Source organism: Geobacter sp. OR-1 (genome assembly GCF_000813145.1).
Lineage (GTDB): Bacteria > Desulfobacterota > Desulfuromonadia > Geobacterales > DSM-12255 > Geoanaerobacter.
In genome coordinates this window covers 1-110810 of sequence record NZ_BAZF01000007.1, presented here as the reverse complement: position 1 = coordinate 110810, position 110810 = coordinate 1, and the positions used below count along the sequence as shown (strand labels likewise).

The following is a 110810-nucleotide window of genomic DNA, read 5'->3' as shown; positions in this document are numbered from 1 at the left end:
GTCCGTCCGGCACATCTCCGGCCCAGGCGCCTAATTTGCCGGTGGGGAGCGGAGCCAGGGGGTTCCAGTAGACCACCGCCTTCTTAACGTTGTACGGCTTGCCGTTCATGTCGCAGGAGGCGCGGTTGTAGATGATCCGGCGGTTGACCGGCCAGCACCAGCTCCACTCCGGGAACATCCCGAGGCCGGTCGGGTCTTTTTTCACCCGCCGCGCCATCATGTTCCCCTTTTCGTTGTAGCTCTGGCAGTAGATCCAGTTGCCGCAGGAGGTGGTGCCGTCGGCCTGTAGCTGCGCAAAGCCGCCGGCCAGTTCCCCCTTCTTGCCGAGCAGCTTCTTCGGCGTCCATGGCGGCGCCGCTGGTGGCGGTTTCTCCCCGGGTTTCAGCTTTGGCTTGTCCTCCACATCGTCCAGGAAGTAGCCGTTGATCTCCTTGGCAATGGCGTGGGTGTCGATGCTCTTGATGGTGCCGTCGGCCCGCTTGAAGCCGTAGTTCCAGGTGAGGTTGGTCAACTGCTCCGGCAGCGCGCCACCCTCCTTGGCATACATCCCCTTCAGTTTCTGGTAGAGCTCGTGGATGATTTCGGCATCCGGCTTGGCCTGGCCGAGCGGGTTCACCGCCTTGAAGCGCCACTGGGCCCAGCGGCCCGAGTTGCTGACACTCCCCTCTTTTTCGTAGGAAGCGGCGGCGGGGAGGAGGAACACCTCGGTCTTGACATTGGCCGGGTTCATCCCCGGACCCTTCCAGAACGAGGCGGTCTCGTTGTCGAACAGGTTGACCGCCACCATCCAGTCCAGCTTGGTGAGGGCGTTGCGCACCTTGGTGGAGTTGGTTCCGGAGCAGGCCGGGTTCTGCCCCCAGGCAAAGAACCCCTTGAACTTCCCTTTCAGCATGTTGTCGAAGATCATCAGCCAGGAGCCGTTCATCCCCGGGTCCAGCTTTGGAAGCAGGTTGTAGCTGAAGTCGTTCTCCTTGGTGGCCGAGTTGCCGTAGATCGCCTTCAGATAACTGATGAGGTACTTGTTCCGGTTCCCCCACCAGTTTGCACTCTGTGGGTCCTTGCTCTTCGGGGTGTGTTTCTCGATGTAGGCGGCCGTATCTTTGAGATCCGCCGACGGCACCGGCAGATAGCCGGGGAGGATGTGGAACAGGAGCCCGTGGTCCGTGGAGCCCTGTACGTTCCCCTCGCCGCGCAGGGCGTTGATGCCGCCGCCGGCGATGCCGATATTCCCCAGCAGAAGCTGGACGATGGACATGGCGCGGATGTTCTGGGTCCCGACCGTGTGCTGGGTCCACCCCATGGCATACAGCTCGGTGCCTGCCTTGTCCGGCTTGCCGGTGGAGGCGTACAGCTTGTAGACTTCGATGAGCTTGTCCTGAGGGGTGCCGCAGATCCTGGAGACCAGCTCCGGGGTGTAACGGGAGTAGTGCTTCTTCATCAGCTGGAAGACACAATTCGGGTCTTGAAGCGTCGGGTCCTTCAGGACCTTGTCGTCGGCGTCCTTCTGGAACGACCATGCCTTGGGATCATAGCTCCGCTTCTTGGGATCATAACCGGAGAAGAGGCCGTTCAGATCGCCCGGCATCCGGAAGTCGCCGCTCACCAGGTAGGCGGCGTTGGTGTAGTTTCGCACATACTCTTCGAAATGGAGCTTGTTCTGCAGGATGTAGTTGACCATCCCCCCCAGGAAGGCGATATCGGTCCCGGAGCGCAGCGGGGCGTACAGGTCGGCCTTGGAGGCGCTGCGGGTAAAGCGTGGATCCACGCAGATCACCTTGGCGCCGCTATCCTTGGCCTTCATGATCCAACGGAAGGCGATGGGATGGTTCTCGGCGGGGTTTGACCCCATGATGAGGATTACGTCGGCATTCTTGAAATCTATCCAGTGGTTCGTCATTGCACCGCGTCCAAACGACTCTGCCAGAGCCGCTACAGTTGCGCTGTGTCAAATGCGGGCCTGATGTTCGATATACACCAGGCCTAACCCCCTCAGGAATTTTTGGTACAGGTAACACTCTTCGTTGTCCATGGCGGCGCTTCCCACGGAAGCCATCCCCATGGTGCGGTTCACCACCGCTTCGATCTCTTTCTCCACCTCGGCAGTGCCGACCTTCTCCTTCACCTTGATCTTGGAGGTCGCCACGAAGCTCGTATCGCGGGTCTTCTTCACCTTCTTGGCAATCTCGTCGATCGCCCAGTCCCAAGGCACCTCCTGCCACTCCTTGGCGCCGGCGGCACGGTAGAGCGGCTTGGTCAGCCGCGCCTTGTTGTCGCGCAGCTGGTAGACCGACGAACCTTTGGGGCAGAGGGCCCCCTCGTTGATCGGATGATCCGGGTCCCCCTCGATGTTGACGACGTTCCCCCCCATGGTGTGGACAATCATGCCGCAACCGACAGCGCAGTACGGGCAGATACTGGTGGTCTCCTTGGCATGGCGGATGCTGAGCTCCTCAGCCTTCGCCGCTACCGGAGAGATGCTCAGGCCGAAGGTGGTTGCTGCCATCCCCGCTCCCGAGAGCTTCAGAAAATCCCTTCTTGATACTCCCATAGACTACCTCCATGATCTCTTGATGTTTACAATGAACAGTGCAGAATGAGAAACAGGCCGTTTGTATAGTGATGCTTTACAAATAAACCGATGTATCATAATAATTAAGCAAGGCTGTTTGAAATGCAATGCCGGTCTTGCAAGCTAACTTTATGAAATCATGAATTGTTATCGGCTAATGCCGTGGGTTGCCGTTCATGGCGTAGCTGTATACAAGAGCAACTGCCATGCCACCCGTTGCTGTTTTATAACAAAAGTTTGCTGAGTATAACCAGCCGGATTTCCTCATTAAACGATCTGCCGCAGATCCCGAAAAAATCTCCGGTGGCCAGATTGTGTATAATAATTTCCGGTGATGTATACTTTTGATACATTGATCAGGGGGTAGCTGTGCAGGAAAGAAAAGTAGTGCTCTGCGATGATGAAAAGGAGATTCTCCGCTACCTGAAGAAGATCCTGCTGGCCCACGGCTACGCGGTCGATACCTATGCAGAGGGGCAGACACTGCTCGACCGGCTTGAAGCGGATAGCGCCTATGTTCCGGCACTGCTGGTCCAGGACATATGCATGCCGGGTGTCGACGGTATCGATATCCTGAAGCAGGTGCGCAAACTCCGGCCGGAGATGCCGGTGGTGATCATGACCGCCTTCGGCTCCATTGATTCGGCTGTGGAGGCGATCAAATTGGGGGCGTACGATTACATCACCAAGCCGTTTCCCAATGAGAAGCTGATCGATGCGCTGGCAAAGGCGCTGGAACGGGAGTCGCTGCTGAAGGAGAACCGCCGCCTGAAGGAGGAGCTGATCCGCAATACGGCGCCGGGCGAAATCGTCTTTGCCAGCAGCAAGTTCCGGGCTGTTTACGACATGACCCTGCAGGTCGCGCAGAGCGAAGCCAATATCCTGATCCAGGGAGAGTCCGGCACCGGCAAGGAGCTCATTGCCCGGGCGATTCATTTCAACAGCGCCAGAAGGGAAGGGAGCTACCTGACCATAAACTGCGCCGCGCTTACGGATACGCTGCTGGAAAGCCAGCTTTTCGGCCATATGCGCGGCGCGTTCACCGGCGCTACCTCTACCCAGAAAGGGCTGTTGGAGGCTGCCGACGGCGGCACCCTCTTCCTCGACGAGATCGGCGACATGACCCTTGCCCTACAGGCCAAGCTGCTCCGGGTGATCCAGGAGCGGGAGTTCACACCGGTGGGGTCAACGGTATCCAGGAACACCGACATCCGGATCGTGGCCGCCACCAACAAGGACCTGGAGCGGGAGGTGCGGGAAGGGCGGTTCCGGGAAGACCTGTACTACCGCCTGAACGTCATCACCCTGAACCCGCCCCCCTTGCGGGAGCGCAAGGAGGATCTGGAGCCTTTGGCCCGGCATTTCCTGGTCAAATTTTCCCGCAAGATGAAAAAACAGGTCGATGGCATCACCGGAGACGCCATGCGCCTCCTCTCGGATTACCACTGGCCGGGCAACATCAGGGAGCTGGAGAACATTATCGAGAGGGCGGTCATCCTGGCCAGGGGAAGCAAGGTCACCGCCGACCTCCTGCCGATCAGACCGAGCGCCGGAGCGCCCCCGGCAATCGTAGGCGATGAGAAGGATTCCCTGGAGAGCGTGGAGCGGAATCATATCATCTGGATTCTGAAAAAAAACGCGTATCGCAAGAGACGATCGGCGGAGATACTGGGAATAACCCGCAAGACCCTGGACCGGAAAATAGCCGAATATGCCATTGCCATTCCCCGGGGCAGTACAGAGGGGGGGTAGATCATGCCGAAGCCGCGCTTCTCCATCAGGCTGAAACTGACGATCGGTTCGCTCCTCCCCCTGTTTGTCGCCATCCTTTTCTGCTCCATGACCGGCATCTATATCATCAACTCCCGCATCAATGGCATGGCACAGGATAAGGTCCGCACCGACCTCAACTCCGCCCGCGAGGTCTACACCAATGAAATCGGCCACATCCGCGATGTGGTCCGGTTCTCCGTCAGCATGCCACATGCCGCGGATGCCGTCACCACCGGCAACCGCGAGGTAATCGCCCCTTTGTTGTTCGGCATGAAGAGAAATGAACAGCTGGATTTTCTGACAATGGTCGATGTCGCCGGACGGGTCCTGTTCCGGGCCGGGAATCCTCAAGCCTTCGGCGACCGGCTCGACCGGGACCCGCTGGTCATGAAGGCGCTGCAGGGCGAGGTCACTGCCGGCAGCCAGATATTCTCGCCCGAACGCCTGCAGCAGGAGGGGAAAGAGCTGGCCAGCCGGGCAATCATCGACGTGATCCCGACCGAACGGGCCAAGCCCGGGGTAAAAAAGTTCGAGCTGTCCGGAATGGTCATGGTCGCTGCCGCTCCGATCAGAGACAGGCAGGGGACCATTGTTGGCGCCCTGTACGGCGGCATGCTGCTGAATAAAAACAATACGGTCGTGGACCGGATCAAGCAGATCGTGTTCGAGGGGGTCCAGTACCGGGGGAAGGATGTGGGGACCGCAACGATCTTTCTGGACGATACCCGCATCAGCACCAACGTGCAGACCGTTGAGGGGCACAGGGCGATCGGCACCAGGCTCTCCGCCGAGGTGTATAACCGGGTGATCCTGAACCGGGAAAAGTGGGTGGACCGGGCATTTGTGGTCAATGACTGGTATTTCACCGCCTACGAGCCGATCTTCGACCTTGGCGGGGCGGTTATCGGCTCGCTGTACGTCGGCATGCTGGAACAGCCGCACACGGCCCTGAAGAAAAAGGTGGGGCTGCTCTTTGCCGGAGTGCTGCTGGCCGGGTCGCTGTTCGGTCTTGCCGTCTCCGGCTACATCGGCCGCCTTCTCTCCCGTCCGATCCTGGAGTTGAAAGGGCTGGTACAGAGATTTTCCACCGGCGAGCGGGACCTGCGGATTGAAAAGTCATCGGCGGACGAAATCGGCGAACTGGCAGATGAGTTCAATACCATGATCGCTGCGCTCAGGCAGCGAGAATACGCCATCATCCAGCTGAACCGGAGCCTTGAGGCCAAAGTGCAGGAGCGGACTGCCGAGCTGCAGGCCAAGAACCTGCTCCTGGTCAAGACCCAGGAAGAACTGGTCCGGGCGGAGAAGCTGGCTGCCGTCGGCGAGCTGGCTGCCGGCGTTGCCCACGAAATCAACAACCCGATGGCAATCATCCGCGGCAATGCCGAGGTGCTGTTGATGGAGCTGCCGCCGGGCCATCCCAGCCGCGAGGAGGCGGAAATCATCTCCCGGCAGGTGGCCAGGGTCAAAGGGATCGTCGGCCAGCTGCTCTCCTTTGCCCGCCGGCAGCCGATGGAGGTGGGGAGCGTGGCCGTCAACCCTATCATGGCGGAGATCCTGGACCAGGTCAAATATCACGTTTCAATGGAGGGGATAAAGGTGCACTGGGAGCCTTCTGCGGAGGCAATCTCCCTTGACGCGGACGGGAACCAGTTGCGCCAGGTCTTCACCAACCTGATCGTCAATGCCGTGCAGTCTATGGAAGATGGGGGGATACTTACCGTCAGGACCGCCCTCGCTGGCGGCAGAGACAGCTGCCTGATCGAGATCGGGGATACCGGGGTCGGCATCCCGCAGGAGCGGCTCAAGGATATCTTCTCGCCGTTCTTTACCACCAAGCAGAGCGGCACCGGCCTGGGGCTCTCGGTTTCCTACGGAATCATCAAGGACCACGGCGGGACGATCACGGTCCGGAGTGAACCGGGCGCCGGCACCGTTTTTCTTGTTACGCTGCCGTTGGCCCGGCCTTCAGGCTGATCTGTACGACGCTACGGGAATGCCGGCGGATACGACGTCAACCGCCACCCCTCCGGCTCGGTCTTTTCGAAATACTGCCAGGTCTGCGTATCGACGATCGTGTTTATGGTCAGGCCGCTCTTCAGGTGGTAGTCGTATTCCACGATCACGGTCGCCTTTTTCAGCTCCTTGGAAAAGTCCACCGCCTTGATGCGGTAATCGACGATCTTTACCCGGTTGAACCCGGTCGCCTGTTCGAGGTATGCCGGTTTCATCTGGTCCGAGACAAAGACGGCGGCGCTCGGCACCTCCTGCCAGCGGATCAGCTGCTGGTAGTCGCGGACCGTGTCATCGAGGGACGCCCTGGTGATCTTCATGGCAGCGCAGCCGGTGATCGTGACCATCAATACAATGGCCACGATGGTGCAGAGTTTCGACATAATCATTCCCCTTCCCGTATGAAGCGAATCAGTTCGACGGCAATTGCACAGCGTCCGAAGGGGGGGATCAGGTAAAAGCCGCCGACCCTGTCCCGGGCAGAGGCAATGAATTCCCGGGCGATCGCAAGCCCTTCCCTGACACCTTCTTCTTTGTCCTTGCCTTTCATTCTCCTGCGGATATTCTCGGGGATTATGATTCCCGGCACTTCGTTATGGAGGTATTCGCAGTTCCGCTCGCTGACCAGCGGCAGTATCCCCGGAAGAATGGGGATGCCCAGGTGAGCGGTGTCCCTGAGCATGGCATCCAGAACCTCAGGTTCATAGATCGGCTGGGTCTGCACGAACTGCGCGCCGCTGGCGATCTTTTTCTCCAGCCGGCCTACCTGGACCTGCATTTTCGGTGAATTCGGGTTGAAGGCGCAGCCGATGGTAAAGCCGGTGCCGGCCCCGATCCGGTTCCCCACGGCATTGAATCCCCTGTTCAGGTCGGCGATCAGCTTGATCAGTTGAAAGGAGTTCAGGTCATAGACCGACGAAGCGCCGGACTGGTCGCCGAGCCGGGCCGGATCGCCGGTCACGGCGAGGATGTTGCGGATGCCGAGCAGGCCGGCGCCCATCAGGTCGGACTGGAGGCCAAGGAGGTTGCGGTCGCGGCAGGTGATATGGGGGATCACCTCGATCCCGATCTCGTTCTGGATGATGCTGCCGAGGGCAATGTTGCCGACCCTGACCCTGGCCAGGGGATTCTCGGCCAGGTTGATCGCATCGGCGCCGGCCCTTTTGAGTTCGCGGCTTCCGGCCAGGACCCTGGCCGTATCCATCCCGGCTGGGGGGTCCAGTTCGACGGTAATGATCGGCCGTTTCCCCCAGTCGGACAGGAAGCCGGGCCTGAGAACGGTTTCCACGGCAGAGAGGCCGTCAGTGCTGCCCGGCAGGATCATGGCCCTCGGCGCCGCTTTCATCCCGGCTAGACGGAGCGCCACGGCGCGGATATGGTCGGGAGTGGTCCCGCAGCACCCTCCGATCAGCGTTGCCCCGGCAGCGGCCATCTCGGCCGCCATGCCGGCAAAGTATTCCGGGGTGCAGCGATAGATGCGGCGGCCGTCGACAAATTCCGGGAAGCCGCTGTTGGCATAGGCGGCCAGCGGCAGTCGGGTGGCAGAAGCAAGCCTCCGGACGATCCGGAGCAGTTCCAGGGGGCCGGCGCCGCAGTTGGTTCCCAGGATATCGGCGCCTGCCGCTGTCAGCCCCTGGGCAACCTCTTCCACGGTAAAGCCGGATGCGGTTCTCCCCCCCTCGACAAAGGCCATGCTGGCAATGACCGGAAGACCGGTGCTTTTGGCAGCAACCACCGCATTAATCGCCTGGTCCAGGTCGGAAAAGGTCTCCAGCAGCAGCAGGTCCACCCCGCCAGCGGCCAAGGCCTCTGCCTGCTCCAGGAATATCCCTTGCTGCTCTTTGGCCGGGAGAAGCTTCTCCTCCCCCTTGAGTCGTGCCAGCGGACCGATGGAACCGGCCACCAGGCGAGTTTCACCGGCGGCCTGCCGGGCAATGGCCGCGCCGCGCCGGTTGATTTCGGCCACTTTGGCTTCAAGCCCGATAGTCTGGAGCCGGGAGCGGTTAGCGCCGAAGGTGTTGGTCTCAATAACCTGGGCACCGGCCGCGAGGTATTCCCGATGCAGCTCCAGCACCAGCTCGGGCCGCACCAGGTTCAGATGCTCGAAGTTCACCTCAAGACCCACACCTTTGGCATAGAGCATGGTGCCGATGGCGCCGTCGCCGACAAGGATCTCGTTTTTCAGGCGGTCAATACTGTTCATGGTCTCTTCAGCGGTTTTACTGGAATTTTTCCCGCTATCTGGTAAAATGCCCCGCCACATAATGGAAGCAGAGGAGAAAACTGATGCTGCATGAAGCAATGAACTGGCTGGTTACCACGATCGGCGCCATGGGATATCCGGGTGTCTTTCTCCTGATGGCAATGGAGAGTTCCATCATCCCGGTCCCGAGCGAGCTGGTGATGCCGCCGGCCGGATACCTCGCCCAGAGAGGTGAGATGAACATGGTGCTCGCCATCCTCTGCGGAACCGCCGGCAGCCTGGTCGGCGCCTATGCCAACTACTTCGCGTCCCATTACCTCGGCCGGCCGCTGGTGCTGAAATATGGCAAATACGTACTGATCTCGCCGGAAAAGTTTGCCCGAGTCGAGACATTCTTTCACAAGCATGGCGAGATTTCAACCTTCATCGGCAGGCTGCTGCCGGTGGTGCGTCACCTGATCTCCATCCCGGCCGGACTGGCCGGCATGAACCATCTCCGCTTTTCCCTCTATACCCTGGCCGGCGCCGGCATCTGGTGCACGATCCTGACCCTGATCGGCTATGTGATCGGCAAGGAACAGGCCCTGATCTTGAAATACTCGCACCAGGCGGTCATCGGGGTGATAATCTTCAGCGTTCTGCTGGTCGCCGTCTATGTCTGGCTGCATCGCCGGCGGGCTGCCAAAGCCGAATAGATGAAACCGGGAGTCGGCGGTAAAATAACCCTGGTGCTCGCCTTTGCCGGGTTGCTGGCATTCTTTTATTTCTCCGGGCTCGGGCAATTTCTCACCCTGGCCACCCTCAAGGCGAACCGGGAGGCGCTGGCGTCATACTACGCCGGGCATCGCCTGCTCATGGTCGGCTCCTTCATCGGCGTCTACATCGTTCAGACCGCGCTGTCCCTCCCCGGCGCCGCAATCATGTCGCTGGCTGCCGGGGCGATCTTCGGGGCTCTGGCCGGCACCCTGTATTCGGCAATCGGGGCGATCATCGGCGCAACCGCCGCCTTTCTTGCCACCCGGTACCTGTTGCACGACCTTATCCAGAAACGGTTCGGTGCTCGGCTTGAAGGGATCAACCGCGAGCTGGAGCAACGCGGCCTGAATTACCTGCTGTTTCTCCGGCTGGTGCCGGTGTTCCCGTTTTTTCTGATCAACCTTGCCGCCGGCCTCACCCGGCTGCCGTTCAGGACGTTTTTCATCGGCACCGCGATCGGGATCATCCCAGGCGGATTTGTCTTCTGCAACGCCGGCGCCAGCCTCGCTTCGGTCAACAGCCTGGGTGAAGTCGCATCGCCCCGGGTGCTCGGCTCATTCGCGCTTCTGGGGCTGTTCGCGCTGCTGCCGGCGGTTTACGCCAAATTCAGGGGGAAATGAGATGGAGACCTACTACGACCCCGCAGACCTCGGCAAGTTTGCCGAGATCGCCAAGGATGCGCCGGAACTGGCGACGAAGTTCTTCGATTACTACCAGGCGGTCTTCAGCGAGGGTGAGCTGACCGAGCGGGAAAAGGCGCTGATTGCCCTGGCCGTTGCCCACAGCGTGCAATGCCCGTACTGCATCGATGCCTATACGAAATCGTGCCTGGAAAAAGGTTCCAATCTCGGTGAGATGACCGAGGCGGTCCATGTCGCCAATGCCATCAGGGGCGGCGCAGCGCTGGTGCATGGGGTGCAGATGCGGAAGATCGCGGAGAAGCTCTCCCTGTGACCGCAACTGCAACCGCTACCGAGATTCGTCCCGGGGTCAGGACGTTCTCCAGCTGTCTTGCCAGCCACGGTCTCGCCCTGACCCGCGACCGGGCCACAACCCTGCAGATAAATGTCGGCCTGAACTGCAACCTGGCCTGCCGCCATTGCCACCATTCGGCCGGCCCCGGCCGGCACGAGGTCATGGGTACGGAGACCATGAAAGCCGTCACTGCCTATGCCGCCAGGGTGGCCTTCGATACCGTCGATGTCACCGGTGGCGCGCCGGAGCTGGTGCCCGGCATCGCGGAGTTCATTGCCGAACTCGCCCGGTCCACGAAAAGAGTGCTGTTCCGCACGAACCTGGTGGCCCTGCACGATCATTGTGATGCAGCGCTGGTGGAAAGATTTGCCGCCCTCGGGGTCACCCTGTTCGCCTCTTTACCCTCGATCAATGCCGGTCAGGCCGATAGCCAGCGCGGATCCGGGGTTTTCGAGACCAGCGTGGCGATGCTCCGCCGATTGAACGGGGCCGGATACGGTGTCGCCGGGAGCGGCCTGGAGCTCAACCTGGTTGCCAACCCGTCCGGCGCGTTCCTTCCTGCGGCGCAGCAGGCGGCGGAGCGGCGTTTCCGGCAGGAGCTGGCAAGGCGCTACGGTGTGGCGTTCAGCAGCCTGTTCACCTTTGCCAATGTGCCGCTGGGGCGGTTCCGGGAGTGGCTGGCAGCTTCGGGAAATCTGGGCGATTACCTCGAAAAGCTAGCTGCAGGCTTCAACCCGTGTACTGTCCCCGGGCTGATGTGCCGCCGCCAGGCAGTAATCGACTGGCGCGGCTATCTCTTTGACTGCGATTTCAACCTGGCTGCCGGGCTGCCGCTCGGCGGCAGTCCGATTCATGTCAGCGAACTCAACGGCCCCCCTCCGGCCGGGATTGCCGTCCCCACCGGCGACTACTGTTACGCCTGTACGGCCGGAGCGGGATTCACCTGCGCCGGCGCCATCTCCTGAAAAACTACTGCGGGGCACGATCTGCGGTGTTGCCGTTCACTCAAAAACTCAACGTACCCAAAAAGTACGCCTCGCTTTTTCGCTCACTTGCGCCGTGCATCCCGGCCTCCTCATAACGTTTTTCACCAACTTGTTATCCCATCTTTTAATGAACCCTCCGGTTGCGGGTAGTGTTATAATTACCTTACAAGAGGAGGTGATTATAAATGAACGCCATCGAATACATGATCGAGTTCGAAGAGGATGGCCTTCACCTTTACGATGCCCTGGCTTGCGACAGCACCGATGCGGAGATGAGGACTACATTCAACCTGCTGGCAGACTCCCAGCGGCGACATCTTACCGAACTCCTGGAATTGAGGGACAGACTGGGACCCGGCCTGGAAAATTCGACCCTGGTCGAGCGGGCCACGCATGTTACCAACGGCTTCCGGCTGCTGCTGGAGAGTCGCGATATCAATAGGGAACTGAAGGACGATCCTGATGCCGTGTCGCACATAATGACCAGCGAGGAGAACTATATAAAAATGCTGGAAGGGATGGCAAAAAGCGAACCGATAGAAGAGGTTCGGACCCTGTTGGGCCGAATGGGTGAAGAAGAGCGGGAGCACCTGGAAACGATCGTAAATATCTACGATTTTGTCAAGGCTCCGCATAATTTCCTCGAATGGGGCGAGTTCAGCAACCTGCACCCGTTATGACCAGGCGCCAACTGAGCGCAAGGGGTTTTTCGAGTGTTTGAGTGGGAGGTGGTGACGATGAAACGGAGCGAATACGAACGGGTCTGCTATACGACCGAACAGCGGGGCGAAAAGGTGCCGCTCAAGAATCTCAGGAACGGCATGGTGGGTTATTCGTTCGGCTGCACCTATGAAGGTGAAACAGTCCAGGTCCGGCTTGAGGATGGCGGACTCGATTCCTGGGCCAAGGACGATTGCGTTGAAGAAAAGTAACGGCAATTAATTGCCTGATCGATATCTGTTTCCAGCCTGCCGCGCGCAGGCTTTTTTGTCAGAGTAGAAGTTTGACCGGGTTCTCCAGGTTGTGCTTGAGCTCCTTCATGAATCTGGCGGCATAGGCGCCGTCGAGCAGCCGGTGATCGGCCGAGAGGTTTAGGGTCATGATCCGGCCGACAACCGGCTGGCCGTTTTTCGCAATGACTGCTTCGCGCACCCCGCCCACAGCCAGGATGGCCCCCTGGGACGGATGGATGACCGCCATGAATGCCGTGACGCCGTACATGCCGAGGTTGGAGATCGAAAAGGTCCCGCCGGACAGTTCCGATTCGCTCAGCTGGCCGCTGCGTGCCCGCTTGATCAGCCGGTCCGAATTGACGGCGATCTCTGCCAGCGACATGCTTTCGCACCCCCTGAGAACCGGCACCAGCAACCCCTCCTCAAGGCTTACGGCAATGCCGATGTTGATTGCGCTGTTCGTGATGATCCGGTCTCCGCCAAAAGCGGCATTCACCAGGGGGAACGCCTTCAGCGCCAGCGTTGTCCCCCTGATCACCATGTCGTTGATCGATACGGCAGTGCCGCTCGCCTTCAGCTCCCGCCGGACCTCCCGCGCCGCATCCATCTCCACTTCCATCATGACGGTGAAGTGGGGGATCTCTTGCCAGGCCTTGTCAACGGAACGGGCAATTGCGCTGCGCATCCTGGAAAGCGGCAGTTCGCCGGTCAGCGGCGGTTACCCCCCGGTGAAAGCTGCCGGTTGCAGGTTCCGGGGACGGGGGGGGCGCCGGCTCGGTGATTGCCTCTCCGGCAGTTGCCAGCGCCACGCCGGTAAACCGCTCCAGGTCCTCAAGCAGCACGCGTCCGCCGGGACCGCTCCCCTGGAGCTGCGTCAGATCGATCCCCAGTTCCCGTGCCCGTCGGCGCACCACCGGCGCGGCCTGTTCCTCGCCGTGGCCGGCAGTTGGGGCTTCGGCCTTGGCCGGGGTTGGCGGCGCCACCGGCAGTTCTTCAACGGCCATGATCCGTTCCGGGACGATGCCGGCCTGGGCTGCGGGCGGTTCCGGGTCTTTCCTCTGCACCGCTTCATCGCTGGAGCCGATCAGACCGATCACGGTACCCACCGCAACCAGTTCACCGCTATGCACCCGCTGTTCCAGCAGGATGCCGGAGCTGAACGCCTCCAGGTCCATGACCGCCTTGTCGGTCTCTACCTCGGCGATCACGTCGCCCCGCTGCACCGGGTCGCCGACGCTTTTCTTCCAGGAACCGAACACCCCCTCGGTCATGGTGTCCGAGAGTTTGGGCATGACGATCTCAACGGCCATCGAGAGCCTCCTTTACTGCCGCCACTATGGTTTCCGGCCGCGGGATGCAGAGCTTTTCGATCTCCCGCGAGTATGGCATCGGCACGTCCAGCCCGGCCACCCGCTTCACCGGCGCCAGCAGGGTGTCGAAGCAGGCCTCGTGGATCCGGTGGGCAATGTCGCCCCCAAGCCCGGCGCTCCGCCAGCACTCCTCCACCACGACTGCCCGGCCGGTCTTGCGGGCCGAGGCGATCAGTGTGGCACTGTCCAGCGGGGTCAGGGTGCGCAGGTCTATCACTTCGCAGCTCACACCGTCCTTTGCCAGCTCCTCGGCCGCCTGCAGTGCCAGGACGGTCATCCGGGCATAGGCGACGATGGTCACATCCGTCCCTTCCCGCATGACGTTGGCCTGGCCGAACGGCACCAGGAACTCCGGGTCTTCCGGCACCTCACCCTTGCTGTTGTAGAGCAGTTCGTGCTCCAGGAAGATCACCGGGTTGTTGTCGCGGATGGCGGTTTTCAGAAGCCCCTTGGCATCGGCCGGGAAGGCCGGGTAGGCGACCTTGAGGCCGGGGCAGTGCATGAAATAGCTCTCCAGCGATTGCGAGTGCTGGGCCGCCAGCTGGCTGCCGCCGCCGCCCGGCATCCGCACCGTCATGGGGAGAAAGGTCTGGCCGCCGAACATGTAGCGGATCTTGGCCATATGGTTGACGATCTGATCCATGGCCAGCAGGGCGAAGTTGACGGTCATCAGCTCCGCCACCGGCCGCAACCCCCCCATGGCCGCGCCGACCGCCACGCCGACGATGGTGTTCTCCGAGATCGGGGTATCCTTGACCCGCTCTTCGCCGAACTCGGACAACAGCCCCCTGGTTACCTTGAACGAGCCCTCGTACAGCGCCACATCCTCCCCCCAGACCACCACCGAAGGGTCGCGGCGCATCTCCTCCTTCAGCGCCAGGTTCAAGGCATCACGATAGGTCATCTCAGACATAAATGTCCTCCCAGATTGCATTTGCATCCGGCCACGGGGAAGTCTCGGCAAACTGCACGGCCTCCTGCACCGTTGCCCGCGCTGCTTCCAGTATGGCGTCGAGCTGGGGCTGGGTGGCGATCCCTTCTGCGAGCAGTTCTTTGGCAAAGGCCGGTATCGGGTCGCGGGACTTCCAGACCTCGTGCTCGGCGGCAGAGCGGTACTTGGCCGGATCGGCCATGGAGTGCCCCCGGAACCGGTAGGTGGTCGCCTCGATAAAATACGGCCGGCCGGTATCCCGCACCTTTTCCGCGCCGTATTTTACCGCCTTGTAGACCGCGATGACATCCATGCCGTCCACTTTCTCCGACTGGATGTCGTACCCGCAGGTGCGGCGGTGGATCGAGGCCATGGCCGAGGAGCGGTGCACCTCGGTGCCGATGCCGTAGAAGTTGTTCTCGCAGACGAACAGCACCGGCAGTTCCCAGAGCCGCGCCCAGTTGAGCGATTCGTGGAACGTCCCCTGGTTGACCGCGCCGTCGCCGAAGAAACAGGCCGCGATCCGGTCCTCCCCGCGGTATTTGGCACTGAACGCCAGTCCGCAGGCCACCGGGAACTGGCCGCCGACAATGGCATATCCCCCCATGAAGTTCAGGCCTGGGTCGAAGAGGTGCATCGACCCCCCTTTCCCCTTGCAGATGCCGGTGGCCTTGCCGAACAGCTCGGCCATCACCCGTTTCGGCTCGGCCCCGCGGACGATGGCCTGGGCATGCTCGCGATAGGCGGAGAGGATGTAGTCGTCCTTGTGCAACCCGGCCGTGGCTCCCACCGCCACCGCCTCCTGGCCGCTGTAGAGGTGGAGGAAGCCGGTGATGTGCCCCTTGGTGTACTGCTCGGCGCACGACTCCTCGAATTCCCGCGACAGCACCATCTGTTCGTAAAGCCTGACCAGCTCCCGGTCGGGCATGACTGCGCGCAGCCTGGTTTCCATATTGTTCTCCATCCGGACAGTTTTGACGTCCCTATTGATAAAATTTTACCACTCATTGCCGGGGCTGCTCGGAAAATAGTTGTCAACAAAACCGGGTAAACCCTTGCGCCGCAAAATGCCGTTTTCGGGGGGATAAAATCGGCGATGGATCAAAATGTACCATTTTTTACATGCATGCAACTAGTTGAAATATAAGTACAACCATAAAAGATGGATCAAAATGCACCATTTTTAAGGGGTATGTAACTACCTGAAATACCGCAATTCTTGAAAAATTGGAGCAAAATGGTCCATTTTTGCCCCTCTGAAATTCCCAGTTTTAACGGCATTAGCACTAAAAACTCCGAAGAGCCGCTCCATTCGAGGCGTTACAGCGTTGGCACATATATTGGTATATATGCTGGTTACCGGGAATGCGTTTGCGCAGTCAGAGCCAAAAATATCTGCCGCTGACCGTTGATGTCTCCCTCCTGGAGAAAGAGATGCCCGAATCCGGAAAATTTCTCATCGGCCGCCAGCCGATCATGAACCGCAACAGCCAGATCGTTGCGTATGAGCTGCTGTTCCGCTCCGCAGAGGCGCAGCCATCGGCCAGGCAGAAGACCTCATCGCACGCAACGGCAAGCGTTATCGTCAACGCCCTGAGCGGCTTCGGTATGCAGCAGATTCTGGGTGATCGCCAGGGATTCGTCAACGTGGACTGCAATCTGTTCATGAGCGACGCCATCGAGATTCTGCCGCCGGAGCAGATCGGCCTGGATCTGGCTGACAGCTGCGTGGACACCCCGGAGGTCGTCACGCGTTGTCGCTATCTGAAAGAGCGTGGCTTTTCCCTGGCCCTGGACAATCATGAGTACTTACCGGAGCTGGCGGAACTTTACGACATGGCGGATATCGTCAAGATCGACATGTTCCGCACCCCTGCCGGCAGCCTGACGCCCTGGGTAAAGCAGCTGCGCCGCCACCCGGCCAAGCTGCTGGCGGAAAAAGTCGATTCGAGCGAGACCTTCAGCAAGTGCCAGAGCCTTGGCTTCGACTATTACCAGGGGTATTTCTTCGCCCGGCCGGCGGTAATGGAGAAAAGGCAGATGGACGGCTCCCATGCGGCGCTGTTGCAACTGCTGCGGCTCTTGCTTGCCGACGCCACGGTCGGCGAACTCGACCGGGTGTTCCGCGGCAGTCCGGCTCTCACCTACCGGCTGCTAAAGCTGGTCAATTCCGTGGCCCTCGGCATGCGGGAGAAGATCCGCGACGTACGCCACGCCCTGTCGATCCTCGGCCGCCAGCAGCTCAAGCGCTGGGTGCAGCTGTCGCTATTCTCCGCCGACAGCACCGACGCGCAAGACAACCCGCTCCTGGAGCTGGCCTCGTCCCGGGCCGCTTTCATGGAACATCTGGTATTTCAGCATCCCACGCTGTGCAAGCAGTACGGAGCAAGCGACCAGGCCTTCATGGTCGGCATCCTGTCGCTCCTGGACAGTATCTACCAGGTGAGCATCGAAGAGATCGTCACCGAACTCAACCTGTCCGACGAGGTACGGCTGGCGCTGGTTCACAGGCAGGGGGTCTATGGCCGGCTCCTGGAACTGACCCTGATGATGGAGCGCCTCGAAGTGGGTGGCGGGGCCGCCGGACTGCAGGAGATGGGGATCTCCCTGGACCGGATCATCGAGACCCAGATCAAGTCGCTCAGCCGGCGGGAAGTCATAGAGTAGATAAACAGCCCGGGGGGGAGCAGGTCTCTCACCAGGATTTGCAATTCACTTTCAAGGAGGCAACAATGAAACGAATCTCTGTCGTGCTCACCATTGTCATCGCCTTTGCTACCCCTCTCTTTGCCGGACAGCAAACCCAACTTCCGCTATTGGTTATCGGCGCCTCGTATGAAAACGGCAAGACCCCGATCAACGATAGCCTGGCGGCGCCGTTCGGCGGCGTTGCCGTCAACCTCGGGAGTTATCTCAGCCTTGGGGACGCGCTGGTCAGAACTGAGTCACTGAACGGCATGGTGATCAACGAGGCCCACGGGGGGGGCAACCTCCTTTGACCGGCCCTCATGTCTGAGTGATTCCTGCCTTCCGGTCTACTGGCAGGGGTATGAAAAGCAGCTGCAAAAGGCTTTGATGCGGGTAGCGGTCCCCAACCCGGCCAATCCCCAACAGCCGCTCTCCTATAACGCCAAATATCTGCTGGTCGGGACTGCCAACGATTGCATGCACGCCGATTCCTTCGGAATCCCGCAAAGCCAGACCAGTCCCTGCGGAACAAAGGAGTTCAACAGCTATCTGGATCGCCTTGTGGCTGTTGGGAAGCAGTCCCTGGCACTCGGGATCACCCCGGTATATTACCTCTACCCGAAATACACTGACCTCGATCTCCCCCTGGCGAAGCAGATGTACGGCATTTACTGGATCATGGACGAGCAGTCCTTCAACGAGATGCGCGACCTCCACCGGGCCCGGCTTGGCGCCGAACTCCCCGGCGCGATTGTCGTCGATGCCTGGGAGCATTTCCAGCATCTGGGCGACGGCCTGCATCCCACTCCCAAATCAACAAGCGCCGCCGCCAGGAAGATCGCGGGCGCCATCAACAGGCATATGAAGCATGGGAAATAGACCTGCGGGTTTTGAACCGGCGCGGGGAAAAGAGAACCTGAACCGGCTCCGGAATCCTTATTTTTGAAAGGAGAAGCCATGAAGCGCAATGTATCCAAAAACAGCGCGATCCTCTGCCTCCTCGTTCTTCTGACACTGTTCATGTCGGGGTGCTCGCTGCAACTGGTCGCACCTTTCGACGCCAGGACCGAAGAACAGATCTTCAACGATGCGCGGCTAGTGGACCAGTTTTACGGGGAGCTGCAGGAGACCCCGGAACAGGGGCGGAGCTATCAGCTGTTCGGCCCGAAGTACCGCGAAATAGAGGTGGAACTCCGGTCTCTGGTTCTGCGGAACAAGGTCAGAAAGCTCAATGAAGACTCTACGGAAATCAGCCAGAAGATCCTGGATCAGTGGGGCAAGTGCAAGGAGCGGCACAAAAAGTTGGACGCATACAAGGATGCGGTTGCCGAGCTTGACCGGGACCGGTTCCGCAGGATGTTCGAGTACGCGGCCCGGGCCGAAGGGGCGAAGATACCTGCTGACTGAGAGGAGGGATGGTTATCATGGATGCCTATCAACTGTATCGTAACAGGGACGGCAGTTCAGACACCGATTTTGCAAAACAATTCCGCGCTTCCTACGCCCATGATGGGATAAAGATCAAGTTTCTCGGGGTTTGGGATACAGTAGGCGCTCTGGGAATTCCGTTCAAAGTATTCGAGAGTTTCAATGCCGAGCATTACCAGTTCCACGACCAGGAACTGAGCGGCATCGTTGAGAATGCCTACCATGCCGTGGCCATTGACGAGCATCGGGAGAATTACGACGTAACCCTCTGGAATCCCCGTCAAAAGGTTAACCAACAGTTGGAACAGGTCTGGTTCGTCGGTGCCCATGCAGACGTAGGCGGAGGATATGAGGTGAAAGACCACCCAATTGCTGATGCGGCTCTCGCCTGGATGCAGGAAAAGGCCAAGCTGGGTGACAAGGGGCTTGTAATCAACAAAATCCAACCGGTTAATGGTGCAAAGCTAAAGAAATCACCACCGACAGACTCGTACCGTGAGTTTTTGGGCGGTCTCTAGACATCTTGCATGAAGATATTATTGATACAAACAACGAAACGCTAAGTGATGCTAATGGATTAATTTTCTCATTTGAAAAAGATTTTCTATCTGTACGGCATGGTCGACTATCTGCAAGCACTCAAGTATTTCTTAAAAACTCTTTCTATCTGGGGCTTCTGAAATTTTCAATAGAAGATGATCAATGTCGCCTTCCCAGATTCTTTATATTGGACAACATTGAAGACAAAGGAATGGTACCTGAACGGTTCCGTAAATTTCATAATCTTCTCATCCAATATTCTGAGCAAGTAAGCATTCCACATCAAGTGATATTAACTACGTCCTACATTGATCCCGCCTTAAACGATTCGGAATTCTGTGTTGGACCATCTTACGATCAGCCTCCATATACTTTAGATCTCAAAGGTGAATGGGGGATGGACTCAAAATTACAAGTGTAATTAGCTCTTCAGCAAAATTTGGGGGAATTCCGGGGACAGGATACAAAATATGCCATTACAAGGAGATCTGATGAAACTCGCCGCATGTGTCGTATTCACATTCGCCGTGCTCTCTATGGGGGGGAAATTCGGGACACTCCCCGAATATTGCTTTAATTGGGGGATATCCCTCAGCCCCAGTATTTGTTGAGCTAACAATAAGGGAGGTGGGTATGAATAGATCAAAGGCATTGTTTCTCGGAGCCTGCACCGTATGGCCTATTCTCTACATGGTGTTGTTTATGGGAGTCATGTTCTCTCAGGTTCTGCTGATGGAAGTCGGAAAACATGCATCGTCAGTAGAAATGCCACTCATTATGAAAATCATATTTCCGCTGCACTTCTTGACCATGATTTGGATATTTGCGCTTATCGCTGTCTACATTAGACACATATTCAAAACTGACGCAGTTCCACAAGACAAAAAAGCGCTGTGGGCAGTAGTTTTGTTTTTGGGGAACATGGTTGCGATGCCGGTGTATTGGTACCTGTACATATGGAAGAAGGTGGAAGCATAGCCCGGATAGAAGCCTCTTTTGAGCAGAATGTGATGGGGTTTGACTGCAAGAAGTGTGCGATTGCTCAGCTCCGGTAGACCTCGCGCCGGTGGCCGACCTTGACCACCCAGATGGTCAGTTCTGCATCCTGGATCGAATAGATGATGCGGTAGTTCCCCTGGCGCAGGCGATATTTTTCCTGGCCCGAGAGCTTCTCGCACCCAGTGGGACGGGGATCATCGGCCAGAGAGCCGATGCGCACCATGATCCGTTGCAGGTCGCTTTTGGGGATGGATTCCAGGTCTTTCCGGACCGACTCCTTGAGGAAGATGCTATAGGCGGCCACTGGTTTTCAGTTCTTTCAGCAATGCTTCATAGGAAATCAGCGGCTCGTTGACCCGCTCCTCAAAGGCCGCCAGGTCTTCGGCATCCTCGGCTAACGCCTGCCGGACCGCGCCGTTTACAATGTCCGACAGCGAGCGGGATGTCTCCAGCGCCTTGTGCTGCAAGGCCCGATGCATGACCGGGTCGAAATAGATGGTTGCCCGTTTGGTGAGTGCACCCATGTGTTCGTACCTCCTTGATGTAAGATTAGCGTCATAACGTTATGACGTCAAGAAGGATGTGGGCAATGGTTATGAGGTTGCAATGAATCCTAAATCGTGTGCCTGCGACGAAAAATCAAGCGATAAATGCCGGATCTGCCAGGAGGAGCAATTGCCTCTGTACTGGTGCGAGCGCTGCAATCAGGCGGTTCCGGAGAAACGCTGCCCGCTGTGCGGGCTCAAAGCGCGCAAGATGAAATCATAAGGCAATGCCCGTTTCGAAAGGGCTTGAAGGAAAATGAAAGAAACATCGTACCAAAGAACATATCTCAAATCTCATCAAAGGTGCCTATGAACAAGACTGCAATCTTAATCCTTGCCGCCGTGCTAATCCTCACCGCCATCCCCCTCCGGGCCGAGACCTACAAGTACACCGACGACCGCGGAGGCCTCCATTTCGTCGACGACCTGGGGAGTGTGCCGAAGAAGTACCGCAAGAGCGCCCGGACCATGGACGACCTGCCGGCGCTCAGTGTCATGGACGCGCAGCCGACGGTTCCGGCCCGGCCGCGACCGTCGGCACCGGTGCGGGCGACGGCGCCGCGCGAGAACTCCGCCAACAGCGTGGAGGTCTATGTGACGAGCTGGTGCGGCTACTGCAAAAAGGCGCTCCGCTACCTGAACGAAAAAGGGGTTTCCTATGCCGTCTATGACATCGAAAAGGATCAGGATGCCAACCGGCGCCACAAGGAGCTTGGCGGGAGAGGCGTGCCGTTGATCAAGATCGGCGCCAACAAGGTCAGAGGCTTCGACCCCGAGGAGATCGACCGCTATCTGCGGCAGTAATGCCGAAGCGGTTCACGAAAGAAACCAAGGAGGAAATACAGATGATAATCACGACAACGCCGTCAATCGAGGGCAAACGGATCAGGCAGTATTATGGCATCGTCACCGGCGAGGCGATTCTGGGGGCCAATCTGTTCAAAGACCTTTTCGCCAGTATCAGTGATCTGGTCGGCGGCCGCTCGGCCACCTATGAAAGGGAACTGCAAAGAGCCCGTGACATTGCCCTTCAGGAGCTGCGGGAGAGAGCCCAGGAGATGGGGGCAAATGCTGTTGTCGGCGTGGATCTGGACTATGAGGTGCTCGGCAAAACGAACGGCATGCTGATGGTCTCAGCCAGCGGTACCGCGGTATCGGTGGAGTAGGAACAGGTGAACATGCGGTTGGATGTCGGAGCGGATGGTGCGGTATTTCTTGGCGAGCGCGCGGAGGTTGCGCTAATGCCGCTTTAGGAAGCAAGAATATGAGAGCAGGTAAAATAGATCCAAAACAGGGGCTGATTCCTTTTGCGATAGTCGTGGTCATAATGTCGTCCCTGCTATTCGTCTATCTTTATCTGGGTCGGGAACCGGTCGCCGAAGCAGAGGGTTTTCGCGCCGAGTTGGCAGAGGGATTTGGGAGTGCGGGGCTTTGGGCGTTGGCGATAATTTACGGGCGCAGTGTTCTGAAGATGGCCCTCAACGAAGGAACACTGCTGGAACGATTTATCCCAGTTTATTATCAGGAGCTCTCTGTTTCAGCATCCAGGAAGGTTCTCAACATACTCAACCGGACGCACAAACATGTCGGAGCATTTGCCGTTGCGATCTTGGCCGGTCATGCCGCACTCATGGGCACAGTCCGGTGGAACTTGTTCCTGGAAATGGTCTTGGCCCTTCTGGTCTGGCAGGGAGTTTTCGGGCTCTTCCTGGTGGTCCGTTTCCCGCCCGCTTCCCTGAGACGATACGGTTACCTGGTTCACGCCCAGTTGTTTAGCGGTGTGATGATCGGGGTCTTTGCCGGCTTCGGCCATCTCTTGGTGGGGGACTAGGTGAACTGACTTTGCGGTCTGAATGGAGACAATTGCAATGAATCCCGAACGATGTGCCTGCGACGAAAAAACCAGCGATAAATGCCGGATCTGCCAGGAAGAGCAATTGCCTCTGTACTGGTGTGAGCGCTGCAACCAGGCGGTTCCGGAGAAACGCTGCCCGCTGTGCGGGCTCAAAGCCCGCAGGATGAAATCATAAGGCAATGCCCGTTTCGAAAGGGCTTGAAGGAAAATGAAAGAAACATCGTACCAAAGAACATATCTCAAATCTTACCAAAGGTAGCCATGAACAAGACTGCAATCTTAATCCTTGTCGCTGCAGTAATCCTCACCGCCATCCCCCTCCGGGCCGACACCTACAAGTACACCGACGACCGGGGAGATCTCCATTTCGTTGACGACCTGGGGAGTGTGCCGAAGAAGTACCGCAAGAGCGCCCGGACCATGGACGACCTGCCGGCGCTCAGTGTCATGGACGCGCAGCCGACGGCTCCTGCCCGGTCGCGGCCGGCGGCACCGGTGCGGGCGACGGCGCCGCGCGAGAACTCCACCAAAAGCGTGGAGGTCTATGTGACGAGCTGGTGCGGCTACTGCAAAAAGGCCCTCCGCTACCTGAACGAAAAAGGGGTCTCCTATGCCGTCTATGACATCGAAAAGGATCAGGACGCCAACCGGCGCCACAAGGAGCTTGGCGGGAGGGGCGTGCCGCTGATCAAGATCGGCGCCAACAAGGTCAGAGGGTTCGACCCCGAGGAGATCGACCGCTATCTGCGGCAGTAATGCCGAAGCGGTTCACGAAAGAAACCAAGGAGGAAATACAGATGATAATCACAACAACCCCGTCAATCGAGGGCAAACGGATCAGGCAGTATTATGGCATCGTCACCGGCGAGGCGATCCTGGGGGCCAACCTGTTCAAAGACCTTTTCGCCAGTATCAGTGATCTGGTCGGCGGCCGCTCGGCCACTTATGAAAGGGAACTGCAACGAGCCCGGGACATTGCCCTCCAGGAGCTGCGGGAAAGGGCGCAGGATATGGGAGCAAACGCAGTCGTTGGTGTGGATCTGGACTATGAGGTGCTCGGCAAGACCAACGGCATGCTGATGGTCTCAGCCAGCGGCACAGCGGTATCGGTGGAATAGGAACATGTGAACATGCGGTAAACAACTGGGGGGATTGCGTCGCAAATGGGAAACTGAAGTATGAGGTCTGCACTCTTCGGCTTGATCATTATGGTACTGCAGTATTGCGAGGGTGTAGCGGTTGTGGCCTCTGGAATTTCTGCTATAAATTAGACAACGTTTAAAAACGCCAGAAGGCGGTTGAAAGGTTTAAGTGGCAGCTGAAAAAGACAGTACCGGTGGCGGACGAAAACAGTGGGTGCGGTTTTTCCTGCTCCCTTTTGCGGCGGCGATCATTGCCGCTATCGGGATGTATTTTGCCGTTTCCGCCTATGTCCTGAACCAGGCTGATGAGAATATCCAGAATATTCTCCTGTCCCACAAAGCTATTCATCACTATATCCAACGGGTCATGCACCCCGCCTTTTACCGGGCGCGCGATGCCGGTGAGATCTCGCAAAGCTTCTATTCCCCGGAAATCCTCTCTTCATCTTACATCGTCCGCGTCATGCACGCCTTTGACAACGAGGAGCGTATCAAGGCGGGCCTGCCGGCAGTTTACTACAAACTCGCCTCGGATAACCCGCGCAATCCGGTCAACCGCGCCGACAAGTTCGAGTCCGACCTGATAAGGCTGTTCAACGAGCGTAAAGATCTGAAGGAGTACCGGAGCGTCATCAAGGTTGACGGGAAAAGATACCTCTTTGTCGCGATACCGTTTCTGGAAACAAATAATGCCTGTACCAGGTGCCACGGCAATCGCTCCGATGCGCCATCGGGATTGCAGGCGCTCTATTCCGGAAGTGGCGGGTTCAATGAGCGGGTCGGACGGGTGCGCGCCATCGAGTCGATCCGCGCACCCATTGACCAGGATTTCTTCCTCATCGCGATTGTCACCACCTTTCTGGCAGCGTTTGTTTTTGCCGGGCTGGCCCTGTACCTTTTCAACAGACACCTCAGCGGCAAGGTGGCTGACCGTACAACGGCGCTGCAGGACGAGATTGCGACCAGGCTTACGGTTGAGCGACAGCTCCTGCAGGCGCAAAGGCTGGAATCGGTAGGCCGCCTGGCCGGCGGGGTGGCGCACGATTTCAACAACTTCCTGACCGTCATTATCGGGCATGCCGAGATCGGTCTGATGGACCTGGATTCAAACCAGGTCGTTCATGCCAACCTGGAGGAGATCCGCAAAGCTGCCGGCCGGTCCGCAGAGCTGACCCGGCAGCTCTTGGCCTTTGCCCGCAAGCAGACCGTGTCGCCACAGGTGATCAATCTTAACAACACCGTGGCCGATATGCTCAAGATGCTGCAACGTCTCATCGGCGAGAGCATCCATCTGACCTGGCGCCCGACCGAGCAGCTCTGGCCGGTCAACATGGATCCGGCGCAGGTCGATCAGATCCTGGCCAACCTGTGCGTCAATGCCAGGGACGCAATCCGCGATGTCGGCGAGGTGGTCATTGAAACCGGCAACATTACAGTGGATGCGGACTACTGCGCCGCCCACCCTGATGCGGCGCCGGGCGATTACCTGCTTCTGAGCGTAAGCGACGACGGCCATGGCATGGACAGGGAAACCGTCAGTCACATCTTTGAGCCGTTTTTTACGACCAAAGAGGTCAGCAAGGGCACTGGCCTGGGTTTGGCAACGGTTTACGGGATCGTCCGACAAAACAACGGCTTTATCAACGTCTACTCAGAACCGGGGGTGGGCACAACCTTTACCATCTATCTCCCCAGGTATGGGGGAAATTACGTCGCCTCAAGTATGGTTGCCGCTGAACCTAACCCCCGCGGGAGCGAAACGATCCTGCTGGTTGAAGACGATCAGGCTGTGCTGAAGCTGGCAACTGCGATGCTGGAAGGGTTGGGGTACACCGTGGTGGCGGCCGGGGGGCCTGGCGAGGCGGTCCGGCTGGCCCATGAACATGCCGGGCAGATTCAGCTGCTTCTTGCAGACGTGATAATGCCGGAAATGAACGGCTGGGACCTGGCAAAAGGGCTTCAGGCGGAATATCCCGGGCTCAGGCTTCTCTTCATGTCCGGATATACCGCGGACAGCATCGCCCAGTTCGGGGTGCTTGACAGCGCAAGCCATTACATTCAGAAGCCGTTTTCATTACAGGACCTGGCAACAAAGGTGCGCGGCGTTCTGGACAATTGAATCTTCCTTACCGGCAAATTTCCGCCCAATCCGAAGAGTTCAGAGCATCATGATCTTCTCCCGCAACATCAGTACCTCGAAGGCAAGGGCCGCCTTGGCGAGGAGCTTCTGGATCTCGGGCACCAGATCGGCCAGGGTGTCCTCACCTTCGGCATACAGCACATTAAGGACCCTGCCCCAGATGAGCAGCGGCATCAGCAGTACGGTCTTTGGTTTTTCGCCGCCAAGGTGCATGATCAGCTGTTCATGGGCGGCCGTGTTCGGGAGCGGGCCGAGGTAGAAGCCGGCCCCGTCGGTCACGGTTCGGAGCGCTGACGAGTCGGACAGCGGAAACCTGAGGCCGTTGATCTTCAAAGAGGATTGATGGGAAATCCCTTTCCAGCCGATGACCGAATCATCCCGCACCACGAACAGGAGCACCCGGGTGAGGCGGTCACCAAGGGCCGAAACCACCAGGTCGGCAATCTCCTCCCGGTTTTCGGCTCGAGCCAGTCTCAGGGAGACCTCGCTCGGAGCAAAACGGCTTATATGCTCCGTCCACGACCGCTGCTCTTCGGCGTGAGCCTCAGCGGTTGCCGGGAGATCCGGGTGCGGTTCGTCCAGCTGCGGCGGCTCGCTCCTCTCCTCCTGCGGCGGTTCATGCGGGGAAAGCTCCAGGGCCAGTACCCGTTTTCGTTCTTCAATCTTTTCGATTATCTGGGTGTATCGGACATCGACCTCAAGCTGGTAGTACTTCCCCAGAGCCTGCATCAGCCTGACCTCTGGGGTCACCAGCGGGATGATGATGAATCCGGTTATGAATCCGATCTCGTCGATCGCCTGCAGGTCGGCCGGGTCGCTCATGATCAGACCCATACGCCTTTTTTTCACTGCCATGGGAATGACCCGGTATTTGACGGCCAGATCCCGCGGGATAAGGTCAATGACCTCCTGGGGGATGTTGAGCAGGTGATCCGGGTGTACATAGGGAACGCCCAGTTTCTTGCTCAGGAACCTGGCCAGGTCCTCTTCGCTGACGTAACCGAGCTCGATGAGGCTCGTGCCGATCTTCCCCCCGTAGAGGACCCGGTTCTTGAGCGCTTCCTCGAACTGGTCGCGGTTGATCAGTCTGGCATTGAGCAGCATGTCCAACAGTGTGATTGCCATAGCTGTGACTCCTTGTTCTGTACAGAGAAGTCTAGCGTTTTATTGTTAAAAAACAACAGCGCAGGTTGCAGGCCGGATGACGCCGGGATCATGTTAAAACAGCGGGAGTTATGAACAGGGATGGTGTGGGCAGGTGACGGAATCGAAGGGACAGCGATCGACCGGGAGAACAGCGGCCGGAAAGCGCGGCCGTAACAGTACGGGCAGCGCTTTCCGGCATGCCGGATTGATTATTTCGGGACCTTTTCCCAGTCTTCCAGGAACTTCTTGACCCCGGCGTCGGTCAGCGGGTGCTTGGCGAGCTGCAGCATGACACTGTACGGGATGGTGGCAATGTCGGCGCCGATGAGGGCGGACTGGAGCACATGCACCGGGTTGCGGACACTGGCGACGATGATCTCGGCAGTGTAGCCGTAATTGTCGAAGATGGTCCGGATCTCTGCGATGATCCCCATGCCGTCCTGGGAGATATCGTCCAGTCGCCCCACGAACGGCGAGACATAGGTGGCCCCTGCCTTGGCCGCCAAGAGCGCCTGCATCGGGGTGAAGATCAGGGTGACATTGGTCTTGATCTTCAGCCGGGTCAGTTCATTGGTCGCCTTCAGCCCTTCCGGGGTCATCGGCACCTTGACGACGATGTTCTTGTGGATCTTGACCAGTTCCTTGGCCTCTTTCACCATCCCCTTGGCGTCCAGGGATATGACCTCGGCCGAGATCGGCCCGTCAACAATGGAGACGATCTCCTTGATCACGTCCTTGAATTTACGTCCGGACTTGGCAATCAGCGACGGGTTGGTGGTGACGCCGTCAACCAGTCCCAGTTCGTGGGCTTCGCGGATTTCGTTGACGTCGGCGGTGTCGATAAAAAATTTCATTGTTCCTCCGTTTAGAAACGCGCCTTTTCCGCGATCTCGGCGTTGCCTGCGTCATCGCGTGTGCGACGTAGCGCTGCTACGTCTCCGTGCTCTTCCTTGGCGCCTTGACCTAGCGAAAAAATCGCGTTCCTTGGTTTTTATAGTGGTGAAGCCATTTACTTTTGTTCGATTTGGTCGCGGTATTTCTCCAGACATGCCATGGAACAGAAATAGATCCGTTCCCCCTCTACAGTGCCGATAACCGCATCGTCCCTGGCCACGTAGACGCCGCAGACCGGGTCGCGGAGCGCTTCTTCGTCCTTCTTGGCCGGCGGTTCCTCGGCTTTGCGGTTGGCCAGGAACCCCTTGACGATTTTGAACCCTACATAAATCAGGACCAGCCAGATCAGCATGCGCATCGTGATTTCCTATACCTTCCGCACCTTGCCGGTATTCGGGGCGGCACGGAGGAGTTGGCTAACTGTTTTTCCCAGGCCCGGATGGATGGCATCAGGCGCGATTTCCTTCAGCGGGGCCAGGGCGAAGCGTCGCTCATGCAGCCGCGGATGGGGGATGACCAGGTCGGGGGTGTCGAGAATCAGGTCGTCGAAGAGCAGGATGTCGAGATCCATCCGGCGCGGTCCCCATTTGGTCTCCCGTTTCCGGTCAAAGGAGTCGCGCTCGATCCTCTGGAGTTTCCCCAGGAGCTCGGCCGGCTCAAGGTCGGTCGCCAGCCGCAGCGCCGCATTCAGGTAATTGTCCTGGGGTGGGCCGACCGGCTCTGTTTCATAAAATGCGGACAGTGCCGTGATCTTTGAGCCGGGAAGCTTGCCGAGCTCGGCAACCGCTCTGAGCAGGTTCAGCTCCCGGTCTCCGATGTTCGATCCCATGGCGATGTAGGCCGTGTGAAGCACACGCGGATTAGAGCATAAAAGAGGGGATTTTTCAACAGTTACTGGCAGGTGCCGGCCAATGTACCGCGAGCCAGACCGTCCGGGCCTGCGGATCGGTCCAGCTAACGCGGTGGCGCAAACGGGAAGGGATCATAAGGCAATCGCCTGGGACCAGCCTGACCGGGGCGGCATTGCCGCCGAACTGCAGTTCCGCTCCGCCGGAAAGGAGCAGCACCCACTCGTCCCATTCCTGATCATACCATTCCCCTGGCGGGGTTGCCTGCCCCTGGGAGACGATTCGCTCGATCCGCACACCGCCTCGTTCGGCCAGGGTCTGGAAAACCTCGGCATGCGAAGCATCGGGCATGGTGGCAAAGAGGTTCGTTAATTCGGGGAGGCGGCTCATTTACCGCTGTTATCAGGTTGGACGATCTCTTCCAGCGACGGTTTCGGATCGGGGGCCGGGCTCGGGACCGCTGCCGGCTCCGGTTGCGGGGCCGGAATGGTCTCCAGCTCCTTTGGGTCAGGCTGAGGGTTTCCGGCCCGCTCCGGTTGCGTCGTCTGGGCGCGTTCATCCTGCCGCCGGCTCAGCTCTTTCCTGAGCATGTCATTCTCCTGCCGCAACTTTTCGAGCAGCGCATTCTCCCCGGTCAGTTTTCTCACCTGTTCTGCAAGGGCATCCCTTTCCGCCTGCAGTGCGGCCAGCCCTTTGCCGGCTTTTTCGTTAGCGCTGACTGCCTCTTTCAACCGGGCGATCTCGGCGCGCAGATCGTCGAATATCTTGACCCTTGATTTGACGATTTCGCTCTTCTTGTTGATGGCGTCAAGCTCGGCTTCGATCTTGGCGCGTTCGATCCTCGATGCCGCAAGCTTCAGGGTCAGCTCTGCCAGAGAAGTCTGATGGCGGACATCCTGTTCCGCTTCATCGGAAATCCCGCCGAAGATCTTTTCCCCGCCTTTCAGGGCGGCAGCGGCCCGGTCAAGGTATTGTGCGGCGGTCTCCAGATCGGCGGCCACTGCCTTGTTTTCGCCGGCTTTGCCCCTCAGATCCTCCAGCGCCGTCCGACCTGTGTCGATCAGTGCTCGCGTCTTGGCGGCATCAGCGGCGCCGGCACTGCCCGAGCCCATGAACAGAGTCAAAACGACAATAATCGTCAGTATGCGCATATTAATTCTCCCCTCCCTGCAGATACCTCTCCAGCTGGGCTTCGAGCTTTTTCAGGGCCACGCGCTGCACCGCCACCTGTTCCAGCAGTTCCCGTTCCGCACCCTTTGCTTCGGCAACAGCAAGCTGCAGGGTTGCGGTCTCGATCTTCTGCTGCGCGAGCTTGTCGTTCCCCACTGCGACCGCGGCCTGTGCTGCCGAGATTGTCGCCAGCGCCTCCTTGAGCGAATCAGCGGCATATTCCGAGATCTTGCCGGTTTTGGCCTCGGCCGCTTTTGCTTCAAGCTGCTGCAGCCGGGTCTCCGTATCGCCGGCCCAAGCGGAGCCGCTGCTTACGGCCAGTGTCAGTAAGGTGTACACCAGGAAATAGCGCATTTGGACCTCCGTAGAAAGAATAGTTTGAATGATAGCACAACTCCATGCCGAGGCAAATCCGGTCATCGGCAGGTCGAGATCTGGTCAGGGGTGCCGGGGATCTACGGTTAAAACCTTTCCAGAATGTTCCACCAGCCGGCCAGGGACAGGAAGGAGAGCGGGATGCCGATCCCCAGCATCAGGGCAACCAGGTCGGGTTCCAGGCCGTGGTCTACCGCAACGATACCGGCCGTAATCATCGGCGGCATGGCCGCCTCGAACAGGGTCACCCGCATGGTCTGGTCTGCCCCGCCGAACAGTCCGATGTAGAGCAGGGCGATCAGGGCCGGACCGAACAGGAGTTTGAAGGCCAGACCGGTCAAGAGCGGTTTCGCCTGAGCGGCAGCGGCGCCGAAAATTAGCTGGAACCCGACCGAGACGATAGCCACCGGCGCGATGGTGTCTGCCAGTTTCTGCAGCACGGTCACAACCATCGGGTGAAACGGGACCGGCTTGAGCAGAAACGCCAAGCATAGGGCCTGAAAAGGGGGGAACATGATGACCTTGCGTCCCATCGCCCTGGCGGAAACCCCGCCTGAAGAGTATATGGATGCGGCCAGAACGCCCAGTGTGGAGAGGACCAGGAACGAGCCGAGCTGGTCCGCGATGATGCCGATGCCGAGTAACTCCTTGCCGTACCAGGCCTCGATCATCGGCAAGCCGACAAAAGAGGTGTTGCCGAGCCCGCCTACCAGGACCAGGGCGCCGGTTGCGCCCGCTGACAACCTGAGCAGCCTGGCGGCCGCCGCAAAAAAGAGCCAGCCGGCGCCGAACAGCAGCCATGCCATCAGGCCGGTCAACAGCAGGGACGGTTCAAGCGTCAAGTCGTGAATGTAGCGGATTGCCGCTGCCGGGAGCGCTACGTTGATCACGTAACCGTTCAGAGCTGCCGGAGTTGATGACGGCATACGCCCGGTCCTCCGGAGCAGTATCCCCATCAGCAGGCAGACGGCAAGCAGCGCGATATTGGCCATTATTCCCCCCTCAGTTGTCAGAAATTATAGCACAGCCCTATGGCTCTGATTAGTAACGCTGATTATTAGTTCCTCTTCATAGTGCCGGTCGTGCTATAATTTACTCAAAGGAGTGCGGTACACGAGGGGGTGACAATCATGAAAGGTACGATGATGCCGATGACCACGGCCAGACCGAAAAATGCGGTGCCGATGCTGGCCAAGCATGAGCGGATGATCCGGCGGGCCGCCAATCACAATCTGCATGTCATAACCCATCACGGCAAGGTAATGGTAGGACGGAAAGGGAGAACCGGCGGATCGGGGCAGATGTAATAAATGCGGAGTTGAGCGCCCGGAACCACCGGGCATTTTTTTGCACGGGGGGCGACCTGAAACTGCCTGCCTGCGGTCATACGAGCGGCAGCACGGGGCCGGTGCGATGGCTAATCGGGCAGCGTCAATCTTCGCAGAAAAAGATGCGGCAGATCCTGGGGCGCAGGTCATAGATACCACACCGGTTGCCGTCCAGAAACTCGCAGCCGTTCTCGATAATGAGATAGAAGCGGCCGTCAAGCGTGAATGCGAGGCGGGCCGCACCAAGGGATTCGAGCCGCGAATATTCGTCCGCATCAAGTTCGATGCTGGGAAAGCCGCGGCAACAGTCGGCAGCACAGGCGACGCAGCGTTCGTTTCCATCCAGCGGCTGCTCGCGGAGTATGCCGTGTCTCTTTTTTCTTGCGGCCGAGAAGAATGACATGATCTCCTCCCGTTTTCACGGTAAATGCAGCAGGAGAAGGGGGGGTCCGGCTAATCACGGGCTGCCTGGTCGCCGCTCACCGCTTGTCCGCTGCGAACCTCGTTTCTTTGCCGCCACCGATGGCGACCAGAAGGATAGCGGCTATTGCCGCCAGCAGCGCGCCGAACAGGAATGCCGCGGAACTCCCGGCACGTTGCCAGATAACCCCGAAGATCAGGCTGGCCGGCAGAGCGCCTGCTCCAACGGCGAAATTGAACCAGCCAAAGGCGCGGCCGCGTTCTACCTGCGGCGCCAGATCAGAAATATACGCTTTTTCGGTCCCTTCCGTAAACCCGTAGAACAGGCCGTAAACCGCAAACAGCCCCCAGATCTGGGGCTCGCTCGTTGCCAGGGCGAATCCCGCATAGGCCAGGGCATAAACTGTCCAGCCGGCGATGATGACCGACCTCCGGCCGATCCGGTCCGACAACGCGCCGAAGGGGATGACCGCGAGCATCTTGACCAGATGGAAAAAGGCCCATAGTTGCGCGATTCGCACTGTCGGCACCCCGGCCTGTGACGCTTTAAGCAGCAGGAAGGCGTCGGAAGAGTTGCCGAGGGTAAAGAGAAACAGAATCAGCAGGTAGCTCCGCAGCCTGCCGCCGGGGAGACGCCCTAGGATAACGGGGGGCGCGCTCGGGGCGGGTTCCCGCGAACTTTCCGTCACCTTCGCGGCGATCAGGATGACCGCCAAGATGCCTGGGATGGCCGAAAGGAGAAAGACGGTCCTGAGATTCTTCGTGACCGTGTACAGAAGCAGCGAGGCCAGCAGAGGGCCGATCAGTGCCCCGGCGTGATCCATGGCACGGTGAAAGCCGAAGGCCAGCCCCCGGTTGCCGCCGTCAACCGTGTCGGCTATGAGGGCATCTCGGGGAGAGGTGCGCACCCCTTTGCCGGTCCGGTCGACAAAACGGATGAACATCAGCTGGGTTGCCGATCCGGCAAAGGCCACCAGCGGTCTGGCCAGGGCCGATATGCCATATCCTGCCAGCACCAGCCGTTTGCGGCTGCGGACCCGGTCTGCCAGCACCCCGGAGTAAAGCTTCAAAAGCGCTGAGGTCGATTCCGCCACTCCTTCGATTATGCCCAGAAAGGCCGGTCCGGCGCCGAGCGTGGTGGCGAGGAACAGTGGCAGCAGCGGGTAGATCATCTCGCTGGAGATGTCGGTCAGCAGGCTAACCAGGCCGAGCACCACCACATTGCCCGGCAGTCCACGCAGGAGCCTGATCACGGAATGACCCAGCTGTCCCGAAACCGGTTCACGGCAGAACCACCAGTGCCACGCCGCCGGCCAGCACCGCCAGGTTGCAGGCGGCGGAAATGCCGTGGAGTTTTGCGAACTCCCGCCGCAGCGGGTGCTCTTTCGGCGTTGTTTCAAAGGAGCCGATCTGTTGTTTCAGCTTCGCGGCTTTCGGTTCCACGTAGAACGCCTGGAATGAGGACACTGCCAGCATGGCGATGATCAGCAGCACCGGGGCCTTTGGCCCGAAACCGCGGCTGATGAGGCGGCAGACAAGGGCAATTGCGCCGCAGGCCAGCCCCCAGCGGAAATAGCCGGGGAAGAGATTCCCGACGATGCGGCCAGCCGTGTCGCGGCTCTCGGTCTTGAACAGGATCGGAGTCAACATCAGGGTGAAGATGGCGTTCCCACCGGCCCAGAGTGCGATGGCAAGGCGGTAAATGGGATCGAGGAATTTCATGTTGGGTTCCTTTGCAGTTGGAATGGTGACTACCCCTGGCTTTGGATCACTCCGCCATCTTGCGGCGGAAGATCCATACTGCCGCTATAAAGGCGGACAGCGCCGTGGTGTAAAGCAGTATGAGAAATCCGAATGACACATTGCCGCTGACCAGGGCTTGACGGGCTCCTTCAAAAAGCGCGGTTGTGGGCAGAGACCTGACTATCGGTATGATCACCTGAGGATAGGAGGATAGGGGGAAAAACAGCCCGGACATGAAGATTAACGGCATGATGAATACCGCCTCCACCCGGCCGATAGTCTCGGGTTTGTCCATCAGGGTGCCGGAGATGACCCCAGCACAGGAGAAGAGCACGGAGCCCGGGATCAGAAACAGGAGGTAGACGGCAAGGTGCGCTGGCGGAAAACGGAACGGGGTGATCAGGGAGATGACCAGCCCTACAGCGATCCCCTTTACCAGGCCGTGAGTAAACCCGGAAAACAGCTTGGCGCAGACGATGCCGGATACCGTTACCGGTGTGACCCGGTAAGATTCGATGGTGAACTGCACCCGCCGGTGAAACCAGAGGCTCCATACGCTCTCGCTATAAGCGGCGTTCACGGCGGTCATGGTGATCAGCCCCGGCGCGATGAACATGCTGTACGGAATCCCCTCCACCAGCCCGATATAGCCCTGCATGCCGATGCCGAAGGCGAGGTAGATGGTGAGCGGGTAGGCGATTACCGCTATCATCTCCGACATGATGCTGCGCCGCAGAACCAGCATGTCCCGGCGCCAGATTGCGAGTGCTCCGGCCATGCTCATTCGCGTACCCCCTTGCCGGTCAGCGAGATGAACACCTCTTCCAGGGTGCGTTCCTTGAGGGATATTCTCCGGATCTCGTTGCCTGCCAGTGCCGCAACCAGGGCAGAGAGGCATTCCCAGTGCTCCAGCTCGATTGTCGCTCTGTTCCCCTCCAGGGTGAGCTTGCGAATGCAGGAGAGGTTGCCGAGTGTGGCGGCAAAAGCGTCGGCGTTCCCCCCGAACTCGATCTCGTAAAGGGCGCCGCCGGTAAGGCGTTCCTTCAGTTCCGTTGCGCTCCCCTGAGTGATCAGCTTGCCGTGGTCCATGATGGCGATCCTTTCGCAGAGCTGGTCCGCTTCCTCCAGGTAATGAGTGGTCAGGAAGATGGTCATGCTCCCGGCGATGGACTTGACGTAATCCCAGACCGCGTGCCGTGATTGAGGGTCCAGACCGGTGGTCGGCTCATCCAGAAACAGAATCCGGGGGTGGTGAACGAGTGCCCGCGCCACAACGAGCCGTCTCTGCATCCCCCCGGAATAGCTGTCCGGGAAGTCGTTCTGCCTCCCGGCCAGCCCGAAAAGCTCCAGGAGCTCGTCAATCCGCTTCCGGTACGAGGTCACCGGCATTTCATGCAGGCGGGCATGAAGTTCCAGGTTTTCCCTGGCGGTAAGGTACCGGTCAAGACTGTTTTCCTGGGGGACAACGCCGATCAGTCTGCGGATCTCCCTGCTGTGCGATGCGGTGTCAAAACCCTCTATGCACGCCGTGCCGGAAGTCGGGCGCATCAGGGTAGTAAGAATGCGGATCAGGGTGGTCTTGCCGGCGCCGTTCGGCCCCAAAAGGCCAAAGATGCCACCCCGGGTTACTTCGAGATCGAACTCGTCAAGCGCGGTCAGGTTCCCGTAACGCTTTGCGAGGGATCTGGTCGTTATGGCTGCGGTCATAATTCCATTCTCATTGCAAATATTGAAGCCTTGACTGAGGGGGGTGTTGGGGTAATCATACACATAATATCACCATCAGACAATGCTCGCGGAGAAGTGATGGATCAGACGGTTTATGAACGCCGGAAAATGGCAAATCTGCTGCAGACAGCGGTCATAATGATTGCCCTGGTCGGGATTAGTTAATGAACCCGATGATTGCTGCAGCGGAAGCTGCCGCCTCTTCTTCGTGGGGATTGTGGCCGCAATCCATTACGACCAGTCTTGAACCGGGGATTTCTGCATGCAGCCGCTCGCCGCTTTGCAGCCGAATCACCCGGTCATACCGTCCCCAGATAATGAGGGTGGGGACGTCAATCTGCCCATGGTCCGGAATCGATCTCAGGGAATCTACCTGCCGCGCGGTGGCAATGATGGCGGCAACCGTTCCGGCGCCGCGGAAGCATCCCATGTAGCGGGCAACCCTGGCTTCCGTTACCTGCTCCGGATCGTGATAGACATGACGCAAATTATACCGCACCATTGACCGTAACGGCAGTAGCCGGAGCAGGAGCCAGCCGAGGATCGGCTTACGCAGCCATTGAAAGAACCGCGGGAAACGTTGCGGGTAGGCAGCGGCGTCGATAAGCACCAGCCTGGATATCAGCGCCGATCGACAGGTTGCCTTCCCCTTGTGCCAGGCGAGCAGGGCGATTCCGCCGCCGAGCGAGTGGCCGATCATGGTGATATTTCTTATCCCCAACCCTTCGATCGCGTTCAGAACCAGGTTTGCCTGGTCTTCCGGGCTGTAGGCGTTGTCGCGCGGTTTATCAGACTTGCCGCTCCCCTTGAGATCGAGCAGGTAAAGCCGGAATCGATCAAGCGGAAAGTAGGGTGAGATTTCCTCCCAGGTTACCGAAGATGCGGCAAAACCATGCAGGAAGAGGAGCGGTTCCGGGCCAGCGCCAATGGCCTCGCAGTGCAGCTTCGGACCGATAGAGAGGCAGGATGGACATTTCATGGCCGGGCTTTCCTCTGCGGTTCGAGCAATGCAACTTGAATCATTTTAGCAACCATGATAAAGAACAGCAATGCTCGGCATGCCGGGAAATTGAGACAGGAGGAATGTTCAGTGAAAAAGCCGCAGATCATATTTAAGTACCTGTTTGCAGAAGATTACAACCCGGTTTATATCAATGGCGCCCATGGTGGGGTTTCGCCGCGCGGGGAACTGGTAGTCCACTTTTACCTGGAGCGCTCGGGAATACCGGTGGCGATTACACAGGAAATAAATGCTAACGGCACCATCGGCGCTGTTATCGATGAGGTCCCGGCCGATTTCAACCAGACGCTTTACCGGGCGGTTGAATCCGGAATCGTGTTGAATTACGAAAGTGCCCGAACGATCCATGCCTGGTTTGGGGAGAGGGTCAAGGAGCTCGAAGCGGTGCAGCAGGCCAAGGATGCCATGAAGTTCGGGCCGGCCGAACCGTCTACCGACATCACCCACTGATCTGTATTCAACGGCCGGGGCTGGCAGAGTCCTGTCCCCGGCCTTCAAATGTCCAGCACTACGGTTGCCTGCCATCCTGACGCGGTTTTCGCAACTTCAAACAGGTGCAGCGTCACCCCTTTCACGTCGACATTGAGCGGGTGTCGCTTGGGATTGATCTTTTCCCCGGCCAGGGTGACTGCCAACTCGTAACCTCCCACATCTTTCTTGACCGAAATATTCTCCACCAGCAGCAGCAGGCGCTGGGCATCCTTGAGATAGACAAGCTCGCCCAGGAAGTCGAACAGCAACATCTCGATCGAGTCGTTTTCCAACACCAGGGTTATTTTTTCGCGGCGGCTGATGGCGGACAGGTCTGCCACCATGACGTTCAAGGTCGCTTCCGCAGCTTCCACGAACATTTCCTCAATGGTCGAGCCCCAGGCCTCAAAGGCAACATCTGCGGTTGCGACCTTTTCCAGGAATCGGTACGGCATCGTTACCCCTTGATGTTGCCGATCGGCGTCAATTTTACCACTCTTCTGCTGAGCCCCGCTTGTTCCGTGACTGCAGCCACTTCATCGATATCCTTGTAAGCGGCGCCTGCCTCTTCCGCCAACCCCCCCAATGAATCGGTCATTATGTAAATACCCCGCTGTTCGAGCTCTTTCTGCAGTTTGTCTCCCCGAAACAGCTTCTTTGCCTGGTGCCTGCTCATGGTGCGGCCGCTGCCGTGCGCGGTTGTGGCAAACGTGGCTTCGCTGCCGGGCATCCCGGCTAGCAGGTAAGAACCGGTTTCCATGCTGCCGCCGATGATCACCGGCTGTCCGGTTAGCCGGTAGCAATCCGGTAGCTCGGGTGACCCCGGACCCAGCGATCGGGTCGCTCCCTTTCTATGCACCAGCAGTTCGCGGGTCGTGCCGGCCACCCGGTGGCGTTCGAGTTTGGCGGTATTGTGCGCAACATCGTACAGCATCCGCATCCCCAAATCAAACGGGTCGCGATGAAAGGTTTCGCTGAATACCTCACGAATCCTGTGCAGGATCAGTTGGCGGTTGGCAAACGCCATGTTCACGGCGCATTTCATGGCTGCGTAATAATCCTGCCCTTCCGTAGACCGGAATGGTGCGCAGGCAAGTTCCCGGTCATATACCGCCAGCCCGTACTTCGGCCCCATTGCCTTTAAAAATCTCTGGAGAAAGTCGGTGGCGATCTGATGACCGAACCCGCGACTGCCACAGTGAAACATGATCACGACCTGGTTCGGGATCGAGAGGCCGAAAGACCGGGCAATCTTTTCGTCCATGATATTCTCCGGCCGGGCGACCTGGATCTCGCAGTAATGATTTCCACTGCCAAGGGTGCCGAGCTGGTGTATCCCGCGCTCAATCGCCTTATGGCTTACTTTGTCGATGTCCGCACCCTGGAAGCAGCCCCCTTCTTCGGTCAGCTCCAAATCCTCGCTGGAGGCGTATCCGGCTTTGCGGCACCAGCGCGACCCCTGCTCGGCAATCATCCCGAATTCGCTTTCCTTGATTTTATATGCGCCATGGCATCCCACTCCGGTCGGGATCCGCGCAAAGAGCCGGTTTACCAGCTGGTGCAAATGCGGCCTGATTTCTTGTTCGGTCAGGTTTGTCAGCACCAGCCTCATGCCGCAGTTGATGTCGAATCCTATGCCGCCGGGCGAGATCACTCCGTTCTCGGGGTCCATTGCGGCGACCCCTCCGATCGGGAAACCGTAGCCCCAGTGGCCGTCCGGCATGCAGTAGGAGTAGCCGGTAATCCCGGGAAGGCAGGCAACGTTGGCCGCCTGATCGAATACGGTCTGTTCCATGGCATTGATCAGTTTTTCCGAGGCAATGATACGTGCCGGGACAAGCATTCCTTTCTTGTATGAGACCGGCAGTTCCCAGGTTGTTGCGGAAATGCGGGTGAGTTCTTTGGGGAGCGTCATGCTGCACCTCCTTGAAGTGCCATCTTTTTACAGGTAATTATAACGCAAATGTGTGTTTAATAATTTGGCTGACTCTCTGGAATGTGGTTGCCTGATAAATCTTAGGCAGATCGGCAGCAACCGGTTAACACACCGGCATTTTTGCCAATGGATGCAAATTGCCCCTGGACTTGAAATTATTACTCGTGGGGATACAATTAACCACAGTACAAATTTCGGGAAGGAGGTGGGGCGGATGAAAAAACGATATACATCGCCGCGCATTGTGGGAAGTTCGGCAGTCCACCCTTGTTGAGCGGAACAATGAACGGCGAAAGAGGGCATTATCGATCAAGGATAATGCCCTCTTTAATTTGTGGCCTGCCTTCAGCAATATGGACCGGAGGAAGAGATGATCCGTTACATAGAGGTAAAAAGTCGTGCACGAACCGAATTCATTGATATAACCGGCCAACTGCAGGAAGCGGTCAAGAATGCCGGGGTTCGTAACGGTATCTGTCATCTCTTTGTCTTGCACACGACAGCGGCTATAACGATTAATGAAGGCGCGGATCCCGCAGTTCAGCGCGATATGGTGGCTTTCCTGAACAAGCTTGTGCCCCATGACCCTTATTTCACTCATGCTGAAGGGAACTCTGACGCTCACATAAAATCTTCAATAATCGGCGCAAGCCAGAGCGTGTTTATTGAAAACACCAAACTATTGCTCGGGACATGGCAGGCGGTTTATTTTTGTGAATTTGACGGACCGAGACACCGGAGAGTCGCCCTCAAGATCTCATCGGACGAAGGGTAATTCATGCAGGGGTCAGCGATTTTTCACATGCGTGCCGATACAGCTCTTCACCTTCTATAAAAGATTCTATCTTCAAACCAAAACCCGCTTTTTTGACCAGTCTTGCCATTTGCGGCGGAACCCTTTTGGCCCACATGACCTTACCTGTAAAGGAAATGGATTGATCCTCCGGAAGAGTTATGGTCACTTTAAGCAAGGTTCCGGGAGCGTAGGTATTAGTCGTTCTTATGAACATCCCTTCCGTGCTTATATCTTCAGTGAAGCCGAGTCTTGTTGCTTCATTTTCTCCGAATCGAAGGGCAAACCTGCGCCGGTGTCTCATCAGGTAACGTTTTTCGGCCATTGGCATTCCTGTGTAATGAATTTTATTGAGAGAGAGTATATCATCACGTCTTAAGTACGCAAATTAACGGTCAGCTTTTCTCTATCCGCCGGTTAGAAACATTGTATCGGGCGATCAGATCTCTTCTCCGGTGCAAATTCTTGTCTTGACCACCCTGATTTCAGGACGTAACCCCTCCAGCTCGTAATATATTTTTGCCAGAAATCTTACAGTGACAATCTTGTGGATATAAGCCTGCGTGAACCGGTAAAGCATTTTGCGCAGCCGGGAAGGCCTAGTGCCAAGGAGCATTGGGCAGTAATCTGACAGCTGCAATATTACTTTAATTCCGTTACGGATCGGTTTGCATGAGAAGGTGAGTTCACCGCGGCAACAGTTTTCTCTCTGCACAAGAAGTCCGCCGCATATTGATAATGTTATGGATTCGGTATCCCCGGACATGGTTTTAGTCGGGCACTGGAAGGTTATCATGCTGAACCTGGTGCTGAGCAAGAGGAACTCTAGCTTGTCATTTGTCCTGCAGGGTCTAATCAGCGATAGGGTGAATACTTTGATATACTGAAGATATCTGTCCAGCAGGATACTGGGGGAAAGGCGTCCTATGCATGACCGCGGGAGAACGATCCATTGGATTGAGAAAACAGAGGAGCCGTGCAGCAGAACCTGCTGGAGGCCGATCTTTTCCCGAAGGGTGTGGCTCCCCGCCGCCATTGAAAACTCCCCAAGCGATTTTAACGGACCATAGCACAAAAAAGTAAGACTGTCTTGCTGCTCTTGCTCCGGCCATTGTTGTCAGCAAAAAGCGGTTAACACCCCGGGACTGATATGCTATAGTTCGCCAATCCGAGAGCCCAGAGGTTTCCACTGGCGCGACGTCCTGCCAATATAATCCATATAGGAGGAGTTTCTATGAAAAAGAGAATCGGAGTCGTCCTGTCGGGATGCGGTGTGTTCGACGGCAGTGAGATTCACGAGGCTGTCTGTACGCTGCTGGCGATCAACCGGAATGGGGCAGAGGCTGTCTGCATGGCGCCTGACATCGAACTGTCCGAGGTAAATCACCTGACAGGCCAGGAGACCGGCGCGAAAAGAAATGTACTGGTTGAATCTGCCAGAATCGCCCGGGGCAAAATTACGAACATTGCTGAGGTAAAAGCAGGTGACTTGGATGCCTTAGTGTTTCCCGGAGGATTCGGAGCGGCCAAAAATCTGTGCAATTTCGCCGCAAGAGGGGCGGGTGCTGCAATTCAGCCTGACGTTGCCCGGTTGATGAAGGAGATGGCCGCGGCCAAGAAGCCGATTGGCGCAATCTGCATTGCACCGGCACTGGTGGCGGCGACTCTGGGCAAGGAGTATGCGCCCAAGCTGACTATTGGGAACGATAGCGGAACCGCCGCAGCAATAAATCAGACCGGTAGCAGTCATGTCGACTGTCCGGTAACTGAACTCGTGATAGACAGGGACAACAAGATTGTCTCAACTCCTGCCTACATGCTGGCCAATAATATTTCTGAGGCGGCAGAGGGGATCGAAAAAGCGGTGAAGGCAGTAATTGAACTTATTTAAATTTGAAAGGAGACGCGAAATGCGAACAATAGTGACAATGATCTGCATGACCGCAGTACTTGCAATTTCATCCGCACCGACAGAGGCTCAGAACATCAAGGGGAAGGCGGGGGTAACAGGGCGGCTTGGTTTCATCATCCCCTCTGATAGTGATTTGGGGCCTTATAAAATTGAAACAGATGCCGGATTTAACTTCGGTGGCGGCTTTATCTACGGGATCGATAAAAATTGGGCTGCAGAAGTGGATGTCACGCACACGAATTTTGGTTCGGAAGACCCGGTGGGCGGGAATAAGGGGGATTTCACCGTTACCAATATTGCACTTGGTGGGCAGTACCGCTTTGAGATCAATCAGCCCAATCTGACTCCTTATGTGGGAGCAGGGCTTGACATTTTGCTCAGTGACTATGATCGTCCCGGCTATAGTGTTGACACAACAGTAGGAATTCATGCCAGCGGCGGGATCGATTACTTCTTGACGAGGAACATTGCCCTGAATGCCGAGGGGAAGCTTCTCGTTGCTCCTGAAACCGATATCAACGGTCCTTCAGGAACAAAAGGCAATTTCGACCCTTCTGCTTTTTCAGGGATGTTTGGGGTCAGGTTTTTCTTTAACTAAATACACTAGTATTGATAAATAATACACTTAGGCGGCCATTGGCCGCCTTTTTTTATTGCGGAGGGCATTTGTGCCTATTTAGTGGGCAGTTGTTCTGGATTGTCCTGGTGTTAAATAAGTTGCGATTATGCAAAATAATCACGCTTCTGTTGCATGAATGCAACTAGTTATGCGGTTATTAAGGAGAGAAACCGGCTACATTATTTTTATAACTTGCCGATAAGAAATGTATAAATATTATGTCCACCTTAGATGTAATCCCGGCACGGATTATGTATTTCGAAAAACATGGAACGGATTGAAGCAGTCGTGTTTTCTGAAAAGGAAGCGAGGTTGACTATGAATACCGAAACTATTGACGAAGCCATTGGTAAGTATGTTAACGAGCGGATGAAAAAGGGCAAAAAAACAGCCAGCGAACGATTTCTGACCTATGCATATCTAAAGCATGGGGGCGACGAGTTGGCGGAATTCATGAAAAAAGTTGTCGGGCTTTCCCGGTATTACATCAATTTTCTGAATATTATGGAAAATCCTTTTCGCGGCCCTGAAGTGGCTTGGTTCGGCTCTATGGTAATAGTTGCCGTCTTCGGCGGCTATCTTGCCAGTCAGGAAGAATCACGGATGCTCGGCATTCTCATTGTTTCCGGGACGCTTGCCAATGCTTGGTCGTTGCTCTGTGCCGTTGCCAAAAAGTGGCTTGATGTTGGGGTGATGATTGCAATCTATCGGGAGATCCTAGAACTTGCAGAAAAGGAGTTTAATTCTGCAACATAGAATCCGCAGAAGTTTAGGTTAACCGCACGTTGAATCGCGAGAGTCTCCCCCGCAATTTTCAATCGGGAGAATTGCGGGGAATATTGTTGTTCGATCGAATTTCCAGTTGACAATGTGCCTCCCTTAGTGTTTATTTTATTTACCTCAATTAATTCCCTGATTATGCACAGGCTTGTGCTTGCCTCGGTAATCCCGCGTTAATTCAACTTATATAAACTACGGACTTTATCTTTTACTTACGGCCACCCCTTAAAATATTAAATTGGAGCTTTCAGGGTTCCGACCACACAGCCCATATTGGGCAAAATTATTTATTTGCTGATCTGCGGCAACCCAGGAGAACAGATGAACTTACAGGAACTTAAGGGTAAAAAGATTAATGATCTCGCAGCAATTGCCAAAAGCCTGAATATTGAGGGGGCATCGAGTCTTCGTAAGCAGGACTTGATCTTTGCGATTCTTAACGCCCAAACAGAAAAGAACGGGATGATTTTTGGCGAAGGGGTTCTTGAGACTTTGCCGGATGGTTTTGGGTTCCTGAGGTCGCCTGATTATAACTATCTCCCCGGTCCTGACGATATTTATGTTTCGCCTAGTCAGATCCGGCGGTTCAATCTCCAGACCGGGGATACGGTTTCCGGGCAGATAAGGCCTCCAAAGGAGGGGGAGCGATATTTTGCCCTTCTGAAGGTTGAGAGCGTCAACTTCGAATCTCCCGAGGTGGCTCGCGACAAGATCCTTTTCGATAACCTGACGCCACTTTACCCGCTGGAAAAGCTGAAGCTGGAGACTGCCCCGGACAACATGCCGATGCGCGTCATGGAGCTGACTTCACCCATCGGCAAGGGCCAGCGTGGCTTGATCGTTGCACCTCCCCGAACCGGCAAAACCATGCTGATCCAGAATATCGCCAATTCTATCGCCGAAAATCACCCCGAGGTGTACCTGATAGTGCTGCTGATTGATGAACGTCCGGAGGAGGTCACCGACATGCAGCGTTCAGTCAAGGGGGAGGTGGTTTCCTCAACATTCGACGAACCTGCGACGCGCCACGTGCAGGTGGCTGAAATGGTAATAGAAAAGGCCAAGCGCCTGGTAGAGCACAAGCGTGACGTGGTGATCCTGCTGGATTCCATTACCCGCTTGGCGCGCGCCTACAATACGGTGCTCCCGCCATCAGGGAAGATTCTTACCGGTGGTGTGGATGCAAACGCCCTGCAGAAACCCAAGCGGTTCTTTGGTGCTGCCCGTAACATTGAAGAAGGCGGCTCACTCACTATCATCGCTTCAGCCCTCATCGACACCGGGAGCAAGATGGACGAAGTCATTTTCGAGGAGTTCAAGGGGACCGGCAACATGGAGGTTCACTTGGATCGAAAGCTTGTGGAGAAGCGGACCTTTCCGGCCATAGACATCAATAAGTCCGGCACCAGGAAGGAGGAGCTGTTGATCGAAAAGGTTGCTCTCAATCGAATCTGGATCCTCAGGAAGGTGCTCCACCCGATGAATGTCGTGGACAGCATGGAATTCCTCTTGGACAAACTTTCCGAGACGAAAACGAATCAGGAGTTCCTCGATTCGATGAGCAAGTAGGTTTGTATGCAGCATACCGGAAAAAAGTCTTGCAATAATAAATTCAGAGTGCTAACTTTTAACTTTCGCAGTATCTAACTACCTGACAAATATAAATTTGGTTGTTGAGGAGGACCGCAATGAAAGAAGGAATACACCCCAAGTATAACGAAGTGACCGTGAAGTGTCTCTGCGGCAACAGCTTCCAGACCCGCTCCACAAAGTCTGAAATCTCAACCGAGATCTGCTCTGCCTGCCATCCGTTTTTCACCGGCAAGCAGAAGCTGATCGACACCGCCGGTCGCGTGGAGCGTTTCAAAAAGCGTTACGGCATGTAGCAGGATTTCCATGTGCTTTTGGAAGGGGATTTTGTCATGTGGCGAAATCCCCTTCTCTGTTTCTGTGATGCTGAATTCTTAATGTCTTTATCTTGAGAGACAAATGAATATTTCCCTTCTCCAGCACACCCCTGACCCTGAAATGACCGTTGCCCTTGCGGCGCGCCTCTGCTATTCCCCTGTCGGCATCGATGAGTTGCGGGAAAAGCTTTCCCGTTCAGACATTGCTGCCTTTCTGGACAAAATCCTGTCTCTCGGCCACCAGTCCGTCCTTGAGCATGTCTCTTTCACCTTTGGCATTGAAGGGATCTCCCGCGCCTGTTCGCACCAGTTGGTGAGGCACAGGGTTGCCTCCTATTCCCAGCAGTCTCAGCGTTACGTGGCGTTCAAGGGTGATGATTTCCCCCGGGTGATACCGGCATCCATTGCCGAGAGCCGGCTCAGGAGCGATATCTACGACCGGGCCATGCAAGTGGCCTCAGAGGCATACCGTGCGCTTGTCGATGATGGCGTGCCGGCGGAAGATGCCCGGTTCGTGCTCCCCAATGCGGTTGAGACAAAGATCATGGTCACCATGAACGCCCGCGAACTGCTCCACTTTTTCGAGCTGCGCTGCTGTGAGCGTGCCCAGTGGGAGATCCGGGCCATGGCGACAGAAATGCTCAGGGTTGTCAAGCCGCTTGCTCCGACCATATTCAGGGATGCCGGTCCGGGGTGCGTTGCCGGAAGCTGCCCCGAAGGAACCATGACCTGCGGCAAGGCTCCTGCCATCAGAGCATTTTTCAAGGAGATGAACTAAGTGATTCGTTTTTTGACCAGCCTCCTGTTGGTGGCGGAGAAGATAAACATCGGCGGTCAAGCAGTTATCGAAGGGGTAATGATGCGCGCCCCCAGATCATTGGCCATTGCGGTCAGGCGACCGGACGGCGAAATTGCGGTCCGGAAGGAAGAAGTGATCCCGCTTTCCGAGCGCTTCCCCATCGTCAAGCTTCCGGTTGTCCGTGGTGCTGTCGCGCTTTTCCAGTCTCTCATCGTGGGGATTAAGGCGCTCAACTTCTCGGCCAATGAAGCAATCGCCGAAGAGGACGAGAAGAGCGGGGAGAAAAAGGAACTCTCTTCCTGGGCCATGGCAGGGACCATGACAATAGCCTTCGGGTTCGGCATTCTCCTATTTTTCATCATGCCACTCTACCTGACGAAACTGCTGGTGCCGGTGATCGGCGATTCAAATATCATCTTCAACCTGGTGGACGGAGTGATCAGAGTTGCGGTTTTTCTCCTCTACATATGGACCATCTCCAGGATGGAGGATATCCAGCGGGTCTTTCAGTACCACGGCGCCGAGCATAAGTCGATATTCGCTTTCGAGGCTGGGGAAGATCTGACGGTTGAGAATGTTCGCAAGTACAGCCGCCTGCACCCTCGCTGTGGCACCAGCTTTCTGCTGATCGTCATGGTGGTGAGTATCGTAATCTTTTCCATGATCCCCAAGCTCTGGCCGTTTTACCTCAAAGCCGGGTCGCGCGTGGTTCTGCTCCCCCTGATTGCCGGAGTATCCTATGAGTTTCTCAAGTGGAGCGCCAAAAACGACAATTCCCCGCTGGTGAAGATGATAATAGCGCCTGGCCTTGCCCTGCAGCGGCTAACGACCAGGGAGCCGGATGACAGCCAGATGGAGGTCGCAATCCGGTCGATGGAAGAGGCGCTTGCAGTGAATGCCGGATATAAAGACGACAGACTTGTAATCTAAGAGGTTTTTGCAGAATGATTGACCGCATTGAAGAACTTGAACGACGTTTTGAGGAGCTGGAGGCGCTGCTGTCCGATCCTGCAGTTATTGCCAACCAGCCGGAGTTCCGCAGGTTTTCCCGGGAGCATAACGATCTCACTCCGCTGGTGCAAGCGTATCGCCGGCACAGGAAGGTCCTTGAAGATATCGAAGGGAATAGAGAACTGCTTTCCGATCCCGACATGAAAGAGATGGCCGAGGAGGAGTTGCAGGCTCTGGAGGAACAGCAGGAGCAGCTTGAGAACGAGATAAAGGTTTTGCTGCTTCCCAAGGACCCCAATGACAGCAAGAACGTTATTCTTGAGATCCGGGCCGGTACCGGAGGCGACGAGTCGGCGCTGTTTGCCGGCGATCTGTTCCGGATGTACAGCCGCTTTGCCGAAAAGAATCGCTGGAAGGTTGAGATGCTTTCCTGCTCAGAATCCGAACGGGGCGGCTACAAAGAGGTTATTGCTGCCATCGAGGGGCAGGATGTCTATGCCAAGCTGAAGTACGAGTCGGGAACCCACCGCGTGCAGAGGGTACCTGAGACCGAGGCTCAGGGGCGGATTCACACCAGCGCCTGCACGGTGGCCATCATGGCCGAAGCCGAGGATGTGGACATCGATATTAATCCGGCTGACCTTAAGATCGATGTCTATCGCTCGTCAGGCGCCGGTGGCCAGCATGTCAACACCACCGACTCGGCGGTCAGGATCACCCACATCCCGACCGGCACCGTAGTCGCCTGCCAGGAGGAGCGGAGCCAGATAAAGAACCGGGCCAAGGCGATGAAGGTCCTGAAGACGCGGATACTCGACACCATTCTGCAGGAGCAGAATGCCAAGCTGGCGGCCGACCGGAAGCAGCAGGTCGGAAGCGGTGACCGGAGCGAGCGGATCCGGACCTACAATTTTCCCCAGGGGCGGATGACCGATCACCGGATCGGGCTGACCCTCTACAAGCTCGACGCCATTATGCAGGGAGAGGTCTCCGAGATTGTCGATGCTTTGAGAACCCACTATCAGATGGAGGCCCTCCAAGCGCAAAGCGAGGCTGCTTGAGCGAGATCTGGACGATCAGAAAGGTTCTTGACTGGACGAAAGGGTATCTTTCCGAGAAAGGCGTTGACAACGCCCGGCTGGAGTCGGAATGGTTGCTTGCCTCGGTCACCGGCCATGATCGTGTCGGCCTGTATGTAAATTTTGACCAGCCGTTGACCGATGCGGAACTTGCTGCGTATCGCAGCATGGTGACGCGTCGGGCTAAACGCGAGCCGCTGCAATACATACTTGGGACCCAGGAGTTCAACGGGATCGAGTTTGAGGTTTCCCCGGCAGTTCTTATCCCCCGGCACGACACGGAAGTCCTGGTAACGGAGGCGTGCCGGGTGGCGCCGGAAGCGAAAACAATCCTTGATATCGGTGTCGGAAGCGGTTGCATTGCGGTCGCCCTGGCCAGGGCGCTCCCGGAAGCAGTTGTCAGCGGTGTCGAGAAGTCGCATGAGGCGCTGGAGCTGGCCCAGAGGAATGCGGATCGTCTCGGGGGCCGGATTAACCTGTTCGAAGGGTCATTTTTCGAGCCGTTCCTGGATCAGCGGTTTGATCTGGTCGTCAGCAATCCTCCCTACATCGCGACTGCCGACCTGGAAACCCTGCAGCCGGAGGTGCGGGAATATGAACCGACCGATGCGCTGGATGGAGGGGCGGACGGCCTCGATTGTTACCGGATTATTGTGCCGGCAGCCCCGCAACATCTGAATCCCGGTGGCTGGCTGCTGGTGGAGGTTGGGATCGGTCAGGCTCCGGCAGTACGGGAACTGTTCGAATCCGCTGGATTTAAGGAAATATTTACGGCAAGAGACCCGCAGCTGATAGAGCGTGTCGTTGGCGGTAAAATGTTGTAGGGGCGATTCTTGTAATCGCCCGAAAAAAGGGGAAACACGAGGTTTGCCCCTACATTCTATTGAGGTTATGCTTTGGATAAACTGATCATTCACGGCGGGAAAAGGCTTTCTGGCGAGGTTACGGTAAGCGGTTCCAAGAACGCCTCGCTCCCCATTTTCTGTGCCACCATCCTGGCCTCCGGCGTTCACGAGATCAGCAACGTGCCTTTCCTCCGGGACATCAATACCACCATCAAGGTCCTGGAATCTCTTGGCGCACGGGTTGAAGGGAACGGCAACATCGTCAAAATAGATTCGACCGATGTCAATAATGTCGAGGCCACCTATGACCTGGTCAAGACCATGCGCGCGTCGGTACTGGTCCTGGGACCGCTGCTGGCGCGGCATGGCCGTGCCCGGGTCTCACTTCCCGGCGGGTGCGCCATCGGCGCCCGGCCGATCGACCAGCATCTGAAGGGGCTCAAGGCGCTTGGCGCCGATATCCATCTGGCGCACGGCTACGTTGAGGCCAAGGCCAAGCGGCTCAAAGGGGCTCGGGTCAACTTCGACATGCCCACGGTCGGCGGCACCGAGCATCTGATGATGGCTGCTGCACTGGCCAAAGGGGAAACCCTTCTTGAGAACGCGGCGCGCGAGCCGGAGATCGTGGACCTGGCGAACATGCTCAACCAGATGGGGGGAAAGGTTGATGGGGCGGGCACTGATACCATCCGGATTACCGGTGTCAGCGAACTCGCGCCTGCCAGTTATCGCGTCATGCCGGACCGGATCGAGGCCGGCACCTTCATGTGTGCCGCAGCCATAACCGGCGGCGATATAAAGATCCGGAACATGCAACTCGAACACCTAGATGCCCTGGTCTTCAAGCTGCAGGATGCCGGTGTGGAGATTTTCAACAAGGATGGCATTGTGCGGGTCAAGGGGCCGCGCCGGCCCAAGGCGATTAACATCAAGACCCGTCCCTATCCCGGTTTCCCTACCGACATGCAGGCCCAGTTCATGGCGCTCATGTGCGTGGCGGACGGTGCGAGCGTAATCTCGGAGAACATCTTCGAGAACCGGTTCATGCATGTTTCGGAACTGTTGCGTTTTGGGGCGGACATTACCGTCGAGGGGAATACCGCCACAGTCAAAGGGGTAAAGAAACTCTCCGGCGCCCCGGTCATGGCCACCGATCTCAGAGCCTCCGCGTCGCTCATCCTTGCCGGGCTGGCCTCCGACAATACTACCGAGGTGTCGCGTATCTACCATCTGGACCGGGGTTATGAAGCGATCGAAAAGAAACTGGCCGGGCTCGGGGCAGATATCCAGAGAGTTAATGAATAAATTTACGATGTAGGGGCGACCCCTTGCGGTCGCCCACAATCGGCAGCACCGGGGCCTGCCCCTACAGGAGAACCATGTCTGATTTCATTACCATTGCCATCCCCAAGGGGCGGATTCTTGAAGAGTCGGTGGAGCTGTTCAGCAAGATCGGCATCGACTGCGACGAACTCCTGTCCAAATCCCGCAAGCTGATCTTCGAAAACGCGGCGCAGAAGATGCGCTACATGATCGTCAGGGCTACCGATGTGCCGACCTACGTGGAGTACGGTGCCGCCGACCTGGGTATTGTCGGCAAGGACACGCTCATGGAGCAGGAAAAGGATGTCTACGAGCCGCTTGATCTCAAGTTCGGCTACTGCCGGATGATGGTGGCCGAGCCGGCAGGACTGGCCAAGGACGACGACCCTTCCCGCTGGACCAATATCCGGATCGCCACCAAGTACCCGCACGTGGCCGAGAAATACTTTGCCGCAAAAGGGGTTCAGATCGAGCTGATCAAGCTGTACGGCTCCATCGAACTGGCGCCGCTGGTCGGGCTGTCCGAGCGGATAGTTGACCTGGTCTCCACCGGCGAGACCCTGAAGCAGAACGGACTGGTGGAGGTCGAGACCATAGCCGAGATCACCACGCGCCTGATCGTCAACCGGGCAAGTCTGAAGATCAAGAACAAGCGGATATCGGAAATCATCGCAGGGCTGGAGAAACTGGTGTAGTATTGCCTGTCGAGGGAGGCGAACATGGAAAAAGGTCTTGCTGATTCATTAATGGAGTTTTACCAGCAGATTCTTAAACCGGAATTCGACACGATAAAAGGGAAACAGGCAGAGCATGATGACCGGTTTTCTGAAGCCATCGAGCATTTCGACGCTCTTTATCACCGGCTTGGCAGGATTGAGGATGAGTACCTTGTTATCGGTAACTCCTTGAAAAGGATAGAAGATTCCATAGGAACCGGCAGCGTGAAGCGTTCGGATCTCGAAAGACGCTTCAGGGAAATAAAAGATCAATTCACAGTGCTTCAGGGGAGGCTGGATTCCATAGAGAAGCAGATGGTGAATGCCTGATTCTATGAAAAAAGCTGCCTGATTACTAATCGATAGAGTGTGATGAGGTAATACCTGCCATGCAATTCCTTGACATCCACGACAAAGATTTCAATCAAAAATTTGCCGCTATCCTTTCCCGCGGCGAGGAGACCGGCCGCGAGGTGGAGCAGGTTGTCCTCGACATCATTTCTGCGGTCCGGCAGCGCGGGGACGGGGCGGTTCTGGAATACACCAACCGCTTTGACCGCCTCGATGCCAAGGGGGTGTCCGAACTTCAGGTTTCGGACGAGGAGATCGATTACGCCTTTGCCAGGTGCAAGTCAGAGGATATCGACGCCCTGAAGCTCGCGGTGGAGCGGGTGGCGAGGTTCCACGAAAAGCAGAAGCAGGAGACCTGGCTTTCCACGGAAGAGTCCGACATCATGCTCGGCCAGATGGTCACGCCTCTGCAGAGGGTCGGAATCTATGTTCCCGGGGGCAAGGCGAGCTACCCCTCCAGCGTCATCATGAACGCGGTCCCGGCCAAGGTTGCCGGGGTACCAGAGGTGATCATGGTCGCCCCGACGCCGGGTGGCGAGATCAACCCCCATGTCCTGGTGGCTGCCCGTCTTTCGGGGGTTGACAGGATCTTCCGGCTCGGCGGGGCGCAGGCCGTGGCAGCGCTTGCCTACGGCACTGCCACGATTCCCAAGGTGGACAAGATTACCGGCCCCGGCAACATCTATGTCGCCACTGCCAAGAAGCTGGTCTTCGGCCAGGTGGGGATCGACATGATCGCTGGCCCTTCCGAGATCCTGGTGATCAATGACGGGAGCGGCACACCGGCTCATATCGCCGCGGACCTGCTGTCGCAGGCCGAGCACGATGAGCTGGCCTCATCGATACTGATAACCACTGACCGGGGTTTTGGTAAGAAGGTGGCACAAGAGGTGGAACGACAGCTGGCTCTCCTTTCCAGGGAATCGATCGCCCGGGCCTCCTGGGACAAGTTCGGGGCCATCATCTCTGCCTCAGACCTGGACGAAGTGATCGAGTTCTCCAACCGGATTGCACCGGAACATCTGGAACTCGCAGTATCCGACCCGTTTGCGATCCTGCCGAAGATCAAGAACGCCGGCGCCATCTTCATGGGGCATTTTACGCCCGAGGCTGCCGGTGACTACCTGGCCGGGCCGAACCATACCCTCCCGACGGGCGGTACCGCCCGGTTCTTCTCCCCCCTGTCGGTGGACGATTTCGTGAAGAAATCGTCGATCGTCTACTTTAGCGAATCCGGCCTCAACCGGCTTGGCAGGCAGATTGTCCGAATCGCACAGTTGGAGGGGCTGGAGGCGCACGGCAAATCGGTAAGTATAAGGCTCGGAGAACAGCAATGATCCCTCTTCGTCAAAACATCGCCTCCATGGCTGGATATGTCCCCGGTTACCAGCCGCCGGACATCGCTTCATGGATCAAGCTGAACACCAACGAGAACCCGTACCCCCCTTCTCCGGCTGTGGTTAAGGCAATTCTGCAGGAGCTTGGGCCGGATGGGTCAAGTCTGCGCATCTATCCGAGCGCGTCAAGCCAGAAGTTGCGGGAGATTGCCGGTGAGCTGTATGGTTTTGACCCTTCGTGGGTGATCATGGCCAACGGCTCCGACGAGGTGCTCAACAACCTGATCCGGGCCTTTGCCGCTGAAGGAGAGGAGATCGGCTTTGTGCATCCTTCTTACTCCTATTATGCCACCCTGGCTGAGGTGCAGGGGGCAACGGTCCGCACTTTCGGCCTGACGGAGGATTTTCGGATTGCCGATTTCCCTGAGCGTTACGACGGCAAGGTGTTTTTCCTCACCACTCCCAATGCGCCACTTGGCTCCGCATTTCCGTTAGCGTACATCGAGGAGTTGGCGGGCCGTTGTGCGGGGATGCTGGTACTCGACGAGACCTATGCCGATTTTGCCGAAGGAAACGCCCTGGATCTGGTTCGGAAATATGAAAACGTGGTGATTACCCGAACCCTCTCAAAGAGCTACTGCCTGGCGGGCATGCGGTTGGGGCTGGCCATTGCCCGGCCGGAGGTGATCGCCGCACTGGACAAGATCCGTGACCATTACAACCTGGATCGCCTGGCTCAGGCGGCCTGCGGGGCGGCATTGCGAGATCAGACGTATCTTCGTGACTGTTGCCGGAAAATCTGTGCAACCCGGGAGTGGTTTGCTAGTGAACTGCGCGCAGTCGGATACACGGTTATTCCTTCCCAGGGAAACTACCTGTTTGTCTCTCCGCCCGGCCGGAACGGCAAGCGAGTCTACGACGGGCTTTATGAGCGGAAGATCCTGGTCCGTCACTTTTCCGACCCGCTTCTGGCGCATGGGCTGCGAATCTCCATCGGCACTCAAGAAGAGATGGAGAAGACGCTTAAAGCAATAATTGAAATCGGATAAAACCTTTGCCACGGATGTCGTCGATTTTCACGGATGAAACCATAAATTCCTTTATCCGTGTCCATCCATGTAATCCGTGGCGAGGATTTTTTGTTTCCAGGAGGTTCATATGTCCCGCTCTGCTTTAATAGAACGCGTCACCAAGGAAACCAGAATAAAGCTTGCCATTGACCTTGACGGCACCGGCCAGGCAAAGGTCTGCACCTCGGTACCGTTTCTCGACCACATGCTAGATCTGTTCGCACGCCATGGCCTTTTTGACCTGACCGTCGAGGCGAGCGGTGACATCGACATCGATTTCCACCACACGGTCGAGGATATCGGCATTGTCCTGGGGCAGGCGATGAGGGAAGCGCTCGGAGACAAGAAGGGGATCAGGCGCTACGGCCAGGCTACGGTCCCGATGGACGAGACCCTGGCGTCCGTTGCCACCGACCTGTCGGGGAGACCGTATCTGGTCTACAATGTCCGTATTCCCAAGGTGAAGATCGGAGAATTCGACGTAGAGCTTGCCCGGGAATTCTTCCAGGCGCTTACGAATAATCTGGCTGCCAATCTTCATATCAACGTGATGTACGGCGACAACGTCCACCACATTCTGGAAGCCTGTTTCAAGGCGACTGCACGGGCTTTGGATACGGCCACGCAGATGGACCCGAGGATCGAAGGGGTCATGTCCACCAAGGGAACAATATGATAGCGATAATAGACTACGGAATGGGCAACCTCCGTTCCGTACAGAAAGGTTTTGAAAAGGTCGGTTTCGATGCCGTGGTGACCGCCGATCCGAAGGTGGTGCTGGAAGCAGAAAAAGTGGTGCTTCCCGGCGTCGGCGCCTTCCGTGACTGCATGCGCAACCTGGAGCAGGGTGGATTCGTGGAGCCGCTGCTCAAGGTGATTGCTGACGGTCGCCCTTTTCTCGGGATCTGCCTGGGTCTGCAGCTTCTCTTTACCGAGAGCGAGGAGTTCGGCCTGCACCGTGGGTTGGGCGTTATTCCGGGCCGGGTGGTCCGGTTCCCCGAAGGGATGGCCGAGAACAGCGAAAAACTGGCGGTGCCGCACATGGGATGGAACCAGATATCATTCCGGAACAGGGCACCGATATTTGCCGGGATCGATGAGGGGGCCAACGTCTATTTTGTCCACTCGTACTATGTCAAGCCCGAGGACGAATCGGTAGTTGCCACCACCACGAACTACGGTATCGATTTCTGCTCGGCTGTATGGAAAGACAACATCGTGGCGACCCAGTTCCATCCGGAGAAGTCCCAGCAGATCGGCCTGAAAATCTTGAAAAATTTCGGTGAAATGTAGGGGCGACCCCTCGTGGTCGCCCAATTCAAGGGCAGGCACATAGGCCTGTCCCTACAAAGGATATATGCAAGATGATCATTATTCCTGCTATTGATCTGAAGGAAGGTAAGTGTGTTCGTCTGGAGCAAGGATTGATGGATCGGGACACGGTGTACAGCAACAGCCCGGCTGCCCAGGCCCTTGATTGGGCGGCCAAGGGGGCGGAGCTGCTGCATATCGTCGATCTCGATGGCGCCTTCGCCGGTACCCCGAAAAACCGGGCTGCCATCGAAGCGATTGTCTCGGAGCTCAAGATCCCGACCCAGCTGGGAGGGGGCATCCGCGACCTGGCCACCATCGAGGCGTACCTCGGTTTGGGTGTCGGTCGGGTAATCATCGGCACAGCGGCGCAGCGGAACCCGGATCTGGTCAGAGAGGCGTGCGTGAAGTTCCCAGACCGTATTGTGGTCGGGATCGATGCCAAGAACGGCATGGTTGCAGTTCAGGGCTGGGCTGAGGTTACCGGCGTTACCGCCATCGAACTGGCCAGGAAATTCGAGGGATTCGGCGTGTCAGCGATAATCTACACCGATATTAGCCGCGACGGCATGATGCAGGGCCCCAACATTGAGGCGACGAAAGCGCTGGCCGAGGCGATCTCCATTCCGGTCATCGCGTCTGGCGGTCTGTCCACACTAAAGGATATCGAGAACCTGATGGCAGTGGAATCTGCCGGGATCAGCGGCGCCATTACCGGCAAGGCTATCTACTCCGGGGCCATCGACCTGGCAGAAGCGATAGCCCTCACCAAGCGGGGCACATCATGCTGACCAGGCGTATAATACCCTGCCTTGACGTTACCGGCGGCCGGGTGGTCAAAGGGGTGCAGTTTCTGGAACTTCGCGATGCCGGCGACCCGGTGGAGATTGCCGAGCTGTACGACCAGCAGGGGGCCGATGAGCTGACGTTTCTGGATATTACGGCATCGAGCGATGGTCGGGATACCATGGTGGATGTGGTGCGCAAGACTGCCGAGCGGGTCTTCATGCCGCTGACCGTCGGCGGGGGAATCCGGACAGTGGAGGATATCCGCCGGATGCTCAATGCCGGCGCAGACAAGGTCTCGATCAATACCGCTGCCGTGCAAAACCCGGATTTTGTGCGGGAGGCCGCGGAGCGGTTCGGCTCCCAGTGCACGGTCGTGGCCATCGATGCCCGCCGGGTGCCGGGTGAAGCCCGCTGGGAGGTCTATACCCATGGGGGCCGCAAGCCAACCGGTATCGATGCGGTTGAATGGGCGCAGAAGATGGAGGCTTTTGGTTCCGGAGAGATCCTGCTCACCAGCATGGATTGTGACGGAACCAAGGATGGTTACGATATTTCGCTGACCCGCGCCATTGTCGATGCCGTCTCCATTCCGGTTATTGCCTCGGGCGGGGTCGGCAACCTGGAGCATATCTACGACGGGTTTACCAAAGCCGGCGCCAGCGCCTGCCTCGCCGCTTCGATCTTCCATTTCCGGGAGTACACGATCGGAGAAGCAAAGGAGTATTTGAAAGCGAAAGGGGTAGCGGTAAGGTTATGAACTGCGAACATAACGACATCCTTCAGGCGGTCTACCGGGTCATCCTGGAGCGCAAGGCCAATCCGTCGGAAGAGTCCTATACGGCTTCACTGATCCGGAAAGGGAATGACAAGATCCTGAAAAAGCTTGGCGAAGAAGCCACCGAGCTTGTCATCGCAGGCAAAGGGGGGGTGCGGGATGAGATTGTCTATGAGGCCGCAGACCTGTTCTTTCACACACTCGTCCTTCTCGGGTATCATGATATCCCCCTGGACGCAGTCAACGACGAACTGCGCCGGCGTTTCGGCATGTCCGGGATCGCGGAGAAGCAGTCCCGGCCATCCGAGTAATTATTGAAAATCACGAATAAGTTTCTTGACAATGTACTAATCGATGGGTAATATACCATCTCTTCATAGTACCGGCCTGCCCTTGTTTAGGCTAAAAATTTGCGACAGGAGGGGGGGAGTATGAATGCCGGGAATAAAAGTCAAGGAAAACGAACCGTTTGAGGTCGTACTGAAGAAGTTCAAGAAGCAGTGCGAAAAGGCAGGGATTCTGTCTGAGATCCGCAAGCGCGAGCATTTCGAAAAACCGAGTATCAAGCGGAAGAAGAAAACCATAGCTGCCCGTAAGCGTGCGCTCAAGAAGCAGCGTAAGATGATGGAGTAATCCTGATGTCTCTGCGGGACAGGTTGAATGATGAAATGAAAGATGCGATGCGGGCCAAGGATGACCTGAAGTTGTCGGCCATCCGACTCGTGCGCTCTGCGGTTAAAAACCGGGAGATAGACCAGAAACTGGTTCTGGACGATGCCGGCATACATGAAGTAATTGCCTCTCTGGTCAAGCAGCGTCGAGAGTCGATTCGGATGTTCGGGGAAGCCGGAAGGGTCGATCTTGTGGAAAAAGAGGAACGGGAGCTTGCCGTACTTCTTGATTATCTGCCGCGACAGCTTACCAAAGAAGAGATTGTCCTGCTGGCAGAAAAGGCTATTGCCGAATCCGGTGCCCAGGGTGGCAAAGATATGGGCAAGGTTATGAAGGTTCTGAAGCCTCAGGTAACCGGATGCGCCGATGGCCGATTGGTCAGTGAAGTTGTCAAGGAGCTTTTGGGCTGATTCCAGCTCAAAATCAGAAATTAAAATACGAAGAAGACGAGGTGGGGGTAGATCGTGGATGATCGCCCCTGCTTTTTCTTTTTTATGGGTATTTACTGAATGTCCGGTCTCTCTCTTCTCGACATTTTGCTCTGGGGTATCCTGGCGGCTTTTGCTGCCAAGGGGTTCATGAAGGGGCTCGTGAGGGAGGTCTGTGCTCTGCTCGGTGTGGTGGCGGGCGCTTGGGCCGCGTTTACGTATTATGGTTATGTAGCAACAGCACTGTCCGGCTTCATTCGACTACCCAAGCTGATAGCTGCTCCGATCTCCTTTATTCTTATCTATACCGTTCTTGGCCTGCTCTTCTTTTTTATCGGTCATCTGTTAACTACGATTTTCAAGATCATGCTGCTCGGCTGGTTGAACCGCTTCGGCGGGATTCTGATCGGCCTGCTGCAAGGCGCTTTTATCATCTGCATCACCCTGGCGATATTGATGAACGGCCCGTCCCCGGCGAAAATCAAGGGATTTATCCAGTCTTCCGCTACTGCTCGGTCTTTTTGCAAGGCCGGCATTGATATGATCGATGGCTGGCGGGGGGCGAAACAGGCGCAAAACAGGGCGGGACGATCCTGATAGCTAATGCCTGGACCACGCAGTTCGGTTTCTGTCTCAAAGGAGGTTGTCGTCCGTGATACCCGAGGAAACAGTTCGCGAGATTCGGGAGCGGGTGACGATTCTTGATGTGGTCTCCGACTATGTGGCCCTCAAGAAGTCAGGTGCAAATTATCAAGGGCTGTGCCCCTTTCATGGCGAGAAAACGCCATCGTTCAATGTCAATCCCGGCCGGGGGATCTTCCATTGTTTCGGCTGCGGCGCCGGCGGCAACGCCTTCAGCTTTATCATGCGGATTGAAGGGGTGTCCTTTCCCGAAGCAGTGAAGCTCCTGGCAAGAAAGGCCGGGGTGGAAATTGACGAGCAGCCTCTTTCCAGGGCCGAGAAGTCACGGAAGGATGAGAAGGACGAGCTGTTCAGGATTGCCGAACTTGCTTCAAGGTTTTATCAGGAGCAATTGGCCACCGGCATTGACGGCGAGTATTGCCGGAACTACCTGAAAGAACGGGGCGTTGCTCCGGCAACTGCGGAGATCTACCGGCTCGGGTTTGCGCCCGGTAAGTGGGATGCCCTCTGCCGTTACCTCGAACGTCACAATATTTCACTGGTGAAGGCGGAAAAACTGGGTCTGGTCCGGCAGAGAGATAGCGGCGGTTACTACGATACGTTCCGCAACCGGCTGCTGTTCACGATCTCGGATCTCCATGGCCGTCCGGTTGCTTTTGGCGGGAGAGTGCTGGACGATTCCCTCCCCAAGTACATCAACTCGCCTGAGTCGCCTATCTACCACAAGGGGGATCTTCTTTTCGGGCTCGACCTCGCCAAGCAGTCGATCAGAGAGAAGCGGGCAGCAATAATAGTGGAGGGGTATTTCGATCACCTGTCCCTGTATCAGGCAGGGGTCAAAGAGGTGGTGGCAACGTGCGGGACCGCTCTGACCACGGACCAGGTTAAATTGCTGCACCGCTATGCAGCGCAACTTTACACCCTGTTCGATTCCGATAGCGCGGGACAGAAGGCTACGGTTAGAGCGATGGACATGCTGCTGCCGGAAGGTATCCCTGTCGCGGTCATCGAACTCCCTGCCGGCGACGACCCCGACAGCTTTGTGAAGCGCGAAGGCGGGGCAGGGGTCCTGGATCGAGTGCAGAAGGCACGGCCGGTTCTCGACTACTTTTTCCGGGCATTGCTTGCCAGCTGCCAGGCAGGCACCATTGAAGGCAAAAGCCGGATAGTGGATGAAATGGTGCCGAGGCTGCGGTTGATGCAGGATCGCCTCCAACAGAAGCTGTATATTGCGGAAATTGCCCGGACCCTTGGGATAGACGAGTCTGATCTCAAACGGATGACCGGCCTCGGTGTAACGGAACAGCGGGCGCGGCCGGAGCCGCGGAAGACACACCAAAGCAGTGTTCCAGGCCCGGCAGAGATGCTGCTGCTGCTAATGGGGACATATTCGGAATTGGCGCTGCTGGGACATGAGCGCAAGGTTGCCGCGCTCCTTCCCCCGCAGTACCGGGATATAGCCGAGATTATAATTACTGAAAGCAGAGCCAACGGCAGTGTCGATCCGGCGCGGCTGTTTGAAGGGGCGGAATCGTCGGAAAGCAGCCGGCATCTTGCCGCACTTTTCGTTAACGATGCCCATCTTCAGGGGATCGACCCGCAGAAAGCGTTTGAGCAGTGCTGCTCATCGCTGGAGCGCAGGCCACTAAAAGATTTGAAGGAGCTGGCGCGGGAACTGGCGCGGATTGAGCCGGATTCGGATCGCTACCGGGAGCTTCTGGAAGAAATCGAAACCTTGCGAAATATGAAATCGCAATTATCATAGATATACTGACACAAGTTCGAGGTAGGCATGGCCAAGAAGAGCATGGAAGAAGTCAAGCAGCTTATTGACCTGGGTAAGGAGAAAGGTTTCCTCACCTATGACGAGGTAAATGACCTTTTACCTCCGGATATCGTTTCCTCTGAACAGATTGACGATGTCATGAGCATGTTCGGCGAAATGGATATTGAAATCGTCGATTCGGTGCAAAAGGTCAAGATCCCCAAGGTCAAGATGGGGCTCGAGGAAGACGAGGAGCTCGAAGGCGAGCAGGAAGAGCAGGAGTTTGAACCCGGGGCATTGGGGCGAACCAGCGATCCGGTTCGTATGTACTTGAGGGAAATGGGGTCCGTCTCGCTCCTTACCAGGGAGGGCGAGGTTGAGATTGCCAAGAGGATCGAAGATGGGGAGCGGGACGTTGCCAGCGTAATCCTGAATACTCCGATAACCGTCAAAGAGATTCTGTCCCTCGGCGATAAGCTGCGCAAGGCGCAAATCCTTCCGGCTGAGATCAGCAAAGAAGTTGAAGAGGAAGAGCTGGAAGAGGATGAAGAAGATGTCCATCAGATCAGGCTGTTATCGATTATTGACGAGATAAAAGAACTTGATGCCCAGATGGAGGGGATTTCTCTGCAGTTGGAAGGGACTCTGCCTGCTGCGACTCGAACAAAACTGGCGGCCGAACTGCAGGAGCACAAGCTGAAGCTCGCCGAGCTGGTCCGTTCCCTGAGGATGAGAGACCGCCATATTGAAAAAATTGCGCACCGGCTCAAGGAGCTTGCCCTAAAAGTTGAGTCCATAACCCGGGAGATCAGTGAGCTGGAGCATGAAGCCGGCGATATTTCTGCAGAAGAACTCGACAAGCTCTTTGAAAAGATGGCAAAAGGTGGCGATGCGGAAAAGAAGGGGCTCAAAAAGCTGGGCATGACCCTGGAGGATTACCAAAAGCTGGAAAAGAGGCTCAGAGGGGTTGAGCGCAAGCTGAAAAAGGTGGAGCAGGAATCAGGTTTCCACGCCAGTGAGCTTGCCAGCGCCATCAAGGCAATCGACGAGGGTGAACGGAAGGCCAAGTTCGCCAAGTCGGAGCTGGTGGAGGCCAACCTTCGTCTGGTTGTTTCCATTGCCAAAAAATATACCAACCGCGGATTGCAGTTTCTGGATCTGATCCAGGAGGGGAACATCGGCCTGATGAAGGCTGTGGACAAGTTCGAGTATCAGCGTGGTTACAAGTTCTCGACTTATGCCACCTGGTGGATACGGCAGGCGATTACCCGTGCCATCGCTGATCAGGCCCGCACGATCAGGATTCCGGTACACATGATCGAGACGATCAACAAGCTGATCCGTACCAGCCGCCAGCTTGTGCAGGAGATCGGCCGGGAGCCGTCGCCAGAAGAGATTGCGGAGCGGATGAGCCTGCCGCTGGACAAGGTGCGCAAGGTATTGAAGATCGCTAAAGAACCGATTTCCCTGGAGACGCCGATCGGTGAAGAAGAGGATTCGCATCTTGGTGATTTCATCGAGGACAAAGGGGTTGTCTCACCACTTGAGGCAGTGATCAAGGCCAATCTTTCGGAACAGACGGCCCGGGTCCTGTCAACTCTGACCCCCCGTGAGGAAAAGGTCCTGCGGATGCGGTTCGGCATCGGCGAGAAGAGCGACCATACGCTGGAAGAAGTCGGCCAGGATTTTGAAGTTACCCGGGAAAGGATCAGGCAGATCGAGGCCAAGGCGCTGCGGAAGCTGAGGCATCCGAGCCGGGCAAAGAAACTCAAGAGCTTTGTCGAATAAGACCAAAAAGGCCGCACCGGAAACGGGGCGGCCTTTTAGTTTTATGGGTGACAGCCTTATTGCTCGAAAACCAGCTTCCGTTCGAAATCCATGGAGTGGGAGATCCTTTTGGCGTCGTCGAGATTGATGAGGTCTTGCTTGTAGAGCTGGAGCAGATGCTGATCCAGTGTCTGCATCTGGTAGAGCGACTGACCGTTTTCAATATGCTTTTCGATTTCGTCGAGACGGCCTTCCCTGATGCATGCCTGGATGGTGGTTGTTGATCTCATTATTTCGACAACCGGCAGGATGTTTTCTCCGCTCTTATCCTTTACCAGCCGCAGCGATGCGGTTGCCACAAGGATGTCGGCAAGTCTCTGCCGGATAATCTCCTGACCTTCGGGCGGGAAATGGCCGATCATACGATTAATCGTTGAAACCGCGCTCTGGGTGTGCAGTGTGGACAGCACGAGGTGGCCGGTTTCAGCGGTCTTGATGCAGGCTTCGATGGTCTCCTTATCCCGCATCTCCCCAACCATTATAACATCCGGGTCCATCCGCAGAACCCCTTTAAGCGCGGCATTGAAGCTTTCCGTGTCGATCCCCACCTCTCGTTGAATAATACAGCTTTTTTGCGATGTAAAAAGGAACTCGATCGGATCTTCAATTGTTACGATGTTATAATTATAGTTTTCGTTGATGAACCTGATCATTGAGGCAAGCGTTGTTGATTTGCCGTTACCGGTCGGACCGGTTACCAGGATCAGGCCGTTCGGCGCCTTGACTATTTCTCCTAGCACCGGCGGGAGGTGGAGTTCATCGAAACTGCCTATGTGCGGGGGGATGACCCGCATTACTATGCCGAACTTGTTGCGCTGCCGGAAGATGCTCACTCTGAAGCGGCCCCCGCTGGGAAGGGAATATGAGGCGTCAATCTCCTTGAAGTCACTGCTCAGGGTGCGGCCGTTATGCTCGAGAATTCGGGCGGCGATAAATTCAGTGTCTTTATCGGTCAGGTTTGGCAGCTTCGAGCGGATGAGCTGACCCCTGCCCCGAAAAATCGGGGGATTATCCACCTCAAAATGAACGTCGGAGACCTTTTTCTGAAATGCGATATCAAGGATCTGAATCAGAGTGTTTGCATCCATGGCAGACTATATCCCTTTATTGTTGGTTTGGTATTACGCTGGTTGCGCAGGTTTTTCAAATTTCTTCCGGTAAAAGGTGTTTTCCAGGACAAGACCGGCGTGGTGGGCCAGAACCTCAAGCAGCTCGATCTGGACCGGTGACCCGGGTTTGTTGCCAAAGTCGCCGTAAATGAGGGCAACGGTTCTCCCCATGCTTCTTACCGGGGTCAGCACAATGGTCGAACAGTGCGGAGTTCCGATTTCCTGATACAGGTTGGCCGAAATGCTCTCGTCGATTACGTCCCCATGATAGAGCTGCCCGTTATCGATTACTCTTTTGAACAGGGATTGTTCTGCAATCGGGATTCTGAACATCATCGGCGGTGACGCCCCTTCGTTCTTATCCCGGTTAACCCCTATCCCCCGCTCGGCAATGAGTTCGGATTTGCCCACTACAAAGGTCATGGAGCGCTCAAATATCGATGCCGTAAATTTGAGTATGACAAAAGAAACTTCCGGGGCCTCCCGCAATGTGTCTAGTTCGAATACGCACTCCCTGAGTTGTGTTATTGCTTTGTGCTCGGGGGTGGCAAATGTGGTGGCGAGATAGATGCGCAGCGTTTCGAGAAAGCTGATCAGTTCTTCGGCAAAATCCTCATTCGGATTTCTCTTGTCCGGCCAGGGGAGGAGCAGTCTGACTCCCCACTGGAGCGCCCGCAGGGAGAAATGCCCGTTGTGCGATGAGACCATCTGGATTATGGCAATCTCGGGATATTTCATCCGTTTCTGCAGCAGCAGGTCCATGATCCCGTCCGGTGAAAACAGGGGATCGGCAGACGACGGCGGATCGATAATCAGTACCGGTGTCAGTTCGCGGGTAATGGCTTTGTCTATGATATGGTCCAAGGTTTCCGGCTCGTCAGAGGAAAAGACCAGATACCCTTCGTGCCGGCAGAGCGTTGTGGCGATATGTTTGAACAGCTCGTTTCTGGTAAACAGAATCGCGGCCAGCGGGGTCGTGAATGCCGCTTCGTCCTCTTTGACGGCAGCGGAGAGGTTGGTCAGTAGTGCGTAAATCTTTTCCCGCTGCTGTTCCGGAACGGCTTCCAGTTCGGCTCCAATCGCTTTTTTATGGGGAGCAGCCGGATCGGCTTCCGGTTTTTCAGCATAATCCTTAACTCCTGAGAAGACATCCGGGATTCTTTTCTCCAGTTCGTCCAGAACGTCGAGCCCAAGGAGGTCGGCAGTGATCTCAGGGGCCTCCCAGTTGGCGTTGAACCCTTCGATCGGAATCTCCAGAGCCGCGAAGGTTTCTTCGGTCAAGGTGCCGTCGCGCATTTTTTCATCATAGATCCGCAGGGCATCCATCAGGACACTCTGCGTATTGATGCATATCTCCTGCTTGAGTTTTTCCGGGAAATACCGGTATTCATCGGAAACCGTGATCTTTGCGATATCGAGCTCGAACGTTCCCCTGTCCCAGGTAAGCACCTCGACAATGGTCATCTCGATCAGGTTTTCCAATCCTTTATAGGCCGCGTCCCTGCCGATCTTTTCCCCTTCGATAAGGGTGGCAATCAGAGGTTTCCTGTTGGCTCCGGCATTGAACTGTTCGGTAAGCGCCTCCTCCAGTTCATCTTTACTGATAGCGCCCATTTCCACGAGAACCTGGCCGATCCTGACACTGTTATTGACATGGTTTGCGCCGACGATATATCCGTCGACAAAGACCAGCTGGCTTTCCCCTTTGTCGCTTTTGACGCAGAGCGTCCCCGATTTCCTGGTGGAATTGAGGAGCTGTATCACATCGACTATAGGAAGGTGTTCAAGTTCACCGACAAAGGACATCTCTAATCCTCTCGTGCTGTCAGGGATGGCGGTATCGTGGCGTATATACCACAACTGCCGCATTGCGGTTGTGACCGGGGATACATCACACCATAATAAACATAGCAGCTGCCCGGCTGCTTTCAACCGTAAATCAAAAAAACCTGTTTCCGGGAAACACAACTGCAAATCGCATTGTGCTGCGGTGCCTCTGGATTCTTGACAGTGATCCGGAGGAGGGGTAGTTTTGATAATACCAACTTTGGAATCAAGGTGATCGCCATGACCCGCACATTCGGACCGCGAAGGCCACAAGCCGTTCCTGCCAAAAGCAGGGAGGAACTGGACGATCTGGTCCGCAGGCTAAAAGCGGATGAGTCGAGGAATGATTGCTACCGCGAACGCTCGCTGAAACTCCATGGCTGGATATGTGCCAAGTGCGGCAGGGAGTTCGACCAGGAAAACCTGCATCTGTTGACGGTTCATCATCGGGACGGCAACCACAATAACAACCCGGCTGACGGGAGTAATTGGGAAAACCTTTGTATTTACTGCCATGACGATGAGCACAGCCGGATGCAGTTGGGAGATTATCTGCGAAAGAGCTGATATGGGCGGCAGCACCGAATGTCCTCTAACAAATCCGTAAAATGGGCGTACGCAGTCCTCGGGTTATCGTACGGGGCTTCAGAAACCGATGTCAGGAAGGCCTACCGCGAGCTGGTCATGCTGTGGCACCCGGACCATTTTCAGCAGGACCCGCATCGGCAGAACGCGGCGCTGGAGAAGCTGAAGAACCTCAACGAAGCCTATGACCTAATCAGGACGGAGATCGAACTGCAGCGCGGCAGTGTGCCTCACGTCGATAGCGGTTCGATTGAGCCCACTGCCCATTCCGAGGGATTCAGAGGTGCCGGCGCTCCGGAAAGAGGCGAGGGGAATGTTTCCGGGACGCCTGTGGAGCGGTTACCCGGACTCGAAGCCGTAAAGTTTCTTGACCTGCTCAGGTCGTGGCAGAATATCGCGTTTGCGGCATTTGTCGTTATTCTGCTGCGGCTGTCGTTGGATCGGTTTGGCTCGGTGCTGGTCGGGGCAGGTTACCTGTTGGAGATCCTGGCGCTGCCGCTGATTTTTGCTATTGTCTGCAACGTCACTCGGCTCGGACGGAACAGGGGAGTCTGGTCGGCTTATGTTGTCAGCATCGGTATTGCCACGGCAGTCGTGTTTATCGATGCCGTCAATTACCGCAACGAGTTGCATGAGGCTTCCGTATATAACGGCTCACGGCCAGCGGATGTCGTCCCCGGCGCAGGTTCATACGGCGGCAAACTGCCGGATAACCCTCCAGGCGATCCCTTTTTCGCCGGTAAATCTAAGTCGCCTGGCGGTCCGGTGCCTCCGCAGTCTCCGTATGTGCAGGCCCCATTGGCGCCGGTTGTTCCGGATGCGCCGGCCGTTCCGGCAGCGCCGATTGCGCCGCCGGCAAAATAATAACAGTTTGAGGTTTATTAATGGCCAAGGAAAAGTCGCCGGTAACTCCGGCAATCCGTGTCTTGAGACAGGCAGGGATCAAGTTTACCGACCATCATTATGCATATGAGGAAAAAGGGGGAACCGCGGTCTCGGCAAGAGAATTGGGCGTCAGCGAGCATAGCGTGATAAAGACACTGATCATGGAGGATGAGAACAAGAATCCTTTGGTGGTGCTGATGCATGGTGATTGCCAGGTCTCGACAAAGGAGCTTGCCCGGGCAATCGGGGTCAAGACGATTGCCCCCTGTTCCCCGGAAACGGCAAACAGGCATTCCGGATACCTTGTCGGCGGCACCTCTCCCTTAGGAACCAGGAAACGGATGCCGGTCTATATGGAGGAAACAATCCTGGAGCTGCCGGTAATCTATATCAACGGGGGAAAGCGCGGGTACCTGGTCGGGGTTGCCCCCGGTGACGTAAAGTGCCTTCTGGAGCCGGTATTGGTCAGGGTCGCCGTCTGAAGGAGGGGTGATGGAAGGTTCGATCAGGAGAGCAGCAGATGCAATCAGGAATGCCGGGGCAATGGTCATAACCGCCGGGGCAGGCATGGGGGTTGATTCGGGGCTTCCGGATTTCCGCGGTGACCGCGGCTTCTGGAACGCCTATCCCATGTACGAACGCCTCGGATTGAGTTTTGTCGATGCGGCGAACCCGCGGCATTTCGAACGGGACCCGGCGTTTGGCTGGGGATTTTACGGCCATCGGATGAACCTGTATCGTGAAACCGTGCCCCATGCCGGGTTCTCGATACTCCTCGACTGGATCGAACGGTTCGGCATGGCCTGTTTTGTTGTGACTTCCAATGTGGATGGCCAGTTTCAGAAGGCCGGTTTTAGCGATGACGCGTTACTGGAAGTTCATGGCTCGATTCATCATCTGCAATGCCTTGAACCTTGTACGCAAGCCATTTGGGACAACCATGAGACCATACCGGTGGATTTCGCTACCATGAGGGCCGGTCATATCCCAAAATGCCTTCATTGTGGTGGTGTGGCGCGTCCCAATATCCTGATGTTCGGGGATATGTCATGGCTTTCGGACCGGACCCGGATGCAGGAGCGGAATTTCGATGAATTCGTTACGGACAATCGGGAGCTGTCTCTGGTTGTCGTGGAGATGGGGGCCGGTACTGCCATCCCCACGATACGTGCTGCGAGCGAAAGGCTCGGGCGTTATTACGGAGCTACGGTGGTGCGGATAAATCCCAGAGAAGCGCAGATAGGAGCGCCGCATATCTCTATCCCGCTCAGCGCCCTTGCGGGCTTGGAAAAGATCGAAATCGCCGTCGCAACTTCCTGAACATCGCGGTAAATGGATTGAAAAATGCTTGACACCCCAGGCGGGGTCACCTATTATGTACTTTCGCTTTGCGGGCCTATAGCTCAGTTGGTAGAGCTACCGGCTCATAACCGGTCGGTCCCAGGTTCGAATCCTGGTGGGCCCACCACCCAATAATCTCTCGGAAAGCAGAGGGGAAGCCCATAAAGCGCAAGAGTTGTCAAATGCCTGCAAGTCTGGGGATGAAAAAGAGTGCACACCTTCCGGTTGCACTCTTTTTCTTTGTGGGGTCATGAAATTGCCTCGAGTCTCCGATATTGTCGGAATCATTAATAAAATAGCTCCCCTGCGGTTCGCGGAAGGGTGGGATAATCCAGGATTGCAGGTCGGCGACACCGCTTTGCCGGTAGAGCGGATCATGATAGCGCTGGATGCGGGTCGTGACTCGGTGGAAGCGGCAATCGCCAATAACTGCCAGTTGCTGCTTACACATCACCCGTTGCTGTTTAAACCTTTGAAAAGGGTTAGCCGTCAGGATCCGGATGGCGCCATTGTCTTCCGCTCAATTGAGGCCGGGCTCGCAATTGTTGCCCTGCACACGAATTACGATGTTGCCGCAGAGGGGGTAAACGACCTCCTCGCGGAACGGCTCGGTCTTTCCTGCACTGCTCCGCTACGGGTTACCGGCAGTGACGAGCTTGTCAAACTTGGGGTTTTTGTGCCGGTCGGCTATGAGGAGCCGGTTCTTGAGGCCCTTTTCGGCTTCAGCTCCCAGCTCGGCAACTATTCGGACTGCACTTTCCGAGTGAATGGGACCGGCACCTTCAGGCCTCTTCCGGGTGCGGACCCTTTTATCGGCAAAGAAGGCACTCGTGAATCGGTCGAAGAGGCACGGGTGGAACTGGTCATCTGTGCCGACGAAATCGATGCTGCCGTAACTGCCATGAAAAAGGTTCATCCTTATGAAGAGCCTGCCTATGACATCTACTGTCTCCGGAACCGGGGCAATCGTTTCGGCTTGGGCCGGATTGGCGAGGTGGACGAACAGACTACGCTGTTTGAGTTCGCCCGGCATGTAAAAGAGTGTTTGGAGACCCCGGCAGTACGCTGTGTCGGGGACGGGAAGCGAAAGATCAAGAGGGTTGCGGTCTGCGGTGGCAGCGGCGTGTCTCTCCTGAATGAGGCTCGATTTCGGGGTGCCGACGTCCTTGTTACCGGCGATGTCAAGTATCATGAGGCGCGCGAAGCCGAGGCGCTTGGCATTGCGCTGGTTGATGCCGGTCATTTTGCATCGGAGCGGCTGATGATCTCAGGCCTGGCGGGACGCCTTGAACGGGAGCTCCCTTTACTCGGTTTCAAGGTTGACCTGATTGCCTTCGACGGTGAAAAAGAGCCGTTTTTGTATGTTTAGCGAGTAATGCCGGGGTTCCGGTTGCCATATTCCAACAGGCTGAAAGGGGTGCAGGCGGTGAAGAAGAATTTGGAGACGCTTTACGAGCTACAAGAGATCGATCTCAAGCTCGACGGGATCGCTGGGGCAAGAAATTCGTTATTGACGGAAATAGATGCCCTTGATCAGAAGGTGGCCGAGGCACACCAGGAGATGCTTGCCAAAGATGAGGTACTTGCGGCTCTGGAGGCCGACAAGGTGCAGCTGGAGGCGACATTGGCTGCTGAAGCGGAGAATATTACCCGCTCCGAGGCTCGCCTAAAGGAGATCAAGACCCAGAAGGAGTATCTTGCGGTGTCAAAAGAGATTACTGCTGCTCGCAAGATGAGGACCGAGCTTGAGGAGCAGCTGTTGCAAAAGATTACCCAGTCAGACGAGCTTAAGGTGGCAATTGCCGAGAGCCGGAGTAAGCTGGAGGCGCTGGAGAAGAACATCGGGGCGCAGAAATCCGAGGTTCAGCAAAAAGTGGACGAGCTAGAGAGCAGCATTGCCGCGGATCAGTCGGCACGCGAGGAGAAAATCAATGTCCTGCCGCAGTCTGTGGTGAAGCGATACGGAAGGCTTCGTGAAATGCGCCGGGGGCTCGCTGTGGTAGAGGCACGTGACGGCAGTTGTCTCGGATGCAACATCAATCTGCCCCCTCAGCTTTACAATACCCTTTTCCGGGGCGATGAACTGATTACCTGTCCGCATTGCCAGAGGATGGTAGTTTTTCGGCAGCAGCCTCAGGTTAATAATAAGTGAATTTACGGCCTTGGAGAGATTCTGCTGCAATGGCAGCAGGACTCTTGACAGCGGCCGTTCGCTTTTGGTCGAAGCAGAACAGATGACCGCCGCCTTTTAGAGGGGGAGGAAAGTCCGGGCTCCATAGGGCGTGGTGCTGGATAACGTCCAGCGGGGGTGACCCCAGGGAAAGTGCCACAGAGAGAAGTCCGCCCGTTTCGGCGGGTAAGGGTGAAAGGGTGAGGTAAGAGCTCACCGGATTCGGCGGTGACGCCGGATGCCAGGTAAACCCCACCAGGAGCAAGGCCAAATAGGGAAGCGCAGAGGGTGGCCCGCCCGAGCTTCCGGGTTGGCTGCTTGAGGTCGTCGGCAACAACGATCCTAGATGAATGGTCATCGCTGTCTTGCGGGTAACCGCAGGGCGGAACAAAACCCGGCTTACGGCCTGCTTCGGCCAAATATTTTTACCGGTCGGCGTCTTTAACCAGTCACCGGCCGGTTTTGTTTGAGGGTGAAACGTGGCGAATCCGGATACCTGGGGCATTGCAGTCGATGTTGCGACAACGGAGTTCCGAGCGCTGGACCCTGCTTTATCAGAATCGATTGCCCGGATAATCCGTGACGTAATGCGGACAAAGCAGGAGTTAACAGCCATATTCGACGGCTTGAACGGTGGCGAGATCTGCATGCGCTGCGGTGGCGAATGTTGCCGCACCGGCTGCTATCACTTCACTGCTGTCGATCTCCTGGCATACCTGGTTACGGGAGAGATGCTCTTTTCGCCGCGATTCGATAACGCTAGCTGCCCATTTCTGGGGGCTGCCGGTTGCCTGATGGCGCCGGAATACCGGCCGTACAACTGTGTGACTTTTATCTGCGACCGGGTGGATGTCGGCATGGATTCCCTGACCAGGGATCGATTCGCCGCTCTCTCTGCCGATCTGCTGGCGCTGTATCAAAAGATCGAGGCACTGTTTGCAAACCGTTTTGTTTACGGTATCCTGAACAATGGCAGCCGTTTTAAGGCAGGACGCTCTGCAGGCATCCTCTGGAGTGGTAATGGCAACGATAAACGATCTTGTATTGGTTCATGTCGATAATCGTCCCGGCTTCTTTGCCCGGATCGAAGATATCTCTCCGGATGTCAAACCGGGGTGGTGGCAGGTTTCATTGCTGGTATTGACGGTGCCCCTCCAGGTTTACACATGGATTCTGGACGATTCCCAGGTTGATGGCGCCCCTTTCACTATGGGGGGGACTCCCATGATGATCGAGAAAGTGGTGGCACCGCCTGTTCGCACCCGGCCGCAAGGCCACCCTTCAGCAGAAGAGCCAAAGCCTGCTGCCACGGAAACCCAGCCGTCAGCATCGGCATCGCAAAAAGTCGTGTTTCTTTCCGAGCACAAGAAGAAGGGGTGAGCTGTCGGCCTTTACCCTGTTTTGGCCTGATTGCAACGCCATCGGCAATATTTTTCCTCATCCATTCAAATGTTCCCGCCAGTCTCTCGCTTGCTCCGCGTAACATCTTGATTTGTAAATAGAAAAAACATGTCTGGCCTGTATGATTTTGCCTTGACAACCCAGGGGTCGGCTTGTATAGTTTTTCCACTGGTGGTAATTAGTGGAAAATTGTGGCAATAGTTGGGAAGGTGTTATGTCATTTGCCCGCGAATGGCCAAGTACAATCGATGTCAAGGGCCGTACCAGTATCCCGGCAAAATTCAGGGAGATACTGGTGGCGTCTCACGGCGATGAGCGGTTCGTAATTACAAAGGCCACCCCGGTGGATTTTGGCGGGGGTCAGCTCGGCAGGGGGCTCTCCGTATATCCGATTGCCGAATGGCGTGAGATTGAAAGAAAAATAAATGCCAATGAGGGTGGTTTCCCGTTGGCGCAGTTGAACAGCATCAAGCGCCGTTATCTCGGCGCAGCGGATGAATATGTCACCGACAAGCTCGGGCGGGTGCTGATTCCGCCCGCGCTGCGCGAACATGCCGGGTTGGACCGCGACATAATTTTTGTCGGCATGGGAAACCGCTTTGATGTCTGGAGCCGCGATACCTATATCAGGGTAAGCGAACAGGATGAAAAGGCCCTTCCTCTCGACTCGGAAGAGCTTGCTTCATTGGGGATATAGGTTATGGAATTCCGGCATCTTTCGGTTATGCCGGACGAGGTGATCAGGTACCTGGCGCCTCATTCTGGAGGCATCTATGTCGACGGGACCCTCGGCGGTGGCGGTCACTCGGGCCTGATACTGGCATCATCTGCTCCGTCGGGGCGATTGATAGGGTTTGACCGGGATGACGAGGCGTTGGCCGCAGCAAAAGGCTCCTTGGCAATATTTGGCGACCGCGCCCTGCTGGTCAGGCGGAATGCGGCGGAAATAGCAGCGGTAATGGCCGAACTGGGTATAGAAGCCATTGACGGATTGCTGCTCGACCTGGGGGTGTCATCGCACCAGCTTGACAGTGCCGAGCGGGGGTTCAGTTTTCAGCAGGATGCGGCCCTCGACATGCGAATGGACCGTTCCGGGGCGATCACGGCCGCGGAGCTTGTCAACCAGGCTCCGGAAGCGGAGTTGGCGCAGATCATCCGGGAGTACGGGGAAGAGCGATGGGCGCGGCAGATTGCCCGCAGGATTGTCGCTGCCAGGCTCGAAGCGCCACTGGAAACTACCGGGCAACTTGCCGGAATTGTGAGCAGAGCCATACCGCGAAAGGCGTGGGAAGACCGGATTCATCCGGCAACCAGGACCTTTCAGGCGATAAGGATCGCGGTGAACGATGAACTCAACAGCCTGCAAAAATGCCTGCATGATACGGTTCCACTCCTTCGAAGCGGCGGAAGGATTGTTGTTATCTCCTTTCATTCGCTTGAAGACCGGATCGTCAAACAGTTTTTCCGGGACAAGGCTACCGGTTGCCGCTGTCCGAAAGGGCTCCCTGTTTGCGCTTGTGGCGGCAAGCCGGTTCTGAAGGTTCTTACCGGCAGGCCTGTCATGGCCTCGGATGGCGAGATTGCCTCCAACCCGCGGTCACGTAGCGCAAAGCTTCGGGCTGCGGAGAAATGCTGAAAGAGACGGTGACTGACATGTCAAATGCAAAGACCGCATACGGCAGAGTAATAGCTCCCAGACGATTGGAAGCGATATTTGACGGGAAACGCGAAGAATATCTGCCGGCATTGCTCGTGATCCTGGCGCTTCTCACAACTGTATCGATATTCCATGTCTGGTCGCGGGTGAAGGTGGTTGACCTCAGTCTGCAGCTTGGAGAAAGCAGGAAGCAGCTCAAGGAAATGCAGCAGGAGCAGAGCAAGCTCAAGCTGGAAGTTGCCTCTTTGAAGACACCGGCACGGATCGAATCGGTTGCGCGCAGTGAGCTCGGGCTGTCGTTGCCGACAAATCAACAGGTGGTACAGGTGCGGTGAGAGATCGAAGAGAGAAATGGGCCAGGGCAAGAATCCGCCTTATCGGAGCCCTTTTTGCTTTTTACTTCTGGCGACTTCGTCCAGGGCCTTCTACCTTCAGGTCATCAAGCGGGAGCAGTTGGAAAAGCTGGCCGAGCGGCAGCATCAGAAAACAGTGCAGCTGACACCGGCACGAGGCACCATTTTTGATGCCAATAATGCCTCTCTGGCCGTTTCCATTGAGATGGAATCATGCTTTGCCGAACCGAGAAATATTGAAGATCCGCGGGGCACTGCCGCTAAGCTTGCTCCGCTACTGGGGTTGCCACAGCCCCAGTTGCAGCAGAAACTGACCGGGAGCAAAGGATTTGTCTGGATTCAGCGGCAGCTTGCACCGGAACTTGTGGCCCGGATAAAGGAACTTGAACTGGATGGAGTCGGCTTTGTAAAGGAGAGCAAGAGATTTTATCCAAACCTGGAAATGGCGGCGAGCGTCATCGGTTTTACCGGCCTTGATCCCGAGGGGCTGGAAGGAATTGAGCGGAAATACAATTCGACCATTCTGGGCAGCACCGGCTACATGATCACGGAACGAGATGCGCTCGGAAGGGACGTTGCCTTAAAAAATGCCGTGGTCCAAGGGGGATCCAAAGGACATAATGTTACTTTGACCCTGGACAAGAATATCCAGTATATGGCTGAAAAAGAACTTGCCAAGGCAGTTGCCGAAAGTCAGGCAAAAGCGGGCACTGCTCTCGTGATGGAGCCGCACAGCGGCAGGATACTGGCTATGGCGAACTATCCGGGGTTCAACCCGAACGTACATCAGAAGTATTCTCCTTCCGCACTGCGGAACCGGGCGATTGCGGACAGTTTCGAGCCCGGGTCCACATTCAAGGTCTTTCTGCTTGCTGCAGCTATCGAGGAGGGGATTGTCAATCCAAGGGACACATTTGACTGCGAGATGGGTTCCTATGAAATCGGCGGCCGGACCATTCACGACACCCACAAATACGCCAGGATCTCGGTTGCCGACATCCTCAAGTATTCGAGCAATATCGGCGCGGCAAAGATTGGAAGCCGGCTCGGCTCGGAACGTCTGTACCGTTACCTGAAATCGTTTGGTTTCGGGGAGCGAAATGGAATTGATCTCCCTGCGGAGACCAGCGGCAACCTCAGGGACAGGAATCAGTGGTTTGCCGTGGACCTGGCCAATATCTCATTCGGTCAGGGTGTTGCCGCATCGGCACTGCAGATAGCATCGGCTGTTTCGGCCGTGGCCAATGGCGGGGTTCTGATGAAGCCTTATCTGGTGGAAAAGATAACCGATGCGGACGGCAATGTCCTGAAGCAGGTAACTCCCCAGTCGCGGAACCGGGTGATATCACCTGGCACCGCAAGGACAATAGCCACAATGATGGAGTCAGTCACCGGCGAAGGCGGAACAGGGACCAATGCCGCTGTCGATGGTTATCGCGTGGCCGGCAAAACAGGTACGGCCCAGAAGGTGGACCCGGTTACCCGCGGCTACTCGGTTGACAAGCGGACCGCCTCCTTTGTCGGCTTCGTGCCCGCTGACAACCCGAAACTAACCATCCTGATTGTCATCGACGAACCCAAAACCAGTCCTTACGGCGGTGTGGTCGCTGCTCCGGCATTCGGCGCCATAGCACAGCAGGCGCTCTGTTACCTTAAAATTACCCCTGATGCCAAGCTGAAAAAAAGCCGGGGCACGGAACCGGAAATCGCCAGGAAAAGCACGATACCGGCTGCTGTTGCTGCTAACGACAATGCTGCGGAAGGGGAGATCGTCGATTCCGGCCAGGGGCTGCTGATGCCGGATTTCCGGGGCAAGAGCATGCGCGATGTTATGCGGGGCATGCAAAAACGAAGCTTAAATGTGCGTCTTATCGGAAGCGGCCGGGCCGTGGAGCAGAGTCCGCTGCCGGGCCAGAGGATAGGGCCGAGGGATCAGGTATGGGTAAAATTCACTCCTTCTGCCTGAAAAGGCTACATCATTCGAGGCCTCATGAAACTGAGTGACCTGATAAAAGAGGTTTCGCCGCTCTATTGCAGCGACGGGAGCGACCGAGAGATTCAAGGGCTCTACTACGATTCGCGGAATGTTAAGCCCGGGGGTCTCTTTTTCGCTTTAAAAGGGGCTGCAGCCGATGGCCACCGGTTCATCGCCGCAGCAATCGAGCGCGGGGCCGTGGCGGTTGTCGTGGAGGACAGCGCAGCTGTTCCGGAAGGGGTCCCGTACGTGCATGTGGAGAATTCCCGCCTGGCGATGGCGCTGATCGCATCGGCCTTTTATAACAGGCCGACGGCAAACATCCCTCTTGTCGGGATAACCGGCACGAACGGCAAAACCACGACCAGTTATCTGATTGAGTCGATCATGGCCGCCGCAGGGATTGCAACCGCGGTGTTGGGTACGGTCAGTTACCGGCTTGGCGCAACAGTGCTGCCGGCATCACATACAACGCCGGAATCGACGGAACTCCAGGAAGTGATCCGGCAGCTGGTTGACCGCGGCGCTGCCGGAGTGGTGATGGAGGTGTCATCCCATGCCTTGGAGCAACGGCGTGTAGACGGCTGCCAGTTCGACGTCGGAGTATTCACGAACCTGACCAGGGACCACCTTGATTATCACGGAAGCATGGAGCAGTACCTCGAAGCCAAGCTCAGGCTGTTCCGGGAATTTCTGCAGCCGTCGCCAAACAAGCCAAACCGGCGGGCAGTGGTGAATCTTGACGACGAATATGGCGAAGTCGTGGCAAGAGAATCGGTCTGCCCGGTCATTACCTACGGAATTGCCAAAGGCGATGTCCGGGCGGTTGACGTCCACTCGTCCATTTCCGGGATCACCGGAAAGGTTGTCACTCCATCCGGAACCATTGAATTCTCGTCCGGTCTGGTGGGGAGGTTCAATCTCTACAATATCCTGGCTGCTCTTGCGTCAGGTTATGCCTTGGGTTTGTCACTGGAGACCCTGCGCGCCGGAATTGAGTGCCATAAAAAGGTGCCGGGCCGGTTGGAGCGGGTGGAAAACGGGCTTGGAATCGGTGTGTTCGTTGATTATGCCCACACCGGCGATGCCCTGGAAAACGTCCTGCAGACCCTGAGCGAATTGAAAACCGGCCGGATTCTGACCGTATTTGGCTGTGGCGGCGATCGCGACAAGGGTAAACGGCCGATCATGGGAGAGGTTGCCGGGCGGCTGTCTGACCTGGCGATAATCACATCGGACAACCCGAGGACCGAAAACCCCGACGAGATAATCTCCCAGGTTCGGTCCGGTGTTCTACCACTCGGAATCAGGGAGTATGACTACGCTGCCCTGGGCAACGGAGTTCCGGAAAAAGGGTTTGCCGTTGTTCCTGACCGGCGCACCGCAATCCGGCTTGCCATCGGCCTGGCTCAGGCTGGGGATATAGTGCTTCTGGCCGGCAAAGGGCACGAGGATTACCAGATCATAGGGACTGCCAAGCACCATTTTGACGACCGCGAAGAGGCTGCCGCGGCGTTGGCTCATCCGGAGGGTATGCCATGACTGCGAACCGGGAGATGTTCGTCATGAGTGACATCCAGGTGGCTGTCTGCGGGAGGCTTTGCGGCGATGCTGCCGAGAAGGTGCGGGGGGTATCGACCGACTCCCGGACGGTCCAGCCGGGCGAACTGTTCATTCCGCTTCGCGGGGAGCGTTTCAACGGACACGACTACATTGCGGCAGCGGTAGATCGAGGGGTAACTGCTCTGCTGGCCGAAGAGACCTGGGTTGCCGATCATTCCCTGCCGGAAAATGCAACCTGCATCGTGGTTCCAGATACGCTCAGGGCGCTCGGCGATCTTGCTGCCTCTTACCGGCGCAGGTTCGATTTTCCGCTGATAGGGGTAACCGGGAGCAACGGCAAGACCACGGTCAAGGAGATGATAGCGACCATCCTTGCAGTAAAAGGGGCTGGCCTGAAGACCGCCGGAAACCTCAACAACCTGATCGGCCTCCCCAGGATGATTTTTCAGGCTTCGGAAGAGATGCGCTGGGGTGTTCTTGAGATGGGGATGAGCGAACCGGGCGAGATCGACCGGCTGGCCGGTATTGCTGCGCCTTCGGTAGGGGTTATTACCAACGTATTCCCGGCACATCTGGAAAGTATGGGGAGTCTGGAAGCGGTGGCCAGGGCAAAGGGCGAGCTGTTCATGCGGTTGCAGCCCGGGCAGAGTGCGGTTTATAACTGCGACGACCAGCTTGTCGCCGCATTGCCTGTGCCTGAAGGGGTTCGCCGCATCTCGTTCGGGATGCACGGCGGGGATGTCACTGCCGGTGCGATCGAAAAGATGGGGCATGAAGGTCAGCGTTTTGCGCTGAACATATTCGGTGCTGAGCAAACCATACGGTTGCGTGCCTTTGGCCGGCACAATATCCAGAACGCCCTTGCTGCTGCGGCTGCAACCTGGGCAGTGGGGATCACGCCGGATGAAATAGCCGCCGGGCTGGAACGGTTTGATCCGGTAGAAAAACGGTTCAGGCTCGAGAAACTCGGAGAGGTTACGCTGATCGATGACAGTTACAACGCCAATCCCGGATCAATGGCCGCCGGGCTTGTCACCCTGTCCGAACTCAAAGGTGACGGACGGGCAATTGCAGTTCTGGGCGACATGCTTGAACTCGGCAGTGGGGCAATGGATGCGCATCGCGGGGTGGGCCGGCTTGCGGCGACCTGTGCGTGCAGGCTTTATCTGATGGGACGGTTCGCCGAAACGGTAAAGGCCGGTGCTCTGGATGGCGGCATGCCTGAAGAAGCGATTGTAGTAGCCGATGACCATGAGCAGCTGCTTGTCGATCTGCGGGGCACGCTGCAACCGGGCGACTGCGTGCTGGTAAAGGGTTCGCGGGGGATGAGGATGGAAACCATAGCCGAGGGTATCCGGAACTGGTGCGCCTTACCCCATGGGAAAGGCGCAAACTGATGCTCTATCACCTGTTCTACCCGCTCGCAGGCAGCATCAAACTCTTCAACGTCTTCAAATACCTGACATTCCGATCGATCTACGCCATGATAACTGCCCTGCTCCTCTGCTTTATCATTGGCCCGTGGGTGATCAGGAAACTGGAGGCGCTACAGGCGCGGCAGGTGATCAGGACCGACGGTCCCGAATCGCACCTGAAGAAGCAGGGGACCCCGACAATGGGCGGGGTGCTGATCCTGACTGCCATAGTTGTGCCGACCCTGCTCTGGGCGGACCTGACCAATGTCTATATCTGGCTCACGCTTTTCATCGTTGTTGGTTACGGGGCGATCGGCTTTGTTGACGATTACAAGAAGGTGGTGGAGAAGAATCCCAAGGGGCTGTCCCCCCGCCAGAAAATGTTCTGGCAGATCTTACTGGCATCGGTTGTCGGGATAATACTGTTCACAATGCCCGGATTTTCGGAAGAGCTGTTTTTCCCGTTCTTCAAAAGGATTCACCCGGATCTCTGGATCTTCTACATCCCATTTGCGACCCTGGTGATCGTCGGGGCCAGCAATGCCGTGAACCTGACCGACGGGCTCGATGGCCTGGCCATTGGCCCTGTGGCGATAAATGCCGCCACCTATCTGCTCTTTTGCTACATCGCCGGTAATGCCCGGCTTTCGGCATACCTGCAGATACCGTATGTGCCGGGAACCGGTGAACTGGCAGTTTTGTGCGGCGCCATGGTCGGGGCCGGGCTGGGGTTTCTCTGGTACAACTCCTATCCTGCCGAGGTGTTCATGGGTGATGTCGGTTCCCTGTCGCTCGGCGGAGCGCTCGGCACCCTGGCAGTGCTCACTAAGCAAGAGATGCTTCTGGTCATCGTCGGCGGTGTGTTCGTCATTGAGGCGCTGTCGGTCATATTCCAGGTCGGCTCATATAAATACCGGGGGAAGCGAATCTTCCGGATGGCCCCTATTCATCATCATTTCGAACTGAAAGGGGTGGCTGAGCCGAAGATCATTGTCCGGTTCTGGATAATTACGATAATACTGGCGCTGGTCGCCATTTCAACGCTCAAGTTACGGTAATGACATGAACCTCTTCGGCAAAAAAATACTGGTTGTCGGTCTGGCAAAAACCGGGGTCGCGGTTGCCCGCTTTCTGGCAAAGCGCGGGGCAGCGGTTACGGTCACCGACATGAAAGACGCGGCTGCCCTGCAACCTTTCCTGACCCAGCTTGGCGGGCTCGACCTGAATCTGGAGCTAGGAGTGCACTCGGTTGAGACCTTCATTGCCGTTGACATGATCGTGGTAAGCCCTGGCGTGCCGATGGATATCGAGCCGCTGCGGCTGGCCCGGGAGCGTCGGGTGCCGGTGATCAGCGAAATAGAACTGGCGAGCCGGTTTATCGAAGCACCGGTCATCGCCATTACCGGTACCAATGGGAAAACCACCACCACCACCCTTACCGGCGAGATCTGCCGCAAATCCGGATTCGCCACTTTTGTCGGCGGGAACATCGGCAACCCCCTGATTGATCTGGTGGAACAGGGTGAAGCGGTCGAGCGGGTCGTGGTGGAACTCTCTTCGTTCCAGCTGGAGGCGATCGAATGTTTTCGCCCGCGCGTTGCGGTGCTGTTGAATATCACCGAAGATCATCTGGACCGCTATGACAGCTATCAGGAATATATCGACGCCAAGGTCCGGGTCTTCATGAACCAGACCGGCGCCGATTATGCGGTATTGAACCTGGATGACCCGATTGTCGCCGATCTTGCGGGGACCATGCACGGCCGGATCTGCTGGATGAGCCAGCGCCGCGAGCTTGAGGAAGGGATCTTTCACCGGAACGGGGAGATCGTCTTCCGGTGGGACGGGCTGGAAGAGGTTATTCCGACCGCCGGGTTCCGGATCAAAGGGGTGCATAATACCGAAAATATCATGGCCGCGCTGGCCGCGACCATGCTGACCGGTTGTCCGGCATTGCTCGCCCGCAGGGCAGTGGAGGAGTTCCGCGGCCTGCCGCACCGGATGGAGCTGGTCCGGGAGATCAACGGCGTCGGCTGGTACGAGGACAGCAAGGCGACAAATGTGGGGAGCGTGGAGAAAGCGCTGGCAAGCTTCAACGACATTACCTGGATTGCCGGCGGCAAGGACAAGGGTGGATCATATGCACCGCTGGCCGAACTGGTTCGGGAGCGGGTGCGCTGCATGATTCTGATCGGCGAGGCCAAGGAGCGAATTGCTGCCGAGCTCGGCCGGTATGCCGAGGTCCGGATGGCGGCAACCCTTGAGGAGGCGGTTGGCCATGCCGTTGCCGTGACCGGCCCGGGTGGCGTAGTGCTGTTTTCTCCCGCCTGTTCCAGTTTCGACATGTTTCGCGACTACGAGGACCGGGCCGAGCAGTTCAAGGCTCTGGTCAGGAAGCTTCCGGGGGCTGAACCGAGATGAAACGACTGACGTCGTGCGATATCGTCATACTGCTGATGGTCGTGGCACTGACCTGCTTCGGTGTGGTCATGGTCTACTCCGCGTCATCGGTAATGGCGGCGAAAAAATATCACGACGGATTCTATTTCCTGAAGCGCCAGGGGCTCTTTGCCCTCGTCGGATTCAGCATCATGTACGGGGTCATGCAGATCGACTACCATATATGGAAAAAACTTGCCGTTCCGGCTTTGATCGGCTGCCTCGTGCTGATGGTGCTGGTGCTGATTCCGGGCATCGGGGGGAGTGCCGGCGGTGCCGCCCGTTGGATCAGATTCCCGGGATTTTCCCTGCAGCCGTCCGAGGTGGCCAAGATAGCACTGATCCTTTACATGGCCTATTCGCTGGAAAAGAAACAGGACCGGGTGAAGTTTTTTTCGAGCGGCTTTCTACCGTACATGGTGGTGCTTGCCGTGCTGTTGCTGTTACTGCTCAAGCAGCCCGACCTCGGCGCAGCGCTGACGCTCGGAGCGGTTGCGGTCATCATGCTGTTTGCCGCCGGAACGCGGCCGACGTACCTGATTTCCATGTTCCTGCTTGCTCTGCCGTTCCTCTACTTCCTTGTCATGAACGTCGATTACCGGCGCCGGCGGGTACTGGCGTTTCTCAACCCCTGGGAAGACCCGGCCAACAGCGGTTTTCAGATTATCCAGTCGTGGCTGGCTTTTGGCGCCGGGGGGGTGCTCGGTCAGGGGCTGGGCGAAGGGAAGCAGAAGCTCTTCTATCTCCCCGAGGCCCACACCGACTTCATCCTCTCGGTGGTCGGCGAGGAGCTCGGATTCATCGGGGTGCTGCTGATCGCTTCGATGTTCTTCCTGCTGGTCTGGCGAAGCATCCGCGTGGCACTGGCGACTGAGGATATCTTCGGGCGCTTTCTCGCTTTCGGCATCGCCGTGCTGCTCGGTATCGAGGCGTTCGTGAACATGGGGGTCGTTACCGGCCTGCTGCCGACCAAAGGATTGGCACTGCCGTTCATAAGCTACGGCGGGAGTTCGCTGCTGATCACCCTGTTTGCCATGGGGATTTTACTCAATATTTCATCACGGATGCGGGGGACGCCATGAGACTGATCATTGCCGGCGGCGGTACCGGCGGGCACCTCTTCCCCGGCATCTCGGTTGCCGAGGAGTTCGTTGCCAGGGATGCTGCCAACGAAGTCCTGTTTGTCGGCACCAGCAGGGGGATCGAGTCCCGGATCGTCCCGCAGCTGGGGATGAAGCTGGAATGCGTCTCAGCCTCCGGGGTGCGGGGCAAGAACGGCCTGGCGCAAATCAAGGGGGCGGTGCTGTTCCTGTTCGGGTATTCTGAGTCGCGGCAAATCCTGAAAAGATTCCGGCCCGACATCGTGCTGGGGGTCGGCGGCTATGCTTCGGCACCGCTCTGCCTGGCAGCGCGCGGTATGCAGATCGGATATTTCATTCATGAGCAGAACGCCATTCCCGGCCTTACCAACAGGCTGCTGGCCAGGTTTGCCCGCCAGGTGTTCATTTCTCTGGAAGAGTCGCGGCGGTTTTTCCCGCAGGACAAGGTCATGATGACCGGCAATCCCCTGCGGAAATCGATCCTTGATCTGGTGGCCGCATCGGAAGATACGCCGGCCCCGGCAACCTCGGAAAAATTCCGGATATTGGTGTTCGGCGGCAGCCAGGGGGCCAGAAGCATCAATCAGGCGATGATCGCGGCCTTGCCGCATCTGGCAGCCATGAATAATCGGATTGCCATTGTCCATCAGACCGGTCAGAACGACCGGGACGAAGTGGCCGAAGGGTATGCCAGGTCCGGGGTCGAGGCCGAAGTGCTGCCGTTCATAGACGATATGGCCGGGGCATACAGGAATGCGGATCTGGTCGTCTGCCGGGCAGGCGCGACCACCATTGCCGAGGTTACGGCTGCGGCAAAGGCATGTCTCTTCATTCCGTTTCCCCATGCCGTGGACGATCACCAGCGGAAGAACGCCGAGGCGTTGCTGAAGCAGGACGCCTGCCTGATGCTGCTTGAGCAGGAGCTGACCGGGGAACGGCTGGCCGGAGAAATCGTCAGGATCATGGCCGATCCGGCACGTTTGGCCGCCATTGCCGTGAACGCCCGGAGAATGGCGCGGCTGGACGCGGCCAGGATAATCGTGGATCGAATGCTCGCAATAAAAGGAACCGGACATGTACGGTAAGATCGAGAAAATCCATTTCGTTGGTATCGGCGGCATCGGCATGAGCGGCATTGCCGAAGTGCTGCTGAACCTCGGTTACAAGGTGTCCGGATCGGATCTGCGCAATTCGGAGATCACGGAGCGGCTTGCCTCGCTAGGCGGCGAGATCCATATCGGCCATGCCCGGGAAAACGTGACCTCCGTTGATGTCGTCGTGACATCGACCGCCGTGCAGGAAGACAATCCCGAGGTTATCGAAGCCAGGAGCCGGATGATCCCGGTCATTCCGCGCGCCGAGATGCTGGCCGAGCTGATGCGGATGAAATACGGTATCGCCATTGCCGGGACCCACGGGAAAACGACAACGACCTCAATGGTCGCTACCGTGCTTACCCATGGCGGCATCGATCCGACCATCGTCATCGGTGGCAAACTGAACACGCTCGGCACCAATGCCGTGCTCGGCCAGGGAAAGTTCCTGGTCGCAGAGGCCGACGAATCTGACGGCTCGTTTCTCAAGCTCTCGCCGACAATCGCAGTCGTGACCAATATCGATGCCGACCATCTCGATTATTACAGCGGTGGGATCGAGCAGATCAAGGATACTTTCGTCGATTTCATCAACAAGATCCCGTTCTACGGTCTGGCCGTGCTCTGTCTGGATGACCGCAATGTGGCCGAGATCATCCCGAAGGTCAAAAAGCGGTTTGTCACCTACGGACTCACCTCCCAGGCCGATATCCGCGCGACCCATGTCCGGCTTTCCGGGGGCAAGACCAGCTTTGTCGCGCATTATAAGGGGTACCGGATGGGAGAGATCACGTTTGCCATGCCCGGAGCTCATAACGTGCTCAACGCCCTGGCCTGTATTGCCGTTGCGATGGAGCTGGATATGCCGTTCAACCTGATTCAGGAGGGGTTCGAGCGTTTCGGCGGGGTGGGACGGCGGTTTCAGGTCAAGGGTGAGGTCAACGGCATTATGATTGTTGACGATTATGGACATCATCCGGCAGAGATCAGGGCAACCCTTGCGGCGGCAAAGAGCGGCTGGCCGGAGCGACGGCTCGTGGTTGCTTTTCAGCCGCATCGATATACCCGTACCAAAGAGCTGTTCTCCGATTTTGTGACCTGTTTTTACGATGCGGATGTGCTGGTGATGACCGAGATCTATGCGGCGAGCGAAAAGCCGATTCCGGGGGTTACGGCGGAAAAGCTCGCAACTAGCATACGCCAGCACGGGCAGAAGGACGTCACCTATATCGCGGAGCGGGAACGGCTCTGCGGCCATCTCCAGGGGGTGATACGCGAAGGGGACATAGTCCTGACCCTGGGCGCAGGGAATCTGTGGCAGATCGGTGAAGAGCTGCTGGTTCAACTCCAGGGGAAAGGGTAGCTGCCGGCTATGGACCGGCCCTACGGTACTATCTTCAAGGGGTTTCGCGGCCGTCTGCTGGAAGACGAGCCGCTGGCCGGTCATACAGCGCTCAAAGTCGGGGGCAAGGCTGATGTCATGGCTTTTCCCGAGGATCTGGATGAACTAAGGCAGCTGTACGCCGGCTGTTGTGAGCAATCCGTTAAATGCCTGGTCATCGGCGGCGGTTACAACTTGTTGGTGCGTGACAACGGTTTACGGGGGGTTGTCATCTCCCTGAAGAAGTTGAAGGCAGTGGAACGGCTGCCCGGCAACAGGGTAAAGGTGCAGGCAGGGGTTTCGAACCAGCGGCTGGTCAAATGCCTGGAACTGGAAGGGCTTTCAGGGCTTGAGTTCCTGAGCGGCATCCCGGGGAGCATCGGCGGCGCGCTGGCGATGAATGCCGGATGCCACGGCCATGAGATCATGGCGGCTCTTGAAAGCCTTACGACTCTAGGAGCTGGCGGATTGCAAGAAACCGCTGGCCGGGATCTCGAATATGGCTACCGGTTCTTGAATCTGGCTGAGGGGGCTGTAATAGTGGAGGCGCTTTTTCAGCTGACCGCTGACGATCCGACGGCAATATCGGTGCGCGTAGCCGAGTTCATCGAAAAGCGCCGCGTCAGTCAACAGGTCGGTTACCCGAACGCGGGCTCCTTCTTCAAGAATCCGCCAAACGCTTCGGCATGGCGGCTGATTGATGCTGCCGGTCTTCGTGGGACTACGGTGGGAGGAGCCCAGGTGTCCGAGCAGCACGCAAATTTCCTGGTCAACCGCGGCGGTGCAACGGCCCACGATTTCCTGGAGCTGGCCGCGCTGGTCAAAGAGCGGGTACGGGCGCAATCCGGGGTCGTATTGGAAGAAGAGGTACGGATCGTGGGTGAGGAGTGAGGCAATGGATCGTGCGGAGATGAAAAAGAAGAAGATTGGGGTTCTGATGGGCGGGATGTCCGCGGAGCGTGATGTATCGCTCAAGAGCGGCGCGGCGGTCCACGGCGCGCTGATTGAACGGGGCTACAACAGCGTTGCCCTCGATGTGGGCCGCGATATCTCGGCCCGCCTGGCGGCGGAACGGGTAGAAGTGGCCTTTATCTGCCTGCATGGCCGGCTGGGCGAAGACGGCACGATACAGGGACTCCTGGAGGTCATGGGGATACCGTACACCGGCTCCGGGGTCCTGGCGAGCGCCTTGGCTATGAATAAAACCGTGGCAAAGGTCGTTTTCGCTGCCAACGGCCTTACGGTAGCGCCGTACGTGGTCCTGCGGGGAAGCGACACGTTCAATGCCGAGTATGCCGGGTTCGGGCTGCCGCTGGTGGTAAAACCGTCCCAGGAAGGATCTTCGGTCGGCGTCAGCATCGTCAGGAAGAGCGAAGAGCTTCCCGCTGCCCTGGCAGAGGCGTTCCGCTACGATGCCGAGATCCTGGTGGAGCAGTATATCAAGGGTCGGGAGATCCAGGTTGCCATACTTGCCGATCGGGCGCTCGGGGCGATAGAGATCGTGCCGAAACGCGAATTTTACGACTTTGAGGCCAAGTACACAGCCGGCATGGCCGAGCATATCTGCCCGGCGCCACTTGCGCCGGCGCTGTACGAGAAGGTGCTGCGGCAGGGGGAACTGGCGCACCGGGCGCTCGGGTGCGACGGCTACAGCCGGGTAGATTTCCTGGTCACTGAACAGGGGGAATGTTTCCTGCTGGAGGTGAACACCCTTCCCGGCATGACTGCCCTCAGTCTGATGCCGGAAATAGCGCAGTCAGCAGGATACGGTTTTGCCGATCTCGTCGAGGAGATCGTATGCTCGGCCGCGCTGAAGATCAAAGGGATGGGGAACTGAATTAGATGGCAGTGCCTGCGAGCCGCAGATCGAGCAGTCAACCTTTCCGTGGGAAGCCGGGGCGGGTTGTCCAGAACCGGATGAAGCGCGAGAAGCGACGGATAAATATCCGCGGTTTTCTCAGAAAAGCGGCCCGGGGTGTCATCTATCTATCGGTGGCGTCTCTCGGGGTACTGCTCGTTTACGAGGCTTATTCCCTTGTTTCCAGGGCCTCGTTTTTTCGGCTGGAGATAATAGAAGTGTCGCCGCTCAAGCGTCTTACCCGCGAGGAAGTGATCGCTCAGGCCGGTATCAAACCCGGTGACGATCTAACCGGCTTGCGCCTGGAGAGGATCGGCGAGCAGCTTACCAATAACCCCTGGGTGGAAAAGGTCAGGATCAGGAGGTATCTGCCGCATACCATTGCGATCGAGATCGCCGAACAGGAGCCGGTGGCAGTGGCGAGCATGGGATATCTCTATTACCTGAACGCTAAAGGGGAGCTGTTCAAGCTGCTCACGGAAGGGGACAACCTTGATTACCCCGTGCTCACCGGCATCAGCGAAGACGATCTATCCCGAGACCCAACCGGCTCCAAGGAGGCCCTGAAGTCGATGCTCGCCCTGGTTGAACTGCTGAAAGGGAGAGAGGTGCTGCGGCTCGAAGATGTGTCCGAGGTTCATTACGACAAGGGGTATGGGTTTACCATCTTCATGGCCGACCGCGGGGTTCCGGTTCGGTTGGGGCGGACCGGTTTTGAAGAAAAACTGGCGCGGTTCGGCAGGATCTACGCCACCCTGCAGCCGCAGATGAAGGCAGTCGAGTACATAGACCTTGATTATACCGACAAAATAGTAGTGAAATCCGGATAAATGGGGGTGCGCGATGGCCAGCGAGCGAATTGGATTGATTGCGGATTGCGGTCTGGGCGGCAAACGGATCTGTGCACTGGTCGGCAGCTTCAGTGAAGCTGGAGCGGATATCGTATATCGAGGTCTGAAAACAGACAGTTTCAGTCCCGACAATATTGACCTCGACTTTTGTGACCGAACTATAGTAAAAAAGCAGAAACCTAGGGGGGAGAGCTATGTCCGGTAAACGGGACAATTTGCTGGTTGGGCTCGACATCGGGACCACCAAGATTTGCGCCATAGTGGGCAATGCTACTGAGGACGGCATAGAAATCGTCGGCATCGGTACCAGCCCGTCGCGCGGCTTGCGTAAAGGGGTTGTGATCAACATCGAAAGCACTGTCGCAGCTATTCGCAAGGCCGTTGAAGAGGCCGAACTGATGGCCGGCTGCGAGATCAAGTCGGTGTATGCCGGGATTGCCGGCGGTCACATCCGGGGGTTCAATTCCCAGGGAATCATTGCCATCAAGAATCGCGAGGTCTCTGCGGAAGATGTGAAGCGGGTCATCGACGCTGCCAAGGCAGTGGCGATCCCGATGGATCGGGAGGTCATCCATATCCTGCCGCAGGAGTTCATTATTGATGACCAGGACGGCATCCGTGAACCTCTGGGCATGAGCGGCGTCCGGCTGGAAGCCAAGGTGCATATCGTGACCGGCGCCGTGGCCAGCGCTCAGAATATTATCAAGGCGTGCAACCGGGCCGGGCTCGATGTTGCCGACATTGTCCTCGAGCAACTCGCTTCTTCGGAGTCGGTCTTGTCCTCTGACGAGAAGGAGCTTGGGGTGGCCCTGGTTGACGTTGGCGGCGGCACCACCGATATCGCCATCTTTGTGGATGGCGCCATCAAGCACACGTCGGTCCTCTCCCTCGGCGGCAACAATATGACCAATGACATCGCCGTCGGGCTGAGAACCCCGATGGCCGAGGCCGAAAGGATCAAGCAGAAGTACGGCTGCTGCATGGCCTCGCTGGTAGGCAAGGAAGAGACAATCGAGGTGCCGAGCGTCGGCGGGCGGAAGCCTCGGGTGCTTTCCAGGCAGCTACTGGCAGAGATCTTGGAACCGAGGGTTGAGGAGATCTTTACCCTGGTTAACCGCGAGATCGTAAAGTCCGGATACGAGGATCTGATCGCCTCCGGCGTCGTCATTACCGGTGGGAGCACGATCCTTGAGGGGATGCCGGAGCTGGCCGAACAGGTATTCAACCTGCCGGTGCGCAGAGGGTTGCCGCAAAACATCGGCGGGTTGGTGGATGTGGTTAATACCCCGGCATATGCTACCGGAGTCGGCCTCGTGGTATATGGGAGCAAAAACCAGGGAATTCGTGAGTTCCCGACTTCTCAGACCGACGATAACCTGTTCCGGCGGGTGAGTCGGCGGATGAAAGAGTGGTTCGGGGAGTTTTTCTAATTGGGGCGATGCCCATAATTTCAAGTGTGGTGGCAGATCACAAAAAGGGGGTAAGTCTATGTTTGTGTTCGATGAGACCATTGATCAGAACGCGAAGATCAAAGTGATCGGTGTAGGCGGTGGCGGGGGGAACGCTGTCAATACGATGATCTCGCAAAAGATGCACGGCGTCGATTTCATTGTGGCGAACACGGATGCACAGGCGCTACGGACCAATCTGGCTCCGACCAAGATCCAGCTGGGCGGTCAGCTGACCAAGGGGCTCGGCGCCGGCGCAAATCCGTCGGTTGGGCGGGATGCAGCGCTGGAAGACAAGGAACGGCTGTCGGAAACCCTTCAGGGTGCGGATATGATTTTCATTGCCGCCGGAATGGGTGGCGGCACAGGCACCGGCGCGGCGCCGATTATTGCCGAAACAGCCCGTCAGGTCGGCGCGCTTACTGTCGGTGTGGTGACCAAGCCGTTCTCCCGGGAAGGGAAACAGCGCCTTGCCAAGGCCGATGAGGGGATCAAGGAGCTTAAGCAGCATGTTGACTCCCTGATTGTGATCCCCAATGACCGTCTGCTCGGTTTAGCGGGCAAGTCGATGTCGATCCTCGATGCCTTCAAGCCGTCTGACGACGTTCTACGCCAGGCAGTCCAGGGGATTTCAGACCTGATCACTACCCACGGCATGATCAACGTCGACTTCGCCGATGTACGCGCCATTATGAGCGAGCGCGGCATGGCCATGATGGGGATCGGCATTGCCACCGGTGAAAATCGTGCTGTTGATGCGGCTACTAGAGCGATCTCCAGCCCTTTGCTCGAAGATATCGATATCTCCGGTGCCAAGGGGGTACTGGTAAACATCTCCGGATCGGCCGCCATGACCATGGAAGAGTTCGATGCCGCCAGCCGGGTAATCCACGAGAAGGTTCATGACGATGCCAATATCATCATCGGTCTGGTCATTGATGAGACCTTGGGTGATACCATCAAGATTACGGCCATCGCAACCGGTTTCGGTGACCGGTTCGACCTGGCCAAGGAGCGCCAGGAGGTAAGAAAGGTCTCCCCGCTGGTTACCCGGCGCGATGACCGTGAGCGGCCGGCTTTTGAACGGCTGCGTGAGCGTGAGACCACTGCCCCGCGCCAGAGCAGTTTCCTGGTCGATGATTTTGACGAGCAGTACGACATCCCGACCTTCCTCAGGAAGTCGGTGGACTGACAGGTTAAAAGCAGCAATAGACATTACCCAAAGCGATTGCGCTGATCCAATGCATCCTCCGGAGACTGCCACCACTACTCCGAAAGGTGTGATATGCCCGGTATTCCCCTTCCCCCAAGGGGTACCGGGTTTTTCTTTGTCTGCAGGGACAGACATGTTATTTTAGGTTATGTCCTGGAAAATCATCGATAAATACCGCCGGAGGATTGCCGAAGAACATGGGGGCGTGGTCAAGGGGTGGGGGGGTAAGCTCACCGTATGCTTGGTGTACCCCAATCATTACCGGACCGGGATGAGCAACCTCGGATTTCAGGCAGTATACGGCCTGTTCAATGATCATTCCGATGTAGTCTGCGAAAGGGCCTTTCTTCCCGATAAGGACGAACTGGCCGAATATCGCACCGGACGCAAGCCGCTACTGTCGCTGGAGTCGCAGAAACCACTCTCCGATTTCGACCTGGTTGCATTTTCCGTCTCGTTCGAGACCGATTATCTCAATATCCCGATAATTCTCTCTCTGGCGCGGATCCCGTCATTCTCGTCGGAAAGGGACGCCAGCAACCCGTTGGTGATTGCCGGGGGCGCGGCGCTGTTTCTTAACCCTGAGCCGATAGCCGATCTACTTGATCTTGCCTGTATCGGTGAGGGGGAAATGCTTGTTCCCAAGCTCCTGGAAATGCTGCAGGTCACGGAAGGGCTGGCACGGAGGGAGCTGCTCCTCCAGGCTGCAAGCATCCCAGGAATTTACGTGCCGTCACTGTATCGGATCGAATATGCCGGCGAAGCTGTTGCTGCCATTACTCCGCTTGATGATGTCCCGGCATGCGTCCGGAGGGTCTGGAGTGACGACCTGGACATGGCGGGCGTCGGATCGCGACTATTTGCACCGGATACGGAATTCTCCGGAATGTATTTGATCGAAGTCTCCAGGGGGTGCCCGCGTGGTTGCCGTTTTTGCGCTGCCGGGTTTATCTATGAGCCTTATCGTCAGCGTTCACTGGAGTCTGTTAAGACCCAGGCGCTCAGCGCTCTGGCAGATCACAAAAAAATCGGCCTTGTCGGTGCGGCAGTGGGCGATTTCAAAGGTATCGGCGAGTTATGCCGCAGTATCGCCGATGCCGGTGGCGCTGTGTCGGTCGCCTCTTTACGGATTGATGCCCTTGACGATGAAATGATCCGGGTCCTGTTTGAGAGCGGGCACAAGACCATCAGCCTGGCGCCGGAAGGCCCTTCGCAGAGACTGCGGGATCTGGTCCGCAAAGGGATCAACGCCGGTCAGATCCTGGAGGCATGCCGGCGTTTGGTCAGTCATGATATCCTGAACCTGAAGCTCTATTTCATAATCGGGCTTCCGACCGAGACCATGGCAGATCTGGATGAAATGGTGTCCCTGGTCGATGCGATCCGGCAGCTTGTAACCGAAACGGCAAAAGGTAACAAGAGGCTTGGCCAGATCACCCTCTCCGTAAATCCGTTTATCCCGAAACCGTTTACACCGCTTCAGTGGTGCGGCATGGCGGCCGTTAAGGAACTGGAGCTGAAGGCGGCATTTCTCAGGAAGGCAGTCGCCGGGATGCCCAATGTGCGGTTTCAGATGGAGGGGCTCAAGGAATCGGTAATCCAGGCTCTGGTTTCGCGAGGCGACCGAAGGTTGGCAAAAGTAATTGTCAATGCAGCGGAATGCGGCAGCTTGCGCAAAGCGACCAAAGAGAATGCTATGGATATGGAGCGGCTGGTTACGCGCACCGTGCCTCTTGAGGAGAGACTGCCGTGGGATCTGATCTGCTGTGAAAGTCGGAAGAGGCTGGTTCTGGAGTACCGCTGGGCCTTGGGACAGTAAGCTGTATCAGGAAATCACCACCCGGTTTCGTCCCGACTGCTTAGCCTCATAAAGCGCTTCATCGGCCCTCTTGATAAGGATATCGACATTGTCGTCTGCTTGGGCGAGCGCAGTCACCCCGGCACTGATCGTAATTGAAAACCGGCAGCCCCCCTCGCCAAACTGTTCATTGTTGATGGTCTGGCGCAAGCGTTCCGCCAGGGTTCTTGCGTCATCAATAGAGCTTCCCGGCGACACCAGCAGGAACTCTTCTCCGCCGATCCGGCCGATCCGGTCGTAGTTCCGAAGGTTCTCGGTTATCAAACTGGCCACTTGCTTCAATACCCGGTCGCCGCACGGGTGGCCGTAGGTATCGTTGATCTTCTTGAAGTGGTCAATGTCCATAATTATGATGCAGAGAGGTTCTCCCAGGCGGCTGGCCCGCGAAAACTCCTCGTCAAGGCGCTTCATGATCTGGCGCCTGTTCTTGATCCCGGTCAGTTCATCGGTTGAGGCAAGTTTCTTCAGGGATTTCTGAGCCGCGTCAAGCTGGATGACCAGCCGCCAGGTCAGGAAATAGGTTATGCCAACCAGGATGCCGATGGTCAGAATGGCGGAAATCGAGATCAGAAGGCGGTTGGCGTTAATTTCGCTCATCAGTTTGGAAATAGGTATTGAGATGCTTATGGCGCCAATAATGTCGCCGGCTTTATACCCCTGGGCACTGTGACAATTCAGGCAATCCGGTTCCACTTGCAGAGGGACCAAGTACCGGTAAAAGGCGCCGTGGCCCCCTGCCAGCTCTGTTCGGGAAAACTCCCGTGCCCCCTTTTCAAATGACTCCAGCGCATTTTGCTCCGTGATGTCCGGTTTGTTTCTCTCGGAAAGGGGTTTGCGGCTGATGACCCTGAAAAAGACCCCTTCGTGTCGTTTTATCTGTTGGGAAATTTCATCAACCATGATCGCATGGTTTCTGATGGTTAAGACAGTGCCGCTTTCCGTTCTTACGTCCGGGTTCATGCCGAGTTTAAGCATATAGGCGCTGGATTCCACGCCCGGTCGCTTTTCAACATATACCCCGCCGTAATTATAATTCCAGTTCTTGGTATGGCGAATCAGGTTTTCGTAACTGACAGCCTGTTCGTGAATTCTTTGGGTAAGCAGGGCATTGGTGCGGTTGTAAAGGACGAAAAACACTCCGGCAACAAAGAGGGCGATGATCAGGCAGAGGCTGAACAGGAAAAATCTGACATTGCCGAAATACTGAAAAGGTTTTGGCAATACCCGCTTGATCATAAGGGGGCCTTTTCAACAGGGCTCGATCTTAGTTGTTCAAGCCCCTCAACTGACTGCTGCTCGGACAGTCTGCCGATTATGCGGAGAAAATTTCTGGTCAGTTCCGGGTGCAGATCCGTGCCAGCCAGTTCGAGCATGATGGTGGCAATTTCTGAGTGCTCCAGTGAATCCCGGTAAGATCGTTTGGTTCTTAATGCGTCGAAAACATCGGATATGGTGGTCATATGACTGCAGAGACTCTGCTGCCATCCGTCCGCAACCCTTGGATAGCCGGTAAGGTTATATTTAAGATGGTGCTCGTATGCGGTAACAACCGAAAGCCTTGGGACGCCGGGAGTGTCCAGAAGCCTCTGTGCCCCTTTGGCAGGATGCTGCCTGATCAGCTCCCATTCCCGGTCGTCAAGCTTGCCGGTCTTGGTGAGGATCTCTTCCGGCACATACAGTTTGCCGATGTCATGGAGCATTGCGGCAACGCCGATGTCGTTCAACAGCGGGCCGTCGATGCCAAGGGACATTGCCTGGGCAATATTCAAGATGCAGACATTGGTGGAATGGGTAAATGTATATTCGTCCATTGCCCGCAATGGGGCAAGCGCAAGAAGCGGGTCTGCCACCTGCTTGAATGTGCCTATGAAGCATGAGACTATTTCGGTAATGCCTACGATATTGATCCTCTTGTTGTTGCGTGCCTCGTCATAGATCTCCATGAAGGTGACAAGTTCTTCGACCGGTACATCTGACAGGGAACGGATCCGCGCCTCGCTTACCGCCCGCTCATTTTCATCCGGCGTTTGCTTGATTGCAACCTTGCCAAACCTGATATTGGCCAGGGAGCGGGTCTCCTCATCACTTGAGATGCTGGAACCAATGGTCTTGATCAAAATAGCAAGATCGTTCTGGGTTATTGGCTGCAACAACCGTAAATGGCTTATGCCACGGCTCTTGAGAGCCTGGCAGAAACGATTGTTGTACATGCTGTACGGCAGAGGTTGTTTATTGTAGATCAGTTCGTCATCAATCAGCAGCAGTGTGAGTTCCTGATCGCTCCCCAAGGCCGATATCAGCTTCTGATACGCTGTCGAGCAGAGCCGCGTAACCTGCTGATGATCCGGAGAATAAAGGATGGAGTTTGATATCGCAGTTGTTAGCAGACGAATGAATTCCTGGACGTCAGTTGCTCGTTCACTCGACACGGTCGCCTCCGTTAATCTGACGGAACGACTCCTCTGCCGCCTGTCGTATCTCGGCCTGGGAACTCTGGAGAAGTGAATTAAGCAGAGGGAGAACCGCCTTGGCTGGATACTTTTTTAAGGATTGTACCGCTTCAACCTTAAGCCGGTTCAGCTGGGATGAGCGGAGTATGGTCCTTGATTTGAGGAACCGCTCTAGTCCGGGAACGGAAGATGGTTTGGCAATGGCACCCAAAGAGTGTATCGATGCGCTTTTCAGTTCGTATTCGAATCCTGTCAGACCACTTCGGTTGAGATATCCAATGAGGCGTTCGTTAACTTCGTTGTTTTGGCTGTTTTCTGCCAGGCGCACAGCATTTAGCATCTGCTCTTTATCTCCGCTATCCAGGTCGCGCAATATGATGTTGTCGCCTTCGGGATCCCTGAATCCTAATAGCGCCTTGACCGCTTCCTGCCTGACCTTTGGGTGGGGATGTACAGTTAACCTGCGGAGGTGGGGGACAACGCTAATGTCTCCGAGGTAGTGCAGCAGTAGTATCAGGTTGCGGACAAAGTACCAGCGGCCGTCACGAAGTCTGGCAACGGCGGCATTTCTGGCCGGGGCGCCGATTCTTCGCAACCTTTCAATATAGAATCTCCGCATGGACATGTTCTGTTCTTCGGCAAGGCGTTCAAGGACCGGTTCGGCAAAAGGGGCTCCGACTCGGTCAATTAAGTCGCTTATCTCGTTGAATTTGGTTTTCCCCCAGAAGTTGACGCCATTCAAAACCTCTTCGATAAAGGCTGGCTCCGAAAAAATCTCAAGGAAATTAAAGGATTTCTCCGAAGTTCCTGCAGGATTCCGGACCATTTTATCGTGTATGTTTGCCAGTTCTATGAAATCGCCCATGCCGAGGAAATATCCGCAGAGTTCTTGAAGGTTCCGCTGCATGAGGGGCGAGTCACATTCGGTAGGGAAGTTGCTGATCATATCTAGGATAATATGGCTGATTTGCTCTTCAATAAGATGGCTGCTCAGAGAGCTCCTCATCCCCTCGATATTGTGGTCCGGGACGTATCCGGCTTGGTCCGCAATGATTGCGTGTAACGTTTTCTGGTAATTGTCCGGAACAAATTTATCTGGATTTTCCTCCTGAAAAATAACTTTCAGCTTTTCCTTCAGGAGGTCATCTTCAATGCTATGGCCCTGCGCAGAGACAACCCTTGCCTTGTCCGCCAGGTTGCTTGAAAGCCTGCCGATGAGGTCAAGCATCGTCTGGGGCAGTGTTGCCTTCCTCTTGCTCAGATCGTCTAGGGCATCGAGTATCGCATCTTCCGGCAAATTAGCCAGCATCGGCCCTGCAAGTTCCTGATGGTTGGCCAGCGCTGCAAACGCGCTGTTCAGGAACTGTCTTCGTAATTCCGGAGAAAGCCTGCTGATAAATGCAGTGAGTCTTAGCAGCAGTTCTTCCTTTTCTGCGCCGCGATCTCCCTCTTCCAGCTTTCGCAGAAATTTCGTAATCGTGTTTTCATAACTGGCTGCTCGGGAAACTTTTGTCTCTGACTGCTGCGACTGTTTAGAGAAAATTTCGGAAAGAACTGCCGGGTCGAGCAGTGAAGAGTTGTCCGCCGGCTGAGAGCCATCAGCTAGAGTTCCTTTGAGTAAGCTGCGAGCGAAATTGTCCCAGATCAGGGCAGATTGTTTTTCCAGAAATATCTGGTCGGCTCCGGAAATAACCTCTTCATCTGTTGCACTGAATGCTCCGTAATTAATGGGACTGACCTGAATCCCTTTAACCCCTGATTTTGCCAGGCATGCAAGGAGCCCCCCCTTTTTATCAAGATCGTCTCTTTTCAGAGCGATAATTCGGTAAAGCAGTAACAGATCTTCAATCCCGAGCTGTTTTGTAAATGAAACGGCGGCAATGCCATGGCTGAAAAAAAGTCTGGCAACATCACGGTAGACCGGGTTGTTCTTGTCGAGGTGAGAGTCTCCGATAAGCAGCGTATCTTTTGCGATTCCGAGAGAGATATCGTCCCTGGTCAAAAGCAGCTGCTGCAACAGATCGGTTACTTTGGAAAGCGTAGCAGTGATAATCGGATGATTGCTCGGATATGCAGCGACATGGCGGCGCGCAATATTGAATTCGTAAATAAAGTTGGAGAGAAGGCGCGTATCCAGACCCAGCGTGCTTGTATCAGAGAGTGGAGACAAAAGAGTATTCCCCCATTCCTATCTACGGACCTTAGTTTCTCATTATAGTCTCAGAAACCCGATATGAGTGCAACGGAATTTTCCTAAAATCTTTTCATCTTTAATCAATTTACGGATTGCTTGAATTTGACGTATTAATATGTTGCAGCATCGGTATACTGGTGTGTAAGGCTATCATAGCGTCTATTTGCATAATACCGGCACAATCGGGGCTCGTGGGGGACTTCATGTTCGGATGGCTCAGGCGAAAAGAGGTACAGACCAAGGTCTTTGACAGCAATTCCTCGGCATTTGATTTTGCCTGTGAGAATCTCAAGTATCCATTGCTTGTTGAGGCGGTGATCCCGGCCTTGGTGCTGGAAGTCGGCAAACCGGGGCAGGAGGGGGAGCGTTGGTATCTCCTGCGGATTGCCGCTCCTGAAGGGGGGCGTGAAGTATGGGGATGCACTCTCAAAGAGGCGGAAGCGTTTCCAACGGTCGGAGATTTTATCGGTTTCAGGATTGTTAGAATTGCCTCCGAACTCCCGGATTATATGAATGTGATAGGTTATATCGCCATGAAACTTGAGCCGGTGCTCGTTGATGGAAAGATGTGGCAAATGGCGGAAAACTATACCCCGACGAATATCAAGCCCACTGTCCGTTGGTAAAGAGCTTCGTGGCTGGTTTTATCTGAATCTATATTCTTTTGACTTTGGTCATCTCGCCCTTGGGAATGTAGGCATATTATACCCGTATGAACAATAAACAAGCCAATCGGTTGTCTGGTAGTCAGCTGCGAGACCTAAAAGTCATTGTAAAGTTCGTCTCTCTTTACTGCAGGCAAAAACATTGCGACCGACTACGTCTGCCCGTGGAATTGCCGCCCGAATTGGCAGTACTCGTACCCAAAGGGATTAACTTGTGCAATGAGTGCGCTGATCTGCTGTTATATGGGATTCAGAAACGGAAAAATTGCCCGCTTGACCCGAAACCGACCTGCAAGAATTGTCGTATCCATTGCTATAATGGAGATTATCGTGAAAAAATCCGCGCCATAATGGCTTATTCCGGGCGGCAAATGGTCATTAGAGGCAGGCTGGATTACCTTTGGCACTATTTTTTCTGAGAGAGGTGAAACAATGATAAGAAAAATTGTCCAGATAGATGGGGACAAATGCAATGGTTGCGGCCTTTGCGTTCCAGCATGTGCCGAAGGGGCGATCAGGATAGTCAATGGCAAGGCGGTGCTTTCGGCCGACAATCTGTGCGATGGTTTGGGCGCATGTCTCGGGGACTGCCCACAGAATGCCATCAGTATTATCGAACGCGACGCTGAACAGTTTGATGAAGAGGCGGTTGCACAGCATTTGCAGCAAACAGGTGTGAAGGGCGCAGCCGATGCTGCCGGTCATCCGCAGAACTACCATGGTTCAGGAGGCTGCCCCGGTTCCCGGGTAATGTCATTCGACAGACCGCCAATAGAAACAGAGCGAAACTCTCCGGCTCCTCAGTCCAGCCAGTTGTCTCAGTGGCCGGTGCAGCTTCATCTTGTGCCGGTGACAGCCCCTTACTTTAAGGACGCCGACCTGCTGATTGCCGCAGATTGCGTTCCATTTGCCTATCCGGAATTCCATCGAGACTTTCTTGCCGGGAAAGCTCTCGTAATCGGTTGCCCGAAGCTTGATGACAATCGCTTTTACCAGGCGAAGCTTACGGAACTGTTCCGGGTGTCTTCCATAAGGAGTGTAACAGTGTTGAGGATGGAGGTTCCTTGCTGTGCCGGTATAGTAATGGCCGCTCGCCAGGCTTTGGCGGATTGCGGCAAGGAGATACCATTCAATGAAATCGTTGTCGGAATCAAGGGAGATGTACAGCCATAAAGAGAAAAAGACAAAAAGGATAAATTTGATCTTTTTGATTGACAGCCTTACGCTCGATTGATATCTTCTTTTTACATTATCAATTTCCCTTACATTGAAAGGAGAGTTTCAATGAGCGTATGTACTTTGGTAACCCAGCAGGCCCCGGATTTCACAGCAGATGCGGTGATGCCGGACAACAGTTTCGGTCAGATAACATTGTCGGCACTAAAAGGTAAGTATGTTCTGCTTTTTTTCTACCCGCTCGATTTTACCTTTGTCTGCCCGTCGGAGATCATTGCCTTCAACAAGAAGCTGGATGCGTTCAAGTCAAAAAATTGCGAAGTACTCGGGGTTTCCGTAGATTCCAAATTTACCCATTTTGCCTGGAAAAATACCAAGGTTGAGGATGGCGGCATCGGTAATGTCCAGTATCCGTTGGTGGCTGACCTTAACAAGAATATCGCCCGGGAATACGGAATTCTCTTCAACGATGCGGTTGCACTGCGGGGGCTTTTCCTTATTGATACCAAGGGCGTCATACGTCACGCCGTCATAAATGACCTGCCCCTTGGGCGCAGCGTGGATGAAGCGCTCAGAATGCTTGATGCGTTGCAGTTTGTAGAGACTCACGGCGATCAGGTGTGCCCTGCCAACTGGAAAGAGGGCGATGATGCCATGAAACCGAATGCTGAAGGGGTTGCCAACTATCTTGCCAAGCACGGCAAGTAACATTTACTTTTCCTGGTTTATTGGCGCGGCTCTGTCCGCGCCTTATTTTATTTGATAGTGGCGGCCCACGCCCGAGTCTTCAAAGTAAATTATAGAGTGTCTAATATTGTTGTGACGGGAGGTCATTATGCGAACATTTACAGCAGGGTGCCTGGTGATTATGCTGACTCCGGGGCTTTCTCTCGCTGCTGGCCTAAATGCCGAGATGACGAAATATCTGCAGGGATTGGAGCTTCAGGCTAAAAAGCAGGAAGCCGGCTTTAAAGGGTTTGATGCCGAGAAGGGGCGTAAGCTTTTTTTGATCCCCGTCCCAATGACAAGACCGGAACAATATCCTGTGCCACCTGTCATACCGCGGACCTGAAAAAGAGTGGCAAGACCTTGGTGGGTAAGGGCATCGATCCCCTTGCTCCTTCAGCCAACAAGAATAGGCTTGTCAGTGTCAAGGAGACCGAAAAATGGCTCTCCAGGAACTTCAAGCAGGTATACGGCAGGGAAGGGACGCCTCGGGAAAAAGGAGATGTCCTGAAGTTCATCAGCGCACAGTGAACATTGCGGGAGAAAGCACATGGCAACTTTAACGAGAATCGTTTTCGCAGCAGTGTCGGTAATCATCTCCGCTTCGGTAGTTGCGGCGGCTGAAGACCACAGAGACGGCAGATCAGGAATTATGTCCGGAGCGACAAGCAAGGCATACCTGAAGGAGTGCGGTTCTTGCCACCTTGCCTATCAACCCCAGTTTTTGCCGAAAAGGTCGTGGGAGAAGATCATTAACTCCCTTGACAGACATTTCGGTGACGACGCTGCACTTGATGCGCAGACCAGAACCGAGATACTGAATTACGCCGTAACCAACAGCGCCGAGACCAGTTCAGCAAAGATTTCACGGAAGATGCTGGCCTCTCTCGGTAATGCCGACACCCCGCTCAGAATTAGTGACACCCCGTACTTCAAGAGAAAGCATCGGGAGGTGCGGCCCGAAATCTTCACAAGAAAGTCCGTCGGTTCGCCCGCAAACTGTCTCGCATGTCACCCCGCAGCGGAAAAAGGGGACTACGACGAGCACAAGGTAAAGATTCCCAGGAAGTAAACCCAGTTGTCTGTTCAGATTAATGATTGCACTGGCGAACCGATGCGCGGAGATGCCATGAAATGAAAGTGATCCAGGTTTGGGACATTCAGACTCGCATCTTCCATTGGTCGCTGGTGGTTTTTGTTCTTTGCTCCCTGGTAACTGCGGACTTCCTAAGGTTCTTCGGAATTGACCTGGTAAACAAGGATGCCTGGCTTGCCTTTCATATCGGCACCGGAACCGCTGTGGGTATCCTCCTTTCCTTCCGGATATTCTGGGGGCTCCGTGGACCCCGCTATTCAAGGTTCAATTCTCTGCGACTCTCGATCGCTGAGTTGTGTGCCTATTTCCATTCAGTCATAAAGAATGTCAAAACCTCCTATACCGGTCACAACCCGGCGGCATCGTGGAGCGCTCTCTGCATCATAGCCCTGGGATTGTTGGAAGTAATTTCCGGAGCTGTCGTTTTTGGCCTTGACGAGCGGAGAGGGATGCTCGGATTCCTTTACCTCGACTTTCACTCCTACGCCGATTCCATAAAACTGCTGCATCTCGGCTTTGCATACGCTCTTATGGCGATCATCTTCGGGCATATTTGCGGAGTTCTAAACGAAACGATCAGGCATAAGACCGGCATCATCATGGCGATGCTTTCCGGCAAAAAGCTTTCGGATGAGCCGGAAACGCCATTTGTCCCCGGAGCGTCTTTAGCAACAGTATCCTTTGCATGGGTGCTGTCCCCGTTTATCGTCGCAATCTACTTCTCAACTTCTATGGAAACTCGGCAGCCGATCAACCTGGAAATCCCACCCATATACAGGAAGGAATGCGGCTCCTGCCACATGGCGTTTCCACCCAATGCGCTCCCTGCGGAGAGCTGGAAGCATATGATGGCCAACCTCATGGACCATTTTGGCGACGATGCCTCCATAGACGAGACCGCGCAAAGGGAGATCGAGGCATATCTTGTACAGAACTCCGCGGAGCGTTCCCATGAGGAGCCGTCGATCAAGTTCCTCCGGTCAATCGGAACGGCCGGCTTGCCGCTTAGAATAACCGACATCCCCTATTGGAAGGAAAAGCATAAGCCGCTGGATCAGTCGATATACGGCCGTGTGACCATCAAATCCAGAATTAACTGTGTTGCCTGCCACAAATGGTCCGAATACGGTTCATTCGAAGATAGCGACATCCGGATACCGAAAAATTGATCCGATAAAGCCCTTCCCCTAAATCCAGCAGTGCTCTTATGGCGGGAATGCTTGACTTTCTATCATTCACTGCTATTCTCACCCCATGCAAATCAGTATTTCCGGTACGTTATTAGTGCCGGTCAGCTGTTGGCCTCTTGCATTGCGAGAAACATAGCTTTGTGGTACAAATCTATCGATACGTTTCCCCTCGGAAAGGAGCTGCAATGCGCAATAATGTATATGCCGTGCTTCTGTTTCTGTGTTGTCTTGTGGTGACATCGCCGGCGTTTGCTCAGGAGTCACAGCCACCCGCGGCGATAATTGAAAAAATGGCATTCAAGCTGGCACGTGGTGTAACAAATGTAGCTACCTGTGTTGGTGAACTCCCCAAGCAGACCATGAACACCGTGCGTGACCGTGGGGCAGTAGGTTATCTGATCGGTCCGTTGAAAGGGGTGGGTATGACCCTGTATCGCGGGTTGATTGGAGGGGTTGAGGCTGTAGTTTTTTTTGGTGCCGCAGCCAGGATACTATGACCCTATGATTGACCCTGAGTATGTTTGGCACGGATGGGGGGAGGCGAGCATTGAAAAGCCAGTGGCAAAGGCAGAGTAAGGATTACATGCGACCGACAAAGTACATATTCGCCACAATTGCACTTCTGTTGGCTATTGGTCTGCCCGGGATCGCCTCGGCAGACAGGTACAAGACGCCAGACACCTCTTCGCCGCAGGAAATAGCAGATGGTATGGGGACTAAACTGGCACGTGGTGTGGCAAATTTTGCTACCGGGTGGGGAGAGATCCCCAAGCAGATCTACTATACGACCAAAGAGGATGGGTGGGGCAAGGGAATCGTAGTCGGGCCATTTAAAGGGATTATCATGACACTTGTGCGGACTGTTACCGGTGTTGTGGAAGTGGCGACGTTCCCGGTGCCGTATCCGGGCTTTTACGAGCCGTTCTTTGATCCGGCATATGTTTGGCAGAAGGAATAGGGCAATGGGTTTTTGATGTTGTCACAGATTTGAGCCGGTAAGATTCAGTCGATTGAAATAATAAAAGCCGCATCCGAAGAAACGACTTTATTTCTGAAAACCCTTTAAAATCAGTAGGCTAACCCCTGCATTTTTCCGAGAATGTTTGCAAAAACTTTGTTAATGATACCCTTCCGACGATGTTCTGTCAAGCGATGGCATGCCTTCTGCATCCCTTGTAGAAGGCAAGACCCAAAACAGTAGATATCTATCCCACCCGATCAGCACCAACCAGAAGCAAGCCCAGCCTACCACCGCGCATTATTGTGTGAGAAATGTTCCCGTAAAACAGGGGTTAATATTCACATATCGCAATTTATGTATTGAATTTCGGAATCCTTCCCCTTTAAAACCATATATCCTATCAATTTAATAGACAATAGAACGGGGAACCCCCACACCTCCTTCTCCGGTGATTGCTATATAAAACCAAAAAACTTTGATAGAGATAGCCCCCTCCTTGTGTACATACTATAAGTAGGAAGAAATAATAAATTAATAAAAATTAAACTTGCTGATAATAATCGCCCCGATTTGCGTACATAAAGTATATGAGGGCGGAAATCCCACCCCGACCCATGCGGTCACGATTTGGATCAATCGTGCCTGCCGGTCTCGATCCCCACGAACTTCACTCAGTCAACCCACTTCTCAGTCATGACGAGATAGCTGTATCTAAGATATGGGAGAATGAAAATGATTGTAAATCCAACAGATAGCTATACTGACTGGTTCAGTTCATACCCTTGGGAATGCTTCGTAACTACCAGGATACCCCCTGCCATCGCTATCAACTGTGTGCATGATCATCTCATAGCCGATGTATTCCGCCCCATCTGTCGGCACCTCAATACCAGACTGGCGGCAATTTCGGTCATTACTTACGGACACGGCCAACACAAGCCGCATGTCCATAGCCTTGTTGCATCGAAGAGCAAGGTATTGGCTGAAAGCATCCAAGACGTGCTTACCACCCTGCAGTCATCCCGTTCAGAGCTACTGACCCACAGTAACGCATTAGATATAAGACCTTACTTCATTGATCGTCACCCGGCTTACGTTGCCGGCCATATCATCGAAGCAACAGACATCAACTACTATGACCGCAAATTGCTTGCGGAAATCTATCAAGGAGCTTCAACATGAACCATCACAAGGTAATCTCAGACGTAATCAGCAAGTACAGTGATTTTCCCGGCGTGCAAGCCGACATGCGCCGCTTGCTTAAGTACACCGAGTCTCAATTCCGCATGTTCCTTACCCCACTCATCAAAGAGGAGTCAACCCCGGCCCCAACTCCCCGCAGCATCGGGCAGATTGTGGCTACCTATCCCGACCCCATCAAAACCGACCTCATCGAAGCAGCCCGGCAGATCACCGAGTTTGCAGCTGAAGTCACAACGGCTACCGTTGCGGCCCTGCCGTCTACTGATGGAGACTTAACGCGTGAGGAGCTGGTAACTCTCCTCGCCAACAGGCACCACGACACCATCCGGGCAAAGTACCCGGAGTCGGCTCCTGACCATCTCCATGATGACTTGACCGAGCTGGCAACTATCATCGTCGGAAAAATGGAAGAGGCTTTCCATGAGTCGGTTGATAAGCTCCTTGAGCTTGCTAAATCCGGGAAGGAACTCCGCTAATGACCCCCAACATGCAGTCATTCGTCAACCACGTTGCCGCAACCCTCAAGTCAGACCCGGATATACCCCAGCAGCTCAAAGAGCTTCCTGACGACCAGCTTAACCGCTTCATCTGCAAGGCACTTGAAGAGATGGTGTATGAGAATTCTATGGCCGAGCTGACCTTAAAAACAGTCGAGCTTGTCATCCAACTGGCGCGGCTCCAGATTCAAGAATAACTTATCCATTGCCCGGTTTCAGCAGCCGGGCAACCCCGCTGCCTACTCCTTTAGGCTTTGATGCGGCCTGCCGGTGCCGTGCGGGAATACCGGCCCCTATTTCAATTTCAAAGGAATTTTACAATGAACAACGAAGCATTACTTGATGAACTTTTCACCCTCCAGGCAAAGCGTGCCGCAGAAATAATTGACAAGGGGGAGCTTTTCGAGATCGAGGGTTCCGCCGCGACTGTAAGAGCAACGCCGCCAAACGGTGCAAACATTATGTACGCCTTACCTGATAGTCCACTTCGGCCCAATCTGGTCGTTCGGAAATCTGGGGGCGGTTCGTACTACATCCTGTCCGCCACACTGGAAGCCGGTCGGCAGGTTTTGAAGGTCATGCCAATCACAGTACGGTATGACTTGTACAGCAAGGCCACCAACGGCACTGACGCCAGCGGAAAGCCGATTGTGACAATCAACCTTTCCAGCAGCAACCGCCCAGCTCGCCTGAGTCAAGGCGGAGCCTTAGAGGTTCCGTTACTTGGCTGCCCAGACATTGGAGCGGTCATCAAAACCAGTAGCTCCCTATACGAAGTCACGGGCCGCAGTAGCAACCAACAAACCGTAATACTCCGCCTAGCTCCTTTCATAGATCCTAGGGTTCCCAAGGTAAAGGCGGTCGAGTCTGACATGTACGGTTTCAGCAAAATGCAGTATCGCCCGACTTTCAAGATCTAATAGGAGACAACCATTAGCGCCAAAACAACCCAATATCGACAGCAATGGAGCCACCCTCACCGGTGGCTTTCGTTATTTCAAGGAGACCGCCTTGACCCAGTATCCCGTCAGTTTCACCGCTTCAGACTGCCACCGCAAGACAGTGACAGGCACCATCACCCTACCAGCAATTACTGGACAGGTTGCCGTCAACATCTGCAAATGCTGGCTCCAGCTACGGCACCTTAGCCCAACCGCAGTATATATAAGCTTCTAGCAAAAATTAGGCTTCCAAATTTGCCCTAGGAGCGGTTTTCTCCTCCCTGGCAATGCTCTGGTATACCCCCATTCTCATTAATAGGACTGCTCCCGATGAAAATACACACCTATCACGGCCCACAAGCCGCTATCGCAGTACCCCCGAAATCTCCGGCGCTCCAGTGTCCATTTTGTCATGCCCCGGAACTCCGGCGCGGTTTCTGCTCAGCCTGCAACATGATCATGCCTTCACCGTTCAGCCACAATTCCCAAAAGCCCTGGCTTGCTGCCAAACGGAAAAGACTGCAGCCACCGCCTACAGAGTACAACCCCGCCGTTGATGGTCTTGCCGACCAGCCTAGTGAGTCAGAGGAAGATCTTGCCGAGTATAGCGAAGTTCTTGATCAGCTGGCAGTTGATCCTGGAGATGATGCCAGCCTCGATGGCCTGCCACCTACCAGCCAGGAAATAGAAGACCTGCCGTGGTGATTTTAAGCAAGTAATGATGAAGGGGCGTAACTTTGCGTTATGCCCCTGGTGGGTACCCAGCCTCTAATTAGTCATTCCTTGTGTAACAGTATTAGAGCAACAAGGAAGAATGCTTCTCCAATGTTTGTTGGTACTGCTGAAGTCAAGTAATACGAAGCGCCTACAGTGAAAACTATCCACTTCATTCTGGCCTCCATACTGTCATCACGACAGTGTTTTATTAACCCGTTGCCGGGGTGCTGCTCGTTACTTAATACTTTATCGGGTTACCTGATTCATCAACCAGCACATTACCGTTTTCATCAATTAAGATATTACCAGTGCTTTCATCGGTCAGCACTTTTTTCTGTTCATCGGTAGTGGTATTGGTTTTACCTGCTGTCAACGGCTCACCTCCTGAAGTTAACACCTCACCACCTGAGGTTAATACTATGTCGTCAGCGCCCAACAATGTCTTCCCATCTGCACCGACCAATTCACCAGCAACCGCGCTTGAAGCAAATAGAACAATACAAAGCATCAGCACTTTAGTGCGGAACAAAGAGACTATCTTCATTGTGACCTCCTTAATGGCTAAAGAAAAGCCGGGATTGCTCCCGGCCTTCTATGCTCAATGGATTTTACTTCTTCGGACTTTTGGGTGCTGGTCTGTGTTCAGTTTCAGTAGTTTCGGGGTGACGTTTCACATAGCCTGCAGTAACAAACTTCCCGTTCTCAGAATTACGATGGATTGTGATTGTTTTCTTAGGCATAGCTTCTTTTCTCCTTTCCCCCAGAACTTCCATGTTGCGATCATTGCTTCAATCTGGTAGAAAGAAGATTACACACAACGCAACGGGTTGCTCTGAGTAGCGATCCGGAGAGCCTGCATAGGTTGCCGCCTTGCAGGCTTTTTCCGTTTATGTAAGGCCACGATACTACGTGTTTTTTTGCCAGTCAATAAGGTTGTGTCAAAAAAATGTAACCTCTTGATTCATCGATGCAAATTTAAAGCATAACCACTACGGACTGTATGTCGCATCCAAAATAAACACAACATCTATGGATTGTCAATTCGTTTTGGGGAGACAAGGTTGTCCTTCAGCGCTCGATAGACCGACGCAACCCCGACGCCTACTTTTACTGCAATGTCTTCTCTCTTCATCCCCTGTGCTGCCAGCTCCCGAATCTCCCCATACTTTGCCTGTGCCGTAGCCTTACGGCCCCGATATTTCCCCGCTGCCTTGGCAATCCGGATACCCTCTGCCTGTCTTTCCAACATCATTTCTCTCTCGAAAGTTGCCACCGCTGCCAGTATAGTCAGCATCATTTTCCCGGTGGCTGAAGTAGTATCAAGATCCTTATTATTGAGTGCCTTGAAACCAACCGCCTTTGCCTTTAACTTCTCTACTATATCCAAGAGATGCTTTGTACTCCTGCCTATCCTGTCCAGTTTAGTGACAATAACCACGTCGCCTTCCCGCACATAGTCCAGCATAGCAGCTAGTTCGGGCCGATCTTGCTTAACACCAGATACCTTCTCTTGATATATCTTCAGGCACCCGGCGGCAACAAGCTGGTCAATCTGACTTTCTAAATTCTGGTCTGTAGTGCTCACTCTTGCGTATCCGATCAATGACATATCACACCCCCAGCTATCAAATGGATTATAGATGCTGTGATAATAAACTATCAAAATTGGATTGTCAACTCTTGTGATAGATTATTTCGTGATTATTCTGGCTATCGTACGGGCATGGTCTATTGATAGAGAACAGACAGAGAAAAGGCCGATCACCACAAAGGCAATCGGCCCCTGATTACTGCGCTACTTGTTCCCCTCCCCAGGTGGCGGCGGGGTAAAATTGAGATCGAACCTCCCTAGGCGCTTTCCCCTCCGCTCACCCGCAAAAAGAGAAATGGGCATTATATATTTCTCAAGGCAATCCCCTGAAATAAGCTTGAACTAATAATGTTGTGGAGTTAAATTCAGTAGCAGATTGTACTTTTGGCGATCACGGAATTGAGCGAACTATGTTGTACTTCCCCTTAAATATACATACAGATAAAAAAATGATTAAGTTAGGGAATGCAGCTGCCCTTCTTAGAATTGACTATGCTGAGTGCAAGGAAATTATGGGCATAAGGGATGTTCAGTTCGACGATGAAGGACGCCAAAAAGCAATTAGCTTTACCAATAACGCTTGGCATATCTTAACAGATCAATTGCCGACGAGGAACCCTAATCACTTATTGTCCTGGCAATTTTCAAATTTCATATTGGCCGTAAATGAGCGGCAGAATGCTGAATTAGTGGGATTGGCAATGAAAATTCTCGGAAACACTAAGACCGGACCTTACGTTGGGTTTTCTGGCAACCCTCAACAATTACCTTTTGCAATCCATTATCTCAGACACTGCCCTTATTGGGGTGGGGATACGCAGAGATTTGATCGTGCTTATATCAAACGGTTGAAGTGTCTCGTGGCTAGGCTAGAAGCTGCAAAATTTGATGAGAGATGGCCCATCATTGTTGAAAAGTTCCTATATGCCGAATCGCATGGGGTACCCTCAGATCAACTCCGCTATTTGGAGCTTTCGGTAATTCTGGAAATGTTGTTTCTTCCCAACAAGTCCGCGGAATTGTCATATAGGTTCCAGTTGAGAGTTGCAAAGTGGTTTCATAAACACTACAAATACGATTTGAGCAATGTGTCGGACCAAGCTAAAAAAATTTATTCTAATAGGTGTAAACTCGCTCACAGTGGTAAAGCAACTATCGGGAAGGAGGATTTGGATGAACTTCGACTGTTGGTTAGGAATGTATTGATAAAATATATTTTTGAGGATGGGATATTTAAGGATAAATACCTTGATGACCTTTGCCTAATCGGTTGAAACGCAGATAAGAAGCGACAAGGCCGAACTCTTTGAAAAATGCCGACTACCCCCGCGAAGAAACCTCATCAAACCCCAGCCGCCAGATTAATTCCCGCGTGTTCAATGACAACTCATAAGTGTCGCTTCCGTCCCACACCGCGAAATTGATGATCTTATCGGCCCCCTCCTGGTATGCCCAGGTGAAGCACAACTCTTTAACGACAATACGCTTCCTGTCCGGCGCGTCTGTCACCTCGAACCAAACCGGCCTGATGTTCCCGCCTTCGTAGATCAAGGCAACCCGGAGCTTTGCATCTGATTTTATTGTCTGGACAATGACGGCCATGCAATATTATACCAAATGGTATAGGTGCTCTTGTCAAGGTGCGAAAGGAAAATGAGACATATATAACTGGCGGGTTTGTGCATGCTTCTTCCTCATCGATATCGCGTACTATTTTAGCCATGTAACGGCAATCTAAGTGTGACCAACAATGAACAACTTGATAATTCACGATTAATTAAGCGGTGTGAATATTGCAAATGTAAACGAACTTTTGCTTGGTTGAGTTATTTCAATGCAATAATTGGAGGGAAAACGCCGTGAAAAGACTAATCGCTTTATTGGCAGCAGTATCACTGATTGCAGCAGCAACATACGCAATCTCAGGGAGTATTGTCGGCACACCGCACGATTTCTCAGGTGGTTATGGTGGTACAGACCTTGGTAGTGATCAAATCTGCGTCTATTGTCATACTCCGCACAACCCGGTAAAGGCAGTACCTCTCTGGAATAGGATCAATCAGTCCCATTATGTTTTCGAATTCTATAAGACCAGCGCAACCCTGACTACCGCAACCAAGGCCTCCGGATTCAACAGCGGTAGCGTCTCCCTTTTCTGTATGAACTGCCATGACGGTCAAACGGCCCTCGGCAGCATTAAGAATCCCGGTGTGGATTCAAACAACAATACAATTGTTATGGATACATCAACAGTAATCAGAAGCACATATGGCGACATCCTCACCACGGATCTGACCAATTCTCACCCGGTAGGGTTCAACTACGCCAGCGCTGCTTCCCAGGATGCTACTCTTGCTGCCAAGGCTACTGTCGAGTCCAAGCTTAAGACTGCCAACGTGGGCGGCGTTATATTCTTTAACGACGACGCCAACAACACCGGTGACATGATGGAATGCGCCAGCTGCCACAAGGTTCATGACAACGAGTACACCAAATTTCTCCGTATCTCTAATGTGGGGAGTAACCTGTGTTTCGCGTGCCATATAAAGTAAGGTGAATAAAATTAGGACGGGGCCATCGGGTGGCCCCGTCCTAACTTATAAACCTATAAGATCATTTTAAATCAGCCCAGCTTCATCGTCCACAAAGGTGGACGGCAGCATTCATTGGAGATGCAGCCAGCAGACACAGTAACACAACCATAACTCTTAAGATGTCAGCTCCTGTTCTGGCATTGATCCGTGCAACCGTCTAATTGATAATCCAGTTTCTGCAGTACCTTGTTCATCATACTCATCCAAGTGAGATCAGGTCCCCAGTATGCCGGGAAACAATTCTTTTACTCTGGCTTCCAGCTTATCCAGATCAATACAATCCAGGCTCATCTTGTCAGAAATCTCTTTTAATGCTTTAGCTTTCGTTGCCTTCACATACCGAGCAGTAACATTCCCACCAGTTGATTGACCTAGCATATCAGCTGCAATTTTGATATCGCCAGCCACCTCATAAACATTGCCTGCGAAACTGTGCCGAAGGCTGTAGAGGCATTTTCTGGGATCATCTGTTATACCGTTCTCGAATCCGCTAATCTTACTTGGGCTGAAATTGTACCATGCAGAGAATTGCTTGCTGCTGTCAGTGAATAACTTGATCCGGTCTAGGCTATCGACCCACTCTAAGAACCCGAGTAAAAGCAGGGCGTCACATATTGCAACAGGTCTTCTAGTTGCAGCTCTCTTCCCCTTCTGAAGAGCAAAGACCCATAGCCCATTGTCCAACTGGCATATATCTTTTTTGGTGAGTGCTACAATATTATCCAGCCGCATTCCATGAAACAGCACGATAAGGACAATCCAAAACCTTTCATCTTTCGCCGGTCTGTATTTCCATAACGGTCGCGTGCAAAGGGCATCGACTAAACGGATAATGTCGGCATCCGCATAAGCCGGTCGTTGATCATCTGCGGCAACGGTTGAACGGAAAGTTTCGTTCTTGTAGACATTGGCGGTATTTATCAGATGAGCTTTCAATGCAAAATCAACCATTGATTTCGCAGTCTTAATATATTTGTTTGCAGTGGTCAGACTGATAGTATTATAGTTTTTCTCGGTTCTGATAATGCTGTGTATGGATTTATCGCCATAAACTATTGTCTTATTCCGGGGATATTTTTTCAGAACGGATTTCAATTTTATTGACGAATCCATAGTGTTAAACTCGCTGATGCTGGTATTGCCAAATATGTCCAACAATGCATTAACTTCAGCCTCAAGAGCTTTCGCCCTCTTCATGTCAGGATTGGTATTTGATTCTATGTGGCGCTTAAGATACAGATCAGCGACTTCTTTTAACGGGATATATTGCTGAGCGGCTAGTTCCCGTGCAACTTTTTCTTCGAGCAGTTCAAGAGGCTTCCAATCGCCACGCAGTCGTGCTTTTTCAATTTCGTAAATAGTTTTATCCGCATTTGTAATCTCAATCGCTAAAGCCTTACAATCCGCAGCAGTCATCTTAATCCCAAGCTTCTTTTTCAAAAGCTCCGATACCCGATTTACTGTAAATTGAGCTATCCCAGGGGATTTGTCCGCCAGCAACTCTTCGTGTATTTGGATAAAGGTTGTTGCATCATCTGCTTTTGCTTCTCGAATTTCCTTAGGAGATGCTGCATAGGGACGATATTTTGAATTTTCCCATTCAATATGGCCGCGTGCGCTTTGATCAAATACCGTTGATATTCCGGTTT

General features: G+C 55.5%; 129 protein-coding genes, 1 tRNA gene and 1 other RNA gene (1 of these 131 running past the window's edge). 95 read left to right on the top strand and 36 right to left on the bottom strand.

Going from position 1 to position 110810, the window contains the following annotated elements:
* A protein-coding gene (fdnG, locus tag OR1_RS09220) for a formate dehydrogenase-N subunit alpha (protein WP_082002883.1) crosses the window boundary here: on the bottom strand, positions 1–2548 show its 5' portion. It extends 629 nt beyond the left edge of the window; only the first 2548 of its 3177 coding nucleotides appear in the window; its start codon is at positions 2546–2548; the stop codon falls past the left edge of the window.
* Positions 2549–2938: 390 nt separating this feature from the next.
* Here fdnG and OR1_RS09210 point away from each other — a divergent pair, with 390 nt between their 5' ends.
* Together OR1_RS09210 and OR1_RS09205 are read left to right on the top strand one after the other, a co-directional pair.
* Complete coding sequence (locus tag OR1_RS09210; RefSeq protein WP_041971456.1) at positions 2939–4321, top strand: sigma-54 dependent transcriptional regulator; 1383 nt, start codon at positions 2939–2941, stop codon at positions 4319–4321.
* 3 nt (positions 4322–4324) lie between these two features.
* A complete protein-coding gene (locus OR1_RS09205) occupies positions 4325–6319 on the top strand; it encodes a HAMP domain-containing sensor histidine kinase (protein WP_041971454.1) in 1995 nt (664 codons plus the stop codon).
* A gap of 11 nt (positions 6320–6330) precedes the next feature.
* On the opposite strand, the gene OR1_RS09200 is transcribed toward OR1_RS09205, so the two are convergent.
* On the bottom strand, positions 6331–6738 hold the full coding sequence (locus OR1_RS09200; RefSeq protein ID WP_041971453.1) for a hypothetical protein: 408 nt from the start codon (positions 6736–6738) through the stop codon (positions 6331–6333).
* A gap of 2 nt (positions 6739–6740) precedes the next feature.
* Positions 6741–8558: a bifunctional homocysteine S-methyltransferase/methylenetetrahydrofolate reductase gene (locus OR1_RS09195; protein ID WP_041971451.1), complete on the bottom strand. Its 1818-nt coding sequence runs from the start codon at positions 8556–8558 to the stop codon at positions 6741–6743.
* Positions 8559–8641: 83 nt separating this feature from the next.
* Between OR1_RS09195 and OR1_RS09190 the strand changes: the two genes are divergently transcribed.
* From OR1_RS09190 to OR1_RS09165, 6 genes are all read left to right on the top strand, one after another.
* Positions 8642–9253 carry a DedA family protein gene (locus OR1_RS09190; protein ID WP_370543343.1) on the top strand — a complete coding sequence of 204 codons (612 nt, stop codon included), beginning with the start codon at positions 8642–8644 and terminating at the stop codon, positions 9251–9253.
* A complete protein-coding gene (locus tag OR1_RS09185) occupies positions 9254–9934 on the top strand; it encodes a TVP38/TMEM64 family protein (RefSeq protein WP_041971450.1) in 681 nt (226 codons plus the stop codon).
* 1 nt (position 9935) lies between these two features.
* On the top strand, positions 9936–10268 hold the full coding sequence (locus OR1_RS09180) for an arsenosugar biosynthesis-associated peroxidase-like protein (protein WP_041971448.1): 333 nt from the start codon (positions 9936–9938) through the stop codon (positions 10266–10268).
* A complete protein-coding gene (arsS, locus tag OR1_RS09175) occupies positions 10265–11254 on the top strand; it encodes an arsenosugar biosynthesis radical SAM (seleno)protein ArsS (RefSeq protein WP_237754263.1) in 990 nt (329 codons plus the stop codon). Before OR1_RS09180 ends, arsS begins: the two co-directional genes overlap by 4 nt.
* Positions 11255–11460: 206 nt before the next feature.
* Complete coding sequence (locus OR1_RS20770) at positions 11461–11955, top strand: ferritin family protein (RefSeq protein ID WP_052440360.1); 495 nt, start codon at positions 11461–11463, stop codon at positions 11953–11955.
* A 57-nt stretch (positions 11956–12012) separates the two neighbouring features.
* Entirely contained in the window at positions 12013–12207 is a 195-nt protein-coding gene (locus tag OR1_RS09165; protein WP_041971613.1) for a hypothetical protein, read from the top strand.
* A 58-nt stretch (positions 12208–12265) separates the two neighbouring features.
* Here the strand turns inward: OR1_RS09165 and OR1_RS21550 are convergent, their stop codons facing one another.
* The 4 genes from OR1_RS21550 to pdhA are packed head-to-tail and all read right to left on the bottom strand — an operon-like array spanning position 12266 to position 15481.
* Positions 12266–12913: a dihydrolipoamide acetyltransferase family protein gene (locus OR1_RS21550; protein ID WP_082002882.1), complete on the bottom strand. Its 648-nt coding sequence runs from the start codon at positions 12911–12913 to the stop codon at positions 12266–12268.
* Positions 12885–13538 carry a biotin/lipoyl-containing protein gene (locus OR1_RS21545; protein WP_082002881.1) on the bottom strand — a complete coding sequence of 218 codons (654 nt, stop codon included), beginning with the start codon at positions 13536–13538 and terminating at the stop codon, positions 12885–12887. Before OR1_RS21545 ends, OR1_RS21550 begins: the two co-directional genes overlap by 29 nt.
* Positions 13528–14511, bottom strand: a complete 984-nt coding sequence (locus OR1_RS09155; protein ID WP_041971446.1) for an alpha-ketoacid dehydrogenase subunit beta — start codon at positions 14509–14511, stop codon at positions 13528–13530. The genes OR1_RS21545 and OR1_RS09155 overlap by 11 nt, the downstream gene beginning before the upstream one ends.
* Entirely contained in the window at positions 14504–15481 is a 978-nt protein-coding gene (gene pdhA / locus OR1_RS09150) for a pyruvate dehydrogenase (acetyl-transferring) E1 component subunit alpha (RefSeq protein WP_041971445.1), read from the bottom strand. Before pdhA ends, OR1_RS09155 begins: the two co-directional genes overlap by 8 nt.
* Before the next feature lie 413 nt (positions 15482–15894).
* On the opposite strand from pdhA, the gene OR1_RS09145 reads away from it, so the two are divergent.
* The 7 genes from OR1_RS09145 to OR1_RS09120 all read left to right on the top strand — a co-directional run bounded on the left by OR1_RS09145 (position 15895) and on the right by OR1_RS09120 (position 20163).
* Entirely contained in the window at positions 15895–17196 is a 1302-nt protein-coding gene (locus tag OR1_RS09145) for an EAL and HDOD domain-containing protein (RefSeq protein ID WP_237754262.1), read from the top strand.
* 65 nt (positions 17197–17261) lie between these two features.
* The gene (locus OR1_RS09140) at positions 17262–17528 is read left to right on the top strand and encodes a hypothetical protein (RefSeq protein ID WP_041971443.1); all 267 of its coding nucleotides are present in this window, start codon (positions 17262–17264) and stop codon (positions 17526–17528) included.
* A 76-nt stretch (positions 17529–17604) separates the two neighbouring features.
* Positions 17605–18096 carry a hypothetical protein gene (locus OR1_RS09135; RefSeq protein WP_041971442.1) on the top strand — a complete coding sequence of 164 codons (492 nt, stop codon included), beginning with the start codon at positions 17605–17607 and terminating at the stop codon, positions 18094–18096.
* Between the two features lie 78 nt (positions 18097–18174).
* Positions 18175–18624 carry a hypothetical protein gene (locus tag OR1_RS09130; RefSeq protein ID WP_041971441.1) on the top strand — a complete coding sequence of 150 codons (450 nt, stop codon included), beginning with the start codon at positions 18175–18177 and terminating at the stop codon, positions 18622–18624.
* Between the two features lie 17 nt (positions 18625–18641).
* Complete coding sequence (locus tag OR1_RS09125) at positions 18642–19163, top strand: DUF2235 domain-containing protein (RefSeq protein ID WP_202812042.1); 522 nt, start codon at positions 18642–18644, stop codon at positions 19161–19163.
* Positions 19164–19168: 5 nt separating this feature from the next.
* Positions 19169–19606 (top strand): hypothetical protein, encoded by a 438-nt coding sequence (locus OR1_RS22010; RefSeq protein WP_152609853.1) that lies wholly within the window; start codon positions 19169–19171, stop codon positions 19604–19606.
* A 212-nt stretch (positions 19607–19818) separates the two neighbouring features.
* Positions 19819–20163, top strand: coding sequence for a hypothetical protein (locus tag OR1_RS09120; RefSeq protein ID WP_041971440.1), 345 nt, complete (start codon positions 19819–19821; stop codon positions 20161–20163).
* Positions 20164–20227: 64 nt separating this feature from the next.
* Here the strand turns inward: OR1_RS09120 and OR1_RS09115 are convergent, their stop codons facing one another.
* Together OR1_RS09115 and OR1_RS09110 are read right to left on the bottom strand one after the other, a co-directional pair.
* Positions 20228–20488, bottom strand: a complete 261-nt coding sequence (locus OR1_RS09115; protein WP_041971439.1) for a type II toxin-antitoxin system RelE/ParE family toxin — start codon at positions 20486–20488, stop codon at positions 20228–20230.
* On the bottom strand, positions 20475–20708 hold the full coding sequence (locus OR1_RS09110) for a CopG family transcriptional regulator (protein WP_041971437.1): 234 nt from the start codon (positions 20706–20708) through the stop codon (positions 20475–20477). The genes OR1_RS09115 and OR1_RS09110 overlap by 14 nt, the downstream gene beginning before the upstream one ends.
* 82 nt (positions 20709–20790) lie before the next feature.
* On the opposite strand from OR1_RS09110, the gene OR1_RS22285 reads away from it, so the two are divergent.
* The 8 genes from OR1_RS22285 to OR1_RS20760 all read left to right on the top strand — a co-directional run bounded on the left by OR1_RS22285 (position 20791) and on the right by OR1_RS20760 (position 25845).
* Positions 20791–20952, top strand: coding sequence for a hypothetical protein (locus tag OR1_RS22285; RefSeq protein WP_160295235.1), 162 nt, complete (start codon positions 20791–20793; stop codon positions 20950–20952).
* Between the two features lie 86 nt (positions 20953–21038).
* Entirely contained in the window at positions 21039–21533 is a 495-nt protein-coding gene (locus tag OR1_RS09105) for a glutaredoxin domain-containing protein (RefSeq protein WP_052440358.1), read from the top strand.
* A 41-nt stretch (positions 21534–21574) separates the two neighbouring features.
* Positions 21575–21895, top strand: a complete 321-nt coding sequence (locus OR1_RS09100) for a heavy metal-binding domain-containing protein (RefSeq protein ID WP_041971607.1) — start codon at positions 21575–21577, stop codon at positions 21893–21895.
* A gap of 98 nt (positions 21896–21993) precedes the next feature.
* Positions 21994–22560, top strand: a complete 567-nt coding sequence (locus OR1_RS09095) for a hypothetical protein (RefSeq protein WP_041971435.1) — start codon at positions 21994–21996, stop codon at positions 22558–22560.
* A 37-nt stretch (positions 22561–22597) separates the two neighbouring features.
* Entirely contained in the window at positions 22598–22759 is a 162-nt protein-coding gene (locus OR1_RS22280) for a hypothetical protein (RefSeq protein WP_160295234.1), read from the top strand.
* A gap of 86 nt (positions 22760–22845) precedes the next feature.
* Positions 22846–23340: a glutaredoxin domain-containing protein gene (locus OR1_RS20765; protein WP_052440357.1), complete on the top strand. Its 495-nt coding sequence runs from the start codon at positions 22846–22848 to the stop codon at positions 23338–23340.
* A gap of 41 nt (positions 23341–23381) precedes the next feature.
* The gene (locus OR1_RS09085) at positions 23382–23702 is read left to right on the top strand and encodes a heavy metal-binding domain-containing protein (protein WP_041971604.1); all 321 of its coding nucleotides are present in this window, start codon (positions 23382–23384) and stop codon (positions 23700–23702) included.
* A 193-nt stretch (positions 23703–23895) separates the two neighbouring features.
* A complete protein-coding gene (locus tag OR1_RS20760) occupies positions 23896–25845 on the top strand; it encodes a DUF3365 domain-containing protein (protein WP_052440356.1) in 1950 nt (649 codons plus the stop codon).
* A 39-nt stretch (positions 25846–25884) separates the two neighbouring features.
* Here the strand turns inward: OR1_RS20760 and OR1_RS09075 are convergent, their stop codons facing one another.
* The 8 genes from OR1_RS09075 to OR1_RS09040 all read right to left on the bottom strand — a co-directional run bounded on the left by OR1_RS09075 (position 25885) and on the right by OR1_RS09040 (position 31291).
* The gene (locus tag OR1_RS09075) at positions 25885–26991 is read right to left on the bottom strand and encodes a hypothetical protein (protein WP_041971434.1); all 1107 of its coding nucleotides are present in this window, start codon (positions 26989–26991) and stop codon (positions 25885–25887) included.
* Between the two features lie 230 nt (positions 26992–27221).
* Complete coding sequence (gene fsa, locus OR1_RS09070; protein WP_041971432.1) at positions 27222–27866, bottom strand: fructose-6-phosphate aldolase; 645 nt, start codon at positions 27864–27866, stop codon at positions 27222–27224.
* 155 nt (positions 27867–28021) lie between these two features.
* Positions 28022–28264: a transcriptional regulator gene (locus OR1_RS09065; RefSeq protein ID WP_041971431.1), complete on the bottom strand. Its 243-nt coding sequence runs from the start codon at positions 28262–28264 to the stop codon at positions 28022–28024.
* A gap of 9 nt (positions 28265–28273) precedes the next feature.
* Entirely contained in the window at positions 28274–28735 is a 462-nt protein-coding gene (gene folK / locus OR1_RS09060; RefSeq protein WP_041971429.1) for a 2-amino-4-hydroxy-6-hydroxymethyldihydropteridine diphosphokinase, read from the bottom strand.
* A 55-nt stretch (positions 28736–28790) separates the two neighbouring features.
* Positions 28791–29144 carry a cupin domain-containing protein gene (locus OR1_RS09055; protein ID WP_041971427.1) on the bottom strand — a complete coding sequence of 118 codons (354 nt, stop codon included), beginning with the start codon at positions 29142–29144 and terminating at the stop codon, positions 28791–28793.
* The gene (locus OR1_RS09050) at positions 29141–29905 is read right to left on the bottom strand and encodes a hypothetical protein (RefSeq protein WP_041971426.1); all 765 of its coding nucleotides are present in this window, start codon (positions 29903–29905) and stop codon (positions 29141–29143) included. Before OR1_RS09050 ends, OR1_RS09055 begins: the two co-directional genes overlap by 4 nt.
* 1 nt (position 29906) lies before the next feature.
* On the bottom strand, positions 29907–30278 hold the full coding sequence (locus OR1_RS09045; RefSeq protein WP_041971425.1) for a hypothetical protein: 372 nt from the start codon (positions 30276–30278) through the stop codon (positions 29907–29909).
* 107 nt (positions 30279–30385) lie between these two features.
* Positions 30386–31291 carry an AEC family transporter gene (locus OR1_RS09040; protein ID WP_041971423.1) on the bottom strand — a complete coding sequence of 302 codons (906 nt, stop codon included), beginning with the start codon at positions 31289–31291 and terminating at the stop codon, positions 30386–30388.
* Positions 31292–31429: 138 nt separating this feature from the next.
* On the opposite strand from OR1_RS09040, the gene OR1_RS22275 reads away from it, so the two are divergent.
* Positions 31430–31606 carry a hypothetical protein gene (locus OR1_RS22275; protein WP_160295233.1) on the top strand — a complete coding sequence of 59 codons (177 nt, stop codon included), beginning with the start codon at positions 31430–31432 and terminating at the stop codon, positions 31604–31606.
* A gap of 124 nt (positions 31607–31730) precedes the next feature.
* On the opposite strand, the gene OR1_RS09035 is transcribed toward OR1_RS22275, so the two are convergent.
* The 6 genes from OR1_RS09035 to OR1_RS09010 form a co-directional block, all read right to left on the bottom strand.
* Positions 31731–32030 (bottom strand): YkgJ family cysteine cluster protein, encoded by a 300-nt coding sequence (locus OR1_RS09035; RefSeq protein ID WP_041971422.1) that lies wholly within the window; start codon positions 32028–32030, stop codon positions 31731–31733.
* A gap of 76 nt (positions 32031–32106) precedes the next feature.
* Positions 32107–33300, bottom strand: a complete 1194-nt coding sequence (locus OR1_RS09030) for an MFS transporter (protein WP_237754261.1) — start codon at positions 33298–33300, stop codon at positions 32107–32109.
* 28 nt (positions 33301–33328) lie between these two features.
* A complete protein-coding gene (locus OR1_RS09025) occupies positions 33329–33769 on the bottom strand; it encodes a DUF4149 domain-containing protein (RefSeq protein ID WP_041971421.1) in 441 nt (146 codons plus the stop codon).
* Between the two features lie 46 nt (positions 33770–33815).
* On the bottom strand, positions 33816–34574 hold the full coding sequence (locus tag OR1_RS09020) for an ABC transporter permease (protein ID WP_237754260.1): 759 nt from the start codon (positions 34572–34574) through the stop codon (positions 33816–33818).
* Positions 34571–35497, bottom strand: coding sequence for a daunorubicin resistance protein DrrA family ABC transporter ATP-binding protein (locus OR1_RS09015; RefSeq protein WP_041971419.1), 927 nt, complete (start codon positions 35495–35497; stop codon positions 34571–34573). The genes OR1_RS09020 and OR1_RS09015 overlap by 4 nt, the downstream gene beginning before the upstream one ends.
* Before the next feature lie 178 nt (positions 35498–35675).
* On the bottom strand, positions 35676–36497 hold the full coding sequence (locus OR1_RS09010; RefSeq protein WP_041971417.1) for an alpha/beta fold hydrolase: 822 nt from the start codon (positions 36495–36497) through the stop codon (positions 35676–35678).
* Between the two features lie 111 nt (positions 36498–36608).
* Between OR1_RS09010 and OR1_RS09005 the strand changes: the two genes are divergently transcribed.
* On the top strand, positions 36609–36989 hold the full coding sequence (locus OR1_RS09005) for a hypothetical protein (protein ID WP_370543342.1): 381 nt from the start codon (positions 36609–36611) through the stop codon (positions 36987–36989).
* Positions 36990–37033: 44 nt separating this feature from the next.
* Here OR1_RS09005 and OR1_RS09000 read toward each other — a convergent pair whose 3' ends face one another.
* Positions 37034–37465, bottom strand: coding sequence for an archease (locus OR1_RS09000; protein ID WP_041971414.1), 432 nt, complete (start codon positions 37463–37465; stop codon positions 37034–37036).
* A 2-nt stretch (positions 37466–37467) separates the two neighbouring features.
* Positions 37468–38925, bottom strand: a complete 1458-nt coding sequence (locus OR1_RS08995) for an RtcB family protein (RefSeq protein ID WP_041971413.1) — start codon at positions 38923–38925, stop codon at positions 37468–37470.
* A gap of 391 nt (positions 38926–39316) precedes the next feature.
* Between OR1_RS08995 and OR1_RS08990 the strand changes: the two genes are divergently transcribed.
* Positions 39317–39721 carry a secondary thiamine-phosphate synthase enzyme YjbQ gene (locus tag OR1_RS08990; RefSeq protein WP_041971412.1) on the top strand — a complete coding sequence of 135 codons (405 nt, stop codon included), beginning with the start codon at positions 39317–39319 and terminating at the stop codon, positions 39719–39721.
* Between the two features lies 1 nt (position 39722).
* On the opposite strand, the gene OR1_RS08985 is transcribed toward OR1_RS08990, so the two are convergent.
* Together OR1_RS08985 and OR1_RS08980 are read right to left on the bottom strand one after the other, a co-directional pair.
* Positions 39723–40064 carry a PilZ domain-containing protein gene (locus OR1_RS08985; protein ID WP_041971411.1) on the bottom strand — a complete coding sequence of 114 codons (342 nt, stop codon included), beginning with the start codon at positions 40062–40064 and terminating at the stop codon, positions 39723–39725.
* Between the two features lie 114 nt (positions 40065–40178).
* Positions 40179–40775, bottom strand: a complete 597-nt coding sequence (locus OR1_RS08980) for a hypothetical protein (RefSeq protein ID WP_041971410.1) — start codon at positions 40773–40775, stop codon at positions 40179–40181.
* A 198-nt stretch (positions 40776–40973) separates the two neighbouring features.
* Between OR1_RS08980 and elbB the strand changes: the two genes are divergently transcribed.
* The 24 genes from elbB to rpoD all read left to right on the top strand — a co-directional run bounded on the left by elbB (position 40974) and on the right by rpoD (position 61598).
* A complete protein-coding gene (gene elbB, locus OR1_RS08975) occupies positions 40974–41630 on the top strand; it encodes an isoprenoid biosynthesis glyoxalase ElbB (protein ID WP_041971409.1) in 657 nt (218 codons plus the stop codon).
* A gap of 19 nt (positions 41631–41649) precedes the next feature.
* Positions 41650–42249, top strand: coding sequence for a porin family protein (locus OR1_RS08970; protein ID WP_041971408.1), 600 nt, complete (start codon positions 41650–41652; stop codon positions 42247–42249).
* Between the two features lie 288 nt (positions 42250–42537).
* Entirely contained in the window at positions 42538–43026 is a 489-nt protein-coding gene (locus OR1_RS08965; protein WP_370543341.1) for a GSU0071 family protein, read from the top strand.
* A gap of 345 nt (positions 43027–43371) precedes the next feature.
* Positions 43372–44619: a transcription termination factor Rho gene (rho, locus tag OR1_RS08960; protein ID WP_041971405.1), complete on the top strand. Its 1248-nt coding sequence runs from the start codon at positions 43372–43374 to the stop codon at positions 44617–44619.
* Positions 44620–44738: 119 nt separating this feature from the next.
* Positions 44739–44936 carry a 50S ribosomal protein L31 gene (gene rpmE / locus OR1_RS08955; protein ID WP_041971403.1) on the top strand — a complete coding sequence of 66 codons (198 nt, stop codon included), beginning with the start codon at positions 44739–44741 and terminating at the stop codon, positions 44934–44936.
* Positions 44937–45039: 103 nt separating this feature from the next.
* Positions 45040–45735, top strand: a complete 696-nt coding sequence (thyX, locus tag OR1_RS22475; protein WP_041971402.1) for an FAD-dependent thymidylate synthase — start codon at positions 45040–45042, stop codon at positions 45733–45735.
* A 78-nt stretch (positions 45736–45813) separates the two neighbouring features.
* On the top strand, positions 45814–46686 hold the full coding sequence (locus tag OR1_RS22470) for a DUF1385 domain-containing protein (protein ID WP_041971598.1): 873 nt from the start codon (positions 45814–45816) through the stop codon (positions 46684–46686).
* 14 nt (positions 46687–46700) lie between these two features.
* A complete protein-coding gene (gene prfA, locus OR1_RS08940; RefSeq protein ID WP_041971401.1) occupies positions 46701–47768 on the top strand; it encodes a peptide chain release factor 1 in 1068 nt (355 codons plus the stop codon).
* Positions 47765–48610, top strand: a complete 846-nt coding sequence (prmC, locus tag OR1_RS08935; RefSeq protein ID WP_041971400.1) for a peptide chain release factor N(5)-glutamine methyltransferase — start codon at positions 47765–47767, stop codon at positions 48608–48610. Before prfA ends, prmC begins: the two co-directional genes overlap by 4 nt.
* 72 nt (positions 48611–48682) lie before the next feature.
* The gene (murA, locus tag OR1_RS08930; RefSeq protein WP_041971398.1) at positions 48683–49936 is read left to right on the top strand and encodes a UDP-N-acetylglucosamine 1-carboxyvinyltransferase; all 1254 of its coding nucleotides are present in this window, start codon (positions 48683–48685) and stop codon (positions 49934–49936) included.
* 74 nt (positions 49937–50010) lie between these two features.
* Complete coding sequence (gene hisG / locus OR1_RS08925; protein WP_041971396.1) at positions 50011–50649, top strand: ATP phosphoribosyltransferase; 639 nt, start codon at positions 50011–50013, stop codon at positions 50647–50649.
* A 24-nt stretch (positions 50650–50673) separates the two neighbouring features.
* Entirely contained in the window at positions 50674–51000 is a 327-nt protein-coding gene (locus OR1_RS08920; RefSeq protein ID WP_041971395.1) for a hypothetical protein, read from the top strand.
* Between the two features lie 59 nt (positions 51001–51059).
* Positions 51060–52358: a histidinol dehydrogenase gene (gene hisD, locus OR1_RS08915; protein ID WP_041971394.1), complete on the top strand. Its 1299-nt coding sequence runs from the start codon at positions 51060–51062 to the stop codon at positions 52356–52358.
* Positions 52355–53407, top strand: coding sequence for a histidinol-phosphate transaminase (gene hisC, locus OR1_RS08910; protein WP_041971393.1), 1053 nt, complete (start codon positions 52355–52357; stop codon positions 53405–53407). Before hisD ends, hisC begins: the two co-directional genes overlap by 4 nt.
* Positions 53408–53516: 109 nt before the next feature.
* A complete protein-coding gene (gene hisB, locus OR1_RS08905; RefSeq protein WP_041971392.1) occupies positions 53517–54104 on the top strand; it encodes an imidazoleglycerol-phosphate dehydratase HisB in 588 nt (195 codons plus the stop codon).
* On the top strand, positions 54101–54721 hold the full coding sequence (gene hisH, locus OR1_RS08900) for an imidazole glycerol phosphate synthase subunit HisH (protein WP_041971391.1): 621 nt from the start codon (positions 54101–54103) through the stop codon (positions 54719–54721). The genes hisB and hisH overlap by 4 nt, the downstream gene beginning before the upstream one ends.
* A gap of 71 nt (positions 54722–54792) precedes the next feature.
* Positions 54793–55530, top strand: coding sequence for a 1-(5-phosphoribosyl)-5-[(5-phosphoribosylamino)methylideneamino]imidazole-4-carboxamide isomerase (gene hisA, locus OR1_RS08895; protein WP_041971390.1), 738 nt, complete (start codon positions 54793–54795; stop codon positions 55528–55530).
* A complete protein-coding gene (gene hisF / locus OR1_RS08890; RefSeq protein WP_041971389.1) occupies positions 55524–56285 on the top strand; it encodes an imidazole glycerol phosphate synthase subunit HisF in 762 nt (253 codons plus the stop codon). Before hisA ends, hisF begins: the two co-directional genes overlap by 7 nt.
* Entirely contained in the window at positions 56282–56614 is a 333-nt protein-coding gene (locus OR1_RS08885; protein WP_041971388.1) for a phosphoribosyl-ATP diphosphatase, read from the top strand. The genes hisF and OR1_RS08885 overlap by 4 nt, the downstream gene beginning before the upstream one ends.
* A 124-nt stretch (positions 56615–56738) precedes the next feature.
* A complete protein-coding gene (gene rpsU / locus OR1_RS08880) occupies positions 56739–56936 on the top strand; it encodes a 30S ribosomal protein S21 (RefSeq protein ID WP_041971387.1) in 198 nt (65 codons plus the stop codon).
* A gap of 5 nt (positions 56937–56941) precedes the next feature.
* The gene (locus OR1_RS08875) at positions 56942–57385 is read left to right on the top strand and encodes a GatB/YqeY domain-containing protein (RefSeq protein WP_041971386.1); all 444 of its coding nucleotides are present in this window, start codon (positions 56942–56944) and stop codon (positions 57383–57385) included.
* A gap of 99 nt (positions 57386–57484) precedes the next feature.
* The gene (locus OR1_RS08870) at positions 57485–58000 is read left to right on the top strand and encodes a CvpA family protein (protein ID WP_041971385.1); all 516 of its coding nucleotides are present in this window, start codon (positions 57485–57487) and stop codon (positions 57998–58000) included.
* A gap of 55 nt (positions 58001–58055) precedes the next feature.
* Positions 58056–59810, top strand: coding sequence for a DNA primase (gene dnaG / locus OR1_RS08865; protein ID WP_082002879.1), 1755 nt, complete (start codon positions 58056–58058; stop codon positions 59808–59810).
* A gap of 27 nt (positions 59811–59837) precedes the next feature.
* Positions 59838–61598 (top strand): RNA polymerase sigma factor RpoD, encoded by a 1761-nt coding sequence (gene rpoD, locus OR1_RS08860; RefSeq protein ID WP_041971383.1) that lies wholly within the window; start codon positions 59838–59840, stop codon positions 61596–61598.
* Positions 61599–61654: 56 nt separating this feature from the next.
* On the opposite strand, the gene OR1_RS08855 is transcribed toward rpoD, so the two are convergent.
* A complete protein-coding gene (locus tag OR1_RS08855; RefSeq protein ID WP_041971382.1) occupies positions 61655–62725 on the bottom strand; it encodes a type IV pilus twitching motility protein PilT in 1071 nt (356 codons plus the stop codon).
* 33 nt (positions 62726–62758) lie between these two features.
* Positions 62759–64552: a DUF4388 domain-containing protein gene (locus OR1_RS08850; RefSeq protein WP_041971381.1), complete on the bottom strand. Its 1794-nt coding sequence runs from the start codon at positions 64550–64552 to the stop codon at positions 62759–62761.
* Positions 64553–64813: 261 nt separating this feature from the next.
* Between OR1_RS08850 and OR1_RS08845 the strand changes: the two genes are divergently transcribed.
* The 28 genes from OR1_RS08845 to OR1_RS08715 all read left to right on the top strand — a co-directional run bounded on the left by OR1_RS08845 (position 64814) and on the right by OR1_RS08715 (position 91121).
* Entirely contained in the window at positions 64814–65140 is a 327-nt protein-coding gene (locus tag OR1_RS08845; protein ID WP_041971380.1) for a YajD family HNH nuclease, read from the top strand.
* An 18-nt stretch (positions 65141–65158) separates the two neighbouring features.
* On the top strand, positions 65159–66022 hold the full coding sequence (locus tag OR1_RS20755) for a J domain-containing protein (RefSeq protein ID WP_052440355.1): 864 nt from the start codon (positions 65159–65161) through the stop codon (positions 66020–66022).
* 20 nt (positions 66023–66042) lie between these two features.
* On the top strand, positions 66043–66525 hold the full coding sequence (gene ybaK, locus OR1_RS08835) for a Cys-tRNA(Pro) deacylase (protein ID WP_041971379.1): 483 nt from the start codon (positions 66043–66045) through the stop codon (positions 66523–66525).
* Positions 66526–66535: 10 nt separating this feature from the next.
* Positions 66536–67363, top strand: a complete 828-nt coding sequence (locus OR1_RS08830; protein ID WP_041971378.1) for a Sir2 family NAD-dependent protein deacetylase — start codon at positions 66536–66538, stop codon at positions 67361–67363.
* Positions 67364–67435: 72 nt separating this feature from the next.
* Positions 67436–67511: transfer RNA gene (locus OR1_RS08825), tRNA-Ile, on the top strand.
* Positions 67512–67634: 123 nt separating this feature from the next.
* The gene (locus tag OR1_RS08820; protein WP_041971377.1) at positions 67635–68753 is read left to right on the top strand and encodes a Nif3-like dinuclear metal center hexameric protein; all 1119 of its coding nucleotides are present in this window, start codon (positions 67635–67637) and stop codon (positions 68751–68753) included.
* A gap of 57 nt (positions 68754–68810) precedes the next feature.
* Positions 68811–69536 (top strand): zinc ribbon domain-containing protein, encoded by a 726-nt coding sequence (locus OR1_RS08815; RefSeq protein WP_041971595.1) that lies wholly within the window; start codon positions 68811–68813, stop codon positions 69534–69536.
* 69 nt (positions 69537–69605) lie between these two features.
* An RNA gene (gene rnpB / locus OR1_RS20785) (RNase P RNA component class A) lies at positions 69606–69972 on the top strand.
* A 61-nt stretch (positions 69973–70033) separates the two neighbouring features.
* Entirely contained in the window at positions 70034–70615 is a 582-nt protein-coding gene (locus OR1_RS20750; RefSeq protein WP_052440354.1) for a hypothetical protein, read from the top strand.
* Positions 70575–70934 (top strand): hypothetical protein, encoded by a 360-nt coding sequence (locus OR1_RS08805; RefSeq protein WP_041971376.1) that lies wholly within the window; start codon positions 70575–70577, stop codon positions 70932–70934. Before OR1_RS20750 ends, OR1_RS08805 begins: the two co-directional genes overlap by 41 nt.
* 235 nt (positions 70935–71169) lie before the next feature.
* Positions 71170–71652, top strand: coding sequence for a division/cell wall cluster transcriptional repressor MraZ (mraZ, locus tag OR1_RS08800; RefSeq protein WP_041971375.1), 483 nt, complete (start codon positions 71170–71172; stop codon positions 71650–71652).
* A gap of 3 nt (positions 71653–71655) precedes the next feature.
* Positions 71656–72591 carry a 16S rRNA (cytosine(1402)-N(4))-methyltransferase RsmH gene (gene rsmH, locus OR1_RS08795; RefSeq protein WP_041971374.1) on the top strand — a complete coding sequence of 312 codons (936 nt, stop codon included), beginning with the start codon at positions 71656–71658 and terminating at the stop codon, positions 72589–72591.
* A gap of 17 nt (positions 72592–72608) precedes the next feature.
* Entirely contained in the window at positions 72609–72947 is a 339-nt protein-coding gene (ftsL, locus tag OR1_RS08790) for a cell division protein FtsL (protein ID WP_041971592.1), read from the top strand.
* 16 nt (positions 72948–72963) lie between these two features.
* Positions 72964–74931 (top strand): penicillin-binding protein, encoded by a 1968-nt coding sequence (locus tag OR1_RS08785; protein WP_152609851.1) that lies wholly within the window; start codon positions 72964–72966, stop codon positions 74929–74931.
* A 24-nt stretch (positions 74932–74955) separates the two neighbouring features.
* Positions 74956–76482, top strand: coding sequence for a UDP-N-acetylmuramoyl-L-alanyl-D-glutamate--2,6-diaminopimelate ligase (locus OR1_RS08780; RefSeq protein ID WP_041971373.1), 1527 nt, complete (start codon positions 74956–74958; stop codon positions 76480–76482).
* Positions 76479–77900: a UDP-N-acetylmuramoyl-tripeptide--D-alanyl-D-alanine ligase gene (murF, locus tag OR1_RS08775; protein ID WP_237754259.1), complete on the top strand. Its 1422-nt coding sequence runs from the start codon at positions 76479–76481 to the stop codon at positions 77898–77900. Before OR1_RS08780 ends, murF begins: the two co-directional genes overlap by 4 nt.
* The gene (gene mraY, locus OR1_RS08770; protein ID WP_041971372.1) at positions 77900–78976 is read left to right on the top strand and encodes a phospho-N-acetylmuramoyl-pentapeptide-transferase; all 1077 of its coding nucleotides are present in this window, start codon (positions 77900–77902) and stop codon (positions 78974–78976) included. Before murF ends, mraY begins: the two co-directional genes overlap by 1 nt.
* A 4-nt stretch (positions 78977–78980) precedes the next feature.
* Positions 78981–80339 (top strand): UDP-N-acetylmuramoyl-L-alanine--D-glutamate ligase, encoded by a 1359-nt coding sequence (gene murD, locus OR1_RS08765; protein WP_041971371.1) that lies wholly within the window; start codon positions 78981–78983, stop codon positions 80337–80339.
* Positions 80336–81439: a putative lipid II flippase FtsW gene (gene ftsW, locus OR1_RS08760; protein ID WP_041971370.1), complete on the top strand. Its 1104-nt coding sequence runs from the start codon at positions 80336–80338 to the stop codon at positions 81437–81439. The genes murD and ftsW overlap by 4 nt, the downstream gene beginning before the upstream one ends.
* Entirely contained in the window at positions 81436–82542 is a 1107-nt protein-coding gene (gene murG / locus OR1_RS08755; protein ID WP_041971368.1) for an undecaprenyldiphospho-muramoylpentapeptide beta-N-acetylglucosaminyltransferase, read from the top strand. The genes ftsW and murG overlap by 4 nt, the downstream gene beginning before the upstream one ends.
* Positions 82532–83914, top strand: a complete 1383-nt coding sequence (murC, locus tag OR1_RS08750) for a UDP-N-acetylmuramate--L-alanine ligase (RefSeq protein WP_041971367.1) — start codon at positions 82532–82534, stop codon at positions 83912–83914. Before murG ends, murC begins: the two co-directional genes overlap by 11 nt.
* Before the next feature lie 9 nt (positions 83915–83923).
* Entirely contained in the window at positions 83924–84823 is a 900-nt protein-coding gene (gene murB / locus OR1_RS08745; RefSeq protein ID WP_041971365.1) for a UDP-N-acetylmuramate dehydrogenase, read from the top strand.
* A 4-nt stretch (positions 84824–84827) separates the two neighbouring features.
* A complete protein-coding gene (locus OR1_RS08740; protein ID WP_041971364.1) occupies positions 84828–85769 on the top strand; it encodes a D-alanine--D-alanine ligase in 942 nt (313 codons plus the stop codon).
* Positions 85770–85774: 5 nt separating this feature from the next.
* Positions 85775–86620, top strand: coding sequence for a cell division protein FtsQ/DivIB (locus OR1_RS08735; protein WP_041971363.1), 846 nt, complete (start codon positions 85775–85777; stop codon positions 86618–86620).
* 13 nt (positions 86621–86633) lie between these two features.
* The gene (locus OR1_RS08730; RefSeq protein ID WP_041971361.1) at positions 86634–86846 is read left to right on the top strand and encodes a hypothetical protein; all 213 of its coding nucleotides are present in this window, start codon (positions 86634–86636) and stop codon (positions 86844–86846) included.
* Complete coding sequence (gene ftsA, locus OR1_RS08725) at positions 86836–88071, top strand: cell division protein FtsA (RefSeq protein ID WP_041971359.1); 1236 nt, start codon at positions 86836–86838, stop codon at positions 88069–88071. The genes OR1_RS08730 and ftsA overlap by 11 nt, the downstream gene beginning before the upstream one ends.
* Before the next feature lie 58 nt (positions 88072–88129).
* The gene (gene ftsZ, locus OR1_RS08720) at positions 88130–89281 is read left to right on the top strand and encodes a cell division protein FtsZ (RefSeq protein ID WP_041971358.1); all 1152 of its coding nucleotides are present in this window, start codon (positions 88130–88132) and stop codon (positions 89279–89281) included.
* Between the two features lie 169 nt (positions 89282–89450).
* The gene (locus tag OR1_RS08715; RefSeq protein ID WP_041971356.1) at positions 89451–91121 is read left to right on the top strand and encodes a radical SAM protein; all 1671 of its coding nucleotides are present in this window, start codon (positions 89451–89453) and stop codon (positions 91119–91121) included.
* A 6-nt stretch (positions 91122–91127) separates the two neighbouring features.
* Here OR1_RS08715 and OR1_RS08710 read toward each other — a convergent pair whose 3' ends face one another.
* The 3 genes from OR1_RS08710 to OR1_RS08700 are packed head-to-tail and all read right to left on the bottom strand — an operon-like array spanning position 91128 to position 95780.
* Complete coding sequence (locus OR1_RS08710; protein ID WP_041971355.1) at positions 91128–92396, bottom strand: diguanylate cyclase; 1269 nt, start codon at positions 92394–92396, stop codon at positions 91128–91130.
* Positions 92393–93589, bottom strand: a complete 1197-nt coding sequence (locus tag OR1_RS08705; RefSeq protein WP_052440353.1) for an HD-GYP domain-containing protein — start codon at positions 93587–93589, stop codon at positions 92393–92395. The genes OR1_RS08710 and OR1_RS08705 overlap by 4 nt, the downstream gene beginning before the upstream one ends.
* Positions 93579–95780, bottom strand: coding sequence for a HEAT repeat domain-containing protein (locus tag OR1_RS08700; protein ID WP_041971354.1), 2202 nt, complete (start codon positions 95778–95780; stop codon positions 93579–93581). The genes OR1_RS08705 and OR1_RS08700 overlap by 11 nt, the downstream gene beginning before the upstream one ends.
* 227 nt (positions 95781–96007) lie before the next feature.
* On the opposite strand from OR1_RS08700, the gene OR1_RS08695 reads away from it, so the two are divergent.
* From OR1_RS08695 to OR1_RS08635, 15 genes are all read left to right on the top strand, one after another.
* On the top strand, positions 96008–96430 hold the full coding sequence (locus OR1_RS08695) for a hypothetical protein (RefSeq protein ID WP_041971352.1): 423 nt from the start codon (positions 96008–96010) through the stop codon (positions 96428–96430).
* An 86-nt stretch (positions 96431–96516) separates the two neighbouring features.
* Positions 96517–96888: a nitrous oxide-stimulated promoter family protein gene (locus OR1_RS21535; RefSeq protein WP_082002877.1), complete on the top strand. Its 372-nt coding sequence runs from the start codon at positions 96517–96519 to the stop codon at positions 96886–96888.
* A 13-nt stretch (positions 96889–96901) separates the two neighbouring features.
* A complete protein-coding gene (locus OR1_RS08690; RefSeq protein WP_041971351.1) occupies positions 96902–97642 on the top strand; it encodes an ATP-binding protein in 741 nt (246 codons plus the stop codon).
* 111 nt (positions 97643–97753) lie between these two features.
* Positions 97754–98353, top strand: a complete 600-nt coding sequence (locus OR1_RS08685; RefSeq protein WP_041971349.1) for a peroxiredoxin — start codon at positions 97754–97756, stop codon at positions 98351–98353.
* 154 nt (positions 98354–98507) lie between these two features.
* Positions 98508–98717 (top strand): hypothetical protein, encoded by a 210-nt coding sequence (locus tag OR1_RS20745; RefSeq protein ID WP_160295232.1) that lies wholly within the window; start codon positions 98508–98510, stop codon positions 98715–98717.
* The gene (locus tag OR1_RS21530; RefSeq protein WP_082002876.1) at positions 98684–98902 is read left to right on the top strand and encodes a DUF1924 domain-containing protein; all 219 of its coding nucleotides are present in this window, start codon (positions 98684–98686) and stop codon (positions 98900–98902) included. Before OR1_RS20745 ends, OR1_RS21530 begins: the two co-directional genes overlap by 34 nt.
* Before the next feature lie 19 nt (positions 98903–98921).
* On the top strand, positions 98922–99443 hold the full coding sequence (locus tag OR1_RS08675; protein ID WP_041971348.1) for a diheme cytochrome c: 522 nt from the start codon (positions 98922–98924) through the stop codon (positions 99441–99443).
* Between the two features lie 62 nt (positions 99444–99505).
* On the top strand, positions 99506–100636 hold the full coding sequence (locus tag OR1_RS20740) for a cytochrome b/b6 domain-containing protein (protein WP_052440351.1): 1131 nt from the start codon (positions 99506–99508) through the stop codon (positions 100634–100636).
* A 206-nt stretch (positions 100637–100842) separates the two neighbouring features.
* A complete protein-coding gene (locus tag OR1_RS08665) occupies positions 100843–101154 on the top strand; it encodes an exosortase system-associated protein, TIGR04073 family (RefSeq protein WP_370543340.1) in 312 nt (103 codons plus the stop codon).
* 86 nt (positions 101155–101240) lie between these two features.
* Entirely contained in the window at positions 101241–101615 is a 375-nt protein-coding gene (locus OR1_RS08660; protein WP_041971347.1) for an exosortase system-associated protein, TIGR04073 family, read from the top strand.
* 729 nt (positions 101616–102344) lie between these two features.
* On the top strand, positions 102345–102800 hold the full coding sequence (locus OR1_RS08655; protein WP_152609850.1) for a hypothetical protein: 456 nt from the start codon (positions 102345–102347) through the stop codon (positions 102798–102800).
* Positions 102797–103297 (top strand): hypothetical protein, encoded by a 501-nt coding sequence (locus tag OR1_RS08650; protein ID WP_041971345.1) that lies wholly within the window; start codon positions 102797–102799, stop codon positions 103295–103297. Before OR1_RS08655 ends, OR1_RS08650 begins: the two co-directional genes overlap by 4 nt.
* Positions 103297–103515: a hypothetical protein gene (locus tag OR1_RS08645; RefSeq protein ID WP_041971344.1), complete on the top strand. Its 219-nt coding sequence runs from the start codon at positions 103297–103299 to the stop codon at positions 103513–103515. Before OR1_RS08650 ends, OR1_RS08645 begins: the two co-directional genes overlap by 1 nt.
* Before the next feature lie 123 nt (positions 103516–103638).
* Positions 103639–104238: a hypothetical protein gene (locus tag OR1_RS08640; RefSeq protein WP_041971342.1), complete on the top strand. Its 600-nt coding sequence runs from the start codon at positions 103639–103641 to the stop codon at positions 104236–104238.
* Positions 104239–104589: 351 nt separating this feature from the next.
* A complete protein-coding gene (locus tag OR1_RS08635) occupies positions 104590–104964 on the top strand; it encodes a hypothetical protein (RefSeq protein ID WP_152609849.1) in 375 nt (124 codons plus the stop codon).
* Positions 104965–105214: 250 nt separating this feature from the next.
* On the opposite strand, the gene OR1_RS08630 is transcribed toward OR1_RS08635, so the two are convergent.
* Positions 105215–105520 (bottom strand): hypothetical protein, encoded by a 306-nt coding sequence (locus tag OR1_RS08630; protein ID WP_041971338.1) that lies wholly within the window; start codon positions 105518–105520, stop codon positions 105215–105217.
* A 483-nt stretch (positions 105521–106003) separates the two neighbouring features.
* Positions 106004–106585 carry a recombinase family protein gene (locus tag OR1_RS08625; protein ID WP_041971337.1) on the bottom strand — a complete coding sequence of 194 codons (582 nt, stop codon included), beginning with the start codon at positions 106583–106585 and terminating at the stop codon, positions 106004–106006.
* A 431-nt stretch (positions 106586–107016) separates the two neighbouring features.
* On the opposite strand from OR1_RS08625, the gene OR1_RS08620 reads away from it, so the two are divergent.
* Positions 107017–107841, top strand: a complete 825-nt coding sequence (locus tag OR1_RS08620) for a HEPN domain-containing protein (protein WP_152609848.1) — start codon at positions 107017–107019, stop codon at positions 107839–107841.
* Positions 107842–107887: 46 nt separating this feature from the next.
* Here OR1_RS08620 and OR1_RS08615 read toward each other — a convergent pair whose 3' ends face one another.
* Positions 107888–108169 carry a hypothetical protein gene (locus OR1_RS08615; protein ID WP_041971334.1) on the bottom strand — a complete coding sequence of 94 codons (282 nt, stop codon included), beginning with the start codon at positions 108167–108169 and terminating at the stop codon, positions 107888–107890.
* A gap of 257 nt (positions 108170–108426) precedes the next feature.
* On the opposite strand from OR1_RS08615, the gene OR1_RS08610 reads away from it, so the two are divergent.
* A complete protein-coding gene (locus OR1_RS08610; protein WP_041971333.1) occupies positions 108427–109119 on the top strand; it encodes a cytochrome c3 family protein in 693 nt (230 codons plus the stop codon).
* Positions 109120–109374: 255 nt separating this feature from the next.
* Here OR1_RS08610 and OR1_RS22270 read toward each other — a convergent pair.
* Positions 109375–110810 (bottom strand): hypothetical protein (locus OR1_RS22270; protein WP_041971330.1); only part of this gene is annotated, 1436 nt, incomplete at its 5' end.

Bases quoted from the DNA above. Each gene is read 5' to 3' on its own strand.
- OR1_RS09205 (WP_041971454.1), top strand. From the start codon at position 4,325: ATGCCGAAGCCGCGCTTCTCCATCAGGCTGAAACTGACGATCGGTTCG.
- OR1_RS09200 (WP_041971453.1), bottom strand. From the start codon at position 6,738: ATGTCGAAACTCTGCACCATCGTGGCCATTGTATTGATGGTCACGATC.
- OR1_RS09195 (WP_041971451.1), bottom strand. From the start codon at position 8,558: ATGAACAGTATTGACCGCCTGAAAAACGAGATCCTTGTCGGCGACGGC.
- OR1_RS09190 (WP_370543343.1), top strand. From the start codon at position 8,642: ATGCTGCATGAAGCAATGAACTGGCTGGTTACCACGATCGGCGCCATG.
- OR1_RS09185 (WP_041971450.1), top strand. From the start codon at position 9,254: ATGAAACCGGGAGTCGGCGGTAAAATAACCCTGGTGCTCGCCTTTGCC.
- OR1_RS09180 (WP_041971448.1), top strand. From the start codon at position 9,936: ATGGAGACCTACTACGACCCCGCAGACCTCGGCAAGTTTGCCGAGATC.
- OR1_RS20770 (WP_052440360.1), top strand. From the start codon at position 11,461: ATGAACGCCATCGAATACATGATCGAGTTCGAAGAGGATGGCCTTCAC.
- OR1_RS09165 (WP_041971613.1), top strand. From the start codon at position 12,013: ATGAAACGGAGCGAATACGAACGGGTCTGCTATACGACCGAACAGCGG.
- OR1_RS21550 (WP_082002882.1), bottom strand. From the start codon at position 12,913: ATGCGCAGCGCAATTGCCCGTTCCGTTGACAAGGCCTGGCAAGAGATC.
- OR1_RS21545 (WP_082002881.1), bottom strand. From the start codon at position 13,538: ATGGCCGTTGAGATCGTCATGCCCAAACTCTCGGACACCATGACCGAG.
- OR1_RS09155 (WP_041971446.1), bottom strand. From the start codon at position 14,511: ATGTCTGAGATGACCTATCGTGATGCCTTGAACCTGGCGCTGAAGGAG.
- pdhA (WP_041971445.1), bottom strand. From the start codon at position 15,481: ATGGAAACCAGGCTGCGCGCAGTCATGCCCGACCGGGAGCTGGTCAGG.
- OR1_RS09145 (WP_237754262.1), top strand. From the start codon at position 15,895: ATGCGTTTGCGCAGTCAGAGCCAAAAATATCTGCCGCTGACCGTTGAT.
- OR1_RS09140 (WP_041971443.1), top strand. From the start codon at position 17,262: ATGAAACGAATCTCTGTCGTGCTCACCATTGTCATCGCCTTTGCTACC.
- OR1_RS09135 (WP_041971442.1), top strand. From the start codon at position 17,605: ATGCGGGTAGCGGTCCCCAACCCGGCCAATCCCCAACAGCCGCTCTCC.
- OR1_RS09130 (WP_041971441.1), top strand. From the start codon at position 18,175: ATGAAGCGCAATGTATCCAAAAACAGCGCGATCCTCTGCCTCCTCGTT.
- OR1_RS09125 (WP_202812042.1), top strand. From the start codon at position 18,642: ATGGATGCCTATCAACTGTATCGTAACAGGGACGGCAGTTCAGACACC.
- OR1_RS09120 (WP_041971440.1), top strand. From the start codon at position 19,819: ATGAATAGATCAAAGGCATTGTTTCTCGGAGCCTGCACCGTATGGCCT.
- OR1_RS09110 (WP_041971437.1), bottom strand. From the start codon at position 20,708: ATGGGTGCACTCACCAAACGGGCAACCATCTATTTCGACCCGGTCATG.
- OR1_RS22285 (WP_160295235.1), top strand. From the start codon at position 20,791: ATGAATCCTAAATCGTGTGCCTGCGACGAAAAATCAAGCGATAAATGC.
- OR1_RS09105 (WP_052440358.1), top strand. From the start codon at position 21,039: ATGAACAAGACTGCAATCTTAATCCTTGCCGCCGTGCTAATCCTCACC.
- OR1_RS09100 (WP_041971607.1), top strand. From the start codon at position 21,575: ATGATAATCACGACAACGCCGTCAATCGAGGGCAAACGGATCAGGCAG.
- OR1_RS09095 (WP_041971435.1), top strand. From the start codon at position 21,994: ATGAGAGCAGGTAAAATAGATCCAAAACAGGGGCTGATTCCTTTTGCG.
- OR1_RS22280 (WP_160295234.1), top strand. From the start codon at position 22,598: ATGAATCCCGAACGATGTGCCTGCGACGAAAAAACCAGCGATAAATGC.
- OR1_RS20765 (WP_052440357.1), top strand. From the start codon at position 22,846: ATGAACAAGACTGCAATCTTAATCCTTGTCGCTGCAGTAATCCTCACC.
- OR1_RS09085 (WP_041971604.1), top strand. From the start codon at position 23,382: ATGATAATCACAACAACCCCGTCAATCGAGGGCAAACGGATCAGGCAG.
- OR1_RS09075 (WP_041971434.1), bottom strand. From the start codon at position 26,991: ATGGCAATCACACTGTTGGACATGCTGCTCAATGCCAGACTGATCAAC.
- fsa (WP_041971432.1), bottom strand. From the start codon at position 27,866: ATGAAATTTTTTATCGACACCGCCGACGTCAACGAAATCCGCGAAGCC.
- OR1_RS09065 (WP_041971431.1), bottom strand. From the start codon at position 28,264: ATGCGCATGCTGATCTGGCTGGTCCTGATTTATGTAGGGTTCAAAATC.
- folK (WP_041971429.1), bottom strand. From the start codon at position 28,735: ATGGGATCGAACATCGGAGACCGGGAGCTGAACCTGCTCAGAGCGGTT.
- OR1_RS09055 (WP_041971427.1), bottom strand. From the start codon at position 29,144: ATGAGCCGCCTCCCCGAATTAACGAACCTCTTTGCCACCATGCCCGAT.
- OR1_RS09050 (WP_041971426.1), bottom strand. From the start codon at position 29,905: ATGCGCATACTGACGATTATTGTCGTTTTGACTCTGTTCATGGGCTCG.
- OR1_RS09045 (WP_041971425.1), bottom strand. From the start codon at position 30,278: ATGCGCTATTTCCTGGTGTACACCTTACTGACACTGGCCGTAAGCAGC.
- OR1_RS09040 (WP_041971423.1), bottom strand. From the start codon at position 31,291: ATGGCCAATATCGCGCTGCTTGCCGTCTGCCTGCTGATGGGGATACTG.
- OR1_RS22275 (WP_160295233.1), top strand. From the start codon at position 31,430: ATGAAAGGTACGATGATGCCGATGACCACGGCCAGACCGAAAAATGCG.
- OR1_RS09035 (WP_041971422.1), bottom strand. From the start codon at position 32,030: ATGTCATTCTTCTCGGCCGCAAGAAAAAAGAGACACGGCATACTCCGC.
- OR1_RS09025 (WP_041971421.1), bottom strand. From the start codon at position 33,769: ATGAAATTCCTCGATCCCATTTACCGCCTTGCCATCGCACTCTGGGCC.
- OR1_RS09020 (WP_237754260.1), bottom strand. From the start codon at position 34,574: ATGAGCATGGCCGGAGCACTCGCAATCTGGCGCCGGGACATGCTGGTT.
- OR1_RS09015 (WP_041971419.1), bottom strand. From the start codon at position 35,497: ATGACCGCAGCCATAACGACCAGATCCCTCGCAAAGCGTTACGGGAAC.
- OR1_RS09010 (WP_041971417.1), bottom strand. From the start codon at position 36,497: ATGAAATGTCCATCCTGCCTCTCTATCGGTCCGAAGCTGCACTGCGAG.
- OR1_RS09000 (WP_041971414.1), bottom strand. From the start codon at position 37,465: ATGCCGTACCGATTCCTGGAAAAGGTCGCAACCGCAGATGTTGCCTTT.
- OR1_RS08995 (WP_041971413.1), bottom strand. From the start codon at position 38,925: ATGACGCTCCCCAAAGAACTCACCCGCATTTCCGCAACAACCTGGGAA.
- OR1_RS08990 (WP_041971412.1), top strand. From the start codon at position 39,317: ATGATCCGTTACATAGAGGTAAAAAGTCGTGCACGAACCGAATTCATT.
- OR1_RS08985 (WP_041971411.1), bottom strand. From the start codon at position 40,064: ATGGCCGAAAAACGTTACCTGATGAGACACCGGCGCAGGTTTGCCCTT.
- OR1_RS08980 (WP_041971410.1), bottom strand. From the start codon at position 40,775: ATGGCGGCGGGGAGCCACACCCTTCGGGAAAAGATCGGCCTCCAGCAG.
- elbB (WP_041971409.1), top strand. From the start codon at position 40,974: ATGAAAAAGAGAATCGGAGTCGTCCTGTCGGGATGCGGTGTGTTCGAC.
- OR1_RS08970 (WP_041971408.1), top strand. From the start codon at position 41,650: ATGCGAACAATAGTGACAATGATCTGCATGACCGCAGTACTTGCAATT.
- OR1_RS08965 (WP_370543341.1), top strand. From the start codon at position 42,538: ATGGAACGGATTGAAGCAGTCGTGTTTTCTGAAAAGGAAGCGAGGTTG.
- rho (WP_041971405.1), top strand. From the start codon at position 43,372: ATGAACTTACAGGAACTTAAGGGTAAAAAGATTAATGATCTCGCAGCA.
- rpmE (WP_041971403.1), top strand. From the start codon at position 44,739: ATGAAAGAAGGAATACACCCCAAGTATAACGAAGTGACCGTGAAGTGT.
- thyX (WP_041971402.1), top strand. From the start codon at position 45,040: ATGAATATTTCCCTTCTCCAGCACACCCCTGACCCTGAAATGACCGTT.
- OR1_RS22470 (WP_041971598.1), top strand. From the start codon at position 45,814: ATGATGCGCGCCCCCAGATCATTGGCCATTGCGGTCAGGCGACCGGAC.
- prfA (WP_041971401.1), top strand. From the start codon at position 46,701: ATGATTGACCGCATTGAAGAACTTGAACGACGTTTTGAGGAGCTGGAG.
- hisG (WP_041971396.1), top strand. From the start codon at position 50,011: ATGTCTGATTTCATTACCATTGCCATCCCCAAGGGGCGGATTCTTGAA.
- OR1_RS08920 (WP_041971395.1), top strand. From the start codon at position 50,674: ATGGAAAAAGGTCTTGCTGATTCATTAATGGAGTTTTACCAGCAGATT.
- hisD (WP_041971394.1), top strand. From the start codon at position 51,060: ATGCAATTCCTTGACATCCACGACAAAGATTTCAATCAAAAATTTGCC.
- hisC (WP_041971393.1), top strand. From the start codon at position 52,355: ATGATCCCTCTTCGTCAAAACATCGCCTCCATGGCTGGATATGTCCCC.
- hisB (WP_041971392.1), top strand. From the start codon at position 53,517: ATGTCCCGCTCTGCTTTAATAGAACGCGTCACCAAGGAAACCAGAATA.
- hisH (WP_041971391.1), top strand. From the start codon at position 54,101: ATGATAGCGATAATAGACTACGGAATGGGCAACCTCCGTTCCGTACAG.
- hisA (WP_041971390.1), top strand. From the start codon at position 54,793: ATGATCATTATTCCTGCTATTGATCTGAAGGAAGGTAAGTGTGTTCGT.
- hisF (WP_041971389.1), top strand. From the start codon at position 55,524: ATGCTGACCAGGCGTATAATACCCTGCCTTGACGTTACCGGCGGCCGG.
- OR1_RS08885 (WP_041971388.1), top strand. From the start codon at position 56,282: ATGAACTGCGAACATAACGACATCCTTCAGGCGGTCTACCGGGTCATC.
- rpsU (WP_041971387.1), top strand. From the start codon at position 56,739: ATGCCGGGAATAAAAGTCAAGGAAAACGAACCGTTTGAGGTCGTACTG.
- OR1_RS08875 (WP_041971386.1), top strand. From the start codon at position 56,942: ATGTCTCTGCGGGACAGGTTGAATGATGAAATGAAAGATGCGATGCGG.
- OR1_RS08870 (WP_041971385.1), top strand. From the start codon at position 57,485: ATGTCCGGTCTCTCTCTTCTCGACATTTTGCTCTGGGGTATCCTGGCG.
- rpoD (WP_041971383.1), top strand. From the start codon at position 59,838: ATGGCCAAGAAGAGCATGGAAGAAGTCAAGCAGCTTATTGACCTGGGT.
- OR1_RS08855 (WP_041971382.1), bottom strand. From the start codon at position 62,725: ATGGATGCAAACACTCTGATTCAGATCCTTGATATCGCATTTCAGAAA.
- OR1_RS08850 (WP_041971381.1), bottom strand. From the start codon at position 64,552: ATGTCCTTTGTCGGTGAACTTGAACACCTTCCTATAGTCGATGTGATA.
- OR1_RS08845 (WP_041971380.1), top strand. From the start codon at position 64,814: ATGACCCGCACATTCGGACCGCGAAGGCCACAAGCCGTTCCTGCCAAA.
- OR1_RS20755 (WP_052440355.1), top strand. From the start codon at position 65,159: ATGTCCTCTAACAAATCCGTAAAATGGGCGTACGCAGTCCTCGGGTTA.
- ybaK (WP_041971379.1), top strand. From the start codon at position 66,043: ATGGCCAAGGAAAAGTCGCCGGTAACTCCGGCAATCCGTGTCTTGAGA.
- OR1_RS08830 (WP_041971378.1), top strand. From the start codon at position 66,536: ATGGAAGGTTCGATCAGGAGAGCAGCAGATGCAATCAGGAATGCCGGG.
- OR1_RS08820 (WP_041971377.1), top strand. From the start codon at position 67,635: ATGAAATTGCCTCGAGTCTCCGATATTGTCGGAATCATTAATAAAATA.
- OR1_RS08805 (WP_041971376.1), top strand. From the start codon at position 70,575: ATGGCAACGATAAACGATCTTGTATTGGTTCATGTCGATAATCGTCCC.
- mraZ (WP_041971375.1), top strand. From the start codon at position 71,170: ATGTCATTTGCCCGCGAATGGCCAAGTACAATCGATGTCAAGGGCCGT.
- rsmH (WP_041971374.1), top strand. From the start codon at position 71,656: ATGGAATTCCGGCATCTTTCGGTTATGCCGGACGAGGTGATCAGGTAC.
- ftsL (WP_041971592.1), top strand. From the start codon at position 72,609: ATGTCAAATGCAAAGACCGCATACGGCAGAGTAATAGCTCCCAGACGA.
- OR1_RS08785 (WP_152609851.1), top strand. From the start codon at position 72,964: ATGGGCCAGGGCAAGAATCCGCCTTATCGGAGCCCTTTTTGCTTTTTA.
- OR1_RS08780 (WP_041971373.1), top strand. From the start codon at position 74,956: ATGAAACTGAGTGACCTGATAAAAGAGGTTTCGCCGCTCTATTGCAGC.
- murF (WP_237754259.1), top strand. From the start codon at position 76,479: ATGACTGCGAACCGGGAGATGTTCGTCATGAGTGACATCCAGGTGGCT.
- mraY (WP_041971372.1), top strand. From the start codon at position 77,900: ATGCTCTATCACCTGTTCTACCCGCTCGCAGGCAGCATCAAACTCTTC.
- murD (WP_041971371.1), top strand. From the start codon at position 78,981: ATGAACCTCTTCGGCAAAAAAATACTGGTTGTCGGTCTGGCAAAAACC.
- ftsW (WP_041971370.1), top strand. From the start codon at position 80,336: ATGAAACGACTGACGTCGTGCGATATCGTCATACTGCTGATGGTCGTG.
- murG (WP_041971368.1), top strand. From the start codon at position 81,436: ATGAGACTGATCATTGCCGGCGGCGGTACCGGCGGGCACCTCTTCCCC.
- murC (WP_041971367.1), top strand. From the start codon at position 82,532: ATGTACGGTAAGATCGAGAAAATCCATTTCGTTGGTATCGGCGGCATC.
- murB (WP_041971365.1), top strand. From the start codon at position 83,924: ATGGACCGGCCCTACGGTACTATCTTCAAGGGGTTTCGCGGCCGTCTG.
- OR1_RS08740 (WP_041971364.1), top strand. From the start codon at position 84,828: ATGGATCGTGCGGAGATGAAAAAGAAGAAGATTGGGGTTCTGATGGGC.
- OR1_RS08735 (WP_041971363.1), top strand. From the start codon at position 85,775: ATGGCAGTGCCTGCGAGCCGCAGATCGAGCAGTCAACCTTTCCGTGGG.
- OR1_RS08730 (WP_041971361.1), top strand. From the start codon at position 86,634: ATGGCCAGCGAGCGAATTGGATTGATTGCGGATTGCGGTCTGGGCGGC.
- ftsA (WP_041971359.1), top strand. From the start codon at position 86,836: ATGTCCGGTAAACGGGACAATTTGCTGGTTGGGCTCGACATCGGGACC.
- ftsZ (WP_041971358.1), top strand. From the start codon at position 88,130: ATGTTTGTGTTCGATGAGACCATTGATCAGAACGCGAAGATCAAAGTG.
- OR1_RS08715 (WP_041971356.1), top strand. From the start codon at position 89,451: ATGTCCTGGAAAATCATCGATAAATACCGCCGGAGGATTGCCGAAGAA.
- OR1_RS08710 (WP_041971355.1), bottom strand. From the start codon at position 92,396: ATGATCAAGCGGGTATTGCCAAAACCTTTTCAGTATTTCGGCAATGTC.
- OR1_RS08695 (WP_041971352.1), top strand. From the start codon at position 96,008: ATGTTCGGATGGCTCAGGCGAAAAGAGGTACAGACCAAGGTCTTTGAC.
- OR1_RS21535 (WP_082002877.1), top strand. From the start codon at position 96,517: ATGAACAATAAACAAGCCAATCGGTTGTCTGGTAGTCAGCTGCGAGAC.
- OR1_RS08690 (WP_041971351.1), top strand. From the start codon at position 96,902: ATGATAAGAAAAATTGTCCAGATAGATGGGGACAAATGCAATGGTTGC.
- OR1_RS08685 (WP_041971349.1), top strand. From the start codon at position 97,754: ATGAGCGTATGTACTTTGGTAACCCAGCAGGCCCCGGATTTCACAGCA.
- OR1_RS08675 (WP_041971348.1), top strand. From the start codon at position 98,922: ATGGCAACTTTAACGAGAATCGTTTTCGCAGCAGTGTCGGTAATCATC.
- OR1_RS20740 (WP_052440351.1), top strand. From the start codon at position 99,506: ATGAAAGTGATCCAGGTTTGGGACATTCAGACTCGCATCTTCCATTGG.
- OR1_RS08665 (WP_370543340.1), top strand. From the start codon at position 100,843: ATGCGCAATAATGTATATGCCGTGCTTCTGTTTCTGTGTTGTCTTGTG.
- OR1_RS08660 (WP_041971347.1), top strand. From the start codon at position 101,241: ATGCGACCGACAAAGTACATATTCGCCACAATTGCACTTCTGTTGGCT.
- OR1_RS08655 (WP_152609850.1), top strand. From the start codon at position 102,345: ATGAAAATGATTGTAAATCCAACAGATAGCTATACTGACTGGTTCAGT.
- OR1_RS08650 (WP_041971345.1), top strand. From the start codon at position 102,797: ATGAACCATCACAAGGTAATCTCAGACGTAATCAGCAAGTACAGTGAT.
- OR1_RS08645 (WP_041971344.1), top strand. From the start codon at position 103,297: ATGACCCCCAACATGCAGTCATTCGTCAACCACGTTGCCGCAACCCTC.
- OR1_RS08640 (WP_041971342.1), top strand. From the start codon at position 103,639: ATGAACAACGAAGCATTACTTGATGAACTTTTCACCCTCCAGGCAAAG.
- OR1_RS08635 (WP_152609849.1), top strand. From the start codon at position 104,590: ATGAAAATACACACCTATCACGGCCCACAAGCCGCTATCGCAGTACCC.
- OR1_RS08630 (WP_041971338.1), bottom strand. From the start codon at position 105,520: ATGAAGATAGTCTCTTTGTTCCGCACTAAAGTGCTGATGCTTTGTATT.
- OR1_RS08625 (WP_041971337.1), bottom strand. From the start codon at position 106,585: ATGTCATTGATCGGATACGCAAGAGTGAGCACTACAGACCAGAATTTA.
- OR1_RS08620 (WP_152609848.1), top strand. From the start codon at position 107,017: ATGATTAAGTTAGGGAATGCAGCTGCCCTTCTTAGAATTGACTATGCT.
- OR1_RS08615 (WP_041971334.1), bottom strand. From the start codon at position 108,169: ATGGCCGTCATTGTCCAGACAATAAAATCAGATGCAAAGCTCCGGGTT.